Origin of the sequence: Paracoccus sp. (in: a-proteobacteria) (assembly GCF_030538695.1) — a bacterium.
Lineage (GTDB): Bacteria > Pseudomonadota > Alphaproteobacteria > Rhodobacterales > Rhodobacteraceae > Paracoccus.
On the sequence record NZ_JAUNTN010000001.1, the window covers coordinates 1 to 111,995 of the forward strand.

Annotated in this window: 106 protein-coding genes, 1 tRNA gene and 1 pseudogene (1 of these 108 running past the window's edge); 37 read left to right on the forward strand and 71 right to left on the reverse strand. The window is 62.3% G+C overall.

Annotated features, from left to right (window positions below; translation table 11 throughout):
- Positions 1–716: 716 nt before the first annotated feature.
- The 3 genes from Q4G24_RS00005 (at position 717) to Q4G24_RS00015 (ending at position 4,201) form a co-directional block, all read left to right on the forward strand.
- The gene (locus Q4G24_RS00005; RefSeq protein ID WP_303364441.1) at positions 717–1,361 is read left to right on the forward strand and encodes an NAD(P)H-dependent oxidoreductase; all 645 of its coding nucleotides are present in this window, start codon (positions 717–719) and stop codon (positions 1,359–1,361) included.
- Between the two features lie 413 nt (positions 1,362–1,774).
- Positions 1,775–2,065, forward strand: coding sequence for a hypothetical protein (locus Q4G24_RS00010; protein ID WP_303364442.1), 291 nt, complete (start codon positions 1,775–1,777; stop codon positions 2,063–2,065).
- Between the two features lie 795 nt (positions 2,066–2,860).
- The gene (locus Q4G24_RS00015; protein WP_303364443.1) at positions 2,861–4,201 is read left to right on the forward strand and encodes a site-specific integrase; all 1,341 of its coding nucleotides are present in this window, start codon (positions 2,861–2,863) and stop codon (positions 4,199–4,201) included.
- Positions 4,202–4,272: 71 nt separating this feature from the next.
- Here Q4G24_RS00015 and Q4G24_RS00020 read toward each other — a convergent pair whose 3' ends face one another.
- Positions 4,273–5,454, reverse strand: coding sequence for an MFS transporter (locus tag Q4G24_RS00020; RefSeq protein WP_303364444.1), 1,182 nt, complete (start codon positions 5,452–5,454; stop codon positions 4,273–4,275).
- 226 nt (positions 5,455–5,680) lie between these two features.
- On the reverse strand, positions 5,681–6,652 hold the full coding sequence (locus Q4G24_RS00025) for a hypothetical protein (RefSeq protein WP_303364445.1): 972 nt from the start codon (positions 6,650–6,652) through the stop codon (positions 5,681–5,683).
- A gap of 575 nt (positions 6,653–7,227) precedes the next feature.
- Between Q4G24_RS00025 and Q4G24_RS00030 the strand changes: the two genes are divergently transcribed.
- The 5 genes from Q4G24_RS00030 to bioB all read left to right on the forward strand — a co-directional run bounded on the left by Q4G24_RS00030 (position 7,228) and on the right by bioB (position 10,683).
- Positions 7,228–7,821, forward strand: a complete 594-nt coding sequence (locus tag Q4G24_RS00030; protein ID WP_303364446.1) for a LysE family translocator — start codon at positions 7,228–7,230, stop codon at positions 7,819–7,821.
- Positions 7,822–7,850: 29 nt separating this feature from the next.
- Positions 7,851–8,363, forward strand: coding sequence for a hypothetical protein (locus Q4G24_RS00035; RefSeq protein ID WP_303364447.1), 513 nt, complete (start codon positions 7,851–7,853; stop codon positions 8,361–8,363).
- A gap of 38 nt (positions 8,364–8,401) precedes the next feature.
- Positions 8,402–9,070 carry a GntR family transcriptional regulator gene (locus Q4G24_RS00040; protein WP_303364448.1) on the forward strand — a complete coding sequence of 223 codons (669 nt, stop codon included), beginning with the start codon at positions 8,402–8,404 and terminating at the stop codon, positions 9,068–9,070.
- Between the two features lie 84 nt (positions 9,071–9,154).
- The gene (locus tag Q4G24_RS00045; RefSeq protein WP_303364449.1) at positions 9,155–9,712 is read left to right on the forward strand and encodes a biotin transporter BioY; all 558 of its coding nucleotides are present in this window, start codon (positions 9,155–9,157) and stop codon (positions 9,710–9,712) included.
- The gene (gene bioB / locus Q4G24_RS00050; protein ID WP_303364450.1) at positions 9,709–10,683 is read left to right on the forward strand and encodes a biotin synthase BioB; all 975 of its coding nucleotides are present in this window, start codon (positions 9,709–9,711) and stop codon (positions 10,681–10,683) included. The genes Q4G24_RS00045 and bioB overlap by 4 nt, the downstream gene beginning before the upstream one ends.
- Positions 10,684–10,685: 2 nt before the next feature.
- Here the strand turns inward: bioB and Q4G24_RS00055 are convergent, their stop codons facing one another.
- Positions 10,686–12,098, reverse strand: a complete 1,413-nt coding sequence (locus tag Q4G24_RS00055) for a PLP-dependent aminotransferase family protein (RefSeq protein ID WP_303364451.1) — start codon at positions 12,096–12,098, stop codon at positions 10,686–10,688.
- Positions 12,099–12,190: 92 nt separating this feature from the next.
- On the opposite strand from Q4G24_RS00055, the gene Q4G24_RS00060 reads away from it, so the two are divergent.
- From Q4G24_RS00060 to pdxY, 3 genes are read left to right on the forward strand one after another with little or no spacing between them, the layout of a single operon-like run.
- Positions 12,191–12,886, forward strand: a complete 696-nt coding sequence (locus tag Q4G24_RS00060) for a glutamine amidotransferase (RefSeq protein WP_303364452.1) — start codon at positions 12,191–12,193, stop codon at positions 12,884–12,886.
- Positions 12,883–13,563: an MOSC domain-containing protein gene (locus Q4G24_RS00065; RefSeq protein ID WP_303364453.1), complete on the forward strand. Its 681-nt coding sequence runs from the start codon at positions 12,883–12,885 to the stop codon at positions 13,561–13,563. Before Q4G24_RS00060 ends, Q4G24_RS00065 begins: the two co-directional genes overlap by 4 nt.
- On the forward strand, positions 13,560–14,408 hold the full coding sequence (gene pdxY, locus Q4G24_RS00070) for a pyridoxal kinase (protein WP_303364454.1): 849 nt from the start codon (positions 13,560–13,562) through the stop codon (positions 14,406–14,408). The genes Q4G24_RS00065 and pdxY overlap by 4 nt, the downstream gene beginning before the upstream one ends.
- A 222-nt stretch (positions 14,409–14,630) precedes the next feature.
- Here the strand turns inward: pdxY and Q4G24_RS00075 are convergent, their stop codons facing one another.
- The 3 genes from Q4G24_RS00075 to Q4G24_RS00085 all read right to left on the reverse strand — a co-directional run bounded on the left by Q4G24_RS00075 (position 14,631) and on the right by Q4G24_RS00085 (position 19,260).
- Positions 14,631–15,110, reverse strand: coding sequence for a hypothetical protein (locus tag Q4G24_RS00075; protein ID WP_303364455.1), 480 nt, complete (start codon positions 15,108–15,110; stop codon positions 14,631–14,633).
- 41 nt (positions 15,111–15,151) lie between these two features.
- Positions 15,152–16,357: a hypothetical protein gene (locus tag Q4G24_RS00080; protein WP_303364456.1), complete on the reverse strand. Its 1,206-nt coding sequence runs from the start codon at positions 16,355–16,357 to the stop codon at positions 15,152–15,154.
- Between the two features lie 257 nt (positions 16,358–16,614).
- On the reverse strand, positions 16,615–19,260 hold the full coding sequence (locus Q4G24_RS00085; protein ID WP_303364457.1) for a TrlF family AAA-like ATPase: 2,646 nt from the start codon (positions 19,258–19,260) through the stop codon (positions 16,615–16,617).
- A 472-nt stretch (positions 19,261–19,732) separates the two neighbouring features.
- Between Q4G24_RS00085 and Q4G24_RS00090 the strand changes: the two genes are divergently transcribed.
- Complete coding sequence (locus Q4G24_RS00090; RefSeq protein WP_303364458.1) at positions 19,733–20,194, forward strand: PaaI family thioesterase; 462 nt, start codon at positions 19,733–19,735, stop codon at positions 20,192–20,194.
- Here the strand turns inward: Q4G24_RS00090 and Q4G24_RS00095 are convergent.
- On the reverse strand, positions 20,191–20,388 hold the full coding sequence (locus Q4G24_RS00095; protein ID WP_303364459.1) for a hypothetical protein: 198 nt from the start codon (positions 20,386–20,388) through the stop codon (positions 20,191–20,193). The genes Q4G24_RS00090 and Q4G24_RS00095 overlap by 4 nt on opposite strands.
- A 209-nt stretch (positions 20,389–20,597) precedes the next feature.
- Between Q4G24_RS00095 and Q4G24_RS00100 the strand changes: the two genes are divergently transcribed.
- The 5 genes from Q4G24_RS00100 (at position 20,598) to Q4G24_RS00120 (ending at position 24,502) form a co-directional block, all read left to right on the forward strand.
- Entirely contained in the window at positions 20,598–20,975 is a 378-nt protein-coding gene (locus Q4G24_RS00100; RefSeq protein WP_303364460.1) for a nuclear transport factor 2 family protein, read from the forward strand.
- Positions 20,972–21,370 carry a cupin domain-containing protein gene (locus Q4G24_RS00105; protein WP_303364461.1) on the forward strand — a complete coding sequence of 133 codons (399 nt, stop codon included), beginning with the start codon at positions 20,972–20,974 and terminating at the stop codon, positions 21,368–21,370. Before Q4G24_RS00100 ends, Q4G24_RS00105 begins: the two co-directional genes overlap by 4 nt.
- A gap of 350 nt (positions 21,371–21,720) precedes the next feature.
- Entirely contained in the window at positions 21,721–22,971 is a 1,251-nt protein-coding gene (locus tag Q4G24_RS00110; RefSeq protein WP_303364462.1) for an MFS transporter, read from the forward strand.
- 90 nt (positions 22,972–23,061) lie between these two features.
- On the forward strand, positions 23,062–23,607 hold the full coding sequence (locus tag Q4G24_RS00115; protein ID WP_303364463.1) for a YbhB/YbcL family Raf kinase inhibitor-like protein: 546 nt from the start codon (positions 23,062–23,064) through the stop codon (positions 23,605–23,607).
- A gap of 19 nt (positions 23,608–23,626) precedes the next feature.
- Entirely contained in the window at positions 23,627–24,502 is an 876-nt protein-coding gene (locus Q4G24_RS00120; RefSeq protein WP_303364464.1) for a PhzF family phenazine biosynthesis protein, read from the forward strand.
- On the opposite strand, the gene Q4G24_RS00125 is transcribed toward Q4G24_RS00120, so the two are convergent.
- Together Q4G24_RS00125 and Q4G24_RS00130 are read right to left on the reverse strand one after the other, a co-directional pair.
- Positions 24,503–25,048 (reverse strand): AAA family ATPase, encoded by a 546-nt coding sequence (locus Q4G24_RS00125; RefSeq protein WP_303364465.1) that lies wholly within the window; start codon positions 25,046–25,048, stop codon positions 24,503–24,505. It lies immediately after the preceding gene.
- A gap of 28 nt (positions 25,049–25,076) precedes the next feature.
- Positions 25,077–26,054 carry an alpha/beta fold hydrolase gene (locus tag Q4G24_RS00130; RefSeq protein ID WP_368660914.1) on the reverse strand — a complete coding sequence of 326 codons (978 nt, stop codon included), beginning with the start codon at positions 26,052–26,054 and terminating at the stop codon, positions 25,077–25,079.
- 141 nt (positions 26,055–26,195) lie between these two features.
- Between Q4G24_RS00130 and Q4G24_RS00135 the strand changes: the two genes are divergently transcribed.
- From Q4G24_RS00135 to Q4G24_RS00145, 3 genes are read left to right on the forward strand one after another with little or no spacing between them, the layout of a single operon-like run.
- Complete coding sequence (locus Q4G24_RS00135) at positions 26,196–26,714, forward strand: cupin domain-containing protein (protein ID WP_303364467.1); 519 nt, start codon at positions 26,196–26,198, stop codon at positions 26,712–26,714.
- The gene (locus Q4G24_RS00140; protein WP_303364468.1) at positions 26,711–27,310 is read left to right on the forward strand and encodes a 2-hydroxychromene-2-carboxylate isomerase; all 600 of its coding nucleotides are present in this window, start codon (positions 26,711–26,713) and stop codon (positions 27,308–27,310) included. The genes Q4G24_RS00135 and Q4G24_RS00140 overlap by 4 nt, the downstream gene beginning before the upstream one ends.
- A complete protein-coding gene (locus tag Q4G24_RS00145; protein ID WP_303364469.1) occupies positions 27,304–27,777 on the forward strand; it encodes a GNAT family N-acetyltransferase in 474 nt (157 codons plus the stop codon). Before Q4G24_RS00140 ends, Q4G24_RS00145 begins: the two co-directional genes overlap by 7 nt.
- Here the strand turns inward: Q4G24_RS00145 and Q4G24_RS00150 are convergent.
- Together Q4G24_RS00150 and Q4G24_RS00155 are read right to left on the reverse strand one after the other, a co-directional pair.
- Positions 27,769–28,236, reverse strand: coding sequence for a GNAT family N-acetyltransferase (locus tag Q4G24_RS00150; protein ID WP_303364470.1), 468 nt, complete (start codon positions 28,234–28,236; stop codon positions 27,769–27,771). The genes Q4G24_RS00145 and Q4G24_RS00150 overlap by 9 nt on opposite strands.
- The gene (locus Q4G24_RS00155; RefSeq protein ID WP_303364471.1) at positions 28,237–29,178 is read right to left on the reverse strand and encodes a LysR substrate-binding domain-containing protein; all 942 of its coding nucleotides are present in this window, start codon (positions 29,176–29,178) and stop codon (positions 28,237–28,239) included. It lies immediately after the preceding gene.
- Between the two features lie 141 nt (positions 29,179–29,319).
- On the opposite strand from Q4G24_RS00155, the gene Q4G24_RS00160 reads away from it, so the two are divergent.
- On the forward strand, positions 29,320–30,222 hold the full coding sequence (locus Q4G24_RS00160) for an aminotransferase class IV (protein ID WP_303364472.1): 903 nt from the start codon (positions 29,320–29,322) through the stop codon (positions 30,220–30,222).
- Here Q4G24_RS00160 and Q4G24_RS00165 read toward each other — a convergent pair.
- On the reverse strand, positions 30,213–30,938 hold the full coding sequence (locus Q4G24_RS00165) for a sulfite exporter TauE/SafE family protein (RefSeq protein WP_303364473.1): 726 nt from the start codon (positions 30,936–30,938) through the stop codon (positions 30,213–30,215). The two genes, Q4G24_RS00160 and Q4G24_RS00165, sit on opposite strands and share 10 nt — an antisense overlap.
- A 106-nt stretch (positions 30,939–31,044) precedes the next feature.
- Here Q4G24_RS00165 and Q4G24_RS00170 point away from each other — a divergent pair, with 106 nt between their 5' ends.
- Positions 31,045–31,809, forward strand: a complete 765-nt coding sequence (locus tag Q4G24_RS00170) for a helix-turn-helix transcriptional regulator (RefSeq protein WP_303364474.1) — start codon at positions 31,045–31,047, stop codon at positions 31,807–31,809.
- A 2-nt stretch (positions 31,810–31,811) separates the two neighbouring features.
- On the opposite strand, the gene Q4G24_RS00175 is transcribed toward Q4G24_RS00170, so the two are convergent.
- Both Q4G24_RS00175 and Q4G24_RS00180 read right to left on the reverse strand, forming a co-directional pair.
- Positions 31,812–32,444, reverse strand: a complete 633-nt coding sequence (locus Q4G24_RS00175) for a LysE family translocator (protein WP_303364475.1) — start codon at positions 32,442–32,444, stop codon at positions 31,812–31,814.
- A 2-nt stretch (positions 32,445–32,446) separates the two neighbouring features.
- Positions 32,447–32,992, reverse strand: coding sequence for an alpha/beta hydrolase (locus Q4G24_RS00180; protein ID WP_303364476.1), 546 nt, complete (start codon positions 32,990–32,992; stop codon positions 32,447–32,449).
- 117 nt (positions 32,993–33,109) lie between these two features.
- Between Q4G24_RS00180 and Q4G24_RS00185 the strand changes: the two genes are divergently transcribed.
- The 4 genes from Q4G24_RS00185 (at position 33,110) to Q4G24_RS00200 (ending at position 36,637) form a co-directional block, all read left to right on the forward strand.
- A complete protein-coding gene (locus tag Q4G24_RS00185; RefSeq protein ID WP_076624994.1) occupies positions 33,110–33,565 on the forward strand; it encodes an Lrp/AsnC family transcriptional regulator in 456 nt (151 codons plus the stop codon).
- A gap of 29 nt (positions 33,566–33,594) precedes the next feature.
- The gene (locus tag Q4G24_RS00190; protein ID WP_303364477.1) at positions 33,595–34,218 is read left to right on the forward strand and encodes a LysE family translocator; all 624 of its coding nucleotides are present in this window, start codon (positions 33,595–33,597) and stop codon (positions 34,216–34,218) included.
- Positions 34,219–34,392: 174 nt separating this feature from the next.
- Positions 34,393–35,391 (forward strand): LysR family transcriptional regulator, encoded by a 999-nt coding sequence (locus Q4G24_RS00195; protein WP_303364478.1) that lies wholly within the window; start codon positions 34,393–34,395, stop codon positions 35,389–35,391.
- On the forward strand, positions 35,384–36,637 hold the full coding sequence (locus tag Q4G24_RS00200; RefSeq protein WP_303364479.1) for a tetratricopeptide repeat protein: 1,254 nt from the start codon (positions 35,384–35,386) through the stop codon (positions 36,635–36,637). Before Q4G24_RS00195 ends, Q4G24_RS00200 begins: the two co-directional genes overlap by 8 nt.
- Positions 36,638–36,652: 15 nt before the next feature.
- On the opposite strand, the gene Q4G24_RS00205 is transcribed toward Q4G24_RS00200, so the two are convergent.
- The 12 genes from Q4G24_RS00205 to trbB form a co-directional block, all read right to left on the reverse strand.
- Positions 36,653–37,156, reverse strand: a complete 504-nt coding sequence (locus tag Q4G24_RS00205) for a MaoC family dehydratase (protein WP_303364480.1) — start codon at positions 37,154–37,156, stop codon at positions 36,653–36,655.
- A 148-nt stretch (positions 37,157–37,304) separates the two neighbouring features.
- Positions 37,305–37,538 (reverse strand): DUF2274 domain-containing protein, encoded by a 234-nt coding sequence (locus Q4G24_RS00210; protein ID WP_303364481.1) that lies wholly within the window; start codon positions 37,536–37,538, stop codon positions 37,305–37,307.
- Positions 37,539–37,540: 2 nt separating this feature from the next.
- Positions 37,541–38,662, reverse strand: coding sequence for a TrbI/VirB10 family protein (locus tag Q4G24_RS00215; RefSeq protein ID WP_303364482.1), 1,122 nt, complete (start codon positions 38,660–38,662; stop codon positions 37,541–37,543).
- A complete protein-coding gene (trbG, locus tag Q4G24_RS00220) occupies positions 38,659–39,687 on the reverse strand; it encodes a P-type conjugative transfer protein TrbG (protein ID WP_303364483.1) in 1,029 nt (342 codons plus the stop codon). Before trbG ends, Q4G24_RS00215 begins: the two co-directional genes overlap by 4 nt.
- Positions 39,684–40,373, reverse strand: a complete 690-nt coding sequence (gene trbF / locus Q4G24_RS00225; RefSeq protein WP_303364484.1) for a conjugal transfer protein TrbF — start codon at positions 40,371–40,373, stop codon at positions 39,684–39,686. Before trbF ends, trbG begins: the two co-directional genes overlap by 4 nt.
- The gene (trbL, locus tag Q4G24_RS00230) at positions 40,370–41,722 is read right to left on the reverse strand and encodes a P-type conjugative transfer protein TrbL (RefSeq protein WP_303364485.1); all 1,353 of its coding nucleotides are present in this window, start codon (positions 41,720–41,722) and stop codon (positions 40,370–40,372) included. Before trbL ends, trbF begins: the two co-directional genes overlap by 4 nt.
- Before the next feature lie 3 nt (positions 41,723–41,725).
- Positions 41,726–42,013, reverse strand: coding sequence for a putative entry exclusion protein TrbK-alt (trbK-alt, locus tag Q4G24_RS00235; protein ID WP_303364486.1), 288 nt, complete (start codon positions 42,011–42,013; stop codon positions 41,726–41,728).
- Between the two features lie 17 nt (positions 42,014–42,030).
- The gene (trbJ, locus tag Q4G24_RS00240; RefSeq protein ID WP_303364487.1) at positions 42,031–42,813 is read right to left on the reverse strand and encodes a P-type conjugative transfer protein TrbJ; all 783 of its coding nucleotides are present in this window, start codon (positions 42,811–42,813) and stop codon (positions 42,031–42,033) included.
- Positions 42,810–45,320 carry a conjugal transfer protein TrbE gene (gene trbE, locus Q4G24_RS00245; protein WP_303364488.1) on the reverse strand — a complete coding sequence of 837 codons (2,511 nt, stop codon included), beginning with the start codon at positions 45,318–45,320 and terminating at the stop codon, positions 42,810–42,812. The genes trbJ and trbE overlap by 4 nt, the downstream gene beginning before the upstream one ends.
- A gap of 6 nt (positions 45,321–45,326) precedes the next feature.
- Positions 45,327–45,608, reverse strand: a complete 282-nt coding sequence (locus Q4G24_RS00250) for a VirB3 family type IV secretion system protein (RefSeq protein WP_303364489.1) — start codon at positions 45,606–45,608, stop codon at positions 45,327–45,329.
- A complete protein-coding gene (locus Q4G24_RS00255) occupies positions 45,608–45,940 on the reverse strand; it encodes a TrbC/VirB2 family protein (RefSeq protein ID WP_028092936.1) in 333 nt (110 codons plus the stop codon). The genes Q4G24_RS00250 and Q4G24_RS00255 overlap by 1 nt, the downstream gene beginning before the upstream one ends.
- Positions 45,937–46,932 (reverse strand): P-type conjugative transfer ATPase TrbB, encoded by a 996-nt coding sequence (trbB, locus tag Q4G24_RS00260; protein WP_303364490.1) that lies wholly within the window; start codon positions 46,930–46,932, stop codon positions 45,937–45,939. Before trbB ends, Q4G24_RS00255 begins: the two co-directional genes overlap by 4 nt.
- Positions 46,933–47,533: 601 nt before the next feature.
- Between trbB and Q4G24_RS00265 the strand changes: the two genes are divergently transcribed.
- From Q4G24_RS00265 to Q4G24_RS00280, 4 genes are read left to right on the forward strand one after another with little or no spacing between them, the layout of a single operon-like run.
- Positions 47,534–49,294 (forward strand): SIR2 family protein, encoded by a 1,761-nt coding sequence (locus Q4G24_RS00265; RefSeq protein ID WP_303364491.1) that lies wholly within the window; start codon positions 47,534–47,536, stop codon positions 49,292–49,294.
- The gene (locus tag Q4G24_RS00270; RefSeq protein WP_303364492.1) at positions 49,294–50,742 is read left to right on the forward strand and encodes a hypothetical protein; all 1,449 of its coding nucleotides are present in this window, start codon (positions 49,294–49,296) and stop codon (positions 50,740–50,742) included. Before Q4G24_RS00265 ends, Q4G24_RS00270 begins: the two co-directional genes overlap by 1 nt.
- Positions 50,743–50,768: 26 nt before the next feature.
- Positions 50,769–51,722 carry a hypothetical protein gene (locus tag Q4G24_RS00275; RefSeq protein ID WP_303364493.1) on the forward strand — a complete coding sequence of 318 codons (954 nt, stop codon included), beginning with the start codon at positions 50,769–50,771 and terminating at the stop codon, positions 51,720–51,722.
- Positions 51,709–55,401, forward strand: coding sequence for a DEAD/DEAH box helicase (locus Q4G24_RS00280; protein ID WP_303364494.1), 3,693 nt, complete (start codon positions 51,709–51,711; stop codon positions 55,399–55,401). The genes Q4G24_RS00275 and Q4G24_RS00280 overlap by 14 nt, the downstream gene beginning before the upstream one ends.
- A gap of 280 nt (positions 55,402–55,681) precedes the next feature.
- On the opposite strand, the gene Q4G24_RS00285 is transcribed toward Q4G24_RS00280, so the two are convergent.
- The 15 genes from Q4G24_RS00285 to Q4G24_RS00350 form a co-directional block, all read right to left on the reverse strand.
- Complete coding sequence (locus Q4G24_RS00285) at positions 55,682–56,119, reverse strand: CopG family transcriptional regulator (RefSeq protein WP_303364495.1); 438 nt, start codon at positions 56,117–56,119, stop codon at positions 55,682–55,684.
- A gap of 2 nt (positions 56,120–56,121) precedes the next feature.
- On the reverse strand, positions 56,122–58,107 hold the full coding sequence (locus Q4G24_RS00290; RefSeq protein ID WP_303364496.1) for a conjugal transfer protein TraG: 1,986 nt from the start codon (positions 58,105–58,107) through the stop codon (positions 56,122–56,124).
- Positions 58,108–58,133: 26 nt separating this feature from the next.
- Positions 58,134–59,888: a VirD2 family relaxase/mobilization nuclease gene (locus Q4G24_RS00295; protein WP_303364497.1), complete on the reverse strand. Its 1,755-nt coding sequence runs from the start codon at positions 59,886–59,888 to the stop codon at positions 58,134–58,136.
- Between the two features lie 243 nt (positions 59,889–60,131).
- On the reverse strand, positions 60,132–60,896 hold the full coding sequence (locus Q4G24_RS00300; protein WP_303364498.1) for a lytic transglycosylase domain-containing protein: 765 nt from the start codon (positions 60,894–60,896) through the stop codon (positions 60,132–60,134).
- Between the two features lie 2 nt (positions 60,897–60,898).
- Positions 60,899–61,234 (reverse strand): DUF736 domain-containing protein, encoded by a 336-nt coding sequence (locus tag Q4G24_RS00305; protein WP_303364499.1) that lies wholly within the window; start codon positions 61,232–61,234, stop codon positions 60,899–60,901.
- 66 nt (positions 61,235–61,300) lie between these two features.
- Positions 61,301–61,843, reverse strand: coding sequence for a S26 family signal peptidase (locus Q4G24_RS00310; protein ID WP_303364500.1), 543 nt, complete (start codon positions 61,841–61,843; stop codon positions 61,301–61,303).
- Complete coding sequence (locus Q4G24_RS00315; protein WP_303364501.1) at positions 61,840–62,361, reverse strand: DUF2840 domain-containing protein; 522 nt, start codon at positions 62,359–62,361, stop codon at positions 61,840–61,842. Before Q4G24_RS00315 ends, Q4G24_RS00310 begins: the two co-directional genes overlap by 4 nt.
- Positions 62,361–63,533 carry a replication initiator protein A gene (locus Q4G24_RS00320; protein ID WP_303364502.1) on the reverse strand — a complete coding sequence of 391 codons (1,173 nt, stop codon included), beginning with the start codon at positions 63,531–63,533 and terminating at the stop codon, positions 62,361–62,363. The genes Q4G24_RS00315 and Q4G24_RS00320 overlap by 1 nt, the downstream gene beginning before the upstream one ends.
- An 18-nt stretch (positions 63,534–63,551) precedes the next feature.
- Complete coding sequence (locus Q4G24_RS00325) at positions 63,552–63,833, reverse strand: AlpA family transcriptional regulator (RefSeq protein ID WP_303364503.1); 282 nt, start codon at positions 63,831–63,833, stop codon at positions 63,552–63,554.
- A gap of 137 nt (positions 63,834–63,970) precedes the next feature.
- Entirely contained in the window at positions 63,971–64,480 is a 510-nt protein-coding gene (locus tag Q4G24_RS00330) for a DUF2285 domain-containing protein (protein WP_368660911.1), read from the reverse strand.
- A complete protein-coding gene (locus Q4G24_RS16595) occupies positions 64,437–64,745 on the reverse strand; it encodes a DUF6499 domain-containing protein (RefSeq protein WP_368660912.1) in 309 nt (102 codons plus the stop codon). Before Q4G24_RS16595 ends, Q4G24_RS00330 begins: the two co-directional genes overlap by 44 nt.
- A gap of 106 nt (positions 64,746–64,851) precedes the next feature.
- Complete coding sequence (locus Q4G24_RS00335; RefSeq protein ID WP_172431421.1) at positions 64,852–65,115, reverse strand: DUF2285 domain-containing protein; 264 nt, start codon at positions 65,113–65,115, stop codon at positions 64,852–64,854.
- Between the two features lie 105 nt (positions 65,116–65,220).
- Positions 65,221–65,469 carry a helix-turn-helix transcriptional regulator gene (locus Q4G24_RS00340; protein ID WP_058099626.1) on the reverse strand — a complete coding sequence of 83 codons (249 nt, stop codon included), beginning with the start codon at positions 65,467–65,469 and terminating at the stop codon, positions 65,221–65,223.
- A gap of 195 nt (positions 65,470–65,664) precedes the next feature.
- Positions 65,665–65,988, reverse strand: coding sequence for a DUF736 domain-containing protein (locus Q4G24_RS00345; protein WP_303364505.1), 324 nt, complete (start codon positions 65,986–65,988; stop codon positions 65,665–65,667).
- A gap of 561 nt (positions 65,989–66,549) precedes the next feature.
- Positions 66,550–66,987 carry a hypothetical protein gene (locus Q4G24_RS00350; protein WP_303364506.1) on the reverse strand — a complete coding sequence of 146 codons (438 nt, stop codon included), beginning with the start codon at positions 66,985–66,987 and terminating at the stop codon, positions 66,550–66,552.
- A 206-nt stretch (positions 66,988–67,193) separates the two neighbouring features.
- Here Q4G24_RS00350 and Q4G24_RS00355 point away from each other — a divergent pair, with 206 nt between their 5' ends.
- On the forward strand, positions 67,194–67,742 hold the full coding sequence (locus Q4G24_RS00355) for a GNAT family N-acetyltransferase (protein WP_303364507.1): 549 nt from the start codon (positions 67,194–67,196) through the stop codon (positions 67,740–67,742).
- Positions 67,743–67,833: 91 nt separating this feature from the next.
- Here the strand turns inward: Q4G24_RS00355 and Q4G24_RS00360 are convergent, their stop codons facing one another.
- The 3 genes from Q4G24_RS00360 to Q4G24_RS00370 all read right to left on the reverse strand — a co-directional run bounded on the left by Q4G24_RS00360 (position 67,834) and on the right by Q4G24_RS00370 (position 74,436).
- On the reverse strand, positions 67,834–68,760 hold the full coding sequence (locus Q4G24_RS00360; protein WP_303364508.1) for a DUF2493 domain-containing protein: 927 nt from the start codon (positions 68,758–68,760) through the stop codon (positions 67,834–67,836).
- A gap of 307 nt (positions 68,761–69,067) precedes the next feature.
- Positions 69,068–70,114, reverse strand: a complete 1,047-nt coding sequence (locus tag Q4G24_RS00365) for a toprim domain-containing protein (protein WP_303364509.1) — start codon at positions 70,112–70,114, stop codon at positions 69,068–69,070.
- Entirely contained in the window at positions 70,114–74,436 is a 4,323-nt protein-coding gene (locus tag Q4G24_RS00370; RefSeq protein ID WP_303364510.1) for a strawberry notch family protein, read from the reverse strand. The genes Q4G24_RS00365 and Q4G24_RS00370 overlap by 1 nt, the downstream gene beginning before the upstream one ends.
- 166 nt (positions 74,437–74,602) lie before the next feature.
- On the opposite strand from Q4G24_RS00370, the gene Q4G24_RS00375 reads away from it, so the two are divergent.
- Positions 74,603–76,216 (forward strand): Fic family protein, encoded by a 1,614-nt coding sequence (locus Q4G24_RS00375; protein WP_303364511.1) that lies wholly within the window; start codon positions 74,603–74,605, stop codon positions 76,214–76,216.
- A gap of 11 nt (positions 76,217–76,227) precedes the next feature.
- Here Q4G24_RS00375 and Q4G24_RS00380 read toward each other — a convergent pair whose 3' ends face one another.
- From Q4G24_RS00380 to Q4G24_RS00420, 9 genes are all read right to left on the reverse strand, one after another.
- Complete coding sequence (locus Q4G24_RS00380) at positions 76,228–76,872, reverse strand: antitoxin of toxin-antitoxin stability system (RefSeq protein ID WP_303364512.1); 645 nt, start codon at positions 76,870–76,872, stop codon at positions 76,228–76,230.
- Entirely contained in the window at positions 76,865–77,281 is a 417-nt protein-coding gene (locus tag Q4G24_RS00385; protein WP_303364513.1) for a hypothetical protein, read from the reverse strand. The genes Q4G24_RS00380 and Q4G24_RS00385 overlap by 8 nt, the downstream gene beginning before the upstream one ends.
- Before the next feature lie 65 nt (positions 77,282–77,346).
- Positions 77,347–77,895 carry a hypothetical protein gene (locus Q4G24_RS00390; RefSeq protein WP_303364514.1) on the reverse strand — a complete coding sequence of 183 codons (549 nt, stop codon included), beginning with the start codon at positions 77,893–77,895 and terminating at the stop codon, positions 77,347–77,349.
- 200 nt (positions 77,896–78,095) lie between these two features.
- Positions 78,096–78,260: a hypothetical protein gene (locus tag Q4G24_RS00395; protein WP_020042524.1), complete on the reverse strand. Its 165-nt coding sequence runs from the start codon at positions 78,258–78,260 to the stop codon at positions 78,096–78,098.
- A 416-nt stretch (positions 78,261–78,676) separates the two neighbouring features.
- Positions 78,677–78,982, reverse strand: a complete 306-nt coding sequence (locus Q4G24_RS00400; protein ID WP_093412772.1) for a hypothetical protein — start codon at positions 78,980–78,982, stop codon at positions 78,677–78,679.
- A 96-nt stretch (positions 78,983–79,078) separates the two neighbouring features.
- Positions 79,079–81,193 (reverse strand): ParB/RepB/Spo0J family partition protein, encoded by a 2,115-nt coding sequence (locus tag Q4G24_RS00405; protein WP_303364515.1) that lies wholly within the window; start codon positions 81,191–81,193, stop codon positions 79,079–79,081.
- 117 nt (positions 81,194–81,310) lie between these two features.
- Entirely contained in the window at positions 81,311–81,799 is a 489-nt protein-coding gene (locus Q4G24_RS00410) for a RadC family protein (protein WP_303364516.1), read from the reverse strand.
- A gap of 111 nt (positions 81,800–81,910) precedes the next feature.
- Positions 81,911–82,306 (reverse strand): DUF2958 domain-containing protein, encoded by a 396-nt coding sequence (locus Q4G24_RS00415; protein WP_303364517.1) that lies wholly within the window; start codon positions 82,304–82,306, stop codon positions 81,911–81,913.
- A complete protein-coding gene (locus tag Q4G24_RS00420) occupies positions 82,303–83,265 on the reverse strand; it encodes an ArdC family protein (protein WP_303364518.1) in 963 nt (320 codons plus the stop codon). The genes Q4G24_RS00415 and Q4G24_RS00420 overlap by 4 nt, the downstream gene beginning before the upstream one ends.
- Positions 83,266–83,624: 359 nt before the next feature.
- On the opposite strand from Q4G24_RS00420, the gene Q4G24_RS00425 reads away from it, so the two are divergent.
- From Q4G24_RS00425 to Q4G24_RS00440, 4 genes are all read left to right on the forward strand, one after another.
- Positions 83,625–83,942, forward strand: coding sequence for an H-NS histone family protein (locus Q4G24_RS00425; protein WP_303364519.1), 318 nt, complete (start codon positions 83,625–83,627; stop codon positions 83,940–83,942).
- A 14-nt stretch (positions 83,943–83,956) separates the two neighbouring features.
- Entirely contained in the window at positions 83,957–84,574 is a 618-nt protein-coding gene (locus Q4G24_RS00430) for a plasmid pRiA4b ORF-3 family protein (RefSeq protein ID WP_303364520.1), read from the forward strand.
- Positions 84,575–85,036: 462 nt separating this feature from the next.
- The gene (locus Q4G24_RS00435) at positions 85,037–85,630 is read left to right on the forward strand and encodes a DUF6088 family protein (RefSeq protein WP_303364521.1); all 594 of its coding nucleotides are present in this window, start codon (positions 85,037–85,039) and stop codon (positions 85,628–85,630) included.
- Complete coding sequence (locus Q4G24_RS00440) at positions 85,623–86,267, forward strand: nucleotidyl transferase AbiEii/AbiGii toxin family protein (RefSeq protein ID WP_303364522.1); 645 nt, start codon at positions 85,623–85,625, stop codon at positions 86,265–86,267. Before Q4G24_RS00435 ends, Q4G24_RS00440 begins: the two co-directional genes overlap by 8 nt.
- 270 nt (positions 86,268–86,537) lie before the next feature.
- Here Q4G24_RS00440 and Q4G24_RS00445 read toward each other — a convergent pair whose 3' ends face one another.
- The 17 genes and pseudogenes from Q4G24_RS00445 to trpS form a co-directional block, all read right to left on the reverse strand.
- Positions 86,538–88,580, reverse strand: coding sequence for a DNA/RNA helicase domain-containing protein (locus Q4G24_RS00445; RefSeq protein ID WP_303364523.1), 2,043 nt, complete (start codon positions 88,578–88,580; stop codon positions 86,538–86,540).
- Complete coding sequence (locus Q4G24_RS00450; RefSeq protein WP_303364524.1) at positions 88,513–93,717, reverse strand: DEAD/DEAH box helicase; 5,205 nt, start codon at positions 93,715–93,717, stop codon at positions 88,513–88,515. Before Q4G24_RS00450 ends, Q4G24_RS00445 begins: the two co-directional genes overlap by 68 nt.
- A complete protein-coding gene (locus tag Q4G24_RS00455) occupies positions 93,714–94,058 on the reverse strand; it encodes a hypothetical protein (protein WP_303364525.1) in 345 nt (114 codons plus the stop codon). Before Q4G24_RS00455 ends, Q4G24_RS00450 begins: the two co-directional genes overlap by 4 nt.
- Positions 94,058–95,149, reverse strand: coding sequence for a hypothetical protein (locus Q4G24_RS00460; RefSeq protein WP_303364526.1), 1,092 nt, complete (start codon positions 95,147–95,149; stop codon positions 94,058–94,060). The genes Q4G24_RS00455 and Q4G24_RS00460 overlap by 1 nt, the downstream gene beginning before the upstream one ends.
- Positions 95,146–97,974 carry a hypothetical protein gene (locus tag Q4G24_RS00465; protein WP_303364527.1) on the reverse strand — a complete coding sequence of 943 codons (2,829 nt, stop codon included), beginning with the start codon at positions 97,972–97,974 and terminating at the stop codon, positions 95,146–95,148. Before Q4G24_RS00465 ends, Q4G24_RS00460 begins: the two co-directional genes overlap by 4 nt.
- A gap of 39 nt (positions 97,975–98,013) precedes the next feature.
- A complete protein-coding gene (locus Q4G24_RS00470) occupies positions 98,014–99,246 on the reverse strand; it encodes a Druantia anti-phage system protein DruA (RefSeq protein WP_303364528.1) in 1,233 nt (410 codons plus the stop codon).
- 499 nt (positions 99,247–99,745) lie between these two features.
- Positions 99,746–100,247, reverse strand: a pseudogene (locus tag Q4G24_RS00475) (transposase); the annotation flags it as partial.
- A gap of 291 nt (positions 100,248–100,538) precedes the next feature.
- Positions 100,539–100,615: transfer RNA gene (locus Q4G24_RS00480), tRNA-Arg, on the reverse strand.
- A 238-nt stretch (positions 100,616–100,853) separates the two neighbouring features.
- Positions 100,854–102,065: a cysteine desulfurase gene (locus Q4G24_RS00485; RefSeq protein ID WP_303364529.1), complete on the reverse strand. Its 1,212-nt coding sequence runs from the start codon at positions 102,063–102,065 to the stop codon at positions 100,854–100,856.
- Positions 102,062–102,646: a Yip1 family protein gene (locus tag Q4G24_RS00490; protein ID WP_303364530.1), complete on the reverse strand. Its 585-nt coding sequence runs from the start codon at positions 102,644–102,646 to the stop codon at positions 102,062–102,064. The genes Q4G24_RS00485 and Q4G24_RS00490 overlap by 4 nt, the downstream gene beginning before the upstream one ends.
- Complete coding sequence (locus Q4G24_RS00495; RefSeq protein ID WP_303364531.1) at positions 102,643–103,179, reverse strand: hypothetical protein; 537 nt, start codon at positions 103,177–103,179, stop codon at positions 102,643–102,645. The genes Q4G24_RS00490 and Q4G24_RS00495 overlap by 4 nt, the downstream gene beginning before the upstream one ends.
- On the reverse strand, positions 103,149–104,486 hold the full coding sequence (locus Q4G24_RS00500; protein WP_303364532.1) for a SufD family Fe-S cluster assembly protein: 1,338 nt from the start codon (positions 104,484–104,486) through the stop codon (positions 103,149–103,151). Before Q4G24_RS00500 ends, Q4G24_RS00495 begins: the two co-directional genes overlap by 31 nt.
- Positions 104,486–105,241, reverse strand: a complete 756-nt coding sequence (gene sufC, locus Q4G24_RS00505; RefSeq protein ID WP_303364533.1) for a Fe-S cluster assembly ATPase SufC — start codon at positions 105,239–105,241, stop codon at positions 104,486–104,488. Before sufC ends, Q4G24_RS00500 begins: the two co-directional genes overlap by 1 nt.
- Before the next feature lie 24 nt (positions 105,242–105,265).
- On the reverse strand, positions 105,266–106,783 hold the full coding sequence (sufB, locus tag Q4G24_RS00510; RefSeq protein ID WP_303364534.1) for a Fe-S cluster assembly protein SufB: 1,518 nt from the start codon (positions 106,781–106,783) through the stop codon (positions 105,266–105,268).
- Positions 106,784–106,808: 25 nt separating this feature from the next.
- A complete protein-coding gene (locus Q4G24_RS00515; protein ID WP_303364535.1) occupies positions 106,809–107,855 on the reverse strand; it encodes a cysteine desulfurase family protein in 1,047 nt (348 codons plus the stop codon).
- Positions 107,852–109,084 carry a bifunctional phosphopantothenoylcysteine decarboxylase/phosphopantothenate--cysteine ligase CoaBC gene (gene coaBC, locus Q4G24_RS00520; protein ID WP_303364536.1) on the reverse strand — a complete coding sequence of 411 codons (1,233 nt, stop codon included), beginning with the start codon at positions 109,082–109,084 and terminating at the stop codon, positions 107,852–107,854. The genes Q4G24_RS00515 and coaBC overlap by 4 nt, the downstream gene beginning before the upstream one ends.
- Positions 109,085–109,381: 297 nt before the next feature.
- The gene (trpS, locus tag Q4G24_RS00525) at positions 109,382–110,404 is read right to left on the reverse strand and encodes a tryptophan--tRNA ligase (RefSeq protein ID WP_303364537.1); all 1,023 of its coding nucleotides are present in this window, start codon (positions 110,402–110,404) and stop codon (positions 109,382–109,384) included.
- Positions 110,405–110,478: 74 nt separating this feature from the next.
- On the opposite strand from trpS, the gene Q4G24_RS00530 reads away from it, so the two are divergent.
- Positions 110,479–111,174 carry a rhomboid family intramembrane serine protease gene (locus Q4G24_RS00530; RefSeq protein ID WP_303364538.1) on the forward strand — a complete coding sequence of 232 codons (696 nt, stop codon included), beginning with the start codon at positions 110,479–110,481 and terminating at the stop codon, positions 111,172–111,174.
- Between the two features lie 3 nt (positions 111,175–111,177).
- On the opposite strand, the gene murJ is transcribed toward Q4G24_RS00530, so the two are convergent.
- On the reverse strand, positions 111,178–111,995 hold the 3' portion of the coding sequence (gene murJ, locus Q4G24_RS00535) for a murein biosynthesis integral membrane protein MurJ (RefSeq protein WP_303364539.1). 712 nt of this gene lie beyond the right edge of the window; 818 of the gene's 1,530 nt are visible here — the last part of the coding sequence; its start codon lies beyond the right edge, outside the window; its stop codon occupies positions 111,178–111,180.

Genomic DNA, 111,995 nt, shown 5'->3' on the forward strand with positions numbered 1-111,995 from the left:
CAAATCGACAAAACCGCCCGCATATCCCTTCATTCATCATCAATGTCAAAAAGCAGAGGAAAAAACCCAACCGTCCCGCCAATTCCTTGGCGCTGACAGCCACATCCATTCCTGATTGTTTGCCCCGGCGACCATCCCGTCGAAGCGGAAGCCCTATCTAAGACCCTTTCAGCACATCGTCAAGAACCAATCTCAACTTTTTCGCTGCGCCTCATTCTTTCAAACTTGGCAGGTCTTTCAGAGCATCGACCCCGCAGTCTCAGGCTTGCCTGACTTCCGGTTCCGAACCTTGACTGCGTTGCCGCCGTCTCGGTGGAGCGGTGTCTAGGCCCGGCGAACGCCCCCGGCAAGAGGAAATTTTCCGCAGCCGCGAAATTTCCTCGTATTGTCCTGTATTAAAACAATAATTTTTGCCACACCAGCGTCACAGAATCGCGCACCCGCAACGGCCATAACCAGAATCAGGCCGAATCTGCCGGCCGAATCCATGCTGCCCTGCCGAAATTCCCGATTCTCTCTCCAACGGGAATCAGAATCAGCCGCCAGAAAAGCCACGATTCGGCGATCCACGGGAACCACCGCATCATGTCACACCCCGATTGATGAGCCAGACTCACAGGCCAATGCAAAATGCCCCTAATCGGCAGGGTCTGCCTCCCCTATCTATGAGTCGCGGCTGACAAGAATGCCGTTCAAGCCCTTTGCACGGGGACAACATGTCAGACGAACACGACACCCAGAACGCAGGCGGCGCTGTCAGCCGTCGCAATATCTTCAAGGCAGGTGCCGGGCTGGCCCTTGGCGCGGCGGTGCCCTCACTGATGACCGGAACCAGTGCCCAGGCGCAGGTCGCCGGGGACACGATGTTCGTGAATCTCGAAACGGTCTATGGCGACAATATGCGCGGATTCGACCGGGCCACGGAGCGCCGGATCTATCAGCAGATGGACCGGATGGTTCTGATGTTCCCGATCCACTGGTTCAACATGACGCCGATGATGAAGGCTTATATGAACGAAATCTGGGGGTCCGGTGGCCCGCCCGAACTGCGCGGGAAAGAGCTGTTCGCCGTCGTCACCACCGGCGGCGGGGCAGATGCCTGCCGCCCGGAAGGCCGGCTGGGCTTTACCATCGGGCAGGTGCTGACACCACTGGCCGCCAGCGCCAATTACACCGGCATGACCTATTCAGAGCCGCTGGCCTTTCTCGGTTCCGCCGGGGCAAGCGGCGCTGCTCTGCGACAATATCAGGACGCACTGGCCGCAAGACTGCACGAGCCGCCCCGTCGGGGGTGGCTCACGGGGCGGCAAGTCGCTCGGCTTGACTTGGGCGGCAACCCCATCGCCCGAAACACGCATTGATCGCGCCTTCTCCTCTCCTGAAGAAAACCTGCCGATCACGACTGCAAAGGCCGAAACAGGCAGGCGGCCTGCAAACTGCCTGTCCCGGCCGCCAATGCCAGCCACACATCTGCCGGACAGCGGTTGGGGTGTAACTTCTTGTTTTCCAAAGCCGATCATGCAAGCCTTGGAAAAGCATCGGAGGACATGCCTCGAAGGTGACAAGCTTTGGGTTATTTTGGCGCGCGAGTGAGATTGAATGGAATCCGGGGCAAGGTAATTGAAATGAGTTTCGGCTACTCGGGCGGACCGGCGCTAACCGGGGAAAAATCCGTATAGCTGATTTCCGGCACCAGCAAGGCATTTACATTCTTTTTGACGAGTATGGTCCAGCCTATGTGGGTCTGACACGCGCTCAAGGGCTTGGGAAGCGATTGAAAGACCACCTCACCGATCACCTTCAGGACAAGTGGGATCGCTTCTCGTGGTTCGGCTTCCATCCCATCGGAAGCCCTGACCCGCGAAGCGGGATTCTTCAGCTCAATCAGCCCGACGAGAATTTGACCGACGATACGCGGACGACGATAGGTGACCTTGAAGCACTTCTGATCCGTTCGATTGGTCCAAAGCACAACAGGGCGAAGCCTGGGTTTCAAGGGGCTGAGGAATGGGCGCAGATCGACTATGAAGACACGGAGAAATATTTAGGAAGATTAAGTTATTGACCATGAAGGGCTGAATTTTGGCTCGCAATCAATAAACATCAACGCCAGATTGTGGCGATAATATTTCCCCCAAACACCTGACCGGGCGCAGAACAGTTGGGCATCCAAAGTGCGCCTTTTCCACTATCGAAAGCATACCCCGGCATCACTGGAACCCCGGGGTTTATCTCATAACCAGCAGGGTCAAGAACTGCAGCTTTCTGCATTTGACAGGCAAACGGAATACCATTTGATCCGTTCGATCCCCCCTCCATGAAGCCGCAGTCCGAGAAAACTCGCCGACAACGCAAGGGGAGTTGGCCAGCCTTGCGGCGGTTTAAGCTGCGACCGGATTACGAGCAGTTACCCCCCGCCCCGGATCGAACGCCTGAGGGTCGGGCGCCGTGCCGTGATATAGACGCCAACGGCTCATACTGCTCCCCCCACGAAACATGGCGTGACCACAGCAGCACCTGCAACATACGACTCAGCTGCCCACCAATCCGCATCGCGGGATCACGGCCCAAACTACGGCAAACGCCGATCACCGCTTCTGCCACAGAAACGGGGCACTCATGGTTTTGTGGTGAAATGGCGCACCCGACACGATTCGAACGTGTGGCCTTTGCCTTCGGAGCAATTAATCGTGGCCTATCCGAAATGCGCGACGCAGCACGCCACGGCACGCTAACATATTAAAATCGCTTGTGTTTAAGCTCGCTCGTCGTCGAAACCAGTAGCCGCAACTACTCCGTAGCTTTCGCCCGACTGCTTACGTGGTGCTTACGCGGCTCAGTTGCTCTGATGACGAGGTTGATGATGCCAAAGATCACAAAACGGCTGGTTGAAAGCGTTAAGAGCCAGAAGAAGGACTTCGTCGTCTGGGACAGCGACCTGCCTGGCTTCGGGTTGCGTGTTTTCGCTTCTGGGAAGCGCAGCTACGTGATCCAGTATCGCCGTGACGGACGGTCGCGCCGCTATACGATTGGCCTCCACGGTATCTGGACTGCCGAAACAGCCAGACGAGAGGCCAAGGTCCAGCTAGGGCGCGTCGCTCAGGGCGATGATCCGGCCGAAGAGCGCCACGAAGACCGACAGGCCATGACCGTGCAACAGCTCTGTGAGCGCTACGTCGAAGACCTGCACGCCGGCCTCATCCTCGGGAAACGTGGGCAGCCCAAGAGACCATCAACGGTCTCCACCGATATCGGGCGGATCAATGGGCATATCATCCCGCTGATCGGCAAGAAGAGGGTGCGTGATCTGACCAAAGTGGATGTTACGAAGATGATGAATGACATCATCCTCGGCAAAACCTGCGCTACGCGAAAGACCAAAAAGCTAAGGGGCAAGACGATCTTGCGGGGTGGCCAGGGCACAGCAACCCGGGCGGTCGGCTTGCTGGGCGGTATCCTCACCTATGCTTCGGAGGCGGGCATCGTCGACACGAACGTCGCGCATGGCATCAGGAAGCCCAAAGATCGCGTTCGCGACCGGCGTCTGACACACAGCGAGTATCAGTTGATGGGTAAAATTCTGGACAAGGCCGAGCGGGATGAAAACCTCGCCACCATGGTCAGCATCGTCCGCCAGATCGCCCTCACGGGCTGCCGGCGCAGCGAGATTATCGAACTCCGCTGGTCCGATGTCGATCTTCCCAACAGCTGTCTGCGGCTGTCAGAGACAAAGGAAGGAGCGTCCACACGACCGATAGGACTGGCAGTTGTCGAGTTCTTGGAAACGCAGAGCTTGAGAAAGGAAGGGCCGTTCGTGTTCCCAGGTGTGCGCGGCAACAACGCATTCGGCAATTTTCCGAAGCAATGGAGCCAGCTGTTCGAGAACACCGAACTCTCCGATATTACCGCGCATGTCTTGCGCCACAGCTTCGCGAGCATAGCGCACGAACTCGGCTTCAGCGAAATCACCATCGCGGCCCTCCTCGGGCACTCGAAGGGTTCTGTAACGAGCAAGTATGTGCATACCCTCGATAGCAGCCTCGTCATGGCCGCCGATACCGTCGCGGGCTACATCTCAGGACTTCTGACTGGCAACCAATTCAAACAACCAGCTTACGCTTTTGATCGGTCTGCCAGAAAGCGTTCCCTTGACCAGTTCCTCGACGGGGTGGCAATGGCGCGCGACGAGTTGGGGACATGACGCTTGGGCCGTCTGGGTAAACGCCCGACCGCCGCGTTGATCAAGGCGGACATTTTTCGCATCGCCTCGAATTAGGGCTTCCACGACAACAGCAGCGCCAAGGTAGCCGAGATGACGCCCAAAGCGCATGTGCCGCTCCAGCCCCACTCGGCGTAGGCAGCTCCACCAATGCCGGCCCCGACCGCGCCACCAGCGAGCATGGTTGCCATGAATATGGTGTTAAGCCGGCTGCGTGCGTTCGGATCGAGTGCATAGACGCGCGACTGGTTGGCAACCTGGGAGGATTGCACAGCAAGATCCATGATCACGATGCCGGTGACCAACCCAATAATGGAACCTTGCCAGAGCCCGAAAATGAGGAAGGCCAATATCACGAGCCCCGCGCCCATCGACACTACCACGGCGGGACCGCGCCTGTCTGAGAACCGGCCTGCGATAGGCGCGGAAAGTGCACCGACGACACCGACCAGCGCCAGAAGTCCTACAGCTGTTCCTCCGAGTTCATGCTGCGGATCAGCTATCAGAAGCGCGAGGTTCGACCAAAAGCTGATGAAGGCCGCGAAGATCAGGAATTGCACCGCGACCACGCGCCGGAGAACGCTATGCTTGCGTACCAACGTCCAAAGAGAGCCAAGCAGGTGCAGATAGCTCAAGTCGGTCGTCGGCATCGCACGCGGAAGCCAACGCGCCAGCGCCGCGCCGACAATGCTCATCACCACCGCGGCCAGCCAGAAGACGTAAGGCCATCCCCAAAGGTCCGAGACTATGCCGCTGACCGTGCGGGCAAGCAGAACACCGATCAGGATGCCGCCTGTTACCGTGCCGAGTACACGACCTTGCTTGTCGGGCGGAGCCAGATGCACGGCGAGCGGCACGATCTGTTGGGCGACCGTGGCGAACAGGCCGACCGCGAAACTAGCAACAGCGAGCCACACGAAGCCGGGCGAGACAGCCGCACCGATCAGCGCCACCACGAGGGCGGCGATGGTCACGAGGATAAGCGACTTACGCTCGAGGCGGTCCCCGAGTGGTGCGAGGAAGAGCACCCCAAGCGCGTTGCCCGCTTGCGTCAGCACGGGCACGATGGCGGCAGTACCAGCCGTCAGCCCGAAATCCGTTGTCAGATGGCCGAGGAAAGCCTGATTATAGTAGCTGCTGGCGACGGCCGCACCGGCACCGACTGCCAGAAGGCGGATCAGAGCGGCGGATAGATGTTCGGAACGGACACGGCCTGTTTGCATAGCATCAGACATGCACTACGGCCTTGTTCGCACAACTGACGTCTCTTGCCGAGAGAATGAGATTTTCTAATCTTGCCCGCGTCCTGCGGGACGCAACGCACCTTTTCTGAGGTCGGTCGGGACGGAGACATCAAGCTTTCTGCAGAGGACTGAGCTTGGCGCCAGGCGCGGTGCGCTTCCATTTCGAAGAGCGGCGCGATGGATGGAAATCGGCGCTATGCCCCCCACGATTGATGCCCTATTCATCCTTGAACTTTCGCTGGTAGCGCTCCTCCGGCGAAACCCACTGCTCGATGAATGATAGCGGATCGAGATCGCCCAGCATCGAACGCGCCAAACGCAGCCGGGACTCCAGATGCACGCGCCGCTCTCCGTCCACCATCTGCATACGCTTTTCGGCCTCGACGAAGAACATCTCGACGGAGAGCGCCTTGGTCCAATCCGCCATGATATCCGAAAGCTGTTGAAGGCTCTCGGTGCGGGCCTTCGCCTCACTGCGCTTATCCTCTTCCCTCCGCCAGCGCTCCCATTGAAGCTCCTGTTCCCTTTTCTTCCGGGCAGCCTCGTCATCGGCCGCGTCCATGAGAGCCTTCAACTCTTCGGCCGAGCCTTCAAGCTTGCGGATCACTTCGCCGAACTCCCGATTGAACGAGCGCTTACTGGTCTCCTGCCATGTAAGCTGCCACTCTACTCCGGGGTGCGGAGAATAGGCGACCAAGCGAAAGCGTCCGCAAGGCAGGTCCTGTTCTGTCGTCCAACTGTGTGATGGCAAAATCGACCGCCCTTGTCGTCGATCGAGCGTGCTATCACGAACGTATTTCCCATTTTGGTAACGCATCGTCGCTCGCTCGGTCATTTCCGTCAGAACCAGCCCGATCGGGATGGCGCCCAGGTATGCAATTGTGGGTCGGAGCGGCGACCAGATGGTACCATGCCCATACTGACCATACTTCCGGTCAAGGCGGACGGTCTCCCGCTCTTCGATCTTTGCGCGCTGCAACTTCTGATCCGGAGGGGCGAACCGCACGGGATACCCCTTCTTTCCAAACGCCAGATAGAGACCATTGGCGAGGTCGAGCGCCCGTTCCAGAGACGCGGCGGATGTAACGATGTCAGGGAGGAGTTGTTTGTATGGGCGCAAGAATTCGTTGGCATCAATCTTGCGGGTCTTGAGAAAATGGCTCTTAGTCCCACGCAGCAGGGCATTCACTGCGGGCCTTGCCGCACCCCGGCCAGCTTTCTGCCACTCTTCATCGCGCTCTTCTCTCGCGGGACGTGCCAGAGGCCTGTCCTTGCTCCAGATCTGTTGATCTCCGGGCTGGGCCTCGGGTAGTTCCGGTCGGCGGGGAGCCCTGCCAACAGCCTTCTTTTGCCAGTATCCAACCGGGGGCCTGGGAACGCGCAGCACCGTGCAAACTCGAGCCAGGTACGACCCTGAGACGGCATACTTCTCAGACAAATGAAGGATCGGCGTTTCCCAAACCTCTTCGAAGAGCTGTTCCCGAGATACCTCAAATCGGCCTTCTGCTCTGCTCAACGGGGGCGGCTTGCTGGTCATTTTAGTTCGCTTCCGGGCGGGCGCGAGCTCAGCCCGCACCTCGCATTCGGTCCTTTCGGCTCCTTCTAAGCGAATGAATCGCCGTAGCGCCACCCAAAGAGACCGCGTCCCTTGCGTGGCGGCACGCGACAAGCGTGGATTCTGCTCATGCCGAGTTGAGAAGCTCTCAATCGCCCTGCCGGTCCAGAACACGGAGCATGTATTCGTGTGAACTGGGAAGGTCGCAAATGGAGTTTACCACAATAGGGGCCCTGGCGCTCTACGCCTTTGTCATGTCGATCACCCCGGGGCCAAACAACATGCTTCTCGCCAACGCGGGGCTGGTGTTCGGCTTTCGGAGCACCATACCGCAGATCGTTGGCATTCCGACCGGTGTGATCTCCCAGATCCTGCTCGTGGCCGCCGGTCTCAGCAGCCTTTTCGCACAGTTTCCCAGTATCCAGTTGGCACTCAAGGTGGCTGGGACGTTCTATCTGCTCTGGCTCGCCCTGAAGCTTTGGAAAGCCGATGCGCTGGCGCAATCACCTAATGCCACCCCGATCTCGTTTTCTCAGGCGCTGCTGTTCCAGTTCATCAATCCGAAATCTTGGCTGATCGCGCTCACCGCCGTGTCGGCATTTCTGCAGCCCGAAAAGGCGGTTCTTCCCCAATTGCTAATTATTTGCTTCGCCTTCGCATTGATCGGCACCCCATGCATGGCCGTTTGGTCTGCCATGGGATCCGCCCTGCGGCGCCACCTGTCGAGCCCGACCAGCCTCAGGCGCGCAAATCGAACCCTCGCGGCGCTCGCATCGGCAACGTGCCTCATGTTCTGGCTTTGAAGGTGGACAAGGCACGCCAAGCGCATTCGATGCCTGATCTGGTGATCTGGCTGTCATATTTTCGGCTTGCCGGGTTCTGGCTAATGGCTGGGCTCCTCCTCGTTCCAGCTCTCGCGGTGGCGATATCTCTTATGCAAGAGCCCGGCTTCGAAGGCAGGGCATCGCAGGTGGCATTTCTGGCATTGGCCGCGCCACTTGGGTTTGTGCCGGTCCTCTTGCATTGGAAGTACGGACGACGGAAAGGCCCGATACTGACATTCACGGCGCAGGGCATCCTCATGAACGCCATAGATCCCGAGGCGAACATCCCATGGAGAGATATCGACGTCAGAGCAAATTGGCACGTGCTCGGGGGCTGGCGGACGATCCTGACGTTCCGATGTGTCGGCCGACCTCCGAAAGAGGGAAGACGTGTCGGAGCCGCTGATCTTTACGAATTGCGACTTCCCAACATTGCAACCAAGGGCTGCCTGAGCCTGCAGAGGCTTGCCAGGTCCTACAAGAAGGCGACGATGTCAGATGAGCAGCGGACCAAATCTTAACTGTCGACGGGCGGCGCGGCATGAATTATCTATAATTCATGAAACACGCCCCTGAAGAGACCCAGTCCGCCCGCATCGCCCGCGCCCTTGCCGACCGTATCATCTCGGGCGAGATTCCGCCCGGCGCGCGGCTCCGGCAGGACCATGTCGCTGCCGAGTTCGGCGCGAGCCATGTCCCAGTGCGCGAGGCCTTCCGCGAGTTGCAGACCCAGGGTCTGGCAGAGAGCGAACCAAGGCGTGGCTTTCGCGTCACCGAATTCGACGTAGCCGAACTGCGCGAGGTGGCCGAGATGCGTTCCAGCCTCGAAAGCCTCGCCCTGCGCCATGCCGCGCCCAATATGACACGCGCTATTCTGCAGGAAGCAGAAGAGGTTACGCGCCACGGCGACAGTGCTAGTACCGTCCGTGACTGGGAGGCAGCAAACCGCCATTTTCACCGGCTCATCCTGTCCCCCTGCCGGATGCCGCGTCTGCTGCGGACGATCGACGACCTGCAGGCCGCCAGCGCGCGGTTCCTCTTCGCCGCCTGGCGGCGCGACTGGGAGGCGCGCACAGATCACGACCACCGCGCCATTCTCGACGCTCTGCGCAAGGGGCAGACCGACCTCGCCTGCGCCACGCTCGCGCGCCATGTCGGCTGGATCGGCAAGCGCAAAACTGCCGTGAAAAATGCCGATTTGCGAGAGACTTACGAGATTCCCGGATAATTATCTATAAACCTAATTGCCAGCATCACGCAAAGCCTTCGTAATTATAGATAGACTCGATGCCTATCTTCGGAGGACAGACCCATGGCATTTCTCACCCCCACTCTGACCCGTCCCGCAGCGCTCGGACGCAGCCTCGCGCTGGCGCTCGGCGGCGCGGCGCTGATCACGCTCGGCGCCAAAATCCAGATCCCGTTCTGGCCGGTGCCGATGACACTGCACACGTTGGCGGTCTTCTTCGTCGCCGCCACGCTCGGGCCGAGGCTCGGCTTTACGGCAATGGCGGCCTATCTGGCGGCGGGCGCCCTGGGAATTCCGGTCTTCTCGGGCACGCCGGAACGCGGAATCGGGCTGGCGTATATGGCCGGACCGACCGGCGGTTATCTTGCGGGCTACCTGTTGGGCGCGGGCCTGACCGGCTGGCTGGCGCAGGGGCGCGGGTTGATCGGGCGCTTCCTGGCGATGCTGGCGGGCCTCGCCGTGGTCTATATCCTCGGCCTCGCCTGGCTGGCGCTCTATCTCCCGGCGCAGGGGCTGCTGGCCGCGGGTCTCACGCCCTTCCTGCTCGGCGATCTGGTCAAGCTGGCTTTGGCCTCGGGCCTCATCGCGGCCATCGCCCGCTTCCGGACCCGCGCGGCATGATCCGAAGCGACTGGACCATGGCGGAGGCCCGGGCGATCCACGCCCTGCCCTTCGCCGACCTCATGCACCGCGCCCAGACCCTGCACCGCGCGCATTTCGACCCCAACGCGATCGAAACCGCGAGCCTGCTCAGCCTCAAGACCGGCGGCTGCCCCGAGGATTGCGGCTATTGCTCGCAATCGGCCTTTCACGACACCGGGGTGAAGGCCACCAAGCTCATGGAAGCCGAGGAGGTTCTGGCCGCCGCACAGCGCGCCAAGGCTTCCGGCGCGCAGAGGTTCTGCATGGGGGCCGCCTGGCGCAGCCCCAAAGACCGCGACATGGACAAGCTCTGCGACATGGTGCGGGGCGTGTCCGAGCTGGGGCTGGAAACCTGCATGACGCTGGGAATGCTGTCGCCCGAACAGGTCGCGCGGCTGAAGGCGGCGGGCCTGGATTTCTACAACCACAACATCGACACCTCGCCCGAGTATTACGCGCAGATCGCCACCACCCGCACCATGGAGGACCGCCTCGACACGGTCGAACAGGTCCGCAAGGGCGGCATCAAGGTCTGCTGTGGCGGCATCCTCGGCATGGGCGAGGCCGAGGAGGACCGCATCGCCATGCTGGTGACGCTGGCGACCCTGCCCACGCATCCCGACAGCGTGCCGGTGAACCTGTGGAACGAGATCGAGGGCGTGCCGGTGCAGGCGCGGGCCCAGGCCGTCGATCCCTTCGCGCTGGTGCGCATCGTGGCGCTGGCCCGCATCCTGATGCCAGCGTCGGTCGTCCGCTTGTCGGCCGGGCGCACGGGAATGAGCGACGAACTGCAGGCGCTGTGCTTCCTTGCCGGAGCGAACTCGATCTTCGTGGGCGACCAGTTGCTGACCACCGGCAACCCGGCGGCCTGGAAGGATCAGGATCTGCTGACCCGGCTCGGGATGCACATCGCCCCCGCGCAGGCCCGGCGCGCGGTCGCGGCGGAATAGGCTCAGCCCGGAACGCTTCGGGCGAGGATCTCCACCGCCCGGGCGATCTGCCCTTCGTCCAGCGCCGCATAGCCCAGCCGGAAGGCCTGCGGCGCCGGGCCCTCTAGCGCAAAGCGCGTACCCGGCAGCAGCGCCAGTCCCGCCTGCCCCGCGGCTTTGGCCCAGGCCTCGGCTGACCTCCCCTCGCAACGCAGCCACAGCGCGAGCCCTCCGGCGGGCAAGTCGAATGTCGCCCGCCCGGCGAGGTGTTCGCCCAGCAGCGCCGCCAGCAGATCCCGCCGCGCCCGGTAGACCCGCCGCGCCTTGCGGGCGTGACGGCCTAGATCGCCATCGCGGATCAGCTCCGCCAGTGCCGCCTCCAGTGGCGCGTCGCCCTGCCGGTCGATGGCGGCGCGCGCCTCGGCCATGCGGGTCAACAACGGCTCGGGCGCCAGCGCATAGCCCAACCGGATGCCCGGCGAGAGCAGCTTCGACAGCGAGCCCACATAGATCAGCGGTAAGCCCTCGGGCGCACGGGCGGCCAGCGGCAGCACGGGGCGGCCCTCGAACCGGTACTCGTGGTCGTAATCGTCCTCGATCAATGTGAGCCCATGGCGCTGCGCCAACTCCAGCAGCTGCAGCCGCCGCGCCGCGCCCATGGTCACCGTGGTCGGGTATTGGTGATGCGGCGTGACATAGACCGCCCGGATGCGCGGATCGCGGGCAAGCGCAGCCTCCAGCGCGTCGATCCTGAGGCCGCCGCCATCCACCGGCACGCCCCGCACCTCTGCCCCCGCTGCGCGGAACGCTTCCCAGGCTAGCGGATAGCCCGGTTCCTCGACGGCGATGACCTCGCCCGGCGACAGCGCCGCCCGTACAGCCAGGAACAGCGCCATCTGGCTGCCCCGCGCGATCAGCAGCCGCGACGGCTCCGCCACTACGCCCCGGTCCGTGGCGAGATAGCCCGCCAGTGCCTCGCGCAGTGAGGATGTGCCGCGTGCATCGCCGTAATCCGCCCCGGCGCGGAAGGCCGACGACAGCAGCGCACGGCGAAAGGCCCGGGCCAGCGCTTTGTCGGGCACCAGCTTGGGGTCCGGCGCGCCGTCGGTAAACGCGAGCCTTGCGCGTGGCGCCACCGGGTCCATCGGCGTGGGCGCGGGTCTGCGGACCAGCATCCCCTGCGGCAGATCCTGCGCCACGAAGGTGCCCCGCGCCGGTTCCGCCTGCAACCAGCCTTGCGTCAGTAGCTCCTGATAGGCGGCATCCACCGTATTGCGATGGACCCCCAGCTCGCGCGCCAGCGCCCGAGTGCCGGGCAGCCGCGCTCCGGGCTTCAGGCGGCCGCGGGTGATGTCACGGGTGATCGCCTCGGCAATGGCGAGGAAAAGCGGGCCGTCGTGGCCCGGCTCCATCTCGAGGGCAAGAGGCTCGCGCATGTCGAAAACCGGCCTAGCTCAATCATTCATACTGGCACTTTTGCATAGGCCAGTATTTTGCCACAGAGGCGAAAAACGCAAGAGGCTCCGTGATGAAATCCGCCCTGATCCTGCGCCACCTAGCCTTTGAAGACCTCGGGTCCTTTACCCCGGTTCTGAGGGACGCCGGCTATCAGCTCCAAGACATTGAGGCGGCTGTGGACCCACTGCCCGATCCGCCGGAACCGGACCTGGTCGTGGTGCTGGGTGGCCCGATCGGCGTGAATGACGGCGCCGCCTATCCTTGCATGACAGAGGAGCGGAACTGGCTGACCATGAGGCTGGCGGCGGATCGCCCGACCCTCGGCATTTGCCTCGGCGCACAGCTCATGGCCGCGGCCCTCGGAGCCCGTGTCGCGCCCATTGCCGAGAAGGAGATCGGCTTCGCGCCCCTGACCCTAACCGCGCCTGGCTGGGCCGGCCCGCTTGCCCACCTCTCGGACATCCCGGTACTGCACTGGCATGGCGAGGGCTTCGACCTGCCCGCCGGAACCGAGCGCCTAGCCGCGACCCCCGGCTGCGAAACACAGGGCTTCGCCCGGGGCCGCAATATTCTCGGCCTGCAATTCCACCCCGAGGCCGGGATGCTGCCGGATTTCGAACGCTGGCTGATCGGCCACAGCGCAGAGCTGGCGCAGGCAGGGATTGCCCCCGAGGCTCTGCGGCAGGATGCCAAGGCACATGGCCCTGCGCTGCGGACCGCCGGTCAGGCCATGCTGAAAGATTGGCTGCGGGAGCTGGACGGATGAGGCCCGTCACACTCCTGACAGGTCGCGCCGCTCCCCTGCCCGGAAGCGACACGCTGAGCGGGATCGGCAAGACGGCGGTTACCCACCCGCTGAGGCTTGGCCCCGAGGGGTTCGAAGGCGACGAACAGGCCGACCGGCGCGTACATGGCGGCGTCGAGAAGGCCGTGCATCATTATCCGCTCGATCATTACAGCGACTGGCGCGCGGAACTCGGCGACCTTCAGGCGCTGACCGCTCCCGGCGGGTTCGGCGAGAATATCTCGACCGCCGGGCTCACCGAAGCGGAGGTCGCCGTCGGCGATACATTCCGGCTGGGCGGCGCGCTGATCCAGGTCTCGCAGGGGCGCCAGCCCTGCTGGAAGCTCAACCACCGCTTCGGCCTGCCCGACATGGCGCGGCGCGTGCAGCAGACCGGGCGCACGGGATGGTATTACCGGGTGCTCCAGACCGGCACCGTTACCCCCGGGGACCGGCTGGAGCTGATCGACCGCCTGGCACCGGACTGGACTTTACGACGGCTCTGGCACGCTCTCTATGTGGACCGGATGAACCTGGTCGAACTCGAAGGTATCGCCAAGCTCAATGTCCTGGCCGAGGGCTGGCGCAAATACGCGGTCCGGAGGTTGGAAAGCCGCCGGGTCGAGGACTGGAGTGCAAGACTGGACGGCACCGCATGAAACGCCCCCCTTTCGTCATTTCGATCCAGAGCCAGGTGGTCTTCGGCCATGTCGGCAATTCCGCGGCGCTCTTCCCGATGCAAGCGGCAGGCCTCGAGGTGGCGGCGATCCCCACCGTGATCTTCTCGAACACTCCTGACTACCCGACCCTGCGCGGCCGTGCCCTGCCGCCCGAGTTCTTTTCCGACCTGCTGCAAGGCGCTCGCGAACGCGGCCTGCCCGAGCGGGCGGATTATATCCTCACCGGCTATATCGGCTCGCTGGATGTGGCCGAGATGGTGGCGGATTTCGTGGCCGAGGCGAAGGCCGCGAACCCGCGCCTGCGCTACATCTGCGACCCGGTGATGGGCGACACCGGTCCCGGACTCTATGTACCCGAAGCCATCGCCGGCGTAATGCGCGACCGGCTGCTGCCGATGGCCGACATCGCCACGCCGAACCCATTCGAACTCGCCTGGCTCACCGGGCAGCAGATCCACACGTTGGCCGATCTTCAGGCGGCGCGCGAGGCGCTGCACATCGCGCCAGAAGCGCATCTGATCGCCACCGGCTGCGTACTCGACGACACCGGCCCCGGGCGACTCGAGACGGTGCTCCTGGGCCCCGAAGGTCTCAGCCGCCACCCGACCAAGCGCCTGCCGATCGCCCTGCCCGGCACCGGCGATCTCTTCGCCGGGCTTGTGGTCGCGGGCATCGGGCGGGGCCTTGCCCTGCCCCGCGCCATCGAGACCGCCCAGACCCTAACCGCCCGCGCCCTCAGCCACGCCGAGGCGCTTGGTGCGGGCGAGGTGGTGCTAAGCGAGCCGGAATTTCGTCGCGCGCTGCTTTCGCTTGGGTCCGGCTGAGGCCGGGTGACGCGGACATCATCGCCTGATCAGTCTGCGCTTAGAGTTACCTGACCTGCCCCGTTCAGGGTGCGAACGGACTGCCAAAATCCGTATGAAACCCGGTGGGAATTTGTTCAGCGCAAGGAGGATGCTGCACGCTTGAATATCTACGCCTCCGGCCCAGAGCCGACATTCGTCAAATTCGTTATTGCCGCGCCGCGCCTTCTCGAGAGCTGCCGCTCAAAACTCACCTGCTGCAGGCCCGTCGACCCATTGGCGTTGGACACCTGCTAAGTCAGAATTTGGCCCCGTGGATAACCGCAAGAACAACCCATATTGGTATCGAAGCTGACCACACAGCGCATGTAACTTTGCGAGATCATGCTCGTCAGCGACGGCATTGGTGGACTTCTTCACTTCGACGACCAAAAGGTTGCGAAGATTATGCCCACGCTCATGCACAATGATATCAGGAAATACTCGATGGGCCGTCAAATCACCGTTCTCATCCGGCATCTCAATGTCTTTCGGTTCCAGGCCTGGACCCTTGCGATTGTACTCAATATCCACACTATACAAGGGAAGCCTGGGGTCCATTAGCATAGCCAATCGCCCGCAAATTGCACGCTCACCGACATCTTGAGCCAAGATTTGACCATCCTGATTGTAGAGATCTTGTAGGCATAAGCTAATTATTTCATCCAGTTTATTGCGATCCAAATCTAGCCCTCCAGAACTTGGCCGTATGAGATGCCGCCTATTCAGCGTTTTCTGACTGCCATCACGATCTGATTAAATCTCCTATGATCCACCTGATGGAAAAAGGCGGAGTGATGGGCTCGAACAGAATCGCGCACTTCATTATGAGGATGCCCATAGTTGTTCGGTCCGGCTGCAGCATAGCCCACCCGCAACTCCGGCATCGCATTCAATACCTCATCACTATGGTTGTGGACCGACCCGTGATGTGGAACCATAAATACGTTGGTGAGTCCTGAAAAGCGTCGGTAGAACTTCAGGAATCTTTGTCGACGACGCAAACCATCGAGATGCGCGTCGCCCGTGAGCATCCACCCCCCACAATCGGCCCATTCGTGATGGGGGTGCCAATAGGGGTAGCGTCGACAAATAGATATATCTATCTCCATGATTTCCGGTATTATAGGACCGGCGTACAGCGTCATCGAGATCAGGTTGTGATCGGCCCAAAGCGCGTCATAGCAGTTACGCAGCCTCTCCCGTACTGCCGGGTCCTTCGCTGATTGAGCGATAGCTTTCTTGTCCGTGCCTTTACCGAACTCGGCATCTAGAGCATCGTTGAAGGCCTTCATCAAAGCCGCGGATGGTTTATGGACATAGGGCACCAATGCCCAATTGAGCTGCCCGCCCGGTGTCATCACAAGGAGAGCCGCCCCTGGAAAAGCTCGCCGCATCTTTGCGGTACCTGCGCCAGTTTGAGCAACGGAGCTAGTCTCCGGGAAAGGTACCGGTTCACCCGTCCATTTGGCGGTGCAGTCGCCATCACCGCCGCCAGCCGGAGCGTCAGGCACATCCGGGCCGTCGCCCCCTTCATCGTCACTGTCGTCGACGAAAGTGACGGTTTCAACGCCGCGGCTGCCAAACCAACCCGACAGATCGCTTACAGCCTCGACGAGCACTCCCGTCAATGCCCCGCGGGAAACATCACGCGCGATGGTTGCGACTAGGGCTTCCTCATTAAGATAAGGCAAGATCACCTCGCGGACTTTTACCTGCGACAGTAGAAGATCGACACCGTTGACGTGGTCGCTGTCGAGGTGAGAAAGAAAAAGCAGGTCGATTTCGCCGTCTCTGGCAATGGAACCGACCTCCCGCTTCAACGCATCGGCCTGATTGGAGCCGCAGTCGTACACCCAGCGTAGCGGCTTTTGACCAAGCGTCAGCTCGCCGCAATGCAAGCCGCCCTGACCAACTGCATGCTGGACCATCCTCACTTGCATCTATCGTCTCTCCTTCAAGATTTCGGTCTTAGTAGGGTCAAAATTCTTGACCGATCTTCAGTAGCGTGATGCCAGTCAAAGGCTTGCCCTCGCGAAATTGGTCAGCCCTTCGCTGACATTCTCCGATTTGGTTGTCGCGGCATTGCAGCGTCCCCGAACCGATCATCCATGGCGGCTCATAACAAGACCAAGGGAGAATGTCGTTGGGAGGTAGGGCGTGAAACGCTTCGGCTTCTTTAACGCATTCAAACGCGGCGGGATTTCCAAATCTGATAGATCGTCTTACGGCGCTCAAATGCCTCCGGGCCGCCCTCCATAATGGAGATGACGTTGGCCTGGCAGGACTTATCGTCAATATTTCCGACTGATATTGAGATTGCATCATTTCGGAATCGGCATGTAGTAATGGTTTCGGCATCTCCAAGTACCGGGAAATTCGCGTTGTGCGTCGCGAAGATGAATTGCTGGTTCGGCTTGAGCCGACGAAGCAGTTTGACCACCTCTTCGTAAACGGTCTGGCTATCAAGATCATCTTCTGGCTGGTCGATGAGCAGAAGATCATTCTCTTTCTGGCTAAGCAGGAAGAGCATCATCGCCGAGGCGCGCTGGCCCAGAGAATGAGACAAGAGTGCCTTGCCGTGATACGTCACTGAATAGCTGTTGGGCACCTGATAGGCGATGAGTGAGTAGAGATTTTCTATGAAGAGACTTCTGAAGTCCTGGCTCTTCCCCTTTGCGTGAGCACAAGCCTTTTCGAGGTCCTTGAAAACCTCGCCAAAATCAGAATAAGCCTCGGAAAGGTCATTGTAATATTCCTTGCGGAGATTATTTCCTCGAAGCAATCCGTCAATGTGGACTTTAAAAGCGTTGCGGTCTCCCTTGAACGCCGCCTCTACTCTCAGTGATCCTTGCGATTCATTAATGATTTCAAGCGCCGCCGCGATGAGTTTGAACTCATCGTGCCATGCATTATTCAGCAAGTTCATGGCCGTCAGAACGGCCTCAAGTCTTGTTCTTTCCTTGCCCGTCCGCTTGGCAAGCTCGGCGATTCCAGTTTCAAGCTCCTGCTTGCGCTGAGTGAAGTTGATATAGGCATTTGGCTGGATCGAGGTAACGCCCTGTTCCTGCAACGCCTTGACCAGCTCCCGTTCGGTCTCGGCAAACTCTTCCTTCAGGCCGTCTCGCACGCCTTCAAGCTCCTGGCGCAGTTCATCTAATTCGGTGGAATTAGTCTTGATCGTGGCAGCAAGGGCCTTGGCTGTCGCAACCGTGCCTTTTAGTTCCTCCACCTTGGCCGCATAGCGCGTGAAGAAATCTGCATTCTGATCGGAGGAATGAACTTCGATCAGTTTGAAATCTTCTTCGGCCTGGTTTGCCGCATCATCAATCGTCTTGCGCCAAGCCTCAGCTGCCTCGTGAATGCCCTGACAGTAGGTCAAGTCCTCGTTATAAATCAGTTTCTTTTCAAGCTTGTCCTTGACGCCGTGCTTGTCAAATTGCTCCAAGTTGAATTTGACATTCTCAAGTTCATCTTCTAGCGCCTGCTTGTCCTCTGCATCGCTTCGCGCGGAATGGAAGTTCTCTATCGCCGTTTTAAGTTCGTCTGCGCGCTCCTCGATCTTTTTCCGCACGCCCTTAAGGCTATCACCCATGAGCTTTTCGACAAGATCGTGCCCGAAGCCTTTCCCAGCAGCGGCGAGGTCCTTCTGCCCGAAGTAAAGTGGCTTGGCGATAATCGTTTCCCTAATAGAGACTCCCGGGCGCAGCACGCCATCGACATAGACATCTGGAGAGTGCCCCCAAATGCGTCTCACCTCAAAGCGACCGCCATGCCGATCGGTCGCTTCAACAATCACCTTGCCGCCGCTTTTCAGAACATGGGGCAGGAGTTTGTCCTTGTATTCCTTGTCCTGCGCTTTGTCGCCAAAGGGGATATCCAGGGCATAACGCACGCTTTCCAGGATAGAGGATTTTCCGCTGCCCTGGATGCCGATCAGGCAGTTCAGATGCGGGGAGAAAGTAACGCGACAGCCATCCAGCAACCCGCCTTCAAAGCGAACAGCGTTGACATGGGAATGCCCTAAGGACGGAAATTCCGACGCAACGCGGAAAGTATGATCGGTCAAGGCAAACTTTACGGCATCGAAGCCAACATCGCCCAACTTCAGATAGACCGTTCTGCCTTTGCCGATCTCGGTTATTTCTTTTGCATCAGAGCCTTCTACTTCGGCCGGATATTGATCGCCCCACCAGCCCTTGACTTTCGTGCGGCAAACGCTATCCGGTTTGTCATGGGTGCGAACCTTCTGGAAGCCCAGAGCATATTTTTGAATGAGCGGCTCAGCGGCAAGCTCGCCCATTCGGCCCCCGCTTAACTCTTTCCACAATCCACTATTAGCCTCAACGTGTGCGAATATAATGAAAAAGTCGCGGTTGTATGCTTCCAGCGTCTTCAGCGTCTCGATTAGGTCGTCGTTGCTGCGTCCGTTTTCCTGCTCGTATTGCGCGGGGACCTTGCCAGCGAATGCAACGCCAAGAAACTGGTTGATGTAATCCTGCCCCTCGGCCAACCAAGCTTCGGAAAATACCACAAGTGTGTGAACACCGTTTGCGCCGTCCTTGACGGACAGCTCCACGCCAGGGAGCACACCGATGCCGGATTTGCGCGCCCTTTTGCGCAGTGCCTTAAATTCGTCAAGGTCAAATTTGTTGTGGTTGGTGATGACAGCAAGGCGTATTCCGGCAGCTTCAAGCGCCTCTACATAGCTGGCGACGAAACGGTCATCGTCGCCATCATAGCGAAATTCCTTATCTGCTCGAGTGTGCAGGTGAAAATCTGCCCTTAACCACTGTGCGCCATGTTCGAAAAGTTTCTGAAGAGCCTCACTCAATCTTAAAATCCTGTGATAAAGCCATCTTCTGACAATGAAATCACGCAATGAGGGGTTGTGTAAAGTCAGAAGCCGACAGGTCCGAGGATGTCCAGCGCGGCGCGCGGGCGGCGACAGTATGACATGTCATGAGGTGCAACAGCGACTGTGTCTGAGCTGTCCCTGCAACTGTGTTGCAGGGACTCGGGAGAGCCGACGATCCTATCGTCAAGGAGCCTCGGGTCCGCTTCCATGCCCTTGTACGGGTGGTGCCGCACATGCAGTGAAGGTCCGCTGTCCGCCCTTCGTGCCAGAGCCTCTAGCAGTGACGGCAATGGAACTTTTGCAGGCCCTGAATCGCGAATCTTAGGCAGTCGAGGGCAGCACAATGCTATGCTCCGGCGCCGTTCATTCAGTTGAGACTGAGAATTCCTCACGCGCCGAGACCTATGCCTTATGCATACTTCCCCGGCGAAGATGTGGAGGAATAGCTATGCAGGTCGGCGATCCAATTTCCGAGGAAATCATCATCCGAGCACGAGAAAGCTTTGCACGACAGGGGCTCATGGCGCATCTCGGGGCCGAAATGGCGGATGTGCGCGCGGGGCTTGTCACGCTGCGACTGCCGTTCCGTCCAGAACTCACGCAACAGCATGGCTACTTCCATGCCGGCGGGACATCGGCCATCGCCGACAGCGCAGGCGGTTACGCTGGGTTCACCCTCTTCCCCAAAGGCAGTTCAGTCCTGACGGTCGAGTTCAAACTGAACCTGATCAGTCCGGCGCAAGGAAATTATCTCGAGGCTGTTGGCCGCGTGATCAAGAACGGTCGCACACTGACAATCTGCCAGCTCGATGTATGGGGCGTTGATGGAAAACGCCGTAAACATGTCGCCACGGGGATGCAAACCCTGATCTGCTTGCATGACACGCCAGACCTGCCCGCTTCGCGCTAGAACAGGTCTTCTCGGCGAATGGCCTGAACAGGATTGAAGATCGGCAGATCTTGACGATCCAATCCCAGATCTTCCAACGCCGCGTCGCTCAAGCGATAAAAGGCCCGAAACCGGCGCGGCAGCCGAGCCAGGCGTGATGCGAGACCATCTTTGTCGTGCTCTTGCGTTGAATTTGCCGTGCATCGCGGGTTCATGGTCACCTCCGGTGTCTTCCCCCAGAGAATGCACCCCGTACCCAGAACCATGAATTTCGGATCCCTCAGCGGATATTGAGAATTCCTCCCTTTGATCGCCGCCGCGAAATCCTCAGGACCACCGGAAGATTCCTCAATTGCGAGCAGCCATGCTGCGGCACGACAGTCAGCTCCGACCGCTAAAGCGGACGGAGAAGGAGACCGGAATAATGACAAGACTTTCCCGCACTGACCTTGAAACCCATGCCAGGCATTGGATCGCCGCCTGGAACGCGCATGACGTGGAGACGGTTCTCGCGCCATTCGCCGAAGACTCCGTCTTCATCAGCCCTCTCGCCAAGCAGGTGGCGGGTGACGCCCGGATCATTGGGAAGGACGCTCTGCGGCAGTACTGGACCGACGCCCTGGCACGCGTGCCCGATCTGCATTTCGAACTGAGCGGAACCGCCGTAGACGAAGAGTCGCAATCCGTGACGGTTTTCTATGTGTCGCGAGCCGGCGGTCGGGTCAGGCATGCCTGCGAACACATGCGGTTTCGCGACGGCGTCCAGTTTCTGGGCGAAGCCTATTACGGGTCCGAGGAATGACAGGCCCCCTGCGCGCGACAGCCGCGAACCATTACCCCTGGGGTAACGGCTGTGATGGCTGGAGACTGGTCGATCGCCCCGAACTTTCACTGCGCGAAGAGCGCCTGCCGCCCGGCGGTGCCGAAGCACCACATTATCATCGGGTCTCCCGCCAGATCTTCTATGTCCTTGCCGGGGAACTGACGATCAGGGTTCCGGGCCGTATCCTCTTGGCCAAGGCGGGAGAGGCCCTGGAAATCTCCCCGGGCCTGGGACATTTGGTGCAGAACAACGGGCTCGAAGATCTGCGCATCCTGCTCGTGTCCGCCCCTGATACGGCCGGCGACCGGTATCCGGTCGAAGACCATGCGGCCATCCCGGCGGATGTAGCACACCATCCGATGTATTGGCTCTAGCCCGCCCCGGACAAAATCTCCCGCTCGGTTGAGACCTTCTCAATCGGCGTGGAGGCGGCTCCCGGCTAGCACTTGAGACAAAGAGCGGATGCCAGAAGCCATGAACATCAATGATCTCAGAAGATCCTTGGGCGCCGCCTCTGGCGAGACACCGACTCCCGGCCTGTCGGGTCTTCAACGACTTGCACTTCTTTGGGTCACGGCCATCCTGCTGACATTTCTGTCCTTCGTCTCTTATCCTCACCGATCTGGCGAAACGGGCTCCATTCAGGATCGTGCCGAGCAAACCAACGACCTTGGGCGGGTGTACTCCCTGAGGGACGACTGCTGCATCTGGTCCGGCCACGCGCATGACTGACTCAGCCCAATTGTCCCCGTTGCGCCGCATTGTCTTCGTCTCTCTGCCATTCACCTTCGCCTACCTGCTCTCCGAACTCTTTCGAAATGCGAACGCTGTTCTGGAGCCTCGTCTCACGGCCGAGTTTCAGCTTGAGCCTGCGACCATGGGCATAATGACCTCCGCCTTCCTTGGCGCACTGGCCGGCTCGCAGCTGTTCGTCGGCCAGGCCCTGGACAAGTTCGGGCCGAAACGCGTGCTGGTGGTTACGCTCCTCCTGGCTGTCGTCGCATCCGCGCTCTTCGCCGGGGCACAAACAGCCCACATGCTCGTCCTGACGCGTTTCATGATCGGCCTCGGACTTTCCGCTTGCTGGACCGGCGCCTACAAGGCGAACACCCTGTGGTGGCCGAGGGAGCGCCTGCCCCTGGTAAACGCCATCACGATTGCAGCGGCCGGCCTTGGCTCCCTGGCGGCCACCAGCCCGACCGAATGGCTGCTACGCCAAATCGGCTGGCGCGAAATTTTTCTGGGTCTCGCCGGCGTCACTGCTACCATTGCATTGATCATCGCCACGGTGGTTCCGCCCCAGACGAGGGAACGGGCCGCACCCGCGATCGCGGAACCGGCTGTGGAGGGACTGCGTGGTGTCCTCACGCACCCCGCCTTTCTCGCCATCGCACCGGCTTCGGCCCTCTGTCAGGGAGCCTGGGTCGCCTATCAGGGGCTCTGGGCCGGGATCTGGCTGCGCGACGCGATTGCCCTCCCGTCGACTGCGGCAGCGGGCATTCTGATGGCACTCTCCCTTGCCGTCATCGTGGGGCAATTCGGCTTCGGTCTGCTTGCCGATCGGATCGCCCGCACCGACCGGCACCTGTTCCGCCTGACGTTCGCCCTGACGCTTGGCTTTGTGCTGTGCCAGTTTGCGGTTGCCGGTGCTGGCGCGTCCCTGCAGACCATCCTCTGGGCTGGCTACGGGCTGTTCACCGCGGGTCCCATCCTTGCCTACGCGCTTCTGGTCCGGCTGCTACCCGACGCAGTGTCCGGCCGCGCTATCGCCATGCTCAATCTCGGCGCTGTCCTCACCGGTTTCTTGATGCAGGGCGGCATCGGCGCAGGCATCGAGGCTTTGGTTCGGCTTGGGTGGAGCATTTCGTCCGCCCATGTGACGTTCATCGTGCTGATCGCCGGTCTGCAAGCCATCGCTCTGGCGTGGATGGCTCTGCATCAAGGTCGCGCCCTGGGTCTGGACAAGGTTCGGTGATCATTTCTACCGGGCCCCTGAAAGCTTCTCAATCGCCGCATCTAACACATTGGAATACCGTCAAATCATGGAAGTCGAGGAGAGACATTCATGATGATGAACCTAAGCCGTACTGCTCTGTTCTCAATGGCGCTCGCCGCCACTCCCGTTGTCGCTCACGCGTTCGATCTGGACAGCCGCGACCTGCGGGAGGGTGAAACGATCCGCATGGAATTGGTGAATTCGACCATGGGGTGCGAGGGGCTCAACCAATCCCCGCACCTGGTCTGGAATGACCCGCCCGCAGGAACGCAGAGCTTCGCGATTACGGTCTACGACCCGGACGCCCCGACCGGCAGCGGTTGGTGGCACTGGATCGTTCTGGATATTCCGGCGCACACACGAGCGATGCTCGCGGGCGCCTCCGGCTACCTGCCCGCCCCTCTGGTCGAGTCCCTGACGGATTTCGGGCAGCCCGGCTATGGCGGCCCCTGCCCGCCTGAGGGCGCAGTCCCGCATCGCTACGAGTTCACCGTCTATGCCATCGACGTGCCGAGCCTGGGGTTGGACGCCAGCGCCATGCCCGCCCTCGCCGGCTACATGATCCACGCGCACAGCCTCGGCAGTGTGACACTGAAAGCGCGCTACGGGCGCTGAAAGCAAGGACTTAACGACCATGAAGAAACGCATGCTTCAGATCGATGCCTTTTCGGACCGACCCTTGCTGGGCAATCCGGCGGCAGTGGTCTTCGACGCCGACGACTTGTCCACCGAGATCATGCAACGCATCGCGCGCGAGATGAACCTCTCCGAGACCGTGTTCCTGCTTCGCCCGACCGGTGACGCGGACTATCGCGCCCGCATTTTTACCCCGGTGCGCGAATTGCCCTTCGCCGGTCATCCGACCCTCGCCGCCGCCCATGCGTTTTGCGGCGAGCAAAGCAGAACGCCCCAAAGCCTGACGCAGGAATGCGGCATCGGACTGGTTCCGATCCGCGTCGAAGACGACCTTTACACGATGACGCAGGCAACGCCCCAATTCCGCGATGTGCCGGTCGCCAAAGCTGAACTTGCCGAGGCGATCTGCCTTCCGCTCGACGTGCTCGCAGACAGCCCGCATCAGATCGTCTCAACGGGGGTTCCATGGCTGTTGCTTGAGCTGCACGACGTCCAGGCACTGGCCGGCCTGCGACCCGACCTCGGCCGGATCGAGCGGATCTGCCATGGGCTCGGCGCGGCAGGGCTCACGGTCTTTGCCGACAGCGGGTCCGGGGCCACGCCGCGCTTGCGTGTACGCACCTTTGCTCCGGGTGAGGGCGTGGCCGAGGATCCTGTTTGTGGGTCTGGCAATGGTGCCATCGCTGCGTGGATCGCCACGCATCGCGACGCGGTGCCTCGGGGTGGTTACCTGTCGGAGCAAGGGGTCGAGATGGGTCGGCGCGGGCTGGTTCACGCGGGCTGGGAAACGACAGCAGAAGGGCTGCGGATCAACATAGGCGGGGCCGCTTGTATCGTCCTGCGGGGCGAACTGGATCTGGGTGACGCGTCCTGATCAGATGGACTGATCCAAAACCTCCAGAACAAAATCGACCCGCGCCTCGACCGTGGCCAAAGGCAGCGGCAGCAGGTCATATCCGGCCATGGCATAGGCCTGCTCCATTGCCTCTGCAGTCGCAACCGCCTCGTCGAAATCCTGCCCGCGCTGCGCATCCTGACCGAAGATCTCGGGCCAGGGCGGCGCAAGAAACACCGTCGGGCGATACCGGTAGAACTCGGCCGCCGCGTGAACATGTGCGGGCGCCTCTCCCTCATAGAGCTGAAGATAACCGATCACATCGGGAATGCCGCGATCGAAGACCACCGGACCGTCGGTCCCCTGCGCCTCGTGCCAAGAGCGCATCTCCCAGCCGAGCATGAGCTCTGCAAAAAGCTGCCGGTCCTGACCGTGCCACCCTGTCCCGCCAATCCGGGTCTGATCCTGAATGATCGCGCGCCCGGCTTCGGGCATCGTTGCGAGACCATGCCGCGCCAGTGCGGACAGAAGCGTCGTCTTGCCCGATCCCGGCCCGCCGGTAATGACGAAAAGTCGGTCGTTCATGTTGATCCTAGTGGAAAGAAACCTGCATTCAGCCTGTCGGAAAGACGATCCGCCCCGGAACATCCTTGGGCAGTCGACCGGAAAGCAACCATGCGGCGGCAAGCGGCCAGAGCGTCTGTTCGAAACGGGCGTGGAAGAACGCGAAATGCCCGATCTCCGGCACCGCGATATCCGAGGGCGCGATCCGCAGATGGGTTCGATCCGCCCCGGAATAGTAGTCGAGCAATCGTTGCCCCGCAGCTTCGGTGCAGAACGGGTCATCTGTCAACCCGATGGCCAGGAGCCGCGCCCGGGTGGCGCCATGACGCGCTGCAAGGTCTGCTGGGTCCAAAGCGGAGCAAACACTTGCCTCGAACCGCGGCCCCATCCGGCTCCAGTCGCGCACCACGCCGCGCGGCACATCCTCGAGCCATCCAAGCCGCGCCCCGGGAAAATAGCCGAAGAGCCGCGTCACGGCTGGCATGAAGAGATGCCATTTCAGATACATCGCGCGCCGCTGGCGGGGATCGTAATCGCGCCAGTAGGCGAATTGCGCGCCAACCGTCACGATCCGGTCAAGCCGATCCGAGGTACGCGCCAACCCCAGAGCGAAGCCGCCAATTGAATGGCCCACGGCGCAGAGCGCACGATCCGGCCAGCGCCTGCCAGCATAGGCAAGCACCGCCTCAGCATCGAGGACGCCCCAATCGACCCATCCCGCCTGCAAATCCTTCACCGGCGTGGAGCGGGACTCACCAATCCCGCGATAGTCGAAGGTCAGGACCGTCGCCCCCTGCCCGGACAACCAGGATGCGAACCGTGCGTAATAGCGCGCCTGAACCGCCGTCGCGGCATGAAGCACGACGACAGGGCCGGTGTCTGCGTGCCAGATCCCACCCCTGATTGGATACCCGTCTTCAGCCGCCACCTCGAAGCGTTCGGCGGGCATCGTCGAGGCGGGCCTTTCAGGGTTCGGCCGCGATGGCGGAGCTTCAGGTCTCCAGCGATAAAGCATTGGTGTCCACATTCGTCTCAGGTCCGACAATACGAGAACAGCTTCCTTTGAAAGGGAAATCACGCCAAATGAGCTTTGCTACGGCTCACCTGAAGCCAATTCAGTTGCGAGACCGGTCGGATTGGCGCTCTCTTCTCGCAGGAGGGCACCGAAATGACCCAGGATCGCATGCCACGCAGCCCCGTCGTCACGCTCGACGATCTGGACCTGTCGCCACAGAGCTATGGCACCCGCTTTCATGCCGCCATGGCCTCCATCGCCGCCCCACTCGGTGCGACGCATCTGGGGGCGCGGCTGGTGGAGGTTCCGCCCGGCAAAGCGGCCTGGCCCTTCCATGCTCATCACGCCAATGACGAGATGTTTGTCATTCTCTCGGGCTCCGGCGAGCTGCGGTTCGGCCCCGACCGTTACCCGGTCGCAGCCGGCATGGTGGCGGTCTGCCCCGCGGGCGGCGCCGAAACGGCCCATCAGTTGATCGCAACCGGCACTGAACCCCTGCGATATATCGCGGTCAGCACCATGCGCGAGCCTGATGTGATGACCTATCCCGACAGCGGCAAGCTGACAGTCTTCGCGGGCGCCGCGCCCGGAGGTGACAAGGCAAAGCGTCGGGTTGCCAGCTCCTTCAGGACGGCGGATGCGGTCGATTACTGGGAAGGCGAAGAGCCATGAGCCCCGTCGAGTTCTGGTTCGACTTCTCGTCCGGCTATGCCTTCTTCGCTGCGCAGCGGATTGAGGCCATCGCGGTAGACCTGGGTCGGACCGTGCTCTGGCGACCCTACATGCTGGGCACCGCTTACAAGGTGACAGGGGCACGCGGACTGTCGTCGACGCCGCTGAAACGCGACTATGCGCGGCGCGACTGGGCGCGGATCGCTCGGCACCAGGGCCTGACCTTCCAACTGCCCGCCGGCCATCCCCATGTCGCCCTGGCGGCGACGCGCGCCTTCTACTGGATTGAAACACAGCACCCTGAACTTGCTGCTGCCTTCGCGAAGAGGGTCTTCACCTTGTATTTCAACGACAGTCTCGACACCGCCTCACCCGAAGCCGTCTCGCGGCTCGCCCCGGAGTTCGGTCTTAAGCCCGGAGCCCTTCTGGCCGGCATCGCCGACCCTGCCCTGAAAGAAAAGGTCCGGAGGATCGGCGAAGATGCGGTGGCACGGGGTGTCTTCGGATCTCCCTTCTTCATCGTCGATGAAGAGCCTTTCTGGGGCTGGGACCGCATGGAGATGATGGCAGAGTGGGTCAGGACCGGCGGATGGTGAACGTACCGACGATCCGCCGCCTGTCCGCTGCGGACGCTCCGCGCCTTGCCGATCTGATGACGGCCTATCGCAGAGCCATGAGCGGACCGGGAGAGGCAATGACGCCGGAACAGGCCACACCCCTGATCGAGCGGGCCATCAGCGAGCCGGATCTGCTGCTTCTCGGGGCAGATCATGGCGGCGCGCTTGCCGGCTTTGCGCTGGCCTTCGACTTACCCGAGATCATCTCAGGAAGCCGTGCCGGTCAGCTCGACGACCTCTTCGTCATGCCAGAGGCTCGGGGAAGCGGCCTTGCCCGCGCTCTGATTGGCCAGTTAACCGAGATCGGTACCGCACGCGGCTGGACCCATCTGCGCTGGCTGGTGCCGCAGGACAATCTGACGGCGAAACGGTTGTATCTGTCGATCGCCGATCCCGCGCCCTGGGACAGTTTTCGGATCGAGCTGAGCCAACGCCGCTCAATCTAGGTCGATCCGGTAGCGTTTCACCGGATCGAGCGTGGCAATCCGGTCATAGAGCCGCTGCGCAATGAGGTTCTCATCGCCGGTTTCCCATTCGATGCGGCGCCAGCCCTGCGCGCGCCCCTCCCGAACCAGTCGCTCGACAAGCCGTTCCGCCAGCCCGCGACGCCGCGCGAAAGGTGCGATCCAGAGATCTTCCAGGATCGCGATCTGGGCCGTGCTGAAGCTGTGCTGACGAAGGACCACATGCGCCAGCCCGGCGGCCCGCCCCTGTCGGAGAACCAGCCAGCCGAGAAGCGGCGCGGCTTGATCCATGAGGCGTTGCCAGATGACGGGCACGTCCGCTCGGGCACGATCCGGCGCCGCGAAATGGTCCAGGTTCTCTTGCCAGAGGTCTTCCCATGCCACTCGGTCGTTCTCCTCAAGTCGCCGGATTTCGACCGCAGCCGCTTCAATACGATTCATTCAATCTGCTCCCGGCTCCAGTTGCCTTTGCGCGAGGGTCCTTTCCCCGGCCGAGGCCTCGATCATCCAGCGGCTCAGGTTGCGCACGCGACGGTCCCTGGCCAGCGCCTCGGGATAGACGAGGAAGTAGCCTCCGCCCGTATGAGCCCAATGTGAAAAGAGCTGTTTCAACCGCCCGGCTCCGACGTCGAAGGCGGCGATCTCCACGCCTGCCAGCGCCACTCCTGCCCCGTCCATGGCCGCGCGCAGTGCGAGTCCGGCGGAATCGACCATCATCACCGCAGCAGGCCGGATCGGCCCGCCCGGCAACGTCGCGTTCCATCGCGCGTAGTTCTCTTTCCGATACTGCGAGAGAAACAAGGTCATGCCCGATATCTGCGCCCGCATTTCGTCGGGGTCATCCTTGCTCAGGGGCGGCGCACCGAACAGGCTCACGGTTTCTTCGAACAGCAGGTCCGCCTGCAACCCATCCCATTGGCCCTGCCCATGCCGCACCGCCGCATCGGCCACTCCCGCAGACAGATCCACAGCCTCCTGCGTCGTGGATATCAGCAGATCGAAACCGTTGCGCTCGAACGGGTAGCGCGTCAGCCGGGGCGAGAACCAATGGGCCGCGAACGTCGGCAGCATCGACAGCCGCAAGGGGCCCGCGTTGCGATCCTGTCTGAGGCCGCCGACCGCTTCGATGATCCGGGAAAACCCCTCGCTCAGATCGGGCGCGAGTCTTGCTCCGGCCTCTGTCAGTTCGAGCGCCGGGCCGACCCGTCGCATCAATGTCAGGCCGAGCGCATCCTCAAGCCCGCGCAACTGGTGGCTGACGGCCGATGGCGTGACGCCAAGTTCCAGCGCCGCCTCCTTGATAGAGAGATGGCGCGCCGCGGCCTCGAAGGCTCGCAGGGCGTTCAGGGGCACATTCAGCCGAAAGGGTACTTGTTTATCCATAGATCCTCACAAACCGACTATCGCCGATAACCGGCACCACGCGAACGACGCTTTCTCATCAGCGCCTGAAAACTGCTCACTCGCCTGCCCGGCTCCTGAGCCTGAAGATCGTCCCACCATCCGCGAACTGGGAGATCCCGAATGCTGACCGAAGCCGTGAAGGTCCCGCTCGTCGATACGACGAGCCCCGTCTGGTTCGACGGGACGCTTCTGCCGTCCGGTGAGGCGACGCTGCATGTTCTGACGCACTCTCTGCACAACGGCGGTGCGGTCTTCGAAGGGATCCGCGCCTATGACGGTCGCCTGTTTCTGGGTAAGGAGCATTTCCGGCGCCTGCAGCGCTCGGCCGAACTTCTCGGCTACACGCTCCCATGGCTGGTCGATGATCTTCAGGCCGCCGCCGAGGCCGTGCTTTGGGCTGGCGGACTGAAGGACGCCTATGTTCGACCGATCGCCTGGCGCGGCAGCGAAAGCGTCACCGTATCGGCGCATGGTTGCCGGATCCATACCGCAATCGCGGCCTGGGACTGGCCAGTGGAGACCGCCCTTGGGGACGGGACCGGCGGATTGCGCCTGGTTCTGTCGGATTGGCGGCGCCCCGCGCCCGATACGGCGCCGACCGCCTCGAAATGCTCGGGGCTCTACATGACCGGAACCTTGTCGCGGGCCGCAGCCGCCCGTAGCGGACATGACGATGCGCTCATGCTGGATATGGCAGGCCATGTCGCCGAAACGACGGTCACGAACATCGTCCTCGTCCGGAACGGCAGGCTTCTGTCTCCCCTTCCCACATGCTTTCTTGACAGCCTGACCAAGCGCCATGTCTTCGACCTTGCGCGTGGCCTTGGCCTGTCGGTTCATGAAGGAACCGTCAGCCTCGACGATCTGGATGCAGCGGACGAGGTCTTCGTCACGGGCACGTCGGTCGAGCTTCGCCCCGTGGTCTCGCTGGACCGCCCCGGCAAGCACAGCACCTGGCCTGTCGGGCGCATCACCACGGCCCTGCGCGAGGCGTTCCGCGCCTCGACCCGGGCTCACGCGTAGTGCCAGACCAGCAACAGGCCGAGGCAGACGATCGCGGCGCGCAGGAATTGCGGCTTCACCCGGCGCGCCAGCCGGCCACCGATGACACCCCCTGCCGTCGCCCCCAGAAAGACCAGGGCAGCCGGCCCCCAGGCGACCGCGCCGCCAAAGGCGAAGATCAGGACGGCGATACTGGTCGCGAGCGTTGCCAGAGCATTCTTGACCACGTTCAGCCGCTTCAGATCGTCGTCCCCCGTCACGGTCAGCAGCGCCAGCAGCAGCACCCCCAGCCCTGCCCCAAAGTAGCCACCATAAAGGGCGACGATCCCCTCGGCGCACGCGGCGCTGGCTGGCCCGATCGACAGCCCGCGGCGGGCAAGCCAGCGGTTGAGGATGGGCCCTGCCGCAAACAGCAGCGTCGCGAAGAGCAGCAGCCAGGGGACCAACTGCCGGAACAGCGCATCTCCCGACAGCAGCAACAGCCCGGCCCCCGCCGCCGACGCCAGCGCAAACACCGCGACGCGCCCGGGCCGCGCCATCAGTTCCTGCCGCAGCACTGCGCCTTCGCCAATCAGGCTGGCTGCATGGCCGGGCCAAATCGCCACTGCACTGGTCGCGCCCGCCGTCACCGGCGGCAGCCCCACGGCCAGCAGCGCCGGGAAGGTAAAAAACGTGCCTCCGCCCGCGATCGCATTGCACAGCCCACCAAGCAGCCCCGCGCCGGCGAGCAGCGCCATTGTCGTTATATCCATACGGTCCTCCGCTCCGCCTCCGCGCGATCCTGACGGAAGCGCTGGAAAATTGTGTCGGACCGGTGCCAGATGATACCCCGGAGGTGCCAACATGCAGCGCGATGAGATCGGAGGATTTGCCGAGGATGGAAGTCCGGTGATCGGCAGGATCACGAGCTTCACACCCGGCACCATGCCCGAGGCGCATGCGCATTGGCGCGGGCAGCTCGCCTGGTGCCCGGACCGGCCGGTGACGGTCGAGACAGGACGCAAGCTGCATCTTCTCTCTCCCGGCATGGCGATCTGGCTTCCACCGACGCACCGCCACCGCATCCGGGCCGAGGGCGCGCGGAAATCGGTCAGCCTCTACACCCGGCCCGCCGGGGCACCGCTGCCCAAGGACCCCACGCCTTTCCCTCTCGAGGCACTGGAGGCCGAACTTCTCCGCACCCTCGCAGGGTCCAGCCGCGCCGACCGGCAAGAGCCCGCCTTCGCCCGGCTGACGGCCGTGCTGTGGGACCGGCTTGCGCGCCCCGCCCCTGCGCCCACACTGCCCCTGCCTGCCGACCCGCGCCTGCGTCGTATCGCGCTGGCACATCTCGATGGGGTCGACCATTCGCTCGACCACTGGGCCGCGGCACTGGCGCTGTCGCGGCGCAGCCTGCAACGGCTCGTCCGTCGCGACACCGGGCAAAACTGGGCCACCTGGATGCGAGACCTTCGATTGGCACGCGCCATTGCCCCTTTGATGGCCGGCAAAAGCGTGCAGCATGCAGCCCATGCCGCCGGCTACGCCACCGCGAGCGGCTTCGTGGCCGCTTTTCATGCCGCCCATGGGATCACGCCCGGTCAGTTGCAGCGTCGGATGGAGATCTGAGGTCATCCCACGCGCCGGTCCGTCAGCAGTCGCAGGGCGAACCCGATCAAGACACTGCCGGTAACCGCGTCGAGGAGGCGAGGCAGGCGGGGGCCGTTCAGGGCATTCTGAAACGGCACTGTTGCGGCAGTCAGCGCTGCAAAGAAGATCAGCCCCATCGACGCGTGTATCCCCGCGAGCAGAACGCTGAACGGCACCACCGGAACGCCCAAGGGCAGAAACTGCGGCAGGAAGCTGATATAGAAGACACCGACCTTGGGGTTAAGAAGGTTGGTCATCACCCCACGCAGGAACCAATTCGGTGCGGAAGGCGCCATGACCCTCGGCAGACCCGGCTCTCGCGCACGGAACGCCCCCCGCAACATCCCGATACCCAGCCAGATCAGGTAGGCCGCGCCGGCAAGCTGAAGGCAACGGTAAGCCAGTTCCGACACGGCCAGCACAGCACCGAGCCCCAAAGCCGCAATCAATCCCCATGCCAGCACCCCGGTCACCACCCCTGCCCCCGCCAGCATCGCCCGGCGCGGCCCCTCGACCGCCGCCGTCCGCAGAACGAGGGCTGTATCGAGCCCCGGTGTGATCGTCAGCAAAGCCGCAGCAATGGAAAAGCTCAGCAATGCAGTTGCAACGTCCATGGCTACTCTCCGATCTCGTCCAGGAAATCTGCCAGAAGCTCTTGGCCTTCTGGCCAGGCGCCGAGGTTCGACGCCTCATTCAAATGGCCCCTTGGGCCAAGACGGCGCGGCCAGGCGCCTTGCCTGGCAGCCCAGGCTATCCCACTCGCCGTCGGATCATAGGGATCGTTCTCACTTGCGACGGCCAACACCGGCCGCTCACCAAACCCCGTTGCAGGTAACGCTCCGAATGCCTTTGCCTGCGCCGGGAAAGCCGACCCGCTCGGGTCCGGCACGGCAACAAGAAATGCCGCAGCGATCGCCCGGGACGACGCCGCACGCCAATGGGCAAAGAGCAGGCACCCGAGCGAATGGCATACCAGCACCGGCGGATAAGGTGCCGCGGCGACCGCCCGGTCCAGGGCGGCGAACCAGTCCGCGAGGTCGGGCTCATCCCAGGAATTTGGCTCTATCCGGAGGGTGTTCGGATAGAGAGTTTCCCAATGGCTCTGCCAATGCTCAGGGCCGGATCCCCCGATGCCCGGCACCATAACGAAACGACGCCCCATGCTTATCTCCTGATGTTTACCTTTCTGGAGTGTCCCTTGCCGAACGCATAACGGGAATGGCAATTCATCGGCGTTTGCGGCAAACTCCCGATGAATTAACGGAATCCGTGATGGAACATGCCGACCAGTGAGCTCGACCGCCTTGACATCGCAATCCTCGAAGCGCTTCAGGAAAACGCCCGCACCCCGCTATCGGAGGTCGGCCGACGTGTCGGGCTTTCGCAGCCGGCAACATCGGAGCGCGTGAAGCGCCTTGAGGATCGCGGAATACTCGCAGGCTATACAGCGCGTCTGGACGCCGCCGCGCTCGGTCTCGGGATGATGGCCATCATTCGACTGAAAACCACGCATGAGCACATCAAGCCAGCCTTGAAGGCCTTTGCCGAGATGCCGCATGTCATCGAGGTCCACCGCTTGACCGGCGAAGACTGCTTCCTGCTCAAAGTCCTCGTCCCGACGCCCGGCCAACTTGAGACCATCGTCGACACCATCGCCCGGTTCGGCGCGGTGACGACCTCTCTGGTGCTGCGCTCGGAACCCGTAAAACCGCTTGGAAAGGCGCTACTCGGCTGACAACACCACGCGCGATACTGGAGCAAACCATGCCAATCGATATCTGGCTCATCTACGTCGCAACCGTGCTCGCCCTGATGAGTACGCCTGGCCCGAGCCAGATGCTGATGCTGTCAAACAGCGCCATCAATGGCTTGCCGCGGGCCTGGTTCACCGCTGCGGGAGATTTGACAGCCAACCTGATTCAGATGCTCGCCGCCGGCCTGGGGCTAGCGACCGTCATCGCTACCTCCGCCGATGCCCTGAGCGTCGTAAAATGGGCCGGCGCCCTCTATCTCCTGTGGATCGGCCTGCGTACAATTCGGCGATCCATGAAGCCCATATCGCACTCCGCTTCTCGACGGGCGTCCCTGCAGACCCTTTGGCTGCAAGGCTTCGTGACTTCGGCGGCCAACCCCAAGGCCGTGGTCTTCTTCGCAGCGCTGTTTCCCCAGTTCATTGATCCGGAGCTGCCGTTCTGGCCGCAGTTTCTGGTTCTGTCGGCCACCTATATCGCAATCGACGGAGCGTTCCTGACCGGATACGGGGCTGGCGCGCATTGGCTCTCCCAACGACTGAAGGGTTCGGCCCGTCGTTGGCTGGACCGGATCGGAGGCAGCTGCATGATCCTGGCAGCGGTTCTCCTGGGGATGAAAAACGCCGCCAGCCGGTAAGGTCGCTACTCCTCTCGGACGGAAATTCAACGCCAGGTGAGACATTCTCACTACGCATGATGCGAGAGGTTTTTCATGATGATCAGGCGTTGCATGAGAAGGCGCTGAAGCAAGCAAGCAGCCAGCCCCCCGCTTCCGAACGCAGGTTTCGGCTGCAGGTTCGGAGGTGGCTTCATGATTGAACTGCGTCAACTACACCAATTGATCGCTATCGCCGAGTTTCGGAGCCTGCGCGCCGCCGCTGAAGCTCTGGATGTACAACAATCGACGCTAAGCCGCACCGTCCGCGCCATCGAGGATGAGCTCGGCGCGATACTTCTGGACAGGCGCCATAGCGGCGTCGAACTCACTGAGGCCGGCCAGGCTTTCCTTCGCGAAGCCAAATCGGCGATCGAACTGCTCGAACGTGCGCAGCGACATGCCAGGCTTGCTGGTCGCGGAAAAACTGGAAGTCTGACGATCGGAATTCAGACCTCGCTGGGCACCGGATTCCTCAAGGACCTTCTCAGGCGATACGCGACCGCCCATCCCCGGGTTCTGCTCAGCGCAGTCGACGGCGCAACGAGAGAGCATGTCAGGCTCGTCGCGGCGGGCTCTTTGGACATCGCCTTCGTGACCGATTGCGAGATCCCGTCGAACTGCGATTACGCACAGCTGTGGCAGGAAGAAGTTTTCGTTGTCACCTCGAAGTACCATGCACTGTCTGGCATGCCCGCTGTCAGTTGGTCCTCGATGCGGCGCGAACGGGTCCTAGTAACCGTCGCCGCGCCAGGTCCCGAGGTCGAAGCCTTCATTCGCGGCGTTCTGGCGGCCGAAGATGATTGCGGCTTCAAAGTCGATAGGATCGATGCGACGCAGGAGATGCTTCTGGATCTGGTCGCCCTGAACCAGGGCATTACGGTCGCCGTCTCTTCCTGGCAGCGACCAGATGATCGGGAACTTTCCTATCTACCGGTGAACGAGCCCAAAAACAGCGTGGCCTTCAATGCAATCTGGAATCGAGCGAACGGCAATCCGGCGCTCCGGCGGCTCATAACTGCCGCACATATCTGCGCCGGACGGCACCGCCGGGGCACGTCCGACTGGCTGTCAGCGCAACACGCCATAGGTCAGGACGCCATGTCGGGCCAACAAGATACCATACCCACCAAAGGGTCCTCGCGCGATGGATAGTATCAAGCGTTGCCGTACCGCAGAAGCTCTGAGCGCCTATGCCGCAGGACGCTACTCAGCGGCGGAAACCGTCAGCGTGCGTACTCTCATGGATTACCCTAACGACCCGGACCTGCTTCAGCTGCTCGGGGTCGCACGGCTCGCTCATGGTAGCATCACTGCGGCGATCGAGGCCCTCGAGGCCGCCTGCGTACATGCGCCGGTACCCTCGCCGGAAGCTTACAACAATCTCGGCATAGCTCTGCGCAAGGGGCAGCGGCCTGAAGACGCAATTGCAGCCTTCAGGAAGGCCATCGAAACACGGCCCGGATATGCGGAAGCGATGTACAATTTGGCTGTCACCTCAATGGATCTGGCGGATTTCGCTACTGCAGCCAACCTTCTCGCCGAAGCCACCGCTGCCAGTCCTGAAGATGCGCGGGCGCATTTCGCTTTGGCAGACACTTTAATCGCCCTGAACGATCTTGATGCGGCAGCGCTGTCATTGCGTCGCTACCTGCGCCTCGCCCCCGGAGACGAGCAAGGCGCTGAACTGCTTCTTGCATTCATTGGCAAGGGGGCAGTTCCAGCTAGCGCATCCCCTGCCTTTCTGCGCGACCTCTACCGACGAAAGGCGAAGAATTGGGATCTGGTCCCAGGCTATTTCGCGCATCGTCACGTCCTGGATGCCGTTCTCCGCCACGCTTCCCCGCCCTTCCTCTCGGCCCTCGATGCTGGATGTGGCACAGGTCTCTCCGGCGCCGGGGTCCGCGCGATGACCCAGCACATGGCGGGTGTCGACGTCTCACCGGACATGCTTGAGGGCGCCCGCGCGAAGGGCATCTATGACGTCCTGCACGAGGATGATCTGCTTTCTTTCCTGACCCGGCATCCAGACCGCTTTGACCTGATCGTCTCGGCGGCGGCACTCATCCATTTCGGAGACCTGAACGCCGTCCTCGAAGCAGTGTGGCTGGCCCTTCGGCGGGAAGGAACATTCGCTTTCACCACGTATTCATATGACGGTTCCGACCCAACAGCCTTTGGTGCATCGAGCTATCGGGAACTCGCAAAAGCGGGATGTTTTGCGCATGGCAGCGCCTACCTGGCCGACTTATCCAAAACCTGCGGTTTCGAGATCTGCGAAGTCAGTGAGATCGTCCATGAGCAAAGCTCCGCGCAGAAAATCCCGGGTTTCGTCGCGGTGCTGCGCAAGAGGAACGGCGTTGAAAGCCCCCTGATCAACAGCCCCTTGTCGGGCGGTTGATCTGAGCAATCCCGTCTATTGCCTGGATGCTGAAGGTCTCTTCCCGATGATGTTCATCGCCTTGAAGCTGGCAACCACCTCGTCGCGCTGGTTCACCGCCTCCACAAAAGAATGCACCAGCCCCCTGTCCGCCTTCGTTCTTGACGGTCGGGCTTCTGTGATCGTGATCCTCACCTGGAGCTGATCGCCCGGACGGACTGGCACAGACCACCGCACTTCATCCACGCCCGGAGACGCCATACTTGCAACGGTGGTCAGGTAGTGTTCCACAAAGAGCCTCATCATCAGGCCAATCGTGTGCCAGCCACTGGCAATGATCCCACGAAATGGGCCGCTCTCTGCGGCGTCCCGATCCATGTGGATTGGCTGCGGATCAAACTGGGCGGCAAATTCGATAATTTCGTTTTCGTGAACCTCCACTCCGCCAAACTGGAAACAACTTCCGGGGACGTAGTCCTCAAAATAACGCGCATCCCTGGGGACATCGAAGGACATCTGAACTGGGGGGTCTTGGCTCATGTCTCGCACCTTCATCCATTAAGGAAGCGGGGCACAGCATTCACTGCAGCCCCGCTCAGCTCATGCGAGCTGAGTTCGATTGAAGGCAATATCAGCCGGGTCAGCTCACCGCTCGAGTGAAAATACATTCACGCAGTGTGAGCTTATTTCATGCTTCGCTCTTAGTGGACACGCGTCTCGCCTTCGCGAACCCGCGATCCGTGGCCATGAACCGCTCCAGCATCGGCACGATCAGCCGGACAGGATCGGCGACAGGCTGGCCTGTCTCCCGCCCTAACACCTCCGCATAGGCGACAAGATCGCGATGAACGGACGCGGGCAATTCCACCGTCACTTTCACCGGCTTGTCATCGGGCAGAGGTCCCAGCTTCAACTTCGACATGATCAACCTCCTGAGGGTTCGAATACGAGATCGCGGGTGACGATGATCCTGACCGGGAACCCCGGACGGATGGTCAGGGTAGGCGCGACCTGCAGCTGACGCTGGACAATCTGCTGACCGGCTTGGTTGATCGTGTCCACAGCGCCATTGCGGATCGCCTGGACCAGGCGGTCTTCGTCATCGGTGGCGAGGTTGGCGCCGATCGCGAGCAGCGTGGACAGACCCGCTGCGCGCATAGGATCCCACCAGTGGTAGTCAACGCCATCCTCGAGGCCGGCATAGCCGCTCGCATCCGCACCCGGCAGACGTTCGAGAACGATGGACCGGCCTCCGGGAAGGATCAGGCGGTTCCAGACCAGCAGCACGCGGCGTTGGCCGAACGTCACACCGTCATCGTATTGGCCGATGATGCGGGTTCCCTGCGGGATCAGGAGCAGCGATCCGGTGGGACTGTCATAGACATTCTCGGTGACCTGTGCGGTGATCTGCCCCGGGAGATCGGAACGAATGCCGGTGATGAGCGCGGCGGGTATCACCGCTCCCGCCTGAAGGATGTACGGCGAGGCTGGCGGCTGAATGCGATCGGATGCGACGGTCTGCCGGTCCACCGGACCGTTGAGGAAAGCCGTATGCCGGCTCCCCTCAGGTTGCTCGGAGCCACCCAGGCCCGGAAGGTTCACGCCGGCCCCGGCCGTCGTTGCCCTGCCAGTTGCCGACTGGAAGAAGACACCGCTCAGACGCGCGGTTTCCTCCTCTGCCCTGCGGCGCTCCGCTTCCGGATCGACGGTCGGGCCCACAATTGGCGGCGGGGTCACGGGCACTCCCCGCTCCTGCGCATCGAGGATCGGTCGCCCGAGGTCACCGGGCAGTGCAGGTCCCAGAACCGGTCCGGTATAGTCGGACGGCAACCCCTCCAGGCCGTCCGCGGCCGGTCGGTTGTCGATGGAATAGAGTTCTCCACCTCCCGGCCCGGCCTCACGGGTCTGGAGCGCATAGATCAGCGCGCCCCCAATGCCGAACAGGGCGACCGCTCCGACACCGGCCAGAACCTTGCGCGACAGCCGGGTCACGCGCGGCGGATTGGGACGCAGACGCATCGGAGCTGCAGGATCGGTTTCAGTCATGACGCCCCTCCCCTTCGCGCATCCCCCTCCGTCCTTGCATCCGCCTCGCGCTCTTCCATGCGCAGGATCCGGACCACCTGCTGGCGGTCTCCTGCGCCCAGCCGGAGCTCGGCGGCGCCGAAGAGGCGATCCACGATCAGAACGTTCCGGTGAATGCGGCTGTTGACGATCTGCGGCTCTCCGTCCGCGCCGAGCACGAAGAGCGGCGGCATCTCGCCCTGGGCGATGCCAGCCGGGAAGACGACATAGACGCGACGGCCATCGTCGAAGACAGAAACCGGGCGCCAGGGCGGGCTCTCACCCTGAATCTGCAGGCCGTAACGATGATTGCGGGCCGAGGGCGCCGGGATGGCCGGCGCGGTCGCCACAGCCTGTCGCCCAGCACGCGGCGCTGCCGGATAGGCCCAGGCGACCGAGGGCATGTAGAGCGCCTCACGGGCACGCAGCTCGACCATGTACACCCGCCTGTCAGTGCTGATCACCAGATTGGTCGAGATGTCGTCCCGCGTCGGTTTGACGAGGATGTGGACGCGGGCGGTGGACCCGGACCCGCTCTCCGTGTCGCCGATGATCCAGCGCGTGGTATCTCCCGCGGCGATCGGGCCCGCGCCGGTCAGACGCTCGCCCGGCTCGAGTGCGATGTTGGTGATCTGTCCCGGCGCGGCATAGACCTGATAGAGGGCTCCTTCCGACCAGGGATAGATCTGGATCGCATTGTAATAGCCCTCGCGGCGCGGTTCGACCCGGGCGGCGGCATTGGCGTTTTCGACACGACCGGTTGGTGTGCCTGCCGCCGCTCCGCCATGCGCCACAGTCCAGACTGGCGGCGTGTGCAAGGGCCGAGGGCGTTCCTCGGCAGCCGAGGCGGGCGGAGTGGGCAGCGGCGGCACGGACTCGTCGTAGCTGAATTCCGGCACCGGGTTGCGGGCGCACCCTGCTAGCACGGACGCGGATAGCAGCAACGCCACCAAGGTGGGCTTGTTGACGCTCGAAGACTTGATTGCACGAACATGCGTTTCAGTCATTGGCTCATCTCCCGCGACCAGGAGATCGCATTGACGTAGATACCGAGGGGGTTGGCGCGCAGGCGCTCGGCGCTGCGCGGGGCCAGGATCACGACGGTCAGGATCGCGGTCCAGCGCTCGGTCGCGGAAAGCTGGCCGTTCTCGTAGTGCCGTTCGGTCCAGGCGACGCGGAACGATCCCGGCGAGGCCCGAATGACAGAGGACACCTCGACAGCGATCTGTTGGCGACCGACGCGGGTGAACGGGTCGTTGGCGCGGGCAAAGTCGTTGAGCGCGGCCGCCCCGCGATCCGTGGTGAACTCATAGGCGCGCAACCAGTTCTGCCGCACGATGATCGGGTCGGCCGGAATGGAGCGGACCTGTTCGATGAAACGGCCGAGATGGAAGGCGATTTGCGGATCGGTCGGCTCGTAGTCGGCGGAGGCTGGCGCGACCGCCTGGGCCTCGCCGAGCGCATCGACCTGAACGACCCAGGGCACTACCGTGCCGCGTGCGGATTGCCAGACCAGGGCGCCAGCAAATCCCGCCGCCAGGATCAGGCTGCCAAAGGCCATGTAGCGCCAGTTGCGGGCCTGAACACGGGCGGAGCCGATGCGCTCGTCCCAGACCTGCGCGGCCCTCTGATAGGGCGTTTCTGGTTGAGGTGTCTTGCCATAATGCGTGGCGGAACGCTTGAAGAGGTTCATGAGCGATCCCTTTCGGAGAGATTGACGGAGGAGCCCGAGCCGTGACTGTCACCCGACCGGACGGCGTGTGCGGCAGCGCGCACACCATGGCTCACGGCCTGGCTATGCCGCATGCGCTTCGCCCAGGCTGGCGGGCCATCGGAGGCGGACGGGCTGGATCTGCCAGGCTCAGGCGCCGCTCCGCCGATTGTGCCCATCGAGGTGGTTCCGCACGTCGCCGCAACACCGCTCTTGACGCCCTCGGCGTAGCTGGACTGGATCCCGCCAGCCGCGCGAGAGGACGCCTTCTTGAGCGGTGATGCCGCGGCAGCGGCCCCGGCGCGGGCCACACCAGCCATCCCGCCGGGGAGACCTCCACCACCCATCGAGCCGAGGGTGTAGGCGCTCGAAGCAGCGCCCGCCGCGGCTGCGCCGCCGCGTGCCAGGGCGGTACCACCGGAGAGTGCGGACCCGGCTCCGCGTGCCGCCAGCACGGTCGCCCCTCCGGCCCCGATCGCAGCACCACCAACGGCAAGGCCGGTGCCGATGGCGGCCCCCGCGCTGAGTTGCGGCCCGCCGGACACCAGACCCGAGGCGATGCCGGGGCCGAAGATACCGAGGCCCAGCAGAGAGAGGGCAGCCAGAACAATCGCCATGGCATCATCGATGGTCGGCGTCGCGCCGCCGAAACCGACAGTGAACTGGCCGAAGAGCGTCGAGCCAATGCCGATGATCACGGCGAGGACCAGAACCTTGATGCCGGACGAGATGACGTTGCCCAGCACGCGCTCGGCCATGAAGGCGGTCTTGCCGAAGAGGCCGAAGGGGATCAGCACGAAGCCGGCGAGCGTGGTGAGCTTGAACTCGATCAGGGTGACGAAGAGCTGCACGGCGAGGATGAAGAAGGCCAGGATCACCAGCGCCCAGGCGAAGAACAGGCAGAGGATCTGGATGAGGTTCTCGAAGACCGCGACCCAGCCCATCAGATCGGAGATGCTTTCGAGCAGCGGACGTCCGGCCTCGAGCCCGGTCTGGGCGACGCGGCCGGGGCGCAGAAGATCGGCGGCGGAAAACCCGGTGCCCGAGGCCATCAGACCGAGACCCGCGAAGCTCTCGAAGACGATCCGGGCGAGGTTGTTCCAGTTGGAGATGATATAGGCGAAGACCCCGACAAAGAGCGTCTTTTTCACCAGTCGGGCAATGATGTCATCATCGGCGCCCCAGGCCCAGAACAGGGCCGCCAGCGTCACGTCGATGACGATCAGCGTGGTGGCGATGAAGGCCACCTCACCCCCGAGCAGCCCAAACCCGCTGTCGATGTAGCTGGTGAAGATGCCCAGGAAGTTGTCGATGACGCCGGTTCCGCCCATGGCTTACTGGCCTCCCGACCGCTGTGGCGCTTCGGGTGCAGGCATCCGGCCGAGGAACCGGTCCCGGCTCTCGGCCCAGGCGGCGAGGCAATCGGCATCGCTGGAAGCGGCCACGCCAAGCTGCTGGCACCGGCGCAGCGTCGCGCGGAGAGGATCGGCAGACGGCTGGAGCGCGGGCGCGGTGCTGGCCGGCACGGGAGCTTCCTCGCGTGTCATCTCGATCACCGTGGCTGTGATCGCGATCGCCACGAACGCGATGGCCGCGATCCGGGCCAGCACCTTCCCCTCCATCGTCTCCCCTCCCGGCCTCAGTTGAACATTTGCGCGTTGCCGGGCTGGTAGCCCGCGCCCGGCGTCAGGAAGCGCTCGCGCTGGATGCGGCCCTGTTCTGCAGCGGTGGCACGCTCGGCCTCGGTCAGCGCGTTGGCGCGACCGTTTGCCGAGATCACCGCGATCAGATCCGAGAGCTGCTGCGATTGCAGCGCGAGGAGCTGGTTGCCCGCCTGCGTGGCCTGCAGAGCACCGACAGCGTTCTGGCTCTGCCCCACGAGCGCGGACATCTCGGCACGATTGGCTTCGATATTGCCAACGACTCCGGCCTGCACGCGCATCGAATCCTGCAGACCACCAACGGTGTTCTCCCAACGGGACCGGGCCTCAGCGATCAGCTGCTGGTCGGTCGCCGTCAGGGAGAGGTTGCCATAGTCCTGCTGGAACATCTGGTCGATGCTCTGCACGTTGAAGGCGATGTTCTGCGCCTGGGCCAGGAGTTGCTGTGTGCGGCTGACGTTCTGCTGGATTTGGTGGAGCGCGGAATACGGCAGGTTGGCGAGATTGCGCGCCTGGTTGATCAGCATCTGCGCTTCGTTCTGGAGCTGTGCGATCTGGTTGTTGATCTGCTCCAGAGCGCGCGCCGCGGTCAGGAGGTTTTCGGCATGGTTGGTCGGGTCGTAGACGATGAAAGGCCCCCCGCCGATGCCGAAGAGCGCATGGGCGGGGGGCGCTGCGATGGGCGACATGGCCATGGGCATCGCCAGCGCGAGGGCGAACAGCGACGGGCCGGCGAACCGAAACGTAATCTTGCGTGTCATGGTGTGACTTCCTCTTCTTCAAGGTCGATGTCGGCGTCCTCAACAACAGCGGAGGCCGGAGATTCCCCTTCTGCGTCGATGGCGAGATTGGTGAGGTCGGGGATCAGGTCGGCGGCCCAATCGAGGCCATGCGCCTTCAGCCAGGCGGCGAGGAAGCCGTCTTGGCCGTGCCCGGCGCAGATTTCGGCAATCAGCGCCTGATCCGATTTGGACGACGCCGCGCAGAGTGCGAGTCCGACATCGCTGAGACCCAGCTCGAACAGCCGGTTGCCGCGCCGCGACTGACAGTAGTAGTCGCGCTTGGGCGTGGCTCGCGCGAGGATCTCGATCTGCCGGTCATTGAGGCCGAAGCGGCGATAGATCGCGGTGATTTGAGGCTCGATGGCCCGCTCGTTCGGCAGCAGGAGCCGCGTCGGGCAGCTTTCGATGATCGCCGGCGCGATGGTACTGCCATCGATGTCGCTGAGGCTCTGCGTCGCGAAGATCACCGAGGCGTTCTTCTTCCTCAGCGTCTTCAGCCACTCGCGGAGCTGCTCCGCGAAGGCATCGTCATCGAGCGCGAGCCAACCCTCGTCGATGATGAGCAGCGTGGGTCGTCCGTCGAGCCGATCACCGATCCGGTGGAACAGGTATGAGAGGACGGCGGGCGCCGCGCCAGTTCCCACCAGCCCCTCGATCTCAAAGGCCTGCACATCCGCCGATCCCAGTTGTTCGGTCTCGGCATCGAGCAGCCGGCCATAGGGTCCACCGACGCAGTATGCGCGGAGCGCCTGCTTCAGGTCGTTGGACTGCAGCAGGACCGCGAGGCCGGTGATGGTCCGCTCGCCCACAGGGGCCGAGGCCAGCGAGGTCAGTGCCGTCCAGATATGTTCCTTCACATCCGGGGTAATCTGGATGTTCTCGCGCGTCAGGATGGCGACAATCCAGTCAGCCGCCCAAGCGCGATCCGACGTCTCGTGAATGCGGGCCAGCGGCTGTAGCGAGACGGAACTCTCGTCCGCGTCGGTCAGCTCTCCGCCGAGGTCATGCCAGTCGCCGCCCATGGAAAGCGCGGCGGCGCGGATAGAACCGCCGAAGTCGAAGGCGAAGATCTGGCTGCGCGAGTACCGCCGGAACTGAAGCGCCATCAGCGCCAGCAACACGGATTTGCCCGCGCCGGTCGGGCCGACGACGAGTGTGTGCCCGACATCGCCGACATGGAGAGAAAACCGGAACGGGGTGGAGCCTTCGGTCCTGGCGTAGAGCAACGGAGCGTCGCCGAAATGCTCATCCTGTTCCGGCCCCGCCCAGACCGCCGAGAGCGGGATCATATGGGCGAGATTCAATGTGCTGACCGGAGGCTGCCGGACATTGGCATAGGCATGCCCGGGCAAACTTCCGAGCCAGGCATCGACCGCATTGACCGTCTCGACCATGACGCTGAAATCGCGGGACTGGACGATCTTCTCGACCAGCCGCAGTTTCTCGTCAGCGCGGCGGACGTCCTCGTCCCAGACCGTGATCGTGGCCGTGACATAGGCCATACCAGCCAGATCCGCGCCGAGTTCCTGCAAGGCCATATCCGCGTCAGCGGCCTTGTTCGCCGCGTCTGTATCGACCAGCGCGGATTGCTCGTTGGTCATCACCTCCTTGAGGATCGCGGCGATGCTCTTGCGTTTGGCAAACCACTGACGGCGTATCCGGGTCAGCAGCTTGGTTGCGTCCAGCTTGTCCATGAGAATGGCCCGGGTCGACCAGCGATAGGGAAAGGCCAGCCGGTTCAACTCGTCGAGCAGGCCCGGGGTCGTGGCGCCGGGATAGCCGGTGATCGTCAGGACGCGGAGATGGTGATTGCCCAGACGCGGCTCCAGCCCGCCGGCCAGCGGCTGGTCGGGCAAGAGCGCGTCGAGATAGACCGGCACCTCGGGCACGCGCACGCGGTGCCGGTTGGTCGAAATCGTCGAATGCAGGTAGGTCAGCGTAGCGGCGTCATCGAGCCAGTGGCAGTCCGGCATGAAGCCGTCGAGCAGCGCCAGCACGCGATCGGTGCGGTCGATGAAACCGCGCACCTGTTCCCAGGGGTTCACACCTGAGGTCTCGCGGCCCTCGTAGAGCCAGGACTCCGAACGCGCCGCGTCCTCGGCAGGCGGAAGCCAGAGGAGCGTCAGGAAATAGCCGGAGACGAAATGGCTCCCCTCCTCCTCGAATTCGGCCTTGCGCTCGGCATCGACCAGCGCCGATGCCGCATCCGGAAAGATGCTCACCGGATACGTCGCGGCCTCAGAGCGCTGTGCTTCCACGAAGATCGCCCACCCGGAGCCGAGGCGGCGGAAGGCGTTGTTCAGTCGTCCGGCGACCGCGACCAGTTCGGCCGCGACCGCGCTGTCCAGATCGGGCCCCCGAAACTTCGCCGTCCTCTGGAACGAGCCATCCTTGTTAAGGACCACGCCCTCCCCGACCAGCGCGACCCAAGGCAGGTAGTCGGCAAGGCGCGAGGCGGTGCGACGGTATTCTGCGAGATTCATCATGGGAGTTCACACCGAGAGATGACCGGGAATGCGCAGATGGCGGCGGGCGACCTCGACGAAGAGCGGATCGCGCCTGGCCGCCCAGACGGCAGCGATGTGGCCAACGGCCCAGATCAGGATCCCGACCAGCCAGAGCTGAAGTCCGAGGCCGACCGCACCTGCGAGTGTGCCATTCAGAATGGCGACCGAGCGTGGGGCTCCGCCGAGGAGGATCGGCTCGGTCAGCGCGCGGTGAACCGGCACGCTGAACCCCGGTATGGCGTCGAGGGCTTCGAAACTCAGCGCCATCAGATCAGCGCTCCGCCACCGAAGCTGAAGAAGCTCAGGAAGAAGGACGAGGCCGCAAAGGCGATGGAAATCCCGAATACGATCTGGATCAGCCGCCGGAAACCGCCGCCGGTATCGCCGAAGGCCAGCGTCAGGCCAGTGACGATGATGATGATCACCGCCACAATCTTGGCGACCGGCCCCTCAACGGAGTCGAGGATGGATTGCAGAGGCGCTTCCCAGGGCATGGAAGACCCGGAGGCATGAGCGGCCGGAGCGATGAACAGGCTGACGTAAGTGGCGGCGACCGCAGTGGCGATGTGCTGGCGGATGCGCAGGGCGTGACGGATCATTCGGGATCTCCTTGTTCGTGAGTGGTGGGATCTGAAATGGCAGGTGAAATCCGGTAGTCGCCGTCCGGCCCGAGGCCCTTGACGCGGGCGAGTTCGGCCAGACGACGTGCGGAGCCGCGTCCGGACAGGACGGCCACGAGGTCGATGGTCTCCGCGATCATGGCGCGGGGCACGGTAACGACGGCTTCCTGGATGAGCTGCTCGAGACGGCGCAGCGCGCCAATCCCGGAACCGGCATGGATGGTGCCGATCCCGCCAGGATGGCCGGTGCCCCAGGCCTTGAGCAGGTCCAGTGCCTCGGCGCCACGCACCTCACCGATCGGAATACGATCGGGGCGCAGACGCAGCGAGGACCGCACCAGATCGGACAGGCTGGCAACACCGTCCTTGGTGCGCATCGCCACGAGATTCGGCGCGGCGCATTGCAGTTCGCGGGTGTCTTCGATGATCACGATGCGATCGGAGGTCTTGGCCACCTCGGCGAGCAGCGCATTGGTCAGCGTTGTCTTGCCGGTCGAGGTGCCGCCAGCCACCAGGATATTAGCACGGTCCGCCACCGCCTGGCGCAGCGCCTCGGCCTGCATCAAGGTCATGGTCCCGGCGGTGACGTAATCTTCAAGGGTGAAGACGGCGACGGCGGGTTTGCGGATGGCGAAAGCCGGAGCGGCAACCACGGGAGGCAGGAGCCCCTCGAAGCGCTCGCCAGTTTCCGGCAATTCTGCGGAAACGCGAGGAGCCAGGCCATGAACTTCGACGCCAACATGATGGGCGACGAGGCGAACAATACGCTCGCCGTCCGCTGCGCTCAGCGTCTTGCCGCTGTCGGCCAGCCCCTCGGAAAGTCGGTCGACCCAGAGCCGCCCATCGGGGTTGAGCATCACCTCGACGGTCATGGGGTCGTCCAGAAACCCGGCGATCGCCGGCCCGAGCGCGGTGCGCAGCATCCGCGCGCCTCTCCGGATCACTTCTGGTCTCTGATCGGTCTTCGCCATGCCGGCCCCGTTCCCTCACGGGCGCCTCCAACAGGCCGCCCTGGATCGGGGTCGATTAAAGAAGCCGTAAAAGCCTAGGACTCAACAGAGTTCCGAGGGGCGTAGTAGCGTGGCGTGTAAAGACAGGGAATCGGCGGATCGTACCCTAGCCCATGCCACGGGGAACGCGTCATGATAACCGTCGCTAGAACGTGGTGTTGAGTGCAGAGAGCGGACTGATGGCATGGCAGCATGACAGGCGAAGGGAGCCCGGGAATGGGGTCATGCTTGACTCGAGACGATGAAGATCCCGCAAGTTGAGAAAAACCGTTTGACGTTGGCGCGGCGGGGCGGGTGCTATCGTCACATGCCGCGCAAAGGATTACCCGCTGGTTTGCTATCTGGGACAGATAATCCTGTTGCATTCACTTAGCATAGTCCAGAGCTTCGAAGTACCGGAGTTCCCATAGCGCGTACATTGCCACAGGAGAGAAAAATCAGTTCCATCCCGAATATTAGCGCCGCTCAGTTCGCGACCGCCTTCGCACTAAGACCAAATCTATTGACATGGTTTCTCGGAGCCGGTGCATCGGCCGCCTCCGGTATTCCGACCGGCTATGCCATGATCCGCGATTTCAAGGCGCAGATCTTTTGTCGCGAAGCAAACCTGTCAAAGCGCGAGATCGACACCGCTGACCCGATCTGGATCGACAGGATCGATGCCTTTTTCCGCCAAAACTCGCTGTTGCCGCCTGACGGTGATCCTACGGAATATGCCAAGGCCTTCGAAGCGGTTTATCCTGAGGCCCGGCATCGCCGACAGTACATAGACGATGCGATCTCCAAGGGGACTCCCTGTTTTGGACATAAGGTGCTTGGCAGTCTTATGGCTGCCGGCAAGGTCGATTGCGTTTTTACGACCAATTTCGATCCGCTGATCGAGGAGTCGACGCTTTCGGCAAATGGGATTTTGCCAGTAGATAACCAGAACCGCCCAACTGTGGCGGCGATCGATTCTGCCGACCGTGCCATGCGGTGCCTCAATGAATCGGACTGGCCGTTGGTCGCTAAGCTCCACGGTGATTATCAGTCGATCGCGATTAAGAACACGGGATCGGAACTGGAGGAACAGGATGCCCGGATGCGGCATGTGCTGGTGGAATCCGGCAAGCGCTTCGGAATGATCTTCGTCGGTTATAGCGGACGCGACGCTTCGATCATGGAGGCGCTGAACACGGTTCTAGATGCGCCTTCGCCATTTCCGAACGGAGTGTACTGGCTCACCTCTTCAGCTTCGCGTTTACTGCCCGCAGTGATCGAATTCTTGGAGCGCGCCGGAGCAGCTGGCGTGGACGTGGCTGTCGTTGAGTGCGCGACCTTCGACGAACTGGCTGCCGATATCATCAAGATATCCGACCTCCCCCAACCGCTTCTAGATCGCGTGATGGAGGGGCGACCTACACCGCGCCTCGTGCCCGTTCAGATTCCACATGCCAAAGCCCGCGCCTTCCCGGTGCTGCGCTATTCGGCAATTCTGCTGCAATCGATGCCGACCGTAGCCAGACGCATCAGGCTCAACCAATCAACGACATCGGTCGAGGTCCGCGAGTTCTTCAAAGCGAAGGGATATCGCGCAACAGCGGCCGCTTTGGGACGTGAGCTAGCAGTGTTTGGGCGTGACCAGGAAATCCTGGACGCCTTGGCTCCGCTTGGCCCATCGCTCGCTGGAACGATCGAACTAGATCCCGTCGCCGATAGCTGGGCCACCGGTTTGCTCTACGACACGCTCGTACGATCTCTCGCCCGACAACGCCCGCTCATCCCACGTTATAGGCGTTCCGGCCATTCGCTCGTCGTTGCCGCACCGCGCGACTGCGATGATCCTGAGCGAACGCGGGGCCAGCAACAGATCCTATCCCGGTTACGCAATGCGTACGGCACTAGTCTGTTTGGTGCAGTACCTAAGCTTGGTTTCCCGTTTCAGGAGGGCATCCACCTCAAGCTGGAACAGCTAGATGGGAAGTGGTGGTGCGGCTTCGAGCCCTACACGTTCGTCCAGTTTCCCCGGCAAGACACCTCCCAAACGGATGGTGCGGAGGGGCTGGTCGCCGAAAAAGCTCCGACTGAAATGGGTATACGAGCCGAGCACCGAGGCGATCCTGCCGGCGACTGGCGCCGCGAGCGATGGGCTCCGCGCTACAATAGGAATTGGGCCAGCATTATTGGAGCCTGGGCTCAGCTTCTAACCGAAACAGGGGGCACGACTCGAAGCGCTTTCGGCCTCGAAGATGGCACTGGCATTGATGCCGTATTCAAAGTGTCGCCCGTGACGGGGTTTAGCCGACCGTCGCATCACCATAGCTACTTCGACAGGAGAAAATGATGGGGAACCCAGCCCTCACCGAGCTGCCGCCATTCACGCTCTTGGAGGAGCCAAACCTGTCGTTTTCGCCATCCGACACCAACCAGATAGATGTCCATCCGTTGCGCGGTCTCCTTAATTTCGGGCCGTATTCGAAAGGGTCATTTAGCGGATACACACCCCGCATTCGAATTTCGACGGTTGGCCCGGAGAGCGCTTTCCATCGTCGTGGCGACTTGATGAAGCTGTTGTGGGGCGTGCATCGCCCTTCCGACCGATCAGAATATGTACCGGAATATCCCGGTTTCGAGCGCCTGTTCCGCGTGTCGCTCGAAGCCGCGCCCGCGAGCGCGCACATCAAGTGGCCGGAACACCTCGACCAGCTGCCGGGAGCCGGCACTGCCCAGCAGCGCCTATTTTTTACAATGGATGCCGCGCTCCGCCGCCTCGACGCCGTTTGCAACGAATTCGACGTTGTGCTGGTCCACTTTCCCGAGAGCTGGGACACGGCGACACGTGGAAAATTCTTTGACGCACACGACGTGCTTAAAGCTTTGGGTGCTAAGTATAATATTCCGACCCAAGTCCTGAATGATCGCGTCTTCACCTTCAGCTACAAGGCTTCACTTGCTTGGCGTCTGTCGACCGCACTCTATGTGAAGGCTGCGGGCACGCCGTGGAAGCTTGCGCCACTGAAAGGCGTGCCTGCGGATACCGCCTACATCGGGTTGGCCTATGCCCTGCGCGGTGACCAGCAAGACGTGGATTATGTGACGTGCTGCTCTCAGGTCTTTGACATGGACGGCGGCGGCATGCAGTTCGTTGCGTTCGAGGCGCGAGACCCGGTGGCTGACGTAGCCGAGGCTCGCAGGAACCCCTTTCTTAGTCGGGACGATATGCGCGCAGTCCTCGCCCGTAGCCTGGAACTCTATCAGGGTCGCAATGGTGGCAACCTACCAAAACGCATGGTCATTCACAAAACGACAGCCTTCAAAGAGGCCGAAATCGAGGGTGCGTTCGACGCGCTTGCTGGTGTAGCGGAGATAGAGTGTGTCGAGGTCAACTCGGCATCGTGCTGGCGCGGCGTCTGGCTAATCAAGTCGGGGGTGGAGAAACCGCTGTCAAAACCCTCTGGATTTCCCGTGCCGCGCGGGACGATGGTGATCCGCACGGGCAATTCTGCCTTGGTATGGGTGGCCGGCAATGCTCCCGAGGTCTCGACCAAAGGCGATTACTATCAGGGCAAGAAGAGCATCCCCCGGCCGCTACAACTGATCCGTCATGCCGGCAGCGGACCGCTCGAATTGACCGCTCATGAGGTGCTGGCGTTGACTAAGATGGATTGGAATAACGACGCGCTTTACGACCCTGTGCCGGTTAGCATTCGCTATTCGCAGAAACTCGCCCGCACGATAGCGAACGTCCCGGACCTCCCGCGAAATGTCTATCCATATCGCCTGTTCATGTAGGTATTCTAAGATGAGTACGCCCTGATATGCTGCACACCGAACCACCTCCATCTGCCACTCTTGCGCGCATCTTGCACCCAACGACTGCCGGATCGGGTTCCTACGGCCACCTGCTTCTCGAGCAGCAGGTCACTGCTCTTTCAGATGCTGACATAGCTGAACTGCGCCCTTATTTTGAGTCGGCCCATCAGGACGCACGCGAGGTGTTTCATGCGGCCGCCCGGATTTCACTTCATCCCGAAGATGGCGAAAGGGGAGATCATGCAATCTATCCCAATTGCCTCCCACCAAAGACGATCCGCGGCCTTTTTGGTGAGGTCATGTGCGGGATCGTAGCGGAAAACTACAGCCTAGTCGGGGGCAAGACATGGAGCGTGCCGATCTTCCTTTTCCGTGAGCATGCCCCGGTCGCGCGATACATCTTCGATCTCGTGCGAGATCCAGCACGGGTCAAGGAAGTGCACGGACGCCCTGGCAATGACTTCATCGGCCTTGAACTCGCTGTGGACGGAACCGTTTTGGCCTTTATCGCGGGGGAAGCAAAATGGCGCGCCGATCTAACGGCCTCGACGATTGACACGATCATGAAGGGCGACGGCCAGGGTAAAGGCGCAGCGCGGGTGTGGGCCGACAATGGCGTCTGGAACGACATCAACACAGCCCTGCTGATCCCTCAGGGAATTCAGCAGATCTGCGATCTCCTGAAGATCAAGGATCGCGACGGATATGCCCACACGATCTTTTCACTAGACGAGGCGCTCCTAACGGATGTTGGGCCGCCGCGCACTGACATGGTGTTGATCGCCGGCAATCGTGCGGCGACGCGCGCGGTCGGCACCGCTCTGCTTCCGACAGCGATGCCTCCCGCGGACTATACGGCTGGGCGGCCGCTGCAGATCGTCGAGATCGTGCTCTTGGGCGGCGAGAACATGATCGAACGACTCTACGCATCACTTTGGAAGACCAATGGCGGAGCTTGACGAGGAACGGAGGGCACTGGCGGAAAGCTTTCGCTTAGGTCACGCAATCGAAAATGCGCTAACGGCCCAGCAAGCGCGCTTGTTCGTGCGCTCGATACAAAACAGTTGGGGCGTCCAGCCGCTGACCTGGACGCAACGTCAGTCGCTTGAGCTGTTCAGCGACGCGCGGCGGCTGTTACATGCAGCTGGCATCTTCGAGGATACTGACGGCCCCGATAGCGAAGCGGCGGCATCCTGCTATCGCCGAGCAGGAGAATTGCTCGAATGGCTCTCGCGATCACACGATGAGGTTACACGGGAGGTTCCCACAGAGGTTCTTGCTGCAGGCGCCTATCAACTAGCCGGGCTTCCAGCGATGGCAACGGGAATTTTGCGGCGCTCTCAGGTAGGCGGTGCTGGCGGCATCATTGTCGCATTCCTGTCCTGTGACTTTGATTCTGTCCTGGGGCGCACTGCGATCTTCTGGCAGGAAAATTTCGAGCTCACGAGGCGAGATGGCTCCGCACACCTGCTGGATGCCGCCGAAGACAGCGCCGGGGGATCTTTTCCACCGATGCCGGAGCCAGGCAGAGAATCGGATGCGGAGGAACAGGATACCCCTCGTCAGGCATCCTTCAGCCCTCTCGCGTGGTACCTCGTCGTAGAGACTATCCGCTCGCTCGGTTTGTTGGCTGAAAGCCTGCGGCGGGGCGAACAGACCCGAACGGGAATCGCCCTAGAGAAGCTGAAAACATTGGCCGATATCGCCACACGTTGGACCAATGATGAGACATGGGTAATGCTGCGCCTGGTGTTGGCAGCAGCCGAACGCTTCGTGCGGAATAGTCTGCATCGACGTGCTACAGCTCTCGTTGAAGACACGCCAGCGGCAGCCAATCAGCTACGCCGCTTTGCACGCGAGCAATTTGGACGTGGACGCGGCGTGTTGTGGGCCTCGCAGATTCAGGGGATCGAGCGACTAACGGATGGAAACGCCTTCGCCCTCTGCACTCCGACGGGCTCAGGCAAGACGATGGTTGCCAATCTCGCGCTCGTCAAAGAGCTGCTACTTACACCTCCCGAACCCGGAGCACCGGGGCGGCTCGCCCTCTATCTCGTACCATCTCGCGCGTTGGCAGGTGAGGTCGAAGCAAAACTCAGTTCCGAGTTCCGAGGCGAGAACATCGTGATCACTGGCCTCTACGGAGGGACTGACTGGGGCATCACCGATAACTGGCTAACGACCGAAACGCCCACGGTTCTCATCGCCACCGTCGAAAAAGCCGAGGCGCTGATGCGCTACTTGGGTACGCTGCTAATTTATCGTCTAGCTTTGCTCATCATCGACGAGGCGCATCAGGTAGTGGTGGCGGGAACGCCCAAGACAATGCGCGACCTCGCGGCACACGGCGATCGATCCATTCGACTTGAAAGCTTGGTATCCCGTATCCTCGTGCTCAAGCCGAACATAGCGCGGATCGCACTTACTGCCGTTGCCGGCGGCGCAGCACCACCGGTATCGCGATGGATTGAGGGTGATGACGCTGCTGTCCCGGTAGGTCTCGGCTATCGAAGTAGTCGTCAGCTGGTCGGGGTGCTGGAATGCCGCCCTAATCAGTCCCCTTTCATCACTTTGGAACTGAATAACGGGCAGCCACTTTATGTGCGAGGTCGCGATGCACCCGTGTTCCTCGCGCTCGGCTTGCCGCCGATGCCTGACCCGCCAGCGGGGGTGAAAAACAGCCTGCATCATTATGTACAGATCCACGCGCTATGGACGGCGCTGCATCTCGCCCCGAGCGGTCGGCGTATACTGGTGTCGATTACTCAGGGCCCAGATCGCGTAATGCGGCGCTATGCCGAAGCCTTTGATCTGGCGGGGTGGTCTGCAATCGCCCCCTTTGCGCCGAGAACTGAGGATGCGCGGCGGCTGTTCGATGAGGCGCGCGCGGCCTGTGTCGACTATTGCGGCGAGGGGTCAAGCGAGGTCCGCCTACTTGATCGCGGCATCGCCACTAGCCATGGTCAGATGCCGCAACGACTGCGGCGCCTAATGGTTGAACTGATTGATAAGCAGGTGTGTCCGATCACGGTCGCCACCGCGACATTGACCGAAGGGGTCAACCTACCTTTCGATCTTATTATTCTCCCGAGCCTAGAGCGTATCGTCGAGTTCGGCACTAATGGCGCGCCGGTAACCGACATCATTCCTACCTCGGAATTCCGCAACCTCGCTGGGCGCGCAGGACGGCCCGGGGCGGCGGAAGCGATGGAAGGCCTTACCTTGGTCTGCGTGCCAATGGCGAACAGCGCGACGGCGGCGAGCAAGCAAGACGAGCAGCGCAGACAACGTGACGCCTATGTCGCAAACCTCAACCGGATGCTCCATCTACTGGCGCTCGAGGAGTCGGCCGACCTCGTGGTCTATGCGCCGCTGCAGACATTGCTGGCGTCGATCTGGACAAAGTTGCGGGATCACCTCGGACTGCGAACCGTGGCCGACCTACACAATTTCCTTGAGCAGACGATGCCCGAGGGGATCGGGACTGATCTTGGCGTCGGTTCGCCTGCACTGCTCGACATGCTAGGTGACAGCCTTGACGAGCTCGATGGTATAATCATCGCTGCCGTCGACGAAATCGAGAAGCTGGAAGGCTTGTCTGCGGCGTCGCTCGAAGCCGCCCTGAGTCGTGTGTGGCAACGGACCTTCACCCGATATTCAAGTGCTGTGGAGAGCTGGATGGAGGCAGCCTTCATCAAACGCGGCCAAGCTGTGGTCGAGCGTCTATATCCCGACCCGGTTCAGCGGCGAACCCTCTATCAAATCGGCTTCACCCCCTATGTCGGTCGCCAGTTCCAGCAGGTGTCGCCTCAGATCAACACCGTCCTCAAGGCAGCAGCCGATTATGGCCGGCGATCGCCGGAGGCGCGCTTTACCCTTTTTTGGCAGATCGGGGAATTGGTACGAACCGGTCGAGGGTTCGGGTTTACTTCACGTGGGGCTACTGAAACCGCACTAATCGGGCGCTGGCACGAGGTAGCCGGCTGGTGGTTACAACGCGAAGGTGCGCCACCGCCACCGCCGGTGGAGTTGAGACGATGGCAGGGATTTGTTGCAAACAATCTGGAATTTCGTCTCGGGGTGGCAGTGGGCGCTGCCGTTGCAGAAGCGTGGAATGCAGGTGCCGGCGAGCTTGAGGTGCCGAGTCTAGACACGTGGCGAGCAACTAGCGGCTTGCCATGGATCGGTTTCTGGTTCCGTGAGCTTTTACGTTGGGGAACATTGGATCCGTTTGTCGCCTTCTCGCTCGCACAGGGGATCGTCGGAACAAGGGACGAAGGCGCTGCACGACGTGTGGATTATGACTTATGGCTAGTTCAACGAGGCGCACCGATTTCAGATGAGGACTTGATCGACCCGCAGCTCTTTCTCGAATGGTACAGGTCATTGCCTAAGCCGGATCGGGTCGCGGCAACGTCTAGGACAGTGAGTGCAAGCTTCACCGAAGTGGAAGGGAAACTCAGTCGGTATGCGGTTCGGCCCGTGCCCACTCCTGATGGCATTATCTGGCTGGATCCCGCAGGCTTTCAGATCGCTCAGAGCGCCTCGGTGCCTGGCGAGGCTGACATAGACTTATCGAGACGGGACTATGAGTTGGTAAACGATGGCTCCGGCGCCCGGATCGTGCGAACTTATTAGTTGAAATTATATGTCAAAATGCCAGCTTCAGCCCTGCCGCGCGGCCCTTCTTTGGCAACTTTCTCTTCGCCGGCGTTGAGCAGTCACCTTGATCAGAATACATGAAAGAAACCTTCCAACTGTAGTGCAGAAGAGCGCACGGTCGACAGACGGCCCACTTGGGAAGCTACGGCGCAGCGCCCGTCTTGGCGCCGCTAGTGGCAGCAGTGGGCCGATCAGGTCGATCATGAGGATCACTCCTACAGTCCCGATCTTTGCGGCTGAGGCAGGTGACATCTTTTCAGCCACCTGCTGCCCCGCCGCCGTCCACATCCTCCGACACCTCCTGCCGCAGCTTCGGCCCCTGGGCCAGACGCCGACCGAGAGCCGAGATAAACGCCTCGTAGCGCTCCCCTGCTTTCGCCCGTGCTGCCTTGGCTGCGGGTTCCGGCAGAGCCGGTGTTGTCGCAAGCCAGAAACGGATGAACACCGCCAGGCTTTCGACGGAGATGCCGACATCGCGCTCCAGCCGGGTGATCCGTCTGTCGATCTGATCCAGGCGCCTCGCGAGAACCGCCTCGCGGCGCTCTGCGTCATCCGGGGAGAGGAAGGATGCGATCGCGGCCTCGGCCACCATCGACTGGGATCTGTCGCGCCGGGCAGCGAAGTCTACCAGCATCTGCATGACCTCAGGATCGAGATAGACCGAGATCTTCGTCTTCTTGCGGCTCGAGGTCATGATCAAAGCTCCATGCCGTCATCGGGATTGAGGGAGACCTGGCGCGCGACACCGCGCATCTGCTGCATGATGCGGCGATTGCGGATAGCGCCATCCTCGTCTTCCTCGGGTGGGTCGAATTCAAACTCGTTCTCGAGAGGCGTCTGCCTGTCAACCGGCTGAGGCTGCGCCAGCTCCGGCTGAAGACGGCGCTCCGACGCTGTCGGGTCCTCATCCTCCGATCCCACCTTGGAGACTGGCTCCAGCTCGTCATCTTGCGTGGGCACTGCCAGACTGCTCCAGTCATCCTCTCCCGAGACGCCCACTTCCTCCAAGTCGGGTGGCGGCAAGACCCGCTCGGTGAACCGCGCATCTTCGTAATACCGTGCTTTTGTCGCCCGGATCGGTGGTGTGCCGGCCACCATGACAATCTCGTCGGATGGCGGCAGCTGCATGATTTCTCCGGGCGTGAGCAAGGCCCGCGCGGTTTCCGACCGGGACACCATGAGATGGCTGAGCCAAGGCGCCAGGCGGTGGCCGGCATAGTTCTTCATCGCCTTCATCTCGGTGGCGGTGCCGAGAGCGTCGGACACCCGCTTGGCCGTACGCTCATCATTGGTCGCGAAGCTCACCCGGACGTGGCAATTGTCGAGGATCGAATTATTCGGGCCGTAAGCCTTCTCGATCTGGTTCAGCGACTGGGCGATGAGGAAGCTCTTCAGCCCGTATCCCGCCATGAAGGCGAGCGCACTTTCGAAGAAGTCGAGGCGACCGAGCGCCGGGAACTCGTCGAGCATCAGAAGCAGCCGATGACGGTCATCCTTGCCTTGCAGATCCTCGGTCAGGCGTCGGCCAACCTGATTGAGGATCAGACGGATGAGCGGCTTGGTGCGATTGATGTCAGATGGCGGCACCACGAGATACAGCGTGACGGGGCGCACTCCCCCGACAATGTCACCGATCCGCCAGTCGCAGCGGCGCGTGACCTGGGCGACGACAGGGTCGCGATAGAGGCCGAGGAATGACATCGCCGTCGACAGCACTCCCGAGCGTTCATTCTCGGACTTGTTGAGCAACTCGCGGGCAGCACTGGCGACCACAGGATGCGGCCCCGCCTCGCCCAGGTGCGGCGTCCGCATCATGGCGCGCAGCGTCGACTCTACAGGACGCCGCGGGTCGGACAGGAAGTTGGCGACACCGGCCAGCGTCTTATCCTTCTCGGCATAGAGCACATGCAGGATAGCACCGACGAGCAGGCTGTGGCTGGTCTTCTCCCAGTGGTTTCGCCTCTCCAGGCTCCCCTCGGGGTCGACGAGGATGTCGGCGATGTTCTGGACATCGCGAACCTCCCACTCCCCACGGCGCACTTCCAGCAGCGGGTTGTAGGCCGAAGAGTTCGGATTGGTCGGATCGAAGAGGAGGACCCGACCGTGCCGGGCGCGGAACCCGGCGGTCAGTTGCCAGTTCTCGCCCTTGATGTCATGAACGATGGCCGAGCCGGGCCAGGTGAGAAGAGTGGGGACGACGAGCCCGACACCCTTGCCGGATCGCGTCGGGGCGAAGCAGAGCACATGCTCCGGCCCATCGTGGCGCAGATATTCCCGGTCATAGCGACCGAGGACCACACCATCCTGGTCCAGCAAACCGGCCGCCTTCACCTCACCCTTCTCGGCCCATCGGGCAGATCCGTAAGTCGCAACGTTGCGGGCCTCGCGGGCGCGCCAGACCGACATGGCGATGGCCACTCCGATGGCGATGAAGCCCCCCGAGGCGGCGATGATCCCGCCTGTCGCGAAGACCGGCGGCGCGTAGGCCTCATAGAAATACCACCACCAGAAGATAGCGGGAGGATAGTAGACGGGCGTCCCGAACAGCTCGAACCAGGGCGGGCCCAGCTGTGCCTGGTAGCCAAGGCTCGCGGCCACGTATTGCGTTGCGCCCCAGGTGGTGGCCAGAATGATGAGGAAGACAATGGAGATCTGCCCCCAGAGGATCTTGGTCGCGGACATGACTGTCGCTCCTTTCCGGTGTTTGATCAGAGGTCGATGCCGCGCTTGCGGCCGAAGTCCCAATCGACCCCTCCGTCCCCGCGTGCGACGCCGGTGACATCCCGGCCGAGATGCTTTTCGAGGGAGGGGGACCACGGCACGAGCTGGAAGCCGAGCGCGCCGTCGGCGCCATAGCCCTCGATCATCGCAAAGCGACCCGAGGCCAGCGCGAGACGCTGACGATAGAGGCCGCTGACGTAGTCGCCCGCCCCCGTCTTGCTGAACGGCAACCCGGTTTCCCCTGAGAGCCGCTCGCCAACCGCCTGCAGCTCCCGGTCGCGCAAGGTTCCGAGCAGGCGCCGGGCAAAGACCACTCTGCCGACCCTCTGCTCGGCCAGCCCCTCCGAGGTCAAATGATCGGCCCGGGCTTCCAGAGCCTGCCGGACCTCGGCACCAAAGCCCTGGTCCGACAGCGCGAGCGGTTCCCGCGCGATGGCCTGCCGGTCGAGCCAGGTGGCCCCGGATGCGGTCACCTGCGCAGCGAGGTCCAGGTCGGACCGGACCGCCAGCGCGACACGACGCTGGCCGCGCGCATCGTCATAGGTGCGGAGTTCCACGATAGAGCCTGGGGCACTGTCGCCGGCAGCGTCGAGATGGGGCAGACGGATATGGTGGCTCCGGCCATCGACACCATCGACCACGGCATAGGCTGTCCCCTTCAGCTCGTCATCGAGGCCCCGCTGGACCAGACGACCGATGACGGGAACATCGAGGCTCTCCGCGGCAAGGACGTAACTCGAGGACCCGCGCTCGATCCCCCGGTCCGTCAGGGCACGATGCATCCGCTTAATGATGTCGCCACGCTCCCCCATCTCCCGCAGGACCGCCTCGGCATCGTTCCTGATGTGCCATTGCGACTGTCCGATCTGGTCGGCGACCCCGAGCATTTCCAGCCGGCGCAAACGCCCGACCTTCAGTGTGTGAAACGCATCCGGCTGCCGATCCGCATCCGGCGCCATGTCGAGGATGCGCGAACGCCCCGCATCCCGCAGCAACTGACGATCGAGCTGCGTCCAGCGCTCGGCCCCGATCTGACGTTCAAGCGTCCGGCGGATGTCGAGATCACTGCGCGGGCCCAGTTCCTGGGTGACGAGATCCCGTGCCCTGTCGCGCATCCCCTCCTTGATGTAGTCCCGCGAGATCACGAGATCCTGGCCGTCGTCGCGCACACCCCGAACGATCAGATGGACATGCGGATGCGCGGTGTTCCAGTGATCGACGCCGAGCCAATCGAGAGACGTGCCGAGATCCTGCTCCATCCGCCCGACGAGATCGCGGGTAAAGGATTGCAGGTCGGACATGTCCGGCGCGTCGTCGGGCGAGACGATGAAGCGGAAATGATGACGGTCATCGCGACACCGCCCGGCAAAGGTCCGGCCATCGGCATCCTCCGTTCCCGATCCGAAGAGTCTGGCCTTCTCCCCGTCCCGGGTCACGCCGTCCCGGCGCAGGTAATCGAGGTGGGCTCCGAGAGGCGCGGACGTCCCGCTGTGCCGCACCACACGCGCCTTGACCACCGCGCCGCGCGTGCGGGCGGTGATGAGGCGGTTGGCCTGAATGCTGGCACGCTGACCGCGCCCGAAACGGGACCGATTGCCCGGGGTGACGCGCCCGGCCCGCGAGACACCACCACCGGCCTTTTTCGCAGCGGCCAGAGCCTGCGCGATGAAGGGCCGGGCCTGCTGCGCCCGGGTGGAGCGGATACGCCCCGGGCGGATGCGGAACTCGCGATCATCGGGCATGGGAGGTCCCCACACAGTGCAAAATCGCACTGAATATTAGAGCGTTAGGCACATCTCTCACGGTCCGCGCACGCGCCACACGGTGCGGAGCGCGGCGAAAACATGAACAAAAACAACCACCCAACCGCCGCGCACCGTGCGCCCTTTTATCCTGCCATCCTTCGGTCGTGGTGCCCACCACCACTCCTTGCGCCTTCCAAGACACGCCAGAGCACGACGGAATGCGAAGTGTCGTCGCGCGGATCATGGCTGGACCTCACCAGTCTCCCGCTGGACAAAGAGGCCCTCAGGCTGCGGGGTGATGCCCGCCTGCGGCACCGCCGGGACGGGTGAAGGAGTGGCGCCGACCGTCGGGTGAGGCGACACAGGATCGGTCGCAAAGGTCCCGTCGTCGCGGCTGATGAAGAGCGCCGCCTCACGCCAATCGCGCGGTCGGGCTACAGTGATAGCGGTGCCCGATGGCCGCTCGCCAAGCAGAACGGGTGCAAGCGCAGCGACATAGGCACGTGTCTCGGGAGGCAGCGGACGATCCGCCAGTCGGTATTCTTCGTAGCGGGCGGGACCGGCATTATAGGCCGCCAGCATCGCCGAGACATCGCCATAGCGGTCCCACATCTCGCGCAGATAGGCCGTGCCCGCGAGGATGTTGTCACGCGGCTCAAAAGGGTCTCGGCCGAGGCCATGACGGATGCGCAGCCCGGCCCAGGTGTCGGGCATGACCTGCATCAGCCCCATCGCACCGGCCGACGACAGCGCGCGCACATCACCCGCGCTTTCCGCCCGCATCACGGCCATGATCCATGTCGTCGGAATGCCGAAGCGCTGCGATGCCTCGGTGACCTGGGCGGCGTAGGGATGCACGGCAATTGCGTGATCGGGCGCATCGGTTTGCGCCAACAGCGGCTGCGTGGCGGTGACCGGGATGAGGAGGCCGGAAAGAAGAAGGAGGAGCATGCGGCGGCGGGCGCCGCATCTCCCCGAAGCGGGACGGGTGCAGGACATTGTCATTTTCAGTCCTGCTCATCGCGCTTCTTCGGGCGGGTCCAGTGCAGCCCCCATGCCCTGCCCTCCTCATCCGACTGGAACAGGCGGGCGCGGATCGGATGCTGGAAAACCGGATCATCGAGCACGACCGAAACGAAAGCCCCTGCGGTTTCGCCGGTGTGTTTCCAGCCAGCGCCAACCTCCGGGCCCTCCTCGTCACCGAGGTGGATACGATAGGCAGGAGCCTTCTCGGCATCGACGTTATCGGTTGGAACAAAGGTCAGCTCCAGGTCGAGCGAGAGCGTGCGAACCTGTCCGGAATAGCCGGACGGGGTGCGTGTGAATTGGCCGATCTGTGGCATTGGAAGCTCCTTCCTCATGCGGTGAATGGGAGGCAGGCCGCTTGCACGTCCCGCCGTGGACGCGCGTCACCGCTCCGGCGCGTGCCAGACGAGGCGGCCATCGCCGCGCTCATCGGTGAACAGTGGACTGGCCCGGCCGATCACTGCCGAGGTGGGGAACGGGCCGAAGTAGCGGCCGTCGAAACTGTCAGCGACCGCCGGGTTCATCAGGAAGACCTCCCCCTCGGCAATCGTGCGACAGCCCTGCCAGACGGGAAGATCGCGGCCCTGGCTGTCGCGCTCTCGCGCCTCCCCCAGGTCTCTGCCATCGACGGTGATCGCGGCGCCGTCACGGCAGACCCGTTGTCCCGGCAGCCCGGTGACGTGCTTCAGGATCGGCACATCGCGACCGACATAGCCGCGCGCGACCATGAAACCCGCAAGGGGTTCGGGCGGCATGACCACGACCAGATCTGGCACCCTGAGCCGATCCGCTGGCGCGATGGTGTAGAGACCAATCGGCACGCTAGCCGAGGCGTTCCAGACCAGCCGTGGCGCAGTCGGAATGCTGCCGGCGATGACGGCGGCAAGCGCCGCAACCGTCACCATGATGTAGCGGGCACGGGTCATTTTCCGATCTCCCGACGCCGGAGCCATGCGGCATGGCGTTCCGCCGTATAGGGTCGCGGAGCTTCGCCCGCCTTCATCCAGTGGGCGACATGGCGCCAGTGATCGGGATCGACGTCGGCAGGATCGATGCCGAGACCCTCGATGGTATCGACATGGCGGAGGACCTTCTCGACCTTGGGCCAGCCTTCGATCTTCAACAAAATCTCGCCACCTGGGCGCACGAATGGCAGCGTCTGATAGGAACGGCCGGGCACCATCGTCCGCACGATGTCGATGCGCGAGAGGACGGTTCCATAGTCATTTGCGGCCCAGCGGACGAAGGCGAAGACAGAACCAGGCATGAAGGAGACCACACGTCGGCTGCGGTCCAGGACCTGCTCCCCTGCCCCGTTGCCGAACCGGATCCAGAACTCGGTCCGCTTCTCCAGCCAGATCAATTCGACGCGGGTCATACCGTCGAAGCTGAGAGAGGAAGCCTCAGTCGCGGGTAATTTGCCGGGTCTCAGAATGACACTCATCACCGATCTCCCGGGAGATCGAGTGGAAGGCGTGCCAAGACGGGGCGACGGACCGTGTCGGAGGCGGGGCTGTCCGGGAGCGATCCGGCAGCGCCAGGCATGCTTGATGCGTCCGGTTTCTCAGCCTTTCGAAGGCCCCCGGCTGCGCTGCGGATGATGTTCTCCACACCATCCGCGCGCTCTTCAAAGTTAGAGTCTTCGTTAGATTCTAAGTTAAGGGGACGATTTCCGCATTTACTCCCGTGCGTTACACCCTGTTTGGGTTCCTGATAGCACGAGACCCCGGTTCCTGATGGCACGATAGTCCGGGTTCCCGATAGCACGAGCGCATTCACAGGTTTTCCACAGCCCGGCGCGGGCTCGAAGGCCAGCAGCTTGCGGCCACCAACCTCGGTCTCGAGAAAGAGCGTGTAGCCCGGCAGCGGCTGCCGCCGGATGATGTCGCGAAGCTCGAAGGCAAACCGCTTGAAGGGCGACAGTGCCCCGGACTTCTGGTGAAGATGATGGAAGTCGAAACGCCAGCCATCGCGCTGGCGGCCACCGTGCTTGCGCACCAGGCGATAGAGCCAACGGTCGAGCCCGCCGGTCAGGTCGAAATACGCCCGGTCAATGGTGAGGATGAGCGCATTGTCGAGCACGGCCTGGTAGAACCAGTCGGGCACAATCAGCTCGATACCATCCGGGCGCCCGTCCCTGTCGCTGCGCTCCTGCCATTCGTTGATCCAGGAGAAGCGATGGCGACGTCCTTCAGCCGGCTGCCGGATCGAGGTGGAGATCGTCGTCGACTGCAGGCGATCCAGCGCCGCCTTCAGGCGCTGATAATCCCGCGCACTGGTTCCGCGGCCGACATAGGTGAGGATCTCGTATGGAGTGGCGGCCATCAGCCGGGAGGTGCGCAGACCCGCGTCACGCGCCTCGACGATCTGGCTGGCCGCCCAGATCAGGATGTCGGCATCCCAGATCGTGGCCATGCCGTGATCGGGAACAGCCTCGACCCGGATGCTGACGCTGCCAGCGGTAAAGTCGATCGGCGCAACGCGCTTCGACTTGGCGAGGGAGAAGAAGGGATAGGCCATAAGATCCTGCGCATCTCTTGGGGCGATGTCGCCGGGCAGCGCGCGGAACAGATCGAGCTGTCCGCGCTCGGAACGGGGTTTGCGTCCATCGGTCATGACGTCATTGCCGCTGTGTCAGCGCACGAAGCGGCCGGGCTGCGGGAGGCTGGCGAGCGCGTGGCGTTTCGCCGGCAGGACCTGCCCGCGCGGGTCGGATGTCGAGGTCACGGCGCCCCGTCCGACCCAGGCCTGCAGGTCCTCGATCGAATAGACCACGCGTCCGCCGAGCTTGTGGTAGGCGGGACCGGTGCCATAGGTCCGGTGCTTTTCCAGGGTGCGAGCGGACAGGCTGAGGAACTGCGCGGCTTCCTTGGTGCGCAGATAGCGCGGGGGAAGTTCGGTTGAGATGGCGGACATCGGGCGTCTCCCTACTGTGTGTGACCAGTGCCGCGAAACAGCGGCTGATGACGGTCACGATGGCGAAGCGCGTCCGGTCAGATGCAGTGGAAAGGTAGCAGGGGTAAATCCGCACACCGCGGCGCGGGATCGCCGACCTAGAGGCGGCGCTGGTGGCGAAGGAGCTTGCGATAGCCACCGGCGATCAGGTCACGCCCCTCGCGAAGGAGGCTGGAGACGGCAAAGCGGGCCGAGGAGACCTGCCATTCATCGCGGTCCAGGCGATCGGTCCGGAACAGGACCTCGGCGATCTGCTTCTGGGTCGCGCCATGGAAGGCGGCGTCGGAGGCTTGAAGGACACGCCGCAGGCGCGCTTTCTGCTGCGCTGTGAGGCGAGTGTCGCGGGGGATTGATCGACGGCGGTGCTGGTTCGCCAGGAGCCGCTGGATCGCCTCCATGCGGTCGAGCCCCTCAGGGCCGAGCGGAACGGTAGCCACAAGCCGACCGTGCTGCTTCAGGGGAACGACGAGATGCAGGTATGTTCCGTCCGGCAGCCTGTGGCGCAGGTGCTTGCCAATCGGGGATGCCCTGCCCTTCGGGGCAACTATCTCATCGCCGGGAGTATCAGTCTCTCCGGCGAGTGCTTCGGGGGCTACCGCAAGGAACACGGCGCTGGTATCGATTTCGGGGCGCCAGAATATCTCTGCAACAGTCGCGCTCAGACCGGGCCGTATCGGGAAAGCACAGACCCCATCGACGGACGACCTGATCCCTCAGGTCAGCCCTCTCAGGTGGTCCCCCTGCAAGTTCTGCATAGTCATCTTGATATTCGGGATTGCGGCGCAGGCATTCCCAGCCGAGTTCCGGCGCGGCCAGATCATCGAGATAGTCATAGGCCGCCTGGTCACGCCAATTCGAGCGGTCGGGTTGCATGGCATCGCCTCTCCCCTGGGTTGATCTCAGGAAAGGATTCCGAGAGATCAATCATTTGGGAAGTCCGCCCCAAGGCATCAGGTGATGCGTGAGACGCATCACCTTCTCAGCCGGTGCGCCCCGCCGCCAATTGCCGATAGCCCTCGGAACTCAGCCAGCGCGCGCGTTCAAGATGGGCGTCGTGGACGAGGCGCGCTCGCTCTGGCTCTTTCTGTGTATCGAGGCCGAGGATGATCTGCGCCGCCTCCTGCCAGCTCGCGCCTTCGCCTGCAGCATCGAGCAAACGCATATACTGCGTCATGTGACGACGGTCATAATCCGTCACCACGGCTCCTTGCGGCGGTACATCCTGCAATTCGCCTCTTCTCACGCGCAACCCCACTGCGGTTTGCGAGCATTTCTAACACAGCGGCTCGACCTTCTTGTAAGCATGGTGACGGCGGGCATCCCTTTTCGGGGAGATGCGCCGCAAAACTCAGCCCTTCGGGACGGCCTTCGCCTGAACATGCATCACTCCAATCCCCTGGTCGGAGTTCAGGAGAAGAATGCCATTCGCTTCGAAAGCCCGTCGAACCTGATCGCGCGTGGTCTCATAGACCTCGAGTCCGCTTTCGGATTCGAGGCGCTTGAGCGCGGTCAAAGATACCCGGGCCTCATCCGCAAGCTGCTCCTGTGTCCAGCCAAGAAGCGCCCGCGCGGCCCGTGATTGTCGGGCGGTGATCATGCAGATCACCTCCCATCCGGCCCGGCGCGCACGCCAGAACTACGACTATTATAGTCGCCCTCTAGGGAATCTCTACCGGAATTCTTCTGCGTTTATATCGCGTTTTCGTCTTGGCACCGCCAATTCGGAAAACTGATTCGGTTGCCCGGTTTGGCGGGCGGGCCCCGGCCTGTCGGCCGGGGCCTCACGGCGCCGCTACTCGCTGCGGCGACCGTTGGGGCGGGACCAGATCAGCGCGTAGCTCTCGCCGTCCTCGTCGTCGAAGAGGTTGGCGTAGATCGGGGCGGTGAAGCTCGGATCGTCGAGCTTGAGGCCCAGATAGTCGCGGCCCTCGCCCGAGCGCTTGGACCAGGCGGCGCCGATCTCGGCGCGGCCGACCAGGACCCGGTGGCTGGGGGCGTTCTCGCCGGTGGTGCGGGTGTCGGGGACGATGCGCACGCCCTGGACCTGGACGCTGAGGGTGACGATTTCGCCGGTGAATTCGTTTCCGGTCTTCTTGAAGGTGCCGATGGTCGCCATGTTAAGTCTCCGTTTTCCGTTTCCGGGTCCGCACCATTGCGGCCCGATGGCGATCGACAGGCCGGAGACGACCGGCGGCGCACCCCCGGCGTGCCGGGGGCCGGACAGCAAAGGCAGAACTTTCTTGTTTCGCGCGGAATGGGCACAGCCCAGGGGAAGAAAGTTATGGTAGCGCTGTTGCGCCAAGCCGGTCGAGGCAAAGCCGGTCTTCGGCCAGATCAGGCCATTGAAAGGGCCGTATGGAGCGGACATGGGATGGGCAAGGAACGGAGACGATGGCAACCACGGATGCTCATCAGCCTGACCGGTCTTTCCACCGGCGGGTTTGCTCGCCCGCGACAGGCCATGCGCATCACTCTCCAGGCGCCCCGCCGGACGTGCCCCCCGCGATCACAGGTGCAGTCTGCTGCTCGAACGCTCCGCCACCTCCACCGCACGGGCACGGGCCGCGACGCGTGGCTGCCATAGGCCGACTCGCGCACCGCCCCATACCGGCATCCTGATGATCGAGATGGCATTCCAGCGCCGCTCCGGTGCCGCCTCATCGGATCGTCAGCAGTATCAGACGCCTATGGGAGACCTACCCGAAGGCTCGGCGGCCGAACCGGCAATGCGAAAGAAGGCAGAAACGCCAACGGCACCAGCGCCGATAACGGCGAAGATCATCTGCCATGTCTCCGAGGGCATCATGGCCCTGGTGATCCCGAGAGTTGCATGGAAGCCAGCGAGCACCGCCGGCACCACGAAGATCAGCGCGATGACAAACCGCGCCCAGAGCGGGCGCACGAGCATGATCAGCGCCTGACCGATGGCAAGCGTCAACCCTGCGGCAAAGCCGCCGACGAGGATTGAACCGAACCAGCCTGCGCCGGTGCCATAAGCCCAGATGCCGGTATGAAGTCCGACGAGAAACGGCAGGGTGAAGACGGCGAGGTTGAACACCAACCAGCACATGGCCGCGATGGCGGCAAAAAATGCAAGGATTCCGAGAACGAACATGGTGGGATCTCCCGTATGAATTGGAACGGTCGCGCCTTCCACCACCACCTTGGCGCAACCGAAAGTTAGCAGAATTCTTGTTTCGGGCGACGGAGAAAGAATTTCGCAGGTCGGCAGTTCGGCCGACGTGGACCTTTGTTACCGATACGAGAGTGTCAGCTTTCTTCTGCATAGCCAGACAGGGGCGAGCATGCCAATATTCCGAAATGACCCGAGAAATTCCAGTGCTTGTGGGCGCGCGCGTCCGTCTGCGGCCCTTCCGTAGCTCCGATATTGCCGGAAGGCTGGCTCTCGGGCGGTCACCGGAGATCGTGCACAGCTTTGGAGGCGACCCGACGGGCCTTCCCCCGTATGAGGAAGGCGATGCCCGGTCATGGGTGGAGCGGAACCTTGCGCATCCCCTTTGTTGGGCCGTCGAGGTCGATCACCGCCTATTAGGGGAGGCTCGTCTGGACGGGCTCGATCTCCATGACAGCCGGGCGCGCCTGGCGATCGGGCTCTACGACCCCTCACAGCTCGGGAAAGGGTTGGGTCGCGAAGTGATCAATTTAATCTTATCGTATGGCTTCGCAACGTTGAAGCTACACCGGGTTGACTTGCGGGTGCTCTCATACAATGAGCGGGCGATCCGGTGCTATCGCGCCTGCGGCTTTATCGAAGAGGGCCGCGAACGCGAGAGCGCTCGTGTTGGCGATGCTTGGCACGACGACCTCATCATGGGGGTGCTGGCGCAAGAATACCAAGGTCAGACTTGAAAGAGCCGTCTTTCCGGAATGCCGACGTCTCTGCGACTCGCAGCAATGGTCAAGGTGGGCTCGAAGCTTCCATTTCAATGTAGGGCAGCGCTCACGCGCTGCCCTCCGCCAGGCGGTAGACCGGGATACCCATCTTGCGGGCCTTGTCGGCGAGGTTTTCCTGGATACCCGTTCCGGGGAAGACGATGACCCCGATCGGCATGGTATCGAGCATCCGGTCGTTGCGCTTGAAGGGCGCAGCCTTGGCGTGTCTCGTCCAGTCCGGCTTGAAGGCGACCTGCGCGACCTTGCGGTTGTCGGCCCAAGTGGCCGCGATGCGTTCCGCCCCTCTCGGCGAACCTCCGTGCAGGAGCACCATGTCGGGGTGTTTGGCATGGACCTGATCGAGCCTGTCCCAGATCAGCCGGTGATCGGTGGTATCTCCGCCCGAGAAGGCGATCTTCGGCCCTGCGGGCAAGAGCACCTCATTGTCGGCCCGTTGCTTGGCGGCGAGAAAATCTCGGCTGTCGATCATGGCCGAGGTCATCTGGCGATGGTTGACCCGTGATCCGGAGCGCGGCGACCAGGGCGCGCCTGTGGTGCGCAGGAAGAGGTCGGCGGCAGTGTCGCGGAAGGTCTCCATGCTGTCGCGGCGCTCGATCAGGTTTTGTCCGATGCCGATCAGGGTCTCCAGCTGGACAGATTTCACCTCGCTTCCGTCCTGTTCGCGCTGAAGGCGCTTCTGGGCCTGCTCGTTATCGTCGAGTTTGCGTTCGATCCGCTCGACGGCGCGGTGGAAGGTATTGACGGTGGACCACATGATCTCGTCGAGGTCGAAATCGAGGCTGGTGTCGGCCATGGTGGAGATCAGGGCATCGAAGATGTCGGCAACCGCGCCCTGGATGGCGGTATCCTCGGGCGTGATTCGAGGATCGGCCTCGCCCTCGGCGGGATGGTAGCCATAGAGTTCGAGCGCTTCGATGACATGGCCGGTGGGAGACGTGCTGTGATCGGGTTCGAATTCGTCATGGGCATACATGGGATGTGTCCTTCGGCTGGACCGCGACCGTCGCGGCCTTCATGGCGACGACAAGCCCACGGGCGCTCCGGTCTGGCAGTCCGAGCCTCAGGTGAGGGCCTTGATGGCAAAGCCCGGCTGATTTGTTTCGCGCTGTAAAGGCGGGCTTGCCCGCCGACGGAAATCAGTCGGGCGCCGCCATTGCCGGGCCGAAGCGCTTGTGGGCCGCTCGCCCTCTCAAGAAGGCCAAGGCGCGGGTCTCGTGCCGAGGAGCAACACCACCTTGCCCATGGCGGGATCAGTCATCCCCGCTCACGGCCCTCTCTGGCTATGGTGCGCGCGACATGAAGCGGCTGACATCTTCGGGAGCGATTTGCACCCGGATCTGCGCCCGAAGCGCTTCCAGTCCGAAGCTGACGAGATCGTCGTTGAAATCCCCCAGCATGGGCGAAAGCGTGATGGCCTCGATCCCGGCCTCAATGGCCCGGTCCACCAGGCTGTCCCGTGCAGCGTTGCCTGCCGGATCGTTGTCGCGGACGATATAGAGCCTGCGCAGATGCGGCGGGAACAGGATAGCAGCGAGATGTCCGGCCGAGAGTCCGGAGGCCATCGGCATGATCGGTAGCGCCTGGCGCAGTGACAAGATGGTTTCGATCCCCTCGCCTGCCGCCATGACATCCTGCGCCTTGCCATACCGGACGGCGTTTTCGAGCAGGTCTCCCATCGCCTTTCTCGGCGGATCGATCGGCGCTTTCCCGGAGCCGTCACGTTGAAGCCAGGTGCGATGCACACCGGTGATCCTGCCTTCGAGGTCGGTGACGGCGGCGATCATGGCCGGCCAGGTTTCGGTTGGGCCGTCGCTCTCCGCACGCCAGTAGCAGGTCGGGTGGAACCGCAGATTTGCGGTTCCGCGTAAATCCGCAATGCCGCGTGTCCGTAAATACGCCTCTGCAAGACTGCCGGTGAGCGGTTGCGTCATGCGCCAGAGCCGGCGGGCCGCCTTGGACGATCCCGATGGTGCTGGCGGTGTTCGGGATCGGCGGGAGTTTGGCACCGGTTCAGGATGCGGTAGACTGAGGAAGCGGCGCGCTTCTTCGGCAATGTCGGCGAAGTCGATGAGGCCAAGACTTTCGCCGATCACGTCGAGCAGATCGCCATGTTCCCCGCTCTGCGCATCGGTCCATTTTCCAGCCGCGCCCTTACCGATTTCCGGCCCGGTCAGACGGACGAACATTGAACGGCCGGGAGTGTTCCGTACATCCCCAACCTGCCAGTAATTGCCCTGCTTGCGCCCATTCGAGAGGTAGTAGCGGCACACCGCCTCGGCCTGTCGGCCGAGACGCTGCGCCAGTTCGGAAGCGTTGATGCGTGCCATCACGCAGCCTCCCGCTCGGAAATGCGCTCGACGGGGAAGCGGTCGAGCAGTTTACCGATGACCGCCGGGCCGGTTGCATCGACGGGCACGAAGAATCGTAGCTTCCAGGAGATGATCTCGCTGAAGAGCCCATAGGCCCGCAGGCGCTCGCGCATCGTGTCGGTGAAGCCGGTCAGTTCGATCCGGTTAGCACCCATGACGCGGACGCGGCGCAGTTGCAGCCCCTCGGCGAGATCGAGGATCGTGCGGCCTTCGTTCAGCGCGGCATAGGCCGCATCCGGGGTCAGGCAGTTGGCGACGCCACTGGTCGAAGCATTGGTAGCCCATGCCTGCGAGACCCGGCGACCGATGATGCGTTCGCCCTCGTCGGTCTGGAGCCGATAGACGCGCGAGGAGTCCTGCGGCAGGCGTTTCCAGATCGGCAGAAGCAGCCCTGTCACCATGTGCAGGATGCTGTCGGTGAACTCCGGCACTTCATCCAACTCGGCCTGCCATGCCGAGGCAAAGGCAGCGCGCTCGGCCTCGACCCAGTGGGTCTCGCCCATCGCCCGCACGGGCAGGTTCATTGCTTCCATCGGCCGGATCAGCCGGACGCGGCGTTCGATCTCGCCATCGTCCAGCATGACGCTGGTGGTCGGGACCTGCACCGCAACCCGGCCCGACCGCTCGTTGACGAGCAGCTTCGCGCGCAGATCATCCAGTTCCGCCAGGGCCGCATCCAGCGAGACCGGCTTGTTGCGCTTGCGTTCGGTCAGGGTCAGGAGCCGCGTTTCAGCACCGGTGCCGGGATGGGTGTGGATCACCTGCCGGTCGGTGACGATGAAGCTCTCTGCGCGCAGCGTCTCCAGCCCCATGTCATAGGTGCCTGAGGCAATCGCCCCGTCGATCCGGGCCTCCAGAAGCTGTTCGAAGGCCGAGAACAGGATGCCCTGCAACTCGATGGTCAGAGCCAGCAGGCGATTGAGGAAGGTCGTGATCGGCGGCAGGTCGTCCTTGATGCCGTTCGGGTCCATCAGCGTCAGACCGGTGGCGGTTTCGAAGCGTTCAAGCGAGCAGCCCTCGACCTTGCCGCGCACTACAGCCAAATAGAGCTGGCGCAACGCATCGCGGGCATAGGCGGATTCCAGATTGTCCTCGGGCCGGAACAGGCCCTGTCCACCGGTCTGGCGTTGGCCACGGGTGATCGCGCCGAGGGTGTCGAGACGACGCGCGATCGTGCTGAGGAACCGCTTCTCGGCCTTCACATCCGTGGCGATGGGTCGGAACAGCGGAGGCTGCGCCTGATTGGTGCGGTTAGTGCGCCCGAGCCCCTGAATGGCGGCATCGGCCTTCCAGCCCGGTTCCAGCAGGTAATGCACGCGCAGCCGCTGGTTTCGCACCGAGAGGTCCGCGTGATAGCTGCGCCCCGTGCCACCGGCGTCCGAGAAGACCAGGATGCGCTTCTGGTCATCCATGAAGGCCGAGGTCTCGGCAAGGTTGGCGGAGGGCGCGCGGTTCTCGACGGCCAGGCGGGCCGATGCGCCATCGCCCTTGCGCACGATCCGGCGCGACCGGCCCGTGACCTCCGCCACCACGTCGGTGCCAAAGCGCTGGACGATCTGGTCGAGCGCCCCCGGAACCGGCGGCAACGAGCCGAGTTGCTCCAGCATCTCATCGCGCCGCGCCACGGCTCCGCGGCTTTCGACCGGCTGACCGTCCCGGAACACCGGGCGCGAGGAGAGGTTGCCTTCGCTGTCGGTGAAGGGTTCGTAGAGCTGCACCGGGAAGGAATGCTGCAAATACGAGCCGACATATTCCCGCGGCGTGACATCGACGGAAATGTCGTTCCATTCCTCGGTCGAAATCTCCGCCAGCCGCCGTTCCATCAGCGCCTCGCCGGTGGAGACGATCTGGATGACGGCCGCATGGCCTGCCTCGAGATCGGCGTCGATCGAACGGATCAGCGTCGGGGTTTTCATGGAGGTCAGCAGATGCCCGAAGAAACGCTGCTTGGTGCTCTCGAAGGCCGACCGCGCGGCGGATTTGGCCTGGCGATTCAACGTGCCTTCACTGCCGGTGATATTGGCCGCCTCCATCGCCGCGTCGAGATTGTTGTGAATGACGGCGAACGCGGCCGCGTAAGCATCATAGATGCGCCGCTGTTCATCGGTGAGCTGATGCTCGATCAGCTCGTATTCCACCCCATCATAGGAGAGCGAGCGAGCCGTATAGAGGCCCAAGGATCGCAGATCGCGGGCCAGCACTTCCATGGCCGCAACGCCACCGGCTTCGATCGCTTCGACGAACTCGGCGCGGGTCTGGAACGGAAAATCCTCGCCACCCCAGAGACCGAGGCGCTGCGCATAGGCGAGATTGTGGACCGTGGTGGCGCCGGTCGCCGAGACATAGACCACGCGCGCATCGGGCAGCGCGTGCTGGAGCCGCAGGCCTGCCCGTCCCTGCTGCGAGGCGGCGATATCGCCGCGGTCTCCTTTGCCGCCTCCGGCATTCTGCATGGCATGGCTTTCGTCGAAGATAATGACCCCATCGAAGTCCCTGCCCAACCATTCGACGATCTGCTTGACGCGCGAAACCTTCTCGCCCCGGTCGTCGGAGCGTAGCGTGGCATAGGTGGTGAACAGGATGCCTTCCGAGAGCGTGATCTTTGCGCCTTGAGGGAAGCGTGACAGAGGGGTGACCAGCAACCGTTCCATGCCGAGCGCCGACCAGTCACGCTGCGCGTCTTCGATCAGCTTGTCGGATTTGCTGATCCAGACCGACTTGCGGCGGCCGCGCAGCCAGTTGTCGAGGATGATCCCGGCCGACTGACGGCCCTTGCCCGCACCGGTGCCGTCACCCAGCATGAAGCCCCGGCGGAACCGGATCGATCCGGCAGCATCCTCGGGCGCGGCGCTCACATTGTCGAAATGCTCGTCCACGGTCCAGGCGCCGGCGAGATGATCGGCATGGGCTTCACCTGCATAGATCACCGTTTCAAGCTGGGCATCCGACAGACGGGTGCGGATGTCGGACGGCAGCATGGGCCGGTAGGACGGCTTTGGCGGCGCGACCGAGGCCATGGCAGCGGATTGCACCAGCTTGGTCGGGTGCGGCTCGGCGCCGGGGATGCGCAGCGATTGCAGCGCATATTCCTCATAGATCGCGTCCGACAAGCGCGCGCCCTCGGGCGGCGCCCAGTCCACGGTCTCATACTCGAGCTCCACCCCTTCGGGATCGGACGCTGGTGCGGCGGCGGGTCGGGACGCTGTGGCGCGAGCGAGATAACCGCGCACGGTCTTCGGCGCAGCTGCCGGCACGGGAGAAGCGACCTTCGGCAGCGACACCGGCAAACGCAGCGGAAGCTGGCTTTCGATCCAGCCGAGCAGCGTGACAACGTCGGGTGCGGTTCCTGTCGAGGCCGGGAAGACTGACGGATCGTCGGCGGGCAGTTTGTCGATCACCGTCAGCCGCGTGTCGATGCGGGTACCATGCCTGGCGAAGACCGCTCCGTCGATGGCCGTGGTGAAGACCACGCGGCCGCGGTCCTGCAGGCGTACGAAGGCGTCGCGCCAAGCCTTGGCTTCCGGTCCGAAATTCGCGCCGGTGATCGTGACCAGTCGTCCACCGGGGGTGAGACGGGCCAACGCCGAGGCGACATGACGATACGCAGCATCCGCCATCCGTCCCTCGACATTGGCCATGACCGAGAAAGGCGGGTTCATCAGAACCACGGACGGCATGGCGTCCGGGACCAGATAGTCGTCGATCTGGGCAGCGTCGATCCGGGTGACGGGAAAGGCCGGAAAGAGGGACGAGAGAAGATCGGCGCGGGTTTCGGCGAGTTCGTTGAGGATCAGCGAGCCGCCGGCAGCCTGTGCCAGGATCGCCATCAGGCCGGTGCCAGCCGAGGGCTCCAGTACCACATCGTCCGGCGTGATCGCGGCCGCGGTCAGGGCGGCAAGGCCGAGAGGCAGAGGCGTGCTGAACTGCTGGAATCTCTGGCTTTCCTCGGAGCGGCGGGTCTGCGTGGGCAGCAACCCCGCGATCTTCTCCAGCAGCGCGAGCCGGGAAACCGGAGAGTCGGCTTTGCGGAACAGCGCCTTTCCGTATTTGCGCAGGAACAGAACCGTGGCGACCTCGCAGGCCTCATAGGCGAGCTTCCAGTCCCAGGCGCCACTGGCGTCGGACGCGCCGAAAGCGGTCTCCATGGCGCTTCGCAGGGCCGCGGTATCGACGCGCTGGCCGCGTTCGAGATGGGGAAGGAGGAGATTGGCGGCGGCCAGGATCGCGGGTGCGGCGCCGAGCGGCGTGACCGGATCGGTCACGGGAGACGAGATGTTCATGTCGGGAATCCTCGGAGAGCGGGAACGGGGAGGACCCGGACGGCGCTCTCTCTCGACCACCCGGACTCACCCCCTCCCGGCACCTCTCTGACTCGGCACCTCAGGCCCCATCGCCTCGCAGACTTGACGGCGACAGCGCCCCACCATCAGATTTCTCAAGGTTTCATTGATTGCAAGCGATATTCATGAGAAATACCGATTTGAGATCAATTATCGGGACCAAGAACTGAATTTCATGGAGCAGGCAAAAAGGAATCCGTTTTCAGGTGCCGTAACCGTTTTTCACGAGCGCTGGCTCCCCGAGGAGGCCGCCCCTGCGGGCTATGCTGCGCTGATCGATGCCTATGCGCTCGCAACGCCCCTGCCCCAGACACTTTCCGCCATCGGCCCACGTCACAAGGTCTACGAGGCCGACGGCTGGCGCCTCTACACGCCCCGCCATGAACCCGAAGCGAGCCTCATCGGTCATCTGACCTTCGCGCTACGCTACGAGGGGCTGGATCTGGCAGTTCTCAAGCGGCTGTTCAAGGCAACCGGCCCGGAGCCGATCCAGGCCATTGTCGAGGCCGCCCCGACGGGCAGCTACGCGCGCAGGATCTGGTTCCTCTATGAATGGCTCCTCGGCGCGGAATTGGATCTGCCCGACGCCACGCGTGGCAATTACGCGCCCGTGGTCGATGCCAGGCTCCAATGGGACGCAGAGGGCGCCCCCTCGCCGCGCCACCGTGTCCGTAACAACCTGCCCGGCACCCCGGATTTTTGCCCGATGATCTTCCGCACTCCGGCGATCGAGGCCTTCATCGCCCGCGATCTGGCAGCCGAGGCCCGCGCGGTGCTGGCCGAGGTGCCCGCCGATCTGCTTGCGCGCACGGCGGCCTTCCTGCTGCTCAAGGATTCACGGTCGAGTTTCCAGATCGAAGGCGAGAACCCGCCCCAGGATCGTATCCGGCGCTGGGGCCAGATCATCGGTGAAGCCGGGCGACATCCGATCGACCAGGCAGAACTCGAACGCCTGCAACGCATCGTCATCGGCGATGCCCGCTTCGTCCATCTGGGCCTGCGGCAGGAGGGCGGCTTCATTGGCGAGCACGACCGCACGACCGGCGCCCCCCTGCCCGATCACGTCAGCGCCCGGCATGAAGACCTGCCTGCGCTGATCGCCGGGCTCGAAGCGTTCGACCGCGATATCGCCCCGGGGCTCGACCCTGTTCTGGCGGCAGCCGGCCTCGCCTTCGGCTTCGTCTATATCCACCCGTTCGAGGACGGCAACGGGCGCCTCCATCGCTACCTGATCCACCACGTGCTGGCTGCACGCGGCTTCAATCCGGCCGGGCTGGTCTTCCCGGTGGCGGCGGTGATCCTCGAGCGGATTGAGGCTTATCGGCAGGTGCTCGAGAGCTATTCGCGTCGACTGCTGCCCCATGTCAGCTGGCGCCCAACCGATCGCGGAAACGTCGAGGTGCTGAACAACACCGGCGATTTCTACCGCTTCTTCGATGCCACGCCCCATGCCGAATTCCTCTTCGCCTGCGTGGCCCAGACCATCGACCATGACCTGCCAGCAGAGACCCGGTTCCTGCGTGCCTATGACGGGTTCAAGTCCCGCGTCTCGGGCCTGATCGACATGCCGGACCGCGTGCTCGACCTGCTGTTTCGCTTCCTGCACCAGAACGGTGGCAGGCTTTCCGGACGCGCCAGAGCGAAGGAATTCGCCGCTCTGACCGACGCGGAGGCCGACCGGATCGAAGCTATCTATGCGGAGTTGCAGGACGAGTTCTGAGGCGTTGCACCTCACCCGAACCGCTGCCCCGCCTCGGTGAACGTGTAGCCGTTGGCGATGATGGCCTCATCGACAACGTCATCCGAGGACAGATAATCGTATTCGCGCTCGAGCTGGCGGTAGAGCCAGCGAGCCAGATCGCGCAACGCCTCGATAACCACCTCCTCGGCGTCGGCGGTCGAGTCCTGCCAACTCGGGCTGTCACGCTCGACCGAGATCACCATGCAGTACTCATGGTAATAGTGACCGCGATGGGCAATATCGGCGCGAAGCTGGTAGAAATTGCGCCGCTGGACCGCCTGCAGAGCATCGGCGATACTGTGAAGCGCAGTGTCTTTCGCCGCATATTCCCGGATCAGGCGTGGGGCGCCCTTGCGGTAGGCATAGAAGGATTCGAAGCAGGCGCCATCGCCCTGGCTCCGGAAGCCCCGGAACCAGATGCAGGGTTCCTGCCGTGTGCCGCCGCCCATCAACCGGACGGTTCGGGTCTTGAGGTTCAGCCCGAGGATTTCCGCGATACGCTGGAAATCCTCATAGACCGCATCGTACCAGTCATAGTCGAAGCCGCCCTCACGATACCAGGCGCGGGCCTTGTCCTTCGCGTCCCCGGACAACTCGTTGAGGCGGTAGACGGTGGTTTCGATAATATCAGGCATAGGGATCGCCTCCGTCCAGCACGATGGCAAGCCAGCCGTCCGTGTAGAACCAGTCCACAGTTTCTCCGGTGGCGAGGTCGAGCACATGGGCGCCTCCACCGAACCCGTCCACACGCGGCTTCGAGCAGATATTGGCGTATTGCATTCCCCAAAGGCCGGTCAGCCCGAACTCCTTCGCGCAGCGTTTGACGAATTGGATGACATGCTCGGGATCGCCGGTGCCATCATCGCGCATCCAGAGCTGGGTTCCGCCATGCTCGGGTTGAATGGAAAGCAGAAACCCGTCCGAAGGCGGATCTTCGGCGGCATTGTCATCCGCCAGAGCGTTGTAGAGATCGAGCGCGCGGGCAGCGTTTTCGGGGGTGCCCACATCGAGCAGGCAGGAGAAATGGGTGAAATAGCCAGCCATGATGGTCTCCGGGCATGACATGGCCCGGCGTGAAACCGAGCCGAATGGGATGGAAAGGGTGAAGCTCAGGCGGCCTGTGGCAGGCGGAGCAGACCGGCCGCGGTCTCGCGCCAGAAGGGATCAACCAACCGTGTCTCCAGCGCAGCGGCGCGGTAACGCAGCCGTCTCGCATCACCGGGCTCCGAGGCTCGGAATGCCATACCGCGCAGTCGGCTGGCCTCGGTCACAATCCTGCGTGCCTCGGCATCGGATGCGACCGGTTGTTGCCAGAGGACAATGCCGGCGCGGATTTCGCCGGCGAGGACCAGGCGCTGATCGCGGTCCTGAATGAGCATGATGCGCGGCTGAAAATACGGAAAGCTATTCGGCCCCATGCAAATATCACCGCGCGACAGGGGCAAGGCTGCGGCCTGGATGGCCTCCTCCGGTGACGGGCATTCGCCAAGCGGGATCACGCGGTCGAAGCTGTTCGCCTCGTCACTGGCGTCATAGCTGGCGACACCGAGGCAAGAGATCCGCAGCTGCAGCTTTTGCGACCGATAAAGCGCGGGCAGAACACCGGCCGCCAGAATCTGGCCGATGGAGCGGAAGGTTTCGGAACGGGCAAAGGTCATCGGAAGCACTCCATGACGGGCGCCGGTGAGCCTCTCTCTCCGGCCCTCAACCCGTCACGGCCGAACGGCCCGCACTCTTCCTCTCTGACCGGGCTTGTTCCCGGTTCCGCTGCCGACGATGGGGGACCATCGTGAGGCACTGAAGGCCCGAAGCGCGGGTCTCCGCGCTCGGGCCGTTTGGGGTGAGGCGCTTTCGCGCCTTACTCCCATGGATCCAGTTCCAGCTTCACCATGTCTTCGTCGCCGTCGAACTCGTCGGCGGGCATGGCACCGTGGGTTCCGTCCCCGGCCTGGAACACGACGATTACGACCATCAGCGAGGTGGCGAGGCTGGCGGCGAAAGCGGTGGCATCTGCATAGGACATCGGGATTGGCTCCTGTCACTGGAGGCGGGGGACCATCCCCCGCGCGACAGGCGCCCGACGTGTCTGACCGGATCTGCACTCACCCTCGGGCGTTCGGACTTTTTCCGAATCCCCGAGGGCGGCACGTCTGCGTAAGCCGACCCCTCCGGGGTTGAATGTCAAAGAGACGGATCAGACCAAGGTTAGCGAATGGAAGCGGGGGTGGTGTCTTGCATCCGACAGGCGCCGGATACCCCCTTGCAGATGCCCCGCCTGGCCAGCCCTTGCTGCCACGCTGGCATCAGGAGTGTGTTCGAGGACGGGGGTGGAAACCGATGCCAAACATGATGAGCGGCACTGTGGTGAAGCTGGAACTGGAGCCATACAAGCCGATAACAGGACGACGGGGGCGGCTACCGTCAGACATGAGCGGGCCTTCAGTCCCAGAGCCCATCGGCGATCTCGCGGGCGATCATGGCGCGCGCGCTCATCATCACGGCGTCACCGCTGGTGTCGATATGACCGTAGAACCGGGCATGACCGCCGTTCGCGGTCCAATCGGCATAGCGGCAATATTCGCGGGCTTCGAGACGGAAGGCGCGCATGTCGTCCGCCCAAGGGGGCTTCGGCTCCACCACCACGGTGATGCCGTCGCAGGTTTCCTCCCAGGGCAGCGTGCGCTCGGATGGCGGACTGGCGTGGTTTTCATGGAATACTCGGTCGATATCGATCGTTCCAGGCATAAGGGTTCTCCAAAGAAAAAGCCCGGTCACGAGGACCGGGCGAAGTGGGAAAAGGAAGGGATGTGGCGGGGCAGCGAACGCCACCCCACCTGAGGATCATTCGGCAGCGACCATCGACTGCTCCTCGTCCTCCGCGACTTCTTCATCCTCGCCATCGCCGGCAAGGAATTCAGGCAGATCATCCGCCTCGGTGTCGCCCCCGGCTTCGGCATCGGGATCGACCATTCGCAGCGGCTCCGGAAGCCAGCCGGTTTCAGCCAGCAGGCGCTCGGCCTCCTTGGCCATATCGCCCTTCTTCAGATGGTCGATGAGCTGCGCCGCCCGTTCGCCGGCGCCTTCGCGCACCGCCTCGATGATCCGCGGCTTGGTCACACGGCCCAGATAGTTGCCGACGGTCGGCCGCCACCCCACGGCCACCATGTCGAGGCCCGTTGCCCGTGCCAGCCGGTCGGCCTGGGACAGGCGCACGTCGAGCCCGTGCTGGCTGACGCCCATACCGCCATAGGGGTTGGGCTTCTCGTGCAAGGCGTTGACGCCGAAGCTGACGCAATGGGCGAGCAACTCCATCCGGGTGTCGTCGTCCTGATCGACCAGCCAGTCCCAGAGCGCCGCATCGTCGGCCGGGATATGATCACCCCAGCGTTCGTGTCGCTCGGCGATGGCGCGCGCCGAGACACTTTCGACGAGGTCGTCGGCTTGCGCCGGGAAATGAACTTCCCGGACATGGGCCTCGAGGCAGCCCTTGGTGGAGTGCGGCAGCAAGCAATCGGTGACCAGCCGATGCAGCAGCGCCGTCATGGCGACATGCGGGTTCGCCGCCACGGCATCGCGGAGCGCCAGCGTGCGATGCGCGGTCAGCTCGCTGACGAGGCGATCGGGCAGAGGCCGGATGGTCTCGACCTCATCGTCCTCCTCGGGTTCGGTCGCCGTGCCACCCACCATGATGACCGCGCGCTGCACACCACCGGACTCGCCTCTCTCGGGAGAACACCCATCAGCACCCTGCCCTTCCTGACCTTCCATCGCCTCGTCGTCGGCACGGACATAGCCGCGCTCGACGGCGAGCTGGCCGTCATGGCGGATGCTGACGAAGACACCGGCGCGGGCCATCTGATCGGCGTCGTAGCGCATCGGCCGGGGCTCGAACGCTTCCAGCGCCTCCTCGATCTCTCCGAGCCGCGCGTCCACCTCGTCGGGCAATTCGTCGGCCTCGGCATACTCCGCCTCCAGCGCCTCGAACTCGTCCCGCAACTTCTCACGGTCGGCGCGTTCCTCGTCAGTCAGGTCGATGGTGGTACCGGCCAGACGGCGCATGCCGCTGGTATGGCCATAGGGGAAGTCCGCCGCGACCTCGATCCACTTCCAGCCTTCGGCGGCGATGGTTTCCGCCTCGGCCTTCAGCTTCTCACCGACCAGCCGGTCGAGCAGCACCGGATCCTGGAGCCAGCCGCCATCGTCTTGCTGGAAGAGATCGCGCAGCACATAGCCGCCCGCCGCCTCATAGGACTCGATGCCGACGAAGAGCGCCCGCTTGTCGGAAGCACGCACCGTGGTCTCGGTCAGCATGCGACGAATGGTGTATGGCTCCTTCTGCCAGCCATCCTTGATCGCCTCCCAGACCTGTTCTTGGCGGGTGTGGTCGTCAGAAACGGTAAAGGCCATGAGCTGTTCCAGCGTCATGCCGTCCTCCGCATAGATCTCGAGCAGCGCAGGCGAGACCGAGACCAGGCGCAGGCGCTGCTTTACCACCTTGGCGTCGATAAAAAAGGCGGCGGCGATTTCCTCCTCGCTCATGCCCTTCTCGCGCAACACCTGGAAGGCACGGAACTGGTCGAGCGGATGCAGCGGCGCGCGCTCGATATTCTCGGCGAGCGACACCTCATCGATCAGAATGTCGTCTCCGGCTTCCGAGACGATACAGGGCACCGGCGTGGTCTTGTTGAGGCACTTCTGCTTGACCAGCAGTTCCAGCGCCCGATAGCGGCGGCCGCCAGCCGGCACCTCGAAGAGGCCGGTTTCCTGCCCCTCGGCGTCGAGCTCGGGCCGGACATGCAGGGACTGGATCAGCCCGCGGCGGGCGATGGACTCGGCCAGTTCCTCGACCGAGATGCCGGCCTTCACGCGCCGGACATTGGACTGGCTGAGCACCAGCTTGTTGAAGGGGATGTCGCGCGAGGACGACAGGGTGATTTTCTGCGTGGCAGTGGCCATGTCAGGGTCTCCATGACGGACGCCGGGGAGCCTCTCTCTCCGGCAACCAGCCCGTCACGAAACTCCCCCCACTCCTTTCCCTCTCATGGCCGAGCCGCGGATGATCGCTCATACCCATCAGAGTTCACCGCGGGCACGCAGACTGGTCTCCCGACCAGCCCCGGTGATGATGTGGTCGTGAAGTATCACCCCCAGGGACACACAGGCGTTTCGGACTTCCTTGGTCATCGCGAGGTCGGCGGCTGAGGGCTCGGAATCGCCGGCCGGATGATTGTGGACGATAATCAGCGCCGAGGCATTGAGCGCCAGGCATCGCCGCAGCACCTCCCGGGGATAGACCGGGACATGATCGACTGTGCCGGTGGCGAGGCATTCGTCAGAGATCAGCCGGTTCCTCCGGTCGAGATAGAGGACATGGAAGCGCTCCACATCACCTCTGATGGTGAGGGCGCAATAGTCGAGCACCGCCTGCCAGGACGACAGGACAGGGTTCTGATTGAGGTGGCGCAGCAGGATCTGCCGGGCCTCGTAGACCACGGTCTGCTCCTGGGCGGAGAACCGGAGCGGCTGCGGTTCGATGGCGGATGTTCTCGTGCTTCGTGTCATGGTCCTGTTCTCCGACGGGCAGCCGGCCGGGCGCCGGAGCTTTCACCGCGTCACGAGGAGAAGCGCCGCCCTCTTCCTTCGAAGAGCGCGGCGCGGAACCTGCAGAACCCCTCAGGAACGCGGGGACTCCGTGTCGAGGCGTGTCCCGCCTGGCAGGCGGCCCGAGCGATAGAGCAGGCGCTCGGCATCGCGAATCCTGCCGGTTTCGCGGGCGGCCTTGGCCCAAACCGAGATCGGGAAATCCCCCGTGAACAGCAGATCCCGCTCGATACCCATACCGAAGGGCAGCCGAATGGAGCGCAGTTCGTTGAGGCTCCAGGCGCCAAGTTCGGGGTAGCCAATGTCGGCCAGGCCAAACATGATGTCGCCGTCCTCGTCGAGCTCGGTCGCAAGCCAGACACCGGCGCCAAAGGGATTGAAGAACTTCACGACCGGAATGTGATCCTGATCGCGATCGCGGCCATTCGCCAGCAAACGGTCACGCTGTGTGTCGGTCAGGAGGATCATGCCGCGGCCCTCCCTTCCGTCGGGGTCTGCCGCTCAACATCGGTGCTGTCGTCGGGCAGATGGGCCAGCAGCCAGTCGGCCGCCTTGCTGGCCTGCGAGGCGGCACGGACGATGGCCCGGGAATCTTCGCGCATCACCTCCAGCCAGGAGCCGATGTAATCGGCGTGGCGCACAGTCGGGACGATCCCAAGCGAGGCGCAGCAGAACGCGCTCGAAATCTCGGCGATCAGTTCCTCGAAGGCATATTTCTTCGTGCCGAAACCGCCCGAGAAGTCCCGCCCCAACCGTGAGGCATGTCCTGTCGCGTGCCCCATCTCGTGCAGGGCGGTCCGGTGCCAGTTGATCGGCTCGAAATAGGCCTGCGGAGGTGGCACCTGCACGTAATCGAGCGCGGGGACATAGAAGGCGCTGTTGCCACCGATCCGGAAGTCGATACCGGTCGCGGCGATCAGTTCCTCGACCCGCGGCTCGATCAGCCCGGGCGGTGGAGGCGGCGCCTCGACCGCAATGTCGTCGGGCAGACCCTCGCATTGCGCCGCGTTGAACACGGTAAAGCGCTTCAGGAACGGGATGCTGCTTGCGTCTTCCCCTGTTTCCTTGGCGCGGCGCTTCTCGTCTTCAGGCGTGAAACGGTCGGCATAGACGACGGTTGTGCCCCGCTCACCCTTGCGGACATTGCCGCCGAGCGACAGCGCCTGGCGGAAGGTCAGCCAGTGTTGGGTTGGATAGCCCTGCTGGATGACGGCGCCCCAGAGGATCAGGACATTGATCCCGGAATACTGCCGACCCGTGCTGGCGTTGCGCGGCATGGCGAGCGGCGCTTGCGCCGCCGCCGTCCCCCAGGGCTGAACCCAGGGCAGCCGGCCTTCCTCTAGCTCGGCGATGATCTTGTCGGTGATGTCGTCATAAAGGTTCGTGCGCGGGCCGCCCTTGCGGGCCGCGCGATGCTCTCTCGCCATCGGGATGATCTCCGCGACGGGCGCCGGAGGCCTCTCCTCCAGCCCTCAACCCGTCAAGGAAAACCCACCCGCACTTTCACTCTCGGGGGCGTTGCGGGGTCTCCCCGCTGATGGGGGTGTGTCGGCAACGCCAGTGCCGACCAGGGGGAAGGCTTTCCCCAGACAATCCTCGTATTCAGCCGAGGCAGGCATAAAAAGGCAAAAGCCACCAACCGCGAGCCGTCAATCCCCGACGTGTTGTAATCCCCAGGATATCTGCGCTTATCTGACACGCAATCGCGGTGCCTGTTTTCCAGCGCCAGACGCCTTCCTTCCCGCGAGCTCGGGCTCAAAGCCAACGGGCAATAAAAGAGGACCAAATGACGGATATCGATCTTAACGCCTTGTCGCTTCCCGAGCTGAAGCAGTTGCAAAAGAATGTTGCGAAGGCCATCGCCAGTTTCGAGGACCGTCGCAAGGCCGAGGCCCGCGCCAAGGTTGACGACTTGGCCCGCGAACTCGGTTTCAGTTTCGACGAGCTTGCGGAAGCGGCTCCCCCCCGGAAACGCGCGGCGTCCGCGCCCAAGTACCGCCATCCGGAGAACGCCGAAATCACCTGGTCTGGCCGTGGGCGCAAACCGGCATGGATCGCCGAGGCGCTGGCTTCGGGAAAATCGCTGGACGATTTTGCGATCTGACCGGGGGGCCTGTCTTGTACCAGCCCGCGAATGCCGTCCGCCTGCATGTCTCTCTGGCGGAGATTGACCCGCCGATCTGGCGGCGACTTGTCGTGCCGTCGGACTGGACGCTCGACAGGCTGCATCTGGTGCTGCAGGCCACGTTCAACTGGACCGACAGCCATCTGCATGAGTTCCGGATCGGCGGGCTGCGCTATGGTGACCCCGATCAGCTTGAGGATGGTTTCGGGGGCCCGCAGACCTTCGACTACACCGGGGTCAGGCTGGCGGATTTCTCCGGCCAGGATCTGACCTTCACTTACCTCTACGACTTTGGCGATGACTGGACCCATGTGATCCGGATCGAGGAATGGCTGTCCCTCGATCCTCTGCCCCGCCACGCAGAATGCACCGAAGGTGCCCGTGCCCGGCCGCCCGAGGACGTCGGCGGCTCCTGGTCCTATGCCGATTTCCTCGAGACCATCCGCGACCCGAACCATGAGGACCACAGCTCCAACCTTCGCTGGGCCGGCGGGCATTTCGATCCGGACTGGTTCGACATCGACCTGATCAACAGGGATCTCCGCAACACCTTCCGCAAGAACACCAGCCGACGCCTGCATCAGCCCAAGCCAAAGCCTTCTGGTCGGTGAGCCCGGAGGGCTCGGCCCTCAAGGCGGTGCCCCGGCCTGGATGACCCTCCTCCTGCCGGCACCGTCAGAGTGGTAGCGCCTCCAGCGGGATATCGGGCTGTCTGCACCGCGAAAGGTGCACTGGTGTCGCGTCCTTCCCAGTAGCTTTGCCTGGCGTGGGGGCGCGCGCACGACAAGCCCAAGCCTCGGCACCCTACCCCTTCACGCGCTCCCCAAAGTCTCCCCGATCCAACGCCCCCATCCGATTTGCGCTCTATGCTATCCGTCTCCCCGACAACCGGCTGAGCGCCCTTCAAGGAATGCCTTCAACTGCAGGGTCTTCGGTAAGCGTGTTCCCCTCTGAAAATCGCCGAAGGCCAGCCTGCCACCCACGGCACGAAGCCACCACCCTCTTCATCTCGCTCAACAGCACGGATTGAATTCTGTCAGAAAACTGCGTATATTTCTGACAGGAGAAGGATCATGCAGCACCTTGCAGAACAGATATTGACCCATGCAGAGGGACTTCCGGAAGGAGCGCCACTTGCCGCAAAGGGCCTGCTGCACCTCGGCAGCCGTGCCGGGGTGGATCAGGCCCTGTCGCGCCTTGCCGAGCGCGGCCAGTTGATCCGTGCCGGGCGCGGCGTTTACCTGCGACCGATCAAAAGCCGGTTTGGAACGCGCGCTCCGTCCGTGGAACAGGCCGTCGAGGCCCTCGCGGCGCAACGTGGCGAAGTCATCGTTCCAACCGGCGCCGCCGAAGCGAATGCACTCGGCCTGACCACGCAAGTGCCTGTTCGCTCCGTGTACCTGACCTCGGGTCGCAGCCGCACGCTCTCCTTGGGCAAACAAGTCGTGGAACTACGCCACGCCCCCCGATGGCAACTCGCCCTCGGGAAGAGGCCGGCTGGCAGTGCTGTTCGCGCCCTGGCCTGGCTCGGGCCGGAACAGGCAGAGACAGCTCTTAGATCGCTGAAGCAGAAACTGCCCGCAGCGGCGTTTGACGAATTGGTAACCGCAGCACCGCAGTTCCCGACCTGGCTTGCACGCAGTGTCGGAAAGGCGGCGCATGTCTGAACCCTTCCTGTCTTTGCCGCCTGGAGACCGCAAGGAAGCCCTGGCCGTAGCTGCAGATCGCTCCGGGCGGCCCGCGCACCTGCTCGAAAAGGACGTCTGGGTTGTCTGGGCCCTTCAGACCCTCTTCAGTTCCGAGCTTGGTGAGCACCTCGTTTTCAAGGGCGGAACATCTCTTTCCAAAGCCTATGGGGTGATCCAGCGCTTCTCTGAAGATGTTGATCTGACCTATGACATTCGGGCAATCGCGCCTGATCTGGTGGGCGAACGCGCCGAAGCCCTGCCAACCACACGCAGTGAGGAAAAGCGCTGGTCGAAAGCTGTCCGGGATCGATTGCCGAAATGGGTCGTCGAAGCGACGCAGCCCTTGATCCAGGGCGCCATTGCAGCGCAAGGGCTATCAGCCTCGACACGGGCAAATGGCGACAAGCTTTTCATCGATTGCGAGACCGCCTCTTCTTGCTCCGGCTATGTCGCCCCCAGCGTCATGCTGGAGTTCGGCGCGAGGTCGACGGGTGAACCGGCGAGCCTGCGTGACGTCGCCTGCGACGCAAACGGGCTGATTGAGGGCGTGACCTTTCCGACCGCGACACCGCGCGTGATGCATGCCGAAAGAACCTTTTTGGGAGAGGGCCACTGACCTCAACCTTTCGATAATATATTTGACAACACATCCACGAACATCAACGTCATGAAATCCAATCCATCAAAACTATCTCCCGACGGTTCTCCAAAAAACGCATTAGCAGGCCGCTGAAAAGCTCCGGCTCCGAATGGCGAGGTCCATAGGTACCCCACTCAAGCACAATCTCGTTGAGTTGAACGCTCTCGCTCGAGCCAAAGCGCGATCAGCTCAGCGAAATTTGGCGTTCGATTGCGTTTATCGGCAGCCTGTTAGAGCACACATCATTCAATCAAGTCTTAACCATTCTATAAAACCTTGGCGCCGCTCAAAAACGGCTCTCAGAGCATCTTTCAACGAAGACTGGCGCGTAGATAGATTGATAACCAGTGTGTCCATTGCACGGGTTAATGGGATCATTGTCCATTGCGCGGCGAATGCAGCAGCCAGGTCTTCCTGCGTATCAAACAATCCGCCCAACTCCTGGGGAGAGTTCATCCATTGCCGGTATTTGTAGTCATAGAAATCATCGAAAGCGTAGTTGATAACAGTCCAGCCTTCGAGTCCACGGCAAGAGTCGTACTGCACGATCCGCAGCGCATCGCGATCAGTCGGATACTGCGCGCGGACGTCTACAGCCGTAGCATCCCAAATTAAGCCTCCTTGAGCATTTATGGTGCGCCCTGGTACAGAATAGATGCTGTCTTCGTCGCGAATGACGAGTGCCGGCGGTACGCAGGCAAGCAGGTCGACGGGATAGTTCCCAAGTTCGGCCGCCTCAGCTCTCAGTCGCTCGTAGATTGCAGTGTCATGTGCCATGTCGCCTTCGACAACCAGAACACGGCCGCCGTTCGCGTCTGGATTGGGCTCAAGGTCCCAGTTCTGAAGATTGAGCCCGCGCGCAGTATCAGCAACAAAGTGTGCAAGATTCGCCTTCATGCGAAGGCAGCGCCTCAACCGTCGGGGGCGCATTTTTTCCCGGGCGAGACCCGCGTTCCAGTCTGCAACCGAGGCGCGTACATACTGGTCCACACCGTCCGCAACGACAATTCGCTCTGGTGGGTAGACTGCACGCAGAATGTCGATCTCGTTGGACGGCCAGTCTTGCCCTTCATCGACAAACACGACATCCCATGCGAACGCATCGGCCTGTGCTTCGACGATTTCAGCGAGGTCTTCAGGTGAAACTGCGCCACTCCGGAGGTAGTCGAGAAGCGCCTCCTTGTGCTTTTCATAATTCTCCAAAAAAGAGTCATCACTTCCGATGATCCCCAATTCATGCATCAGTCGCCCGATGAAGGCATGCACTGTATCGATGCTGATGCCGCCCTTTTCAATCTGTCGCGGCACACCGAGAAGCGCCATTGTACGCCGCATGTCCGCGACAAGTGCTTTGTTATAAGTGAGCACGAGCGAACGCATGCCGCTGGTATCATAGGCACGGTATGCCATCTGAAGCAGGATAACGGTCTTACCAACGCCACCCCTGCCTCGAATAACGATCTGTCGTTCGCCAAGATCATCAAGCCACGCTTCCGGCAGCGCGGCCTTCACAATGCGATCCATCCGCCGACGATCAATGGGCGTCGGTTCAAGTGTCTTCAGAACATGGGCATCTGGCGCCAGAATAGCATCGAACCTATCGTCCGGTCCGAAACTGATGGTCACATATCGGTCTCTCGCAAGGGGTTGAGAAATCTGGCCAACGATATTCAGTATCTTCTCGAAGCTTGCATCGATACCGAATGAATTGTGTGGCCGAGTTGGAAGGTCTGCCTCGCGCAGGCCTGAAAAAAAGATCATGTCCTGAATATATGGGGGCGAAAACCCTGCCCGCCCAAGATAAGTCTTGAGTTCAAAAACTTGTTTGAATGCTTTCTCCGTAACGCATTCCCAACCTCTCGGGTATTTCACGGAGGCTACCTTGTCATCAAATTTGACACCGGTCGCGTCGTGGGACTTGACCTCTATCGCGAGCGCGAAATTTCGTACTGAAGCGGCGCGGGGAACGAAGGGATCTCCATTCTTGGGATAGAATCGATTCTCGACGTCGAACGAGCGTGGCTGGGCAAAATGTCCGACCACGAAGACATCGATGTCTTCATATTGCTGACCATAGAGTTTGAGACTGACGAATATTTTAACGTGGTCATCCGGATGCTGGCTGAGGTCCGGCCACACTGCCAGGATTTGTTTGCGAAGGTGTAGCGCCGCTTCGTATTCCTGTCCTTCATTTGCGCCTGCCAATTCAATCACTTCTTGCTCACATTCCCAACTGTTGCAAAACCCTCCGGCTGACAGCCGGAAGATTTCTGCGGACTTCAAGCTCATTCTCGACAATGACCCGATATTCTGTACCGCTATCCCGCAAATCCGCGACATGTGCGTCCGCCGGGTGGCCGGTCGTCAAAGGTCCCGAGAGGGCAATAACATACTTCTTGCCCCCTGTCTCGACGAGGATGGGCGCCTCCAGGATCTTGTCGGCCCCATAGCAGACGGAACTCCCGGCCGAAAAACTCACGTCGTTTTCGCAACGCCGGCGGAGGTCACTCAAGAGCAGTTCGGTAGAGTTTTGCAGCCGTTGCTTGTCAAAACTCGGACGCTGGCCAGACAAAAGGTATTCAAGGAGTTCGACACCGACATGCCGGTCAAGAAGCCGGTGTTCAATTTTGTTCCTAAAGCTCCTCAAACAGCGATAGCAGGAGCCGTCGCAACCTTCCGGACAATTCTTCAGAAGGGACAGTGCGCGCTGAAATAGTTCGAGGCCACGACCTGCAATTTGTGTCGCGAACCCAGCTCCTCCCGGCAGCGTGTCGTAGAGAAATATCTCGACCTCTTTACCTGACTTTCCGCCGATTGTCAGGGCCGGCCGAAATTCGGCCATCAATTCCCCCGGCTCAACCTCAAGGAGTTGACACGCGGCCTTGGCAAGCGCCTCACTGGCAGTCCGCAGCGCTACCTGAGTTGAATAGTGGAAAGGCCGCAATTCGATGGGCTTTTCAACGCGCATCGAGAATAGGGCAATGTCGGTGATAAAGTCGGTGCCCAGCACAAGGTGGCGGGCGGGATTCATCCCGTCGCACATTTGCTTGTCGTCGGCGTCTGGATATGGCTTCCGATGGGGCCCCGCGAGGCTTGGCGTGGGTGTCGAACTCGCCTCGATGCGACCGCACTTCACGCAATAAGTATATCCGTCGTCTTGCGGTCCTGTATTTGAGACGAGGAGATGCTCGCGCGTGCTCAGGCTCCGGATGCGGTCATTGGCGGGGAGCCAGCCTGCGCTGTCACCAGGCGTACCCATCGTGAGTTTGGCGCGAGTGGCATAGCTCGTCTCCGGTATTTCGTCCGGCGATGTCACTTCAACTTCAAAAACGGGATGGGCAAAACCTGGCGGACGCACCCAGTAGCGTGCGGGGCCGAAGGTCCCGCTTTCGCCGCAGGCGTCGCAGTCGGCAGTGAGTTTTCGAACCACCTCGCCCTGTTCGTAGGTTCTCGCATAGCCACATTCCGAGCACTCCATGTAAAGGCGCCGGGATTGCCAGGCTTCATAGCGATCATCTTTCATGACCGAATAGATCGCCCCTGATGTATAACATTTCCCGGAAATCCAGACCTGTTTGCCGGGGGCGTATTGCGAGAGGGCCACGGGAAGGCCTTGGGATGGTGCGAACTTCATGATGTGGCGGTAGGGAGACGAGCGATCTCTATCGAAAACATGGAATGTCGCGACATCTGTCGGGAACGCGTAGCGCGGTAGTTTCCCGCAGTATAGAAGCCGGTCCAGGAGCTTGTTCGGCTGCGAACCCTGCTGTGGTCGCTCCTCACCTTCTTCCGCGGGCTCTTCGTCTCCACCTTCATCTTCATCTTCGTCGCTATCGTCTGAAGCGTCCGAGGCGATCGCATCATCAACGGCCTTCAGGCAATCATTAACAAAGCCGCCCAGCAACTCGGCCTTGTCGTCATCAGAGAGGTCGGAGGGCAACCAGGAGGCGATCCGGTCTTTCAAACGTGTTTCGTTCTTGGCGAGCCAGGATGCGAAGTCGTCACGATTCAATACGGAATCCGGTCGGCGGAATGCTGATACGCTCCCAAGAACGGAGAACAGGTCATGAGGCTGGGTGGCGTCAACGACGGGAAGGCGTTCCTGATGGTAATTCTGAAGCAGGAACGCACGGATATGGCGGCGGGCAATCTCCGGATTGTCGAGCGTTAGTTTCGGGTCGATGACGCTTCCGCGGATCATTTCGTCCGGTCGGGAAAAATAGTGTTCGTCGTGACTGTCAGCGCTTCCAAAAGCCAAGACGGTTGCGACGGCATTGCCACGGCGACCGGCTCGGCCGGCGCGCTGCTGATAGTTGGCGCGGCCGGGCGGCATGTTTCGGAGCGCTACGCCGGATAGTGCGCCGAGATCGATCCCGACCTCCATCGTCGTTGTACTCGAAAGAATATCGATAGCAGCGGACCGCGAACCCGATCCGGTGCCGGCGATTGCAATGTCCTGAAAGAGGAGTTCGTTTTCTTCAGCTTTCGAGAAGACGTCCTCATTCTGGGGCGCGTTTAGTTGTGCTGTGTGTTCTGCGGCAATGAGCGCCATCGGTTGACGGGGTGGATCAGCAAGAGCTTCGGTCACAGGCTTCCGGTAGAAGCCCTTGCGTGCCTGGAAGACTGCATCGGTATCCGGATCGAGTGCATTTACACTTGTGCTACCGCAGTCGAGACAGGCCGCGTGGTCGGGAATTGGCCGGTGGACGGACTTGCAGCTATTGCAGTGGACCCAATCACCGTCGAACTGGAGCGATAGCTCGCATCCGTTGAGGTAGCGATTGCCGCCCGCATTCGAACTTGTAAATTTCGACAACAGCACGGGATGCCAGTGATCCCAGAAGGTCTTTCTCGCATTCTTGTCGGTGATGACCTTGTTGATGGCCTCGATCTTCGACTTTGGCTTGCGAGAACGGATTCTGTAGCCTTCGGACGCACTCCCATCGATCCAGGTTCCGGGCGAGTGCGTCAGACCGAATCCTGTCCAGCAACGCATCCAGAAGCGCGCCAGGGCGAGCTTGGACTCATCGTCCTCGGCGATGTCGGCGATTGAAGGCAGCCCTGTGACGTCGCCACGATTGCCATCTCGCTCCCGCAACGAGGCAAGCGCCAATGCTTCCATGCCGTAGAACCTGTCAGAGAGCGTCGTAAGCATGCTGCTAAGGAGCGCCTTGGGCGGTCTTTTGGCTCGCAAACCCATCAAGAGTTGAAGGAGTTTCATCGGATCTTCGTGGTCGTTGACATCGATTGCTTTCTCGACCATTTCCTCGGCTTCGATGAAGTTCTCGTTGAAATGAAGTTCCGGACGTAGGCGCACATTGAGTTCTTGCGAGGCGATCAACACCCCGAGGAACAGGTCGTCCAGATTCAGAAACGGACCGAGTGCCGGTTGATCCTGAAGCCATTTGAAGCCGGCGATAATCAGGGGCCGAAGGGAATCCCGTTCGGAGAACATTTGTACGTTTGGTGCCAGGCGCGCCGCGACCTGCCGCGAGTCCGAAAACGCGAGAACCTTTCTTCCCCTTAGCGGAGCGAAAGCCGTCGCTTCCTGCGGCCCTGGCGGCTGAATCTGGATTTGACGGGTCAGCAAAGCCTGAAAAGGCTGGTCACCTTTCGTCTGGTGATCTTGAACATAGCTGCGGCCGAAGCGCGCCGTCTTGCCGCATACAGCACATGGCACAAATTTGCCGGGAGGCTCCGGATTTCCGCCGCCTTCATCATCATCATGGCTGTCCGCGAGGCGGCCCTGACGCAGATAAACGGTCCGCATGCGCGGACCGAGTGTGTGGGGGTTTAGTTGACCGGTTTCCAGGTCATAGCCTGCCGGCTCTGCTGCATCCTCGTGCGACGGGTCTTCGAGCAGAAGATCAATTGGTTCGAGAGGAGCGGACTCGCCGCCGGCCATCTTGAGTGCTTCTCCCGGCTCCGCCCAAAGATCGCGCGGCTCGTCAACGTCGTCCGTATAGGCGCGGGCATAGGCTGTACCGCAGTTCCGGCATGTGAATAGTTCTAGTACGCGCGCGCCGCATCCACATTGGTCCATCGGTTGCGAGTACATCTTTCCGCAGATGCCACCACGTTCATCGCCAGAGATTTCGGTGCATTCCGGGTCCATACAGACCCATAGCCCAGGTAGGCCGCGAAAAAAGTTATGGACGCGACATGGCAGGAGCCCCGGCAATCCGGGTGCAGGTCGGGCAACGCTTCCGAGTGCCATCAGAACGGTCACGGCCTCATCAGCCAGTCGCGCCGACACGCCATCACTGAACAGCAGGGAGCCGAGTTCGGCGATAGGTTTCGCCTCTTCCATCGTTGCGTTGACAAGACGACCCATCGGCCCGAAATCCTTCAGAGCCTCATAGAGTGCAGGCTCTACGGAGTCTGACGCCGACGTACCGCGATAGTCGAGAAGCGTCCGCACCGCCTCGATCCTGCCCTCCTCTGACTCTGCGTCATAGAATGCCTGCAATTGCACCGCGGCAAGCATCTCGGCATCCTTCTGTGAACCGGACTCAGCGTTGGGCTTGAGGTCAAGAGACCCTTTCACGGGCACGAACGTCTCAGCGGGGACACCCGTAAGTTGCGCACCAAACTCCGGTGCATATTCATGGTCGCTGAAGCTGGCCGTGGCGCAAATGACCTGAAGTCGTTCGTCCGGAATACCGAGACGATCCCGAAGCCTGCGAAGCAAAAGGCCGACCTCGGCACCAGCTGCGCCGCGATACAGGTGAGCTTCGTCAAGGACGACAAGGAACGTCTCTCCAGGGTTCTTTTCGAGCCACTCGCGCGTTTTGTCAAAGATCGGTCGCTCGATGGGCCGCATCAGCATGTATTCCAGCATCGAGTAGTTGGTGACCAGAAGGTCGGGAGGAGCAATCTGCGCTTCGTGACGTGTCAGGAGTTCCGAGTCGTCCGGAAGCGTCACGGCGCGCACAAATTCCCCTGTGCGCCTGTCCTGCCAGCCCGAACCCTTTTGTCCGAACCACGCAGCCAGATCAGGCTTTGCCGGCCACTTCCCTCGTTCCTTCAAAGCCTTGAGAAGGGTCTTGGCTTCTGCCTTCTCTTCAGAATCTTCACTTTCCGTCCGCCGCAGTACGTCGACATAAAAATCGTCGAATGACTGAAGCCTTTGCGAGTCTTTTTTGGACGTACGAACACCGGCATATGGCGTCCGGCTTGTGTATCGGGCAAACCGGGGCGGCCGCCCGCACCAGGACTTGAAGGTATCGACAAGGCGCGGGTCACCAAGCAGGGCACGAAGCCGACCCAATTGGTCGTTCACGAGCGCGTTCATCGGATACATGATCAGAGCCCGCATTGCGGGCTCTTCCGCGAAAGCTGTCGGTCGTTCTTTGGCTTCCCTTGCGAACTTGCCAAGGATCGGCAACAAGAAGGACTCCGTCTTGCCGGAACCCGTTCCGGTCATAATGACGAGGTTTTTCCGTCGACGAGGCTCCCCTTCAGCGACTCTCCCTGATGGCGATAAGGCGGGTCGTAAATAAGCTTGGGTAACTCACCTTCCTGCGCACTGAGCCTATTGAAGAGCTCCAATGCCGCCTCCGAAAGACCAGCCATGGAGCCGAAGGCATCGCCGGACTCATACTTCGGCGTAGATTCAAGATAAGGAACGCGATGTATTACACCGTCACGGTCGAGAAGCCGTTGCCGCTGGGCAATGAGCGAAGGCGCGCTAATGTGGTAAGTGGCTTCGATATAGTCCTTCAGCGACGCATGCAGATTTTCGATAGTTTGCTTGATCGTTTGCATCAGGCGCTCCTCCCTTCACCCATGGCGTCTTCGCGCACGAGCCACAAATTTGTTTGTAGAAAATCTTCTTCCTCGCGTATTTCGGCCGTAGGTATTTCGTAGGCAAACAGGCTTTTGTCGCCTAGACGTTTTTCGCCAAGAACCAAGAGACGCCTCTCGGCCCAGAGCGGCAGCGGAGATAAAAAGTCGATTCGGCAAATGTTCCCGAGATTGGTAACACGGTATCGCTGCGGCCGGCCGTTTTCCTGATCAATCGCCATCTGTAGGTGCCATGCCGCATCGCATGCCCGCCAGCGATAGGTTCCCAGGGGAAGATCAATAATACGGACAAGTAGACCCGCCTTGAATTCGGCAAAGCACCAGGTCGGCGCACCGAATTCCTGTGGTCGCCGCGAAACGTAAGTGCCGCTTTGGCTTTTGGGTGTCGTCCAGCGCCCTCGATAGTATGTCGGTCGGGTTTCTGGATCGATGATTTCAAGGCCTGTGATCGGTGCGCATGTCGGCTCTGATACCAATCGCTGCATCGCTTTTTCCAGGTGCGCGCTTGCGGCTAGCGTCTTCGGTGCTCTTAGCCACGCACTTTCCGGTAGACGCGCAAGGCCCTCGGATGCCAGAAGTTCGGCAAGGTCCTCTTCGGATTGCGGCTCGATGTAACGGGTGTTCCTGCTATACACCACGCGACTACCGAGGGATTCAGGCAAGACGGAATCGTGGTCTGGAACAATGCCGGTCAGAAACACGCTGCCGCTCTTTCGTTCAATAAACGCAGGTGGCGCAGCATAAACCCATGTCCCTTTAGCATCGGTGTCTGCTGTCGTGACGTCTGTTAGTTCCAGGAGATCACCGGCGACAATAAGTTCGTCAGTTAGCTCCTCGATCCGCGAAGGAAGGTCGTCAAGATCGTGAAGAGACGAGAGAGATTCGACGATGGCAGCACGAAGCGCTGTTCTTGAGCAAGGGCATAGCATGCCTGCTGTTCGTCTGATTAAGGCAGCGAGAAAGGCATCATCGACGGTCGCAGTATGTGGTTCAATGCCGAGGGCCGACCGACATTGCCTGATAACGTTCTGACGAGAGATTTCGGTTATCATGCGTTCACCTCAGGAATCAGGGACGGCGCGCGCTCCTCAACGTCCATTCGGCTAAACACGGCCAGTCGCGCGCCCCTGACTAGCACTTGATGCGCACGAGCGCGCCGTATCAGTTCCGGCAGGCCTTCCAAATAACGTTGCTGCAAAGCATAGGGACGGACGGCCAGGTCGATTGCGAAACGGCATAGCTGCTTGTCTGATGACATACGGTAACGGGCCGCCGTTTCCGTATACCAGGACGATAGCGCGCCGTGGCCGCCGGAAACGGATGGAGCGTTAAGACGGATTGCACTCGCGAAACCGCTCTTTTGGGCAACGAGCGACTGGAGCCGGTCCAGATGTACAGCGGCATCCGGAGCAGTGGAAAGCTTTGCCTCGACACGCGCCCAGTCCCAACCCGCCATGACACCGACGAGACCATGCATTATGGTATCAGTCACCTGGCGCCGCCGCGCACCGGCAAGGTTCCCCTCAACTCTTGCCTTGTGCCAATACCTCAAAACGCGCAGCAGTTTGATAATGGCTTGCGGAGACCCGCTAATATGGCCGTGGTTTGGCTGTACACCCAGTCCTTCAAATCCCTGTCCGGTCAGGCCGGTGCTGACGACGACCGCGTCCCTGTTCTTTCCGGCACTGGCGATGAACAGGCCGCCGGGTGATTCAACCGGGACGCCGTTGAGGACGTTTGCCACGTCCAATCTCCGGAAAGAACGCGGACGCTCCATCTCGCTGAAGTAACATTGCCTCTCGGCACCTTCGTCGCTGGTTTCGTCAACGAGCCGGACTGATACGCCCTCGCCACTTTGCCGCAGAACCCATCTAAGCGGCCGAACATCATGCTCGAAACGCATAACAAAGCGCCCGAGATCGCCTCCATCAAGTTCGAGAAGTCCCGTTGTTGCTTCAAGATATCGCCATTCGCACTTTTCCCGCTTCAGAAAATCAGAAAACCGTTTCTTCCAGGTATCAGGCGTAACCGGAAGTTCGAGAGGGCCACTGACCTGCCTTTCGAAGATCGTTTCTTCTTTGGCGTCCTGAAGAATAACGCGCGGTGTGACTTGCCGACTTGGCGGACCGTAGACCGACAAATCAAGTTCGTTCTCCCAGAGCGCGTTCAATGCGGCGTCATAGGGGTCGCCGGACGCAATAAGTCCGGCATGTGAGGCAGTACCAGGCATCCAAGGCTCTGGCGCGCGCACGCGCAGTTCCAGGAAGCCTTCATGAGATGGCTGACGCTCCGCACCCGGGCTCGTACGTTGCGCACGGACTGTGAGAATGTGCCGGCCCGGTGGCAATTCTGACAATTGCACAAAGGTTGGCGAGCCGGGGCTGCCGGCTTCGATTGTCATCGCCTCCTTGCCGTTGAGCGCGATTTCATATGTTTCGACGTCGTGGTCCGGCATGATCCCGAAACACGGCTTTTCAGTCGTCAGCCATTCGCTTCGGCCTTCTCCGTCCCATTGACGCCCCGGGAAGCCTGCGGGCCAGACACGAATGGTACGCGCAAGTTCGAGACCCCTCGCTGCTAGCCATTGCGCGTAGGACTCGGTGAGCGCGGTCGGCACGGCCATCCGTATCACATTGACGCCGGGACTGTTTATCTGACAGGGCTTCATCCCCTCCAGCAGTTGCTCAAGTGGCTCTTTTGTTACGACAATGTATTCGTAACCGGGGCGCACGATGCGACCCGCGATTTCACACGCAATACCGTCACGACCAATCCGAAACAGCCAAAACGGCCCTTCACTCATGCGGCACTCGCTCTCAAGAAGATGCGTGAGCGTGCCGTTTTGCCTTTCGAAATCGACAAGAGGCTTGTCCGGGTCCGGCCATTGCTTGAGCAAAGCCTGTCTGCGACCTGACAAAAGCCAGCCCGGTGGCTTCTTTGCCGATGTACCATTAAGTGTGCATCGCGTATTTCTGAGAAACTGCCTTACATCTTGGCTAAATGCGGCTATATCCTTGAAACTCGGAATGTCGATCTGCAAATCCCAGTGATCCTCTCCCTTATGATGTAGTCGCAGGTCAGGGCGAATATCGGGGCGCTGCTGCTTCTCGCTTGCGTGGCCAACATCTGCTGTACCCCTACCCGACCGTGGTCCCGAACCCTTACCGAGCCCGGAAAAACGATCAGACACCACGCGACTAGTCTCTTTCAGCCAGCCCCGAGCGTTGCGAATGGATTCAAGATCATGAACGATCCGTTCAAGTGTAGCCGGCAATAAGGGCTCTTCACGCGGGGCGTCATCTTTCTGCTGCAACAAAGCCAAAACCATTCGCCCGACAAGTTCCTCCTGTTGAAGAAACTGCTCGAAGCGCGTGGACGCATCATAGACGTTGGCTGCGATCATTCGGCCGATGGCAGCAGGCTCGATATCATCAAGACGCGCAATCTGGAAACGAAGCACATAGAGCGTCCGCGCGAACTGACGTTGAAGGTACCGCGGCAGGACGGCATGGGTAATCGGCCAGGCGATAATACTGAAATGCGATGCCCATGGCCCGGATGGCTTGAAGCCGTTGTAGTCATTTCGGAAGCGCGAAAACCATGTGGAGACGCGATACCGGTCACGGCTGTCCCAACCCGGCGTTACCTGCTCGAAGGATTGCCAGTACTCGCAGCCCTCGTATGTGTAACCGCGTTCGGCCGCGTAGATCGTCCAGAGAAGCCAGTGCGGTGCCAAGCGCGCGCCACTGCCGAGCCGCGCGCGCAACTGCCGAGACACATCGTCGATTTCATCATCACTCAGGCCATGTTCAAACGCGAATAGCGGCAACCCGGAAGATGCACGACGATCCGCAAGCGCCTCGAAATGGCGTTCCATACGCTCCTGCCACTTATCGAGAGGAACGGTCATCGACAACTACGCTCTCGTTGCGGTCTTCCGGGCGGAAGCGGAGGAAGCGGTTTTTGAACGAAGGACGCGGCTCTGAGTGCCAAACAAGGAAAGTAGATCGTCAGTGGTCCACGCGCTGAATTCCGGCCGCCTTTTCGCGCGAGGTTTCATCCAGCGTTCGATGCCCCGCTCAGCAATCTCTTTGGCCGAGAGGAGCGTACTGGTGTCAGGTTCGCCTTGTCCGGTGTGCAAGAGCGAAGTGGCGTTCTCCGCCAGCCGCGCAATAAATACTTCGCGTTTCACACCGTGCCTCAGCATGTCTTCCTTGAATCCGAGGGCTGACAAGGCCGCGCGCGTTGTTCGCAAGCGCCAATTTGGACCCTGTCCATAGCGATGTTGATCAGCGTATGTGTGGTCGTTGTCACGAAGATAATCCCGAAGTTCGACAAAAAGGCGGTCGGGGATGTGAAAATGGCCCCAACCTCCGGTGTAACCAATCGACTCTAAGTACTGTGTGCCATCAAGCTTCAGGCGATTGTAGACAGATGAGCGACCCATCGATGACGACGTCGTCACGGCCAGTAAGCGAGCCTTCTTGTCTTTCCCAGAGATAATTCCCGTCGTGTGGCCATAGGCCGCCGCGAAGTCATCATAAAGATCACGGCTCCGCAGGAGGCATGCCATCAATTTGCCGCCAAGCAGGGCATTGTAGGGTGGGATGGCACCGAGAACGTAGGCATCCATGATGTTGACGAGGCGCGCACTGCGGTCCTTGGAGGTCCAACCGATCAGTTTGTCCCTGACGGCAAGGTTGAACACCGGGTCACCAATTGCAATGAGCCCCATGAGCTTGCCGTTGTTCTCGTCCCAGACGACATAACGAAGTCGACGCCCAAATCCGTTGGACACCGGTACCGACCAGGTAAGAGATGCCAGCCGGAAGAGGTCGCCGTTTCTGGTTCCGGAAGCAACGCGTTCAATGACGGGTGAAATACGGTCCGGATCGAGGTCCCGCCCCGATGCAAAGTAAGGAAGAAGTCCTTCTGCCTTCGTCGCAATGAATTTACTGTTTTCCTCCAGCCGATCCTCACGCTGCACGCGGTGAAGCGCACGAACGATATCCTTTCCCTCGCCTTCTATGGTGAGTTCGCCACTCTCGGATTTCGTGAAGCCGATACTACGGAGATGTTTGCGCAGTTTGCGCTTTAGGTTCGCTTCGCGCGAGGCAACGCGAACAATCGAATGCATTTCGTCGGACAATTTGGCTGCTCCCTCGTCTTTTCCGGGTCTAGCAGATCGTTTCAGTGCCCGCCTCCCCAAATTCGTCAACAAATTCCTTCCATCCTTGCCATATCTTGTCTTGGGGCAAGAGATTCTTCATCAGGTAACAGTGAGGCCATGGATTACACAGCCGATCGCTTTGAACTCGGTGTCAGAAGAGCGCATGCTCAATGTGTCCTGGGTGCCAGTGGTAGCGCCCCCGCGTGCTTGTACGGCCGGAGCGGGCTGAGATCGATGCCTCACTTGCGAGATGCAACGTTGTCCACGGCCCCGACATACGGTCGTCTTCCCAAGCCACTGCAAACTGATTCAGCGACGCAAATATCCAGATCCGGCGTTGTTCAGGATTCCAACCAGGATTGCTTCACCTACCGTGTCATAACTGGAGGAGACGGCCTGAGTAAATCAACGTCCACCCGCCATCGCAAGTCGAATTGGTCGAGCTATCGCCTGTCCCTCACGTAAAGGGACTCGCTGCAAGTAGCCCCTTCACGTTGGGCAACCCGCTGACCTGCGCACGCGGCCCGATGTAGTCGCTGACGGGGCCGGCAATCAGGAACAAGCCGAGGAGATGCCTTGGCTGTCACAGATGGAGTGCAACTTCGTGTTCATGCCGCCCTTGGTTCGGCAAATAAGGCGCCCATTCCCACCTTTTTGACGGCCAGACTGGGCGCGGTGCGATGTGCCTGCATGTGCGTCGCATCGACCGTCACCTTCGTCTCTTCCCCGTGCTCGGTCGCCAAACCCGCCATGATCTGAGGGAAGACACCCCTGTCGCTGCACCGCTTCCAGCGGTTGTAGAGCGTTTTGTGGGGGCCATACTCCTTCAAAGCATCGCGCTAGCGAAAACCATTGCGATTGGTGAAGATAATACCCCTAAGGAAACGCCGGTCATCAACCCGGGACTTGCGGTCTGACTTCAGAAAGTAAGGCTGCAGACGCGCCACCTGTACGTCGCTCAACCAAAAAAGATCTGATATGTTCACCGCTCGTTTTCCGAACGGTGAAACACTTTCGTCCAACCAAATCAATGGATCCTAACCCTAGGATACGAACCGTATCGTTGGGCTATCCCTGGGACTAGTCAAACCCAATCCCAACAAGAATTTGGTACTTGGGACATGAGAAGGTGGGCTTACGATTTGTTTTTAAATAAATATTTTCGATATGCCGGTCCAATCCATCATTGGATGAACGGCAACCGCGCGGCAAACTCAGCAGCGCCGGGGCAACCTGACTAGCGAGCCCAAATCGTGGAATTTCGAGGTTGATGGCGCACCCATCAGGATTCGAACCTGAGGCCTTCGCCTTCGGAGGGCGACGCTCTATCCAGCTGAGCTATGGGTGCGCAGTAGAACCGTCAGGCCCTGACTGCTTACGCAGTGCTTACGCGACTTCTCCAGCCTTTAAATCGAAAAACGATCTGCTCGGCAAGAGCTTGGTATCACGTCTCTTTCTTAGTCCTCTTCATGACGGCATCCCCTTGACATCAGCCTTCGGAGGGCAACGCTCTATCCAGCTGAGCTACGGGTGCGTGGCCGTTCAGATAACAGCCACAGGGCGGTTTCGCAATGGTGAAACCGTCTTCAGGCAAACAGTTCGCGGCAAAAGGTCAGGCCGTCGATCAGCGCGTCCACCTCGGAGCGGGTATTATACATCGCGAATGACGCGCGGGCGGTGGCCGTCACGCCATAGAATTCCATCAGCGGCATCGCGCAATGGCTGCCGGCGCGCACGGCAATGCCGCGTTTGTCCAGAATCGTGGACAGATCATGCGCATGGGCGCCCTGCATCGTCAGGGAAAAGATCGCCCCCTTGTCGGGGGTATCGCCCTGCACCGACAGCCAGTTCAGCGCCCGCAGCCGGTCGCGGGCGTAATCGCGCAGGTCGCGTTCATGCGCGGCGATCCGGTCCATTCCGATGCCCATCATATATTCCAGCGCGGCCCCCAGACCGATCTGGTTCACGATGCCCGGCGTTCCGGCCTCGAATCGCAAGGGCGGGTCGGCATAATCCACCGCGTCGCGCGTCACGGTGCGAATCATGTCGCCGCCGCCCAGAAAGGGGCGCATCTCGGCCTGACGGGCGCGGCTGATCCACATCGCGCCCGACCCCGACGGCCCATACAGCTTGTGCCCGGTGATCGCATAGAAATCGACGCCCAGCGCGGCCACATCCACCGGCATATGCACCGCCGCCTGACTGCCGTCGGCCAGCACCGGCACATCGGTGCCCCGCGCGATCGCCGCCACATCGACCACGGTGCCGGTGACGTTCGACATATGCGTGACCGCGATCAGCCGGGTTTTCGGGCCGACCGCCGCCAGCACCTTTTCGGACGGCAGGCTGCCATCGGGTTCGGGTTCGACCCATTTCAGCACCACGCCCTGACGTTCGCGCAGGAAATGCCAGGGCACGATATTAGCGTGATGTTCCAGCACCGACAGCACGATCTCATCCCCCGCCTGCAAGCGCGGCGCGGCCCAGCCATAGGACACCAGATTGATGCCCTCGGTCGCACCCGAGGTCATGATGATCTCGTCCTCATGGGCGGCGTTCAAGAAACGGGCGATGATGCCGCGCACGCGCTCGTAATTTTCGGTCGCGAGGTTCGACAGGAAATGCAGCCCGCGGTGAACATTGGCGTATTCGCCCTGATAGGCGCGGGTGATGGCGTCGATCACCACCTGCGGCTTTTGCGCACTGGCGCCGTTGTCCAGATAGACCAGAGGCCGCCCGTTCACCTGCCGCGACAGAATCGGGAAACCGGCGCGGATATGTTCGATGTCATAGCTCATTCGGGAACCGGAAGAATACCAAGCGAGGACAGGAGCACGGCCATCACCATGCCCGCCGCCATGAAGGTCATAATCATGCCAAGCGCCACCTTGGCGGCGCTGTCGAATCCGTGCAGCGCCTTGGTGAACTGCACCATCAGCCAGACCAAGATCCCCGCCGCCACCAGCCACATCAACGAGGCGATCATCGGGAACAGCAGCATCAGCAGCACCTGCGCGGTCTGGATCACCAGCAGGACGAACTGGATCCAGGTCATCAGCAGCAGCGCATCGGGAAAGGTGCCGGTGCCGCCGAACGACCGCCCGACCCCGGCCATCAGCAACGCGGCCAGGCTGAGCACGGCAAACTGAGCCCCGGCCGCCATCAGCGGCTGCGCCACCGCGTCGTTCATGCCGGTATCCACCCGCACCGGGAACAGCATCGACGCGCCCCATGCCAGCAGCGCCGACAGGCTGACCACCAGCGCCAGCGCCATCCAGCGCGCCGCCATCGGCAGATGCAGCGACAGCAGCGCCTGCACCGCGCGGGCCGGGTCGCGAAAGCTCAGCAGCACAAGCGCCTGAAGATCGTCAAATCTCATTGTCCACGTCCACCAAGGGCGGAAAGACCTGCCCCCCAGATCACCACAAAGCCGATGCCCGCAATGGCATGGGCGATGCTCAGCGCCGGGCCGGGGCCGACAAAGCCCTGCACCAGCCCGGCCAGCAGCATCGCCGGCACCACCGCCAGCAAGGCCCAGAACAGCGCCAGCCGCGAATGGCGGCCCTCGACCGGGCGGGCGGTCAGCCGCGACAGCATCGCCACCAGCGCCGCCAGACCATAGGCCAGCAGCGGCATGATGAACATGACCCCCATCAAGGCCCCGCCCATCCGCGCCTCGAACGAAACCGACGGGTCCAGAAACGCATCGCGCGCCCGTGCGGGCGCCTGCGCGATCAGAAAAAACAGCAGCGCCACCATCAGCACGCCCAGCAGGGTGCGGTCGGGCATATCGGCAAGGCCCCGCACCACACGGCGCGGCGCCCACCAGCTTTGCACCACACGCGGCACGATGCCGCGCGGTGCCGGGGATGTGCTGGCTGTCACCGGGTGGCGGCGTGCTGCGTCAGCCACGCCTCCAGCCGGTCGCTGATCTGGCCGCGCAGGGTTTCGTCCTCGATCTCGTCCAGCGCATCGGCAAGGAAGGACAGCACCAGAAACACGATGGCCCGGTCACGCGGCACCCCGCGACTGCGCAGATAGAACATCGCGTCCTCATCCAGCGCGCCGGTGGTGGAACCGTGGCTGCATTTCACGTCATCGGCATAGATTTCCAGCTCCGGCTTGGCCAGAAACTGGCTGTCCTCATCCAGCAGCAGGGCCTGGCTGATCTGATAGCCGTCGGTTTTCTGCGCGCCGGGGCGCACCAGAATCTTGCCCTGAAACACGCCGCGCGCGCCGTTTTTCAGCACCTTCTTGAACACCTGACGGCTTTCGCAACGCTCGGCGGCATGGGTGATGAACACGGTGTCGTCGTGGTGGAAATCCCCCGTCGCGCCATCGCCAAGGGCGGCGCCCGCGATATGGGCCACCGCATCGTCGCCCTGAATGTCGATCACGCCTTCGTGCCGCATCAGATCGCCGTTGACCGACAGGGTAAAGCTTTTGAAGACAGCCTCGGCCGCGACGCGGGCGAACAGATGGCTGATGCCCAGCTTGAGCTGCGCCGCCAGTTTCGATGAGATCAGGTGCAGCCGCCCGGTTTCGGCCAGATCGGCCTCGATCACGCCATTGCTGCGCGCTCCGGTCTCGCCGGTTTCCAGCAGGGTCAGTTCGGCACCCGGTTCGACCCGCACCACATGATGCCACATCACATCCGCGCCGGGATCGCGGCGGCGGTGCAGGATGTGGATCGGGCGGGCCGGGCGGCCGGTCACGCGGATCAGCACGCCTTCGGTGGCGCAGGCGGTGTTCAGCGCCGCAAAGGGCCGCGCCACCGGCACCTGCCCGGCCTGCTCCAGCGTGCCGAACAGCCCCGCCGCCCAGTGACCGGCCTCATCCGCCACCGCCGACAACAGGTCGATCTGCACCCCGTCCAATGCCAAAGCATCCGATTCCGCCGCGTCAAAGACGCCATCGGTAAACACCAGCCGCAGCCGGTCCAGATCGGAAAACAGCGGCGCATCCGCCGCATCGCCCGCCACCGCCAGCGGCGCGGGCGTGGCCGCATTGAACCGCGCCGGGTCGGTATAGCGCCAGTATTCATCGCGCGGCCTGGGCAGACCCATGGCGCGCAGCCGCGTCAGCGCGTCGGCCCGCGCCGCAGCGGCAAAGCCGCCCGCCGCAGGCACCAGCCCGGCCAGCCGGTCGCCCGCCCCGCCGCCCTGTTGCCCCTGCACGGCGGGCGTAACCTCGGCCGTCTTGACAGAGACCCCGGCCATTACCGCGCCTCCGCCAGCAGGTCGGCGTAACCGTTGCGTTCCACCTCAAGCGCCAGTTCGGGACCGCCGGTTTTCACGATCCGGCCATCGGCCATGATATGCACGACATCGGGTTTGATGTGATCCAGCAGGCGCTGATAATGGGTGATGACCAGAAACGCGCGATCGGGCGAACGCAGCGCGTTCACGCCATCAGACACCAGCCGCATCGCATCGACATCAAGCCCGGAATCCGTTTCATCCATGATGCACATGCGCGGTTCCAGCATGGCCATCTGCAAGATTTCGTTGCGCTTTTTCTCGCCGCCGGAAAAGCCGACATTGACCGGGCGCTTCAGCATATCCGCGTCGATCTGCAAATCCTTCGCCTTGGCGCGGACGACCTTCAGAAACTCGCCCGCCGACAGTTCATCCTGCCCCCGCGCCTTGCGCTGCGCGTTCACGGCGGTGCGCAGAAAGGTCATATTGCCGACACCGGGGATTTCGACCGGATATTGAAACGCCAGAAACAGCCCGGCGGCGGCGCGTTCTTCGGGTTCCATCTCCAGCAGATCGTCGCCATCCAGCGAGGCAGACCCCTGCGTCACCTCGTAACCATCGCGGCCCGACAGCACATAAGACAGCGTGGATTTGCCCGACCCGTTCGGCCCCATGATGGCGTGAACCTGACCGGCAGGCACCGTCAGCGACAGACCCTTCAGGATCTGCTTGTCCTCATCTTCCAGTTTGACGTGCAGGTTTTCGATTTTCAGCATCTTCTTATTCCTATCGGGCGGCGCTCAGCCGACGCTTCCTTCCAGCGAGATGGCCACCAGAGACTGGGCCTCCATCGCAAATTCCATCGGCAGAGCCTGCAACACCTCGCGGCAGAACCCGTTGACGACCAGCGCCACGGCCTCTTCCTCGTCCATGCCGCGCTGGCGGCAATAGAACAGCTGGTCGTCATCGACCTTGCTGGTGGTGGCTTCGTGTTCCACGCGGCTGCTGGTGTTTTTCACTTCGATATAGGGCACGGTATGCGCGCCGCATTTATCGCCGATCAGCAGACTGTCGCATTGGGTATAGTTGCGGCTGTTTTTCGCGCGCGGGTGCATCGTCACCAGCCCGCGATAGGTGTTCTGCGCCTGCCCCGCCGAAATCCCCTTGGACACGATCCGCGACCGGGTGTTCTTGCCCAGATGGATCATCTTGGTGCCGGTATCGGCCTGCTGGTGATTGTTGGCGATGGCGATGGAATAGAACTCGCCGCTGCTGTCGTCACCGCGCAGGATGCAGGACGGGTATTTCCACGTGATCGCGCTGCCGGTTTCGACCTGAGTCCACATCACCTTGGCCCGCGCCTCGCGGCAATCGGCGCGTTTGGTGACAAAGTTATAGACGCCGCCCTTGCCATCCTCGTCGCCGGGGAACCAGTTCTGGACGGTGGAATATTTCACCTCGGCATCTTCGAGGATGACGATTTCCACCACCGCCGCGTGCAACTGATTGGTGTCGCGTTTCGGCGCGGTGCAACCTTCCAGATAGCTGACATAAGCGCCCTTGTCGCAGATAATCAGCGTCCGTTCGAACTGGCCGGTGTTTTCGGCATTGATGCGGAAATAGGTGGACAGCTCCATCGGGCAGCGCACGCCGGGCGGGACATAGACGAACGACCCGTCACTGAACACCGCGCTGTTCAGCGTGGCGAAAAAATTGTCCGACTGCGGCACGACCGAGCCGAGGTATTTCTGCACCAGTTCGGGATGCTTGCGGATCGCCTCGGAAATCGAACAGAAAATCACCCCGGCTTTGGCCAGTTCTTCCTTGAAGGTGGTGCCGACCGAAACCGAATCGAACACCGCATCCACGGCAACCTTGCGACCTTCGGCGGGCGCAGCCCCGGCCCCCTCGACGCCGGCCAGAATCATCTGCTCCTTCAGCGGAATGCCCAGCTTTTCATAGGTGGCCAGCAGTTTCGGGTCCACCTCGTCCAGCGATTTCGGCTTGACCTCCATCGACTTGGGGCGGGCATAGTAATACTGATCCTGATAGTCGATTTCAGGATAGTTCAGCATCGCCCATGTCGGCTCGGTCATCGTGACCCAGCGGCGGAACGCGGCCAGACGCCATTCCAGCATCCACTCCGGTTCCTCGTTCTTGGCCGAGATCAGACGAACGATATCCTCGTTGATGCCCTTGGGGGCATATTCCATCTCGATCTCGGTATCCCAGCCGTATTTATAGCTGCCCATATTGGCAACGGTTTCGACCGTTTCACGGTCAACGCCCTCGCGCACATCCAGATCGGTATCAGCCATCGTATCGTTTCCTTTCGGCGGGCTGTTACCCCCGGCCATTCCTGTCGCGCCAGCGTGAATACGCTTTTTCCCAGGCATCGGCAAATCGGTTCACCTGATCTGCACCCAAAGCCGGACTTATCGAAACGCGGATCGCCGATTGGGCCGCCTGATCGTCAAACCCCATCGCCTGCAAGCTGCCGCTGGCGCGCACCTTGCCCGATGAACAGGCCGACCCGGCCGACACCGCAAACCCCGCAAGATCCATCTGCATGACCTGCGTTTCGCCCTTCCACCCCGATGTAAGAAGACAGGACGTGTTCGGCAAGCGGGGACTGCCCTTGCCCGCCACGATCAGACCCGGCGCGGCAGCGGCCAGCCGGTCCTCCAGCGCGTCGCGCAGGGCGGCCACCCGATCCCAGACACCATCGGCCAGATCGCGCTGCGCCGCCTCGGCGGCGGCGGCGAATCCCATGATGCCGATCAGGTTTTCGGTGCCGGCACGGCGACCCTGTTCCTGCCCGCCGCCGCGCAAGATCGCCGGCAGGTCGGTGCCCTTGCGCAGGATCAGCGCGCCCACGCCCCTTGGCCCGCCCAGCTTGTGCGCGCTGACGAATCCGCAGGTGACGCCCAGCCAGTTGAACGCCATCGGGATCTTGCCGAAAGCCTGCGTCAGATCGCTGGCCCACAACCCGTCGGGCAGCGCCTGAATCACCCCGGTTTCATTGCTGGCCAGTTGCAGGGTCGATCGCGCCGGATCATCCACCGCCACCCGGCCATCGCGGTCCACCGGCAGGCGCGGATCGCACCAGACCTTGACCGCCGAATGCTCGACCGGGGCGCAGGCGATGCCGCGCCCGGCCAGCGCCATCGCCGCCGCCTCGGTGGTGCCGGATGTGAACACCACATCCGCCCCCTCGGCCCCCAGCGCCGCCGCCAGCCGTTCCCGCGCACCCTCCAGCGCCATCTTGGCCGCCCGCCCCTCGGCATGAACCGAGGACGGATTCCCCGCCACATCCATCGCCGCGATCATCGCCGCCCGCGCCTCGTCGCGCACCGGCGTGGTGGCGTTCCAGTCCAGATACACCCTCATGCCAAAGCCTCGGCGATGCGGCTGGCCAGAATGCGGGCCACGGCGTCCTTGCCCATGCGCGGCCATTCCTCGGCCTCGTCGGCGGAAATCAGCGTCACGGTGTTTTCCGTCCCGCCCATGATGCCGGTGGCCGGGCTGACATCATTGGCCACGATCCAGTCACAACCCTTGCGCAGCCGCTTGGCGGCGGCATGGGCGACCACATCATGCGTTTCCGCGGCAAAGCCCACGACCAGCCGCGGACGCCCCGCCTGCAACTGGCTGATCCACGCCAGAATATCGGGGTTTTCGGTGAACTCCAGCACCGGCAAACTGCCCGAGCCGTCCTTCTTGATCTTTTGCCCGCTGGCATTGACCACGCGCCAATCGGCCACCGCCGCCGCCATCACCGCCGCATCGGCCGGCAAAGCCGCCTCGACCGCCTCGCGCATCTGCACCGCCGTCTGCACGCGGATCACCTCGACCCCCTCGGGCAAAGGCACATCGGCAGGGCCAGTCACGAAACTGACCCGCGCCCCCAGATCACGCAGCGCCACCGCAATCGCCGTGCCCTGCGCCCCGCTGGACCGATTGGCGATATAGCGCACCGGATCAATCGGCTCATGCGTAGGGCCAGAGGTCACGATGACATGCCGCCCGGTCAAAGGCCCGGCCACAACCTTGGCTTCAGGCAACAGCTTCAGCGGACCATCGCCCAGATGATCGCGGATCGCCTGAACGATCGCCTCAGGCTCGGCCATGCGGCCGGTGCCGAACTCGCCACAGGCCATCTCGCCATCGTCCGGGCCAACCATCAGCACGCCATCGCGGCGCAGGGTCGCCAGATTGCGCTGCGTCGCCGGATGATGCCACATGCGCACATTCATCGCAGGCGCAATCAGCACCGGCTTGTCCGTGGCCAGCAACAGGGTCGAGGCCAGATCATCCGCCGCCCCAACCGCCATCTTGGCCATCAGATCGGCGGTCGCCGGGGCAACCACCACCAGATCGGCATTGCGCGACAGCTGGATATGCCCGATCTCGGCCTCGCGGCTGGCATCGAACAGATCGGTCTGACACACCTCGCCCGCCAAGACCGTCAGCGTCATCGGCGTGACGAATTCCGCCCCCGCCCGCGTCAGCACCGGGCTGACCGCCACACCCGCCTTGCGCAGCAGCCGGATCAGCGCCGGCACCTTGGCCGCCGCAATGCCGCCGCCCACAATCAAAAGCACACGCCGCCCGTTCATCACCGCCTCCGCTTGCCTGCCCGACAGATAGCCATCCCCACGCGCCGGGGCAAGAAAAGCCACCGCCCCGGATGACACGCCCCGGCTTCCTGTTTGCCCAAATACGCAACTTGGGGCACAACAGCGCCCCCTGAACCACCCGCGCCCCCCGGCAGCATTTCCGGTGCACAGCCTGTGTATCGCCTGTGTACAGCCTGTGCACAGGTTGTGCAGCCCAAACCCCGGCAATTGCTGGCCGTATCGGGGCCGCGTTGCGTAACCACGGCACGCAACGCCCGCCCCCGTTGCAGGGCAACCCTAGCGGCGCGAGCGGATCATCCCGATGATCTCTTTCGTCTGCTCGACGATGGGCCGGGCAATCGCCTCGGCCCGCTCGGCACCCTCGCCCAGAATGCGGTCGATCTCGGCCGGGTCGGCTTTCAGCTCCGCCATCTTCGCGGTGATCGGCGCCAGCACCGAAACCGCCACGTCAGCCAGCGCAGGCTTGAAGGCACCAAAGCCCTGCCCCTCGAACCGGGCCAGAACCTGATCCGCCGTCTCGCCCGACAGCGCGGCATAGATATTGACCAGATTGCGCGCCTCGGGCCGGTCTTGCAGCCCCTCGGCGCTGCCGGGCAGCGGATCGGCATCGGTGCGGGCCTTGCGGATCTTCTGCGCGATGGTGTCGGCATCATCGGTCAGATTGATGCGGCTGGCATCCGAAGGATCGGATTTCGACATCTTCTTCGACCCGTCACGCAGCGACATGACGCGGGTGGCCACACCCTCGATCAGGGGCTTGGTTATCGGAAAGAAATCAACGCCATAGTCATGGTTGAACTTGGTGGCGATGTCGCGGGTCAGCTCCAGATGCTGCTTCTGATCCTCGCCCACGGGCACCTCGGTCGCGTGATAGACCAGAATATCCGCCGCCATCAGCGCCGGATAGGCCAGCAACCCCAGCGAAGCGTTTTCGCTGTTCTTGCCCGCCTTGTCCTTGAACTGGGTCATCCGATACATCCAGCCGACCCGCGCCACCGTGTTGAAAAGCCACGCCATTTCGGCATGGGCGGGCACCTGGCTCTGATTGAACAGGATCGACTGCGCCGGATCGACACCCGCCGCCATAAAGGCCGCCGCCGCCTCGCGCGTTTGCTGACGCAGCGCCTGCGGATCTTGCCAGACGGTGATCGCGTGCAGATCGACGACGCAATAGATCGTTTCCGGCCCGCTGCCCTGATATTCGGCAAAGCGTTTCAGCGCGCCCAGATAATTGCCCAGTGTCAACCCGCCCGAGGGCTGGATGCCGGAAAAGATGCGGGGGGTGTGGGTCGCGCTCATGTCAGCCTGCCTTGGAATTACCGTGCCGCTGGCTTATCCGCTGCACAAGGACTGCGCAACCAAAGGACAGCAGGATGCGGCACGAAATGAATCAATCGCCAATCAACCCGCTGCCGCTGGTGGTCTGGGCGCTGGCCCTGCCGATGATCGCGGCAGAGCTGGTGTTCGGGCTGGCCAGTGCCGGTCTGCTGGGCGGATCGGGCGGCATCGGAATGCGCAACAGCGCCATCCAGCAAACCGCCTTTATCCCCGAACTGTTCCAGCGCATGTGGGCCGTGGGCGCAGTGGACGGCAATGTTTACCGGCTGTTCAGCTATCCCTTCGTGCATGTCTCGCCGGTCCATGCGCTGTTCGTGACCGTGTTCACGCTGGCGCTTGGCAATATGATCGCGGCGCAGTTCCGGCCCTCGGCGCTGATCGCGCTGTTCTTTGGGTCGGGCGCGGTGGCGGCGCTGATCTATACCGGCTTTTCAATGGCATGGCCCGGCCGGGTCGAGCCGCTGATCGGCGGCTATCCCGCCGTTTACGGGCTGGTCGGGGCCTTTACCTTTCTGATCTGGACGCGGCTGGCCGAAACCGGCGGCAACCGGCTGCGCGCCTTCAGCCTGATCGGAATGCTGCTGCTGTTCCAGCTTGTCTTTGGCGTGCTGTTCGGTGCCGGCACAAGCTGGATCGCCGAGATCACCGGATTTTTCGTCGGGTTTGCCCTGTCGTTTCTGCTGATCCATGGCGGCCTGGCCCGCGCCATGGCGCTGATCCGGCAGCGGTAACGATCAGCGCCGCCGCACCGCCATGCGCAGATCGGCCAGCCGATAGGCGCCGGTGACAAAGGCCAGCGTGAAATAGAGCGCCGCCCCGCCAAACACCAGCACCGCAAGGCCGGGGATACGGCCCACGCCCTGCGCTTCCAGCCAGCCGCGCATCAGCCACAGCGCCACCGCCATCAGGCCCGAGGCCAGCCCGATGCGCGGCACCGTGCGCGTCAGCCGCGCATCATATTGCGCCGCCTGCCCCATGGCACGCGTCCCCCACCACAGTTGCGCCACCATGACCCATGCCGCAATCGTGGTGCCCAATGCAGCGGCCAGAAACCCGGCCAGCGGGATCAGCCCAAAGGCCGCAACCGCATTCACCACCATCGACATCAGCGCAAAGCGGAACGGCGTGCGCGTATCCTCGCGCGCGAAATACAGCGGTTGCAGGATCTTTTGCAGCACAAAGGCCGGCAGCCCCAGCGCATAGACAACCAGCGCCCGCGCGGTCTGGGTGGTGTCATGGGCGGTGAACTCGCCCCGCTCGAACAGGGTGCGGACCATGGGTTCGGCGATCACGGCAATGGCAAAGGCGGCGGGCAGCGTCAGGAACAGGCCGAATTCCGTGGCGCGCGAATAGGCATGCTGGCCGCCCGCGTCATCGCCCGCGCGCAACCGCCGCGCCAGCTCCGGCAACAGCACCACCGCCACCGCCGCACCGACCACACCCAGCGGCAACTGATACAGCCGGTCGGAATAGGCCAGCCAGGCGATCGCGCCGTCGAACAGGCTGCCGACCTGACGGCCCACCAGCAGGTTGATCTGCACCACTCCGCCCG

What these genes read in the sequence shown, in the direction of transcription:
- Q4G24_RS00090 (WP_303364458.1), top strand. Translation starts at nt 19,733, where the DNA reads ATGCAGGTCGGCGATCCAATTTCCGAGGAAATCATCATCCGAGCACGA.
- Q4G24_RS00390 (WP_303364514.1), bottom strand. Translation starts at nt 77,895, where the DNA reads ATGACCTTTGCCCGTTCCGAAACCTTCCGCTCCATCGGCCAGATTCTG.
- Q4G24_RS00170 (WP_303364474.1), top strand. Translation starts at nt 31,045, where the DNA reads ATGCAGCGCGATGAGATCGGAGGATTTGCCGAGGATGGAAGTCCGGTG.
- Q4G24_RS00285 (WP_303364495.1), bottom strand. Translation starts at nt 56,119, where the DNA reads ATGACCTCGAGCCGCAAGAAGACGAAGATCTCGGTCTATCTCGATCCT.
- Q4G24_RS00415 (WP_303364517.1), bottom strand. Translation starts at nt 82,306, where the DNA reads ATGATCCTCCTGACCGACACACAGCGTGACCGTTTGCTGGCGAATGGC.
- Q4G24_RS00320 (WP_303364502.1), bottom strand. Translation starts at nt 63,533, where the DNA reads ATGACCGATGGACGCAAACCCCGTTCCGAGCGCGGACAGCTCGATCTG.
- Q4G24_RS00295 (WP_303364497.1), bottom strand. Translation starts at nt 59,888, where the DNA reads ATGCCCGATGATCGCGAGTTCCGCATCCGCCCGGGGCGTATCCGCTCC.
- Q4G24_RS00130 (WP_368660914.1), bottom strand. Translation starts at nt 26,054, where the DNA reads ATGTGGACACCAATGCTTTATCGCTGGAGACCTGAAGCTCCGCCATCG.
- Q4G24_RS00275 (WP_303364493.1), top strand. Translation starts at nt 50,769, where the DNA reads ATGCTGCACACCGAACCACCTCCATCTGCCACTCTTGCGCGCATCTTG.
- Q4G24_RS00135 (WP_303364467.1), top strand. Translation starts at nt 26,196, where the DNA reads ATGACCCAGGATCGCATGCCACGCAGCCCCGTCGTCACGCTCGACGAT.
- Q4G24_RS00265 (WP_303364491.1), top strand. Translation starts at nt 47,534, where the DNA reads ATGATCCGCGATTTCAAGGCGCAGATCTTTTGTCGCGAAGCAAACCTG.
- Q4G24_RS00005 (WP_303364441.1), top strand. Translation starts at nt 717, where the DNA reads ATGTCAGACGAACACGACACCCAGAACGCAGGCGGCGCTGTCAGCCGT.
- Q4G24_RS00455 (WP_303364525.1), bottom strand. Translation starts at nt 94,058, where the DNA reads ATGCAAACGATCAAGCAAACTATCGAAAATCTGCATGCGTCGCTGAAG.
- Q4G24_RS00405 (WP_303364515.1), bottom strand. Translation starts at nt 81,193, where the DNA reads ATGGCCACTGCCACGCAGAAAATCACCCTGTCGTCCTCGCGCGACATC.
- Q4G24_RS00210 (WP_303364481.1), bottom strand. Translation starts at nt 37,538, where the DNA reads ATGTCGAAGTTGAAGCTGGGACCTCTGCCCGATGACAAGCCGGTGAAA.
- pdxY (WP_303364454.1), top strand. Translation starts at nt 13,560, where the DNA reads ATGAAACGCCCCCCTTTCGTCATTTCGATCCAGAGCCAGGTGGTCTTC.
- Q4G24_RS00490 (WP_303364530.1), bottom strand. Translation starts at nt 102,646, where the DNA reads ATGAGATTTGACGATCTTCAGGCGCTTGTGCTGCTGAGCTTTCGCGAC.
- trpS (WP_303364537.1), bottom strand. Translation starts at nt 110,404, where the DNA reads ATGAGCGCGACCCACACCCCCCGCATCTTTTCCGGCATCCAGCCCTCG.
- Q4G24_RS00215 (WP_303364482.1), bottom strand. Translation starts at nt 38,662, where the DNA reads ATGACTGAAACCGATCCTGCAGCTCCGATGCGTCTGCGTCCCAATCCG.
- Q4G24_RS00180 (WP_303364476.1), bottom strand. Translation starts at nt 32,992, where the DNA reads ATGGGGCGTCGTTTCGTTATGGTGCCGGGCATCGGGGGATCCGGCCCT.
- trbB (WP_303364490.1), bottom strand. Translation starts at nt 46,932, where the DNA reads ATGGCGAAGACCGATCAGAGACCAGAAGTGATCCGGAGAGGCGCGCGG.
- Q4G24_RS00500 (WP_303364532.1), bottom strand. Translation starts at nt 104,486, where the DNA reads ATGGCCGGGGTCTCTGTCAAGACGGCCGAGGTTACGCCCGCCGTGCAG.
- Q4G24_RS00485 (WP_303364529.1), bottom strand. Translation starts at nt 102,065, where the DNA reads ATGAGCTATGACATCGAACATATCCGCGCCGGTTTCCCGATTCTGTCG.
- Q4G24_RS00315 (WP_303364501.1), bottom strand. Translation starts at nt 62,361, where the DNA reads ATGAGTGTCATTCTGAGACCCGGCAAATTACCCGCGACTGAGGCTTCC.
- Q4G24_RS00040 (WP_303364448.1), top strand. Translation starts at nt 8,402, where the DNA reads ATGAAACACGCCCCTGAAGAGACCCAGTCCGCCCGCATCGCCCGCGCC.
- Q4G24_RS00055 (WP_303364451.1), bottom strand. Translation starts at nt 12,098, where the DNA reads ATGCGCGAGCCTCTTGCCCTCGAGATGGAGCCGGGCCACGACGGCCCG.
- Q4G24_RS16595 (WP_368660912.1), bottom strand. Translation starts at nt 64,745, where the DNA reads ATGCAACCCGACCGCTCGAATTGGCGTGACCAGGCGGCCTATGACTAT.
- trbG (WP_303364483.1), bottom strand. Translation starts at nt 39,687, where the DNA reads ATGACTGAAACGCATGTTCGTGCAATCAAGTCTTCGAGCGTCAACAAG.
- Q4G24_RS00340 (WP_058099626.1), bottom strand. Translation starts at nt 65,469, where the DNA reads ATGATCACCGCCCGACAATCACGGGCCGCGCGGGCGCTTCTTGGCTGG.
- Q4G24_RS00185 (WP_076624994.1), top strand. Translation starts at nt 33,110, where the DNA reads ATGCCGACCAGTGAGCTCGACCGCCTTGACATCGCAATCCTCGAAGCG.
- Q4G24_RS00345 (WP_303364505.1), bottom strand. Translation starts at nt 65,988, where the DNA reads ATGGCGACCATCGGCACCTTCAAGAAGACCGGAAACGAATTCACCGGC.
- Q4G24_RS00105 (WP_303364461.1), top strand. Translation starts at nt 20,972, where the DNA reads ATGACAGGCCCCCTGCGCGCGACAGCCGCGAACCATTACCCCTGGGGT.
- Q4G24_RS00120 (WP_303364464.1), top strand. Translation starts at nt 23,627, where the DNA reads ATGAAGAAACGCATGCTTCAGATCGATGCCTTTTCGGACCGACCCTTG.
- Q4G24_RS00445 (WP_303364523.1), bottom strand. Translation starts at nt 88,580, where the DNA reads ATGAGCTTGAAGTCCGCAGAAATCTTCCGGCTGTCAGCCGGAGGGTTT.
- Q4G24_RS00530 (WP_303364538.1), top strand. Translation starts at nt 110,479, where the DNA reads ATGCGGCACGAAATGAATCAATCGCCAATCAACCCGCTGCCGCTGGTG.
- Q4G24_RS00360 (WP_303364508.1), bottom strand. Translation starts at nt 68,760, where the DNA reads ATGTATGCCCATGACGAATTCGAACCCGATCACAGCACGTCTCCCACC.
- sufB (WP_303364534.1), bottom strand. Translation starts at nt 106,783, where the DNA reads ATGGCTGATACCGATCTGGATGTGCGCGAGGGCGTTGACCGTGAAACG.
- Q4G24_RS00350 (WP_303364506.1), bottom strand. Translation starts at nt 66,987, where the DNA reads ATGTTCGTTCTCGGAATCCTTGCATTTTTTGCCGCCATCGCGGCCATG.
- Q4G24_RS00425 (WP_303364519.1), top strand. Translation starts at nt 83,625, where the DNA reads ATGACGGATATCGATCTTAACGCCTTGTCGCTTCCCGAGCTGAAGCAG.
- Q4G24_RS00300 (WP_303364498.1), bottom strand. Translation starts at nt 60,896, where the DNA reads ATGACAATGTCCTGCACCCGTCCCGCTTCGGGGAGATGCGGCGCCCGC.
- Q4G24_RS00150 (WP_303364470.1), bottom strand. Translation starts at nt 28,236, where the DNA reads ATGAATCGTATTGAAGCGGCTGCGGTCGAAATCCGGCGACTTGAGGAG.
- trbL (WP_303364485.1), bottom strand. Translation starts at nt 41,722, where the DNA reads ATGGGCGGAACCGGCGTCATCGACAACTTCCTGGGCATCTTCACCAGC.
- Q4G24_RS00435 (WP_303364521.1), top strand. Translation starts at nt 85,037, where the DNA reads ATGCAGCACCTTGCAGAACAGATATTGACCCATGCAGAGGGACTTCCG.
- Q4G24_RS00355 (WP_303364507.1), top strand. Translation starts at nt 67,194, where the DNA reads ATGACCCGAGAAATTCCAGTGCTTGTGGGCGCGCGCGTCCGTCTGCGG.
- Q4G24_RS00420 (WP_303364518.1), bottom strand. Translation starts at nt 83,265, where the DNA reads ATGGCGAGAGAGCATCGCGCGGCCCGCAAGGGCGGCCCGCGCACGAAC.
- Q4G24_RS00310 (WP_303364500.1), bottom strand. Translation starts at nt 61,843, where the DNA reads ATGACCCGTGCCCGCTACATCATGGTGACGGTTGCGGCGCTTGCCGCC.
- Q4G24_RS00370 (WP_303364510.1), bottom strand. Translation starts at nt 74,436, where the DNA reads ATGAACATCTCGTCTCCCGTGACCGATCCGGTCACGCCGCTCGGCGCC.
- Q4G24_RS00205 (WP_303364480.1), bottom strand. Translation starts at nt 37,156, where the DNA reads ATGAGCCAAGACCCCCCAGTTCAGATGTCCTTCGATGTCCCCAGGGAT.
- Q4G24_RS00155 (WP_303364471.1), bottom strand. Translation starts at nt 29,178, where the DNA reads ATGGATAAACAAGTACCCTTTCGGCTGAATGTGCCCCTGAACGCCCTG.
- Q4G24_RS00160 (WP_303364472.1), top strand. Translation starts at nt 29,320, where the DNA reads ATGCTGACCGAAGCCGTGAAGGTCCCGCTCGTCGATACGACGAGCCCC.
- Q4G24_RS00515 (WP_303364535.1), bottom strand. Translation starts at nt 107,855, where the DNA reads ATGAGGGTGTATCTGGACTGGAACGCCACCACGCCGGTGCGCGACGAG.
- Q4G24_RS00280 (WP_303364494.1), top strand. Translation starts at nt 51,709, where the DNA reads ATGGCGGAGCTTGACGAGGAACGGAGGGCACTGGCGGAAAGCTTTCGC.
- Q4G24_RS00440 (WP_303364522.1), top strand. Translation starts at nt 85,623, where the DNA reads ATGTCTGAACCCTTCCTGTCTTTGCCGCCTGGAGACCGCAAGGAAGCC.
- Q4G24_RS00095 (WP_303364459.1), bottom strand. Translation starts at nt 20,388, where the DNA reads ATGAACCCGCGATGCACGGCAAATTCAACGCAAGAGCACGACAAAGAT.
- Q4G24_RS00110 (WP_303364462.1), top strand. Translation starts at nt 21,721, where the DNA reads ATGACTGACTCAGCCCAATTGTCCCCGTTGCGCCGCATTGTCTTCGTC.
- Q4G24_RS00380 (WP_303364512.1), bottom strand. Translation starts at nt 76,872, where the DNA reads ATGCCTGATATTATCGAAACCACCGTCTACCGCCTCAACGAGTTGTCC.
- Q4G24_RS00250 (WP_303364489.1), bottom strand. Translation starts at nt 45,608, where the DNA reads ATGGCGCTGAGTTTCGAAGCCCTCGACGCCATACCGGGGTTCAGCGTG.
- Q4G24_RS00270 (WP_303364492.1), top strand. Translation starts at nt 49,294, where the DNA reads ATGGGGAACCCAGCCCTCACCGAGCTGCCGCCATTCACGCTCTTGGAG.
- Q4G24_RS00115 (WP_303364463.1), top strand. Translation starts at nt 23,062, where the DNA reads ATGATGATGAACCTAAGCCGTACTGCTCTGTTCTCAATGGCGCTCGCC.
- Q4G24_RS00125 (WP_303364465.1), bottom strand. Translation starts at nt 25,048, where the DNA reads ATGAACGACCGACTTTTCGTCATTACCGGCGGGCCGGGATCGGGCAAG.
- Q4G24_RS00045 (WP_303364449.1), top strand. Translation starts at nt 9,155, where the DNA reads ATGGCATTTCTCACCCCCACTCTGACCCGTCCCGCAGCGCTCGGACGC.
- Q4G24_RS00140 (WP_303364468.1), top strand. Translation starts at nt 26,711, where the DNA reads ATGAGCCCCGTCGAGTTCTGGTTCGACTTCTCGTCCGGCTATGCCTTC.
- Q4G24_RS00100 (WP_303364460.1), top strand. Translation starts at nt 20,598, where the DNA reads ATGACAAGACTTTCCCGCACTGACCTTGAAACCCATGCCAGGCATTGG.
- Q4G24_RS00015 (WP_303364443.1), top strand. Translation starts at nt 2,861, where the DNA reads ATGATGCCAAAGATCACAAAACGGCTGGTTGAAAGCGTTAAGAGCCAG.
- Q4G24_RS00060 (WP_303364452.1), top strand. Translation starts at nt 12,191, where the DNA reads ATGAAATCCGCCCTGATCCTGCGCCACCTAGCCTTTGAAGACCTCGGG.
- Q4G24_RS00465 (WP_303364527.1), bottom strand. Translation starts at nt 97,974, where the DNA reads ATGGAACGCCATTTCGAGGCGCTTGCGGATCGTCGTGCATCTTCCGGG.
- Q4G24_RS00190 (WP_303364477.1), top strand. Translation starts at nt 33,595, where the DNA reads ATGCCAATCGATATCTGGCTCATCTACGTCGCAACCGTGCTCGCCCTG.
- Q4G24_RS00400 (WP_093412772.1), bottom strand. Translation starts at nt 78,982, where the DNA reads ATGCCTGGAACGATCGATATCGACCGAGTATTCCATGAAAACCACGCC.
- trbK-alt (WP_303364486.1), bottom strand. Translation starts at nt 42,013, where the DNA reads ATGGAGGGGAAGGTGCTGGCCCGGATCGCGGCCATCGCGTTCGTGGCG.
- Q4G24_RS00145 (WP_303364469.1), top strand. Translation starts at nt 27,304, where the DNA reads ATGGTGAACGTACCGACGATCCGCCGCCTGTCCGCTGCGGACGCTCCG.
- Q4G24_RS00195 (WP_303364478.1), top strand. Translation starts at nt 34,393, where the DNA reads ATGATTGAACTGCGTCAACTACACCAATTGATCGCTATCGCCGAGTTT.
- Q4G24_RS00460 (WP_303364526.1), bottom strand. Translation starts at nt 95,149, where the DNA reads ATGATAACCGAAATCTCTCGTCAGAACGTTATCAGGCAATGTCGGTCG.
- Q4G24_RS00080 (WP_303364456.1), bottom strand. Translation starts at nt 16,357, where the DNA reads ATGGTCCAGCATGCAGTTGGTCAGGGCGGCTTGCATTGCGGCGAGCTG.
- Q4G24_RS00325 (WP_303364503.1), bottom strand. Translation starts at nt 63,833, where the DNA reads ATGTCCGCCATCTCAACCGAACTTCCCCCGCGCTATCTGCGCACCAAG.
- Q4G24_RS00410 (WP_303364516.1), bottom strand. Translation starts at nt 81,799, where the DNA reads ATGACACGAAGCACGAGAACATCCGCCATCGAACCGCAGCCGCTCCGG.
- Q4G24_RS00290 (WP_303364496.1), bottom strand. Translation starts at nt 58,107, where the DNA reads ATGTCCGCGACCAAGATCCTCTGGGGGCAGATCTCCATTGTCTTCCTC.
- Q4G24_RS00030 (WP_303364446.1), top strand. Translation starts at nt 7,228, where the DNA reads ATGGAGTTTACCACAATAGGGGCCCTGGCGCTCTACGCCTTTGTCATG.
- Q4G24_RS00305 (WP_303364499.1), bottom strand. Translation starts at nt 61,234, where the DNA reads ATGCCACAGATCGGCCAATTCACACGCACCCCGTCCGGCTATTCCGGA.
- Q4G24_RS00165 (WP_303364473.1), bottom strand. Translation starts at nt 30,938, where the DNA reads ATGGCGCTGCTCGCCGGCGCGGGGCTGCTTGGTGGGCTGTGCAATGCG.
- trbF (WP_303364484.1), bottom strand. Translation starts at nt 40,373, where the DNA reads ATGAACCTCTTCAAGCGTTCCGCCACGCATTATGGCAAGACACCTCAA.
- trbE (WP_303364488.1), bottom strand. Translation starts at nt 45,320, where the DNA reads ATGATGAATCTCGCAGAATACCGTCGCACCGCCTCGCGCCTTGCCGAC.
- Q4G24_RS00385 (WP_303364513.1), bottom strand. Translation starts at nt 77,281, where the DNA reads ATGGCTGGCTATTTCACCCATTTCTCCTGCCTGCTCGATGTGGGCACC.
- trbJ (WP_303364487.1), bottom strand. Translation starts at nt 42,813, where the DNA reads ATGACACGCAAGATTACGTTTCGGTTCGCCGGCCCGTCGCTGTTCGCC.
- sufC (WP_303364533.1), bottom strand. Translation starts at nt 105,241, where the DNA reads ATGCTGAAAATCGAAAACCTGCACGTCAAACTGGAAGATGAGGACAAG.
- Q4G24_RS00200 (WP_303364479.1), top strand. Translation starts at nt 35,384, where the DNA reads ATGGATAGTATCAAGCGTTGCCGTACCGCAGAAGCTCTGAGCGCCTAT.
- Q4G24_RS00020 (WP_303364444.1), bottom strand. Translation starts at nt 5,454, where the DNA reads ATGTCTGATGCTATGCAAACAGGCCGTGTCCGTTCCGAACATCTATCC.
- Q4G24_RS00450 (WP_303364524.1), bottom strand. Translation starts at nt 93,717, where the DNA reads ATGACCGGAACGGGTTCCGGCAAGACGGAGTCCTTCTTGTTGCCGATC.
- bioB (WP_303364450.1), top strand. Translation starts at nt 9,709, where the DNA reads ATGATCCGAAGCGACTGGACCATGGCGGAGGCCCGGGCGATCCACGCC.
- Q4G24_RS00175 (WP_303364475.1), bottom strand. Translation starts at nt 32,444, where the DNA reads ATGGACGTTGCAACTGCATTGCTGAGCTTTTCCATTGCTGCGGCTTTG.
- Q4G24_RS00255 (WP_028092936.1), bottom strand. Translation starts at nt 45,940, where the DNA reads ATGATCCGTCACGCCCTGCGCATCCGCCAGCACATCGCCACTGCGGTC.
- Q4G24_RS00395 (WP_020042524.1), bottom strand. Translation starts at nt 78,260, where the DNA reads ATGTCCTATGCAGATGCCACCGCTTTCGCCGCCAGCCTCGCCACCTCG.
- Q4G24_RS00065 (WP_303364453.1), top strand. Translation starts at nt 12,883, where the DNA reads ATGAGGCCCGTCACACTCCTGACAGGTCGCGCCGCTCCCCTGCCCGGA.
- coaBC (WP_303364536.1), bottom strand. Translation starts at nt 109,084, where the DNA reads ATGAACGGGCGGCGTGTGCTTTTGATTGTGGGCGGCGGCATTGCGGCG.
- Q4G24_RS00035 (WP_303364447.1), top strand. Translation starts at nt 7,851, where the DNA reads ATGCCTGATCTGGTGATCTGGCTGTCATATTTTCGGCTTGCCGGGTTC.
- Q4G24_RS00365 (WP_303364509.1), bottom strand. Translation starts at nt 70,114, where the DNA reads ATGGCACGCATCAACGCTTCCGAACTGGCGCAGCGTCTCGGCCGACAG.